101 protein-coding genes, 1 tRNA gene and 8 pseudogenes (1 of these 110 cut by a window edge) are annotated in these 114105 nt (G+C 71.0%); 42 read left to right on the plus strand and 68 right to left on the minus strand.

Annotation, left to right across the window (positions count from 1 at the left end; genetic code table 11):
* From ACIBTS_RS15915 to nth, 3 genes are all read right to left on the minus strand, one after another.
* Positions 1–124, minus strand: the start of a protein-coding gene (locus tag ACIBTS_RS15915) for a MarP family serine protease (protein WP_399319796.1). The gene continues 1076 nt to the left of window position 1, outside the view; the window shows 124 of its 1200 coding nt (coding positions 1–124); its start codon is at positions 122–124; its stop codon lies beyond the left edge, outside the window.
* Positions 125–244: 120 nt separating this feature from the next.
* Positions 245–940: an NUDIX hydrolase gene (locus tag ACIBTS_RS15920; protein WP_399319798.1), complete on the minus strand. Its 696-nt coding sequence runs from the start codon at positions 938–940 to the stop codon at positions 245–247.
* 121 nt (positions 941–1061) lie between these two features.
* Positions 1062–2015, minus strand: coding sequence for an endonuclease III (nth, locus tag ACIBTS_RS15925; RefSeq protein ID WP_399319800.1), 954 nt, complete (start codon positions 2013–2015; stop codon positions 1062–1064).
* Between the two features lie 329 nt (positions 2016–2344).
* Here nth and ACIBTS_RS15930 point away from each other — a divergent pair, with 329 nt between their 5' ends.
* Together ACIBTS_RS15930 and ACIBTS_RS15935 are read left to right on the plus strand one after the other, a co-directional pair.
* On the plus strand, positions 2345–3019 hold the full coding sequence (locus ACIBTS_RS15930) for a Crp/Fnr family transcriptional regulator (RefSeq protein WP_020129286.1): 675 nt from the start codon (positions 2345–2347) through the stop codon (positions 3017–3019).
* A gap of 185 nt (positions 3020–3204) precedes the next feature.
* Positions 3205–4023, plus strand: coding sequence for a nucleotidyltransferase domain-containing protein (locus tag ACIBTS_RS15935; protein WP_399319802.1), 819 nt, complete (start codon positions 3205–3207; stop codon positions 4021–4023).
* A gap of 74 nt (positions 4024–4097) precedes the next feature.
* On the opposite strand, the gene ACIBTS_RS15940 is transcribed toward ACIBTS_RS15935, so the two are convergent.
* The 4 genes from ACIBTS_RS15940 to ACIBTS_RS15955 form a co-directional block, all read right to left on the minus strand.
* Positions 4098–4928 carry an MBL fold metallo-hydrolase gene (locus ACIBTS_RS15940; protein ID WP_399319803.1) on the minus strand — a complete coding sequence of 277 codons (831 nt, stop codon included), beginning with the start codon at positions 4926–4928 and terminating at the stop codon, positions 4098–4100.
* A 67-nt stretch (positions 4929–4995) separates the two neighbouring features.
* Positions 4996–5877, minus strand: a complete 882-nt coding sequence (locus ACIBTS_RS15945) for an NUDIX hydrolase (RefSeq protein ID WP_399319804.1) — start codon at positions 5875–5877, stop codon at positions 4996–4998.
* A 93-nt stretch (positions 5878–5970) separates the two neighbouring features.
* Positions 5971–6435, minus strand: a complete 465-nt coding sequence (locus ACIBTS_RS15950) for a RidA family protein (RefSeq protein WP_079660795.1) — start codon at positions 6433–6435, stop codon at positions 5971–5973.
* Positions 6432–6590 carry a DUF4177 domain-containing protein gene (locus ACIBTS_RS15955; protein WP_020129281.1) on the minus strand — a complete coding sequence of 53 codons (159 nt, stop codon included), beginning with the start codon at positions 6588–6590 and terminating at the stop codon, positions 6432–6434. Before ACIBTS_RS15955 ends, ACIBTS_RS15950 begins: the two co-directional genes overlap by 4 nt.
* Positions 6591–6710: 120 nt before the next feature.
* Between ACIBTS_RS15955 and ACIBTS_RS15960 the strand changes: the two genes are divergently transcribed.
* Entirely contained in the window at positions 6711–7688 is a 978-nt protein-coding gene (locus ACIBTS_RS15960) for an ArsA-related P-loop ATPase (protein ID WP_399319806.1), read from the plus strand.
* Positions 7685–9064: an ArsA family ATPase gene (locus tag ACIBTS_RS15965; protein WP_399319807.1), complete on the plus strand. Its 1380-nt coding sequence runs from the start codon at positions 7685–7687 to the stop codon at positions 9062–9064. The genes ACIBTS_RS15960 and ACIBTS_RS15965 overlap by 4 nt, the downstream gene beginning before the upstream one ends.
* A 14-nt stretch (positions 9065–9078) precedes the next feature.
* On the opposite strand, the gene wblA is transcribed toward ACIBTS_RS15965, so the two are convergent.
* Positions 9079–9417 (minus strand): transcriptional regulator WblA, encoded by a 339-nt coding sequence (gene wblA, locus ACIBTS_RS15970; protein ID WP_173877846.1) that lies wholly within the window; start codon positions 9415–9417, stop codon positions 9079–9081.
* Positions 9418–9824: 407 nt separating this feature from the next.
* On the opposite strand from wblA, the gene ACIBTS_RS15975 reads away from it, so the two are divergent.
* A complete protein-coding gene (locus ACIBTS_RS15975; protein ID WP_399319809.1) occupies positions 9825–12098 on the plus strand; it encodes a transglycosylase domain-containing protein in 2274 nt (757 codons plus the stop codon).
* Positions 12099–12447: 349 nt separating this feature from the next.
* On the opposite strand, the gene ACIBTS_RS15980 is transcribed toward ACIBTS_RS15975, so the two are convergent.
* Positions 12448–12912 carry a GatB/YqeY domain-containing protein gene (locus ACIBTS_RS15980; protein ID WP_079660800.1) on the minus strand — a complete coding sequence of 155 codons (465 nt, stop codon included), beginning with the start codon at positions 12910–12912 and terminating at the stop codon, positions 12448–12450.
* A gap of 159 nt (positions 12913–13071) precedes the next feature.
* On the opposite strand from ACIBTS_RS15980, the gene ACIBTS_RS15985 reads away from it, so the two are divergent.
* The 3 genes from ACIBTS_RS15985 (at position 13072) to ACIBTS_RS15995 (ending at position 15027) form a co-directional block, all read left to right on the plus strand.
* A complete protein-coding gene (locus tag ACIBTS_RS15985; protein ID WP_319677859.1) occupies positions 13072–13998 on the plus strand; it encodes a metallophosphoesterase in 927 nt (308 codons plus the stop codon).
* Between the two features lie 127 nt (positions 13999–14125).
* Positions 14126–14911, plus strand: a complete 786-nt coding sequence (locus ACIBTS_RS15990) for a Pr6Pr family membrane protein (protein ID WP_399319811.1) — start codon at positions 14126–14128, stop codon at positions 14909–14911.
* Between the two features lie 42 nt (positions 14912–14953).
* Positions 14954–15027, plus strand: a tRNA-Pro gene (locus ACIBTS_RS15995).
* A 106-nt stretch (positions 15028–15133) separates the two neighbouring features.
* Here the strand turns inward: ACIBTS_RS15995 and ACIBTS_RS16000 are convergent.
* The 3 genes and pseudogenes from ACIBTS_RS16000 to ACIBTS_RS16010 form a co-directional block, all read right to left on the minus strand.
* A pseudogene (locus tag ACIBTS_RS16000) lies at positions 15134–15313 on the minus strand (site-specific integrase); the annotation flags it as partial.
* A 198-nt stretch (positions 15314–15511) separates the two neighbouring features.
* Positions 15512–15778: pseudogene (locus tag ACIBTS_RS16005) on the minus strand (transposase); the annotation flags it as partial.
* Positions 15779–16204, minus strand: coding sequence for a transposase (locus tag ACIBTS_RS16010; RefSeq protein ID WP_399319812.1), 426 nt, complete (start codon positions 16202–16204; stop codon positions 15779–15781).
* A 231-nt stretch (positions 16205–16435) separates the two neighbouring features.
* On the opposite strand from ACIBTS_RS16010, the gene ACIBTS_RS16015 reads away from it, so the two are divergent.
* Positions 16436–16744 carry a hypothetical protein gene (locus ACIBTS_RS16015; RefSeq protein WP_399319813.1) on the plus strand — a complete coding sequence of 103 codons (309 nt, stop codon included), beginning with the start codon at positions 16436–16438 and terminating at the stop codon, positions 16742–16744.
* A gap of 300 nt (positions 16745–17044) precedes the next feature.
* Here the strand turns inward: ACIBTS_RS16015 and ACIBTS_RS16020 are convergent, their stop codons facing one another.
* Genes ACIBTS_RS16020 through ACIBTS_RS16040 form a run of 5 tightly spaced genes read right to left on the minus strand, consistent with a single transcriptional unit; the run spans position 17045 to position 21201 of the window.
* Positions 17045–17620, minus strand: a complete 576-nt coding sequence (locus tag ACIBTS_RS16020; protein ID WP_399319815.1) for a hypothetical protein — start codon at positions 17618–17620, stop codon at positions 17045–17047.
* Positions 17617–18999, minus strand: a complete 1383-nt coding sequence (locus ACIBTS_RS16025; protein WP_399319816.1) for a hypothetical protein — start codon at positions 18997–18999, stop codon at positions 17617–17619. Before ACIBTS_RS16025 ends, ACIBTS_RS16020 begins: the two co-directional genes overlap by 4 nt.
* Positions 18996–19829 carry an ABC transporter ATP-binding protein gene (locus tag ACIBTS_RS16030; RefSeq protein ID WP_399319818.1) on the minus strand — a complete coding sequence of 278 codons (834 nt, stop codon included), beginning with the start codon at positions 19827–19829 and terminating at the stop codon, positions 18996–18998. Before ACIBTS_RS16030 ends, ACIBTS_RS16025 begins: the two co-directional genes overlap by 4 nt.
* Positions 19826–20644: a zf-HC2 domain-containing protein gene (locus tag ACIBTS_RS16035; protein WP_399319820.1), complete on the minus strand. Its 819-nt coding sequence runs from the start codon at positions 20642–20644 to the stop codon at positions 19826–19828. The genes ACIBTS_RS16030 and ACIBTS_RS16035 overlap by 4 nt, the downstream gene beginning before the upstream one ends.
* Positions 20641–21201: an RNA polymerase sigma factor gene (locus ACIBTS_RS16040; protein WP_399319822.1), complete on the minus strand. Its 561-nt coding sequence runs from the start codon at positions 21199–21201 to the stop codon at positions 20641–20643. Before ACIBTS_RS16040 ends, ACIBTS_RS16035 begins: the two co-directional genes overlap by 4 nt.
* A gap of 278 nt (positions 21202–21479) precedes the next feature.
* Between ACIBTS_RS16040 and ACIBTS_RS16045 the strand changes: the two are divergent.
* Positions 21480–21704: pseudogene (locus ACIBTS_RS16045) on the plus strand (helix-turn-helix domain-containing protein); the annotation flags it as partial.
* A 623-nt stretch (positions 21705–22327) separates the two neighbouring features.
* Here the strand turns inward: ACIBTS_RS16045 and ACIBTS_RS16050 are convergent.
* From ACIBTS_RS16050 to ACIBTS_RS16065, 4 genes and pseudogenes are all read right to left on the minus strand, one after another.
* On the minus strand, positions 22328–23386 hold the full coding sequence (locus ACIBTS_RS16050; RefSeq protein ID WP_399319823.1) for a CU044_5270 family protein: 1059 nt from the start codon (positions 23384–23386) through the stop codon (positions 22328–22330).
* Positions 23383–24003, minus strand: a complete 621-nt coding sequence (locus ACIBTS_RS16055; RefSeq protein WP_399320121.1) for an RNA polymerase sigma factor — start codon at positions 24001–24003, stop codon at positions 23383–23385. Before ACIBTS_RS16055 ends, ACIBTS_RS16050 begins: the two co-directional genes overlap by 4 nt.
* Positions 24004–24209: 206 nt before the next feature.
* On the minus strand, positions 24210–25655 hold the full coding sequence (locus tag ACIBTS_RS16060; protein ID WP_399319824.1) for a glycosyltransferase family 39 protein: 1446 nt from the start codon (positions 25653–25655) through the stop codon (positions 24210–24212).
* Between the two features lie 170 nt (positions 25656–25825).
* Positions 25826–26290 (minus strand): annotated as a pseudogene (locus ACIBTS_RS16065) (class I SAM-dependent methyltransferase); the annotation flags it as partial.
* Here ACIBTS_RS16065 and ACIBTS_RS16070 point away from each other — a divergent pair.
* The 3 genes and pseudogenes from ACIBTS_RS16070 (at position 26287) to ACIBTS_RS16080 (ending at position 29866) form a co-directional block, all read left to right on the plus strand.
* Positions 26287–27261, plus strand: a complete 975-nt coding sequence (locus tag ACIBTS_RS16070) for a transposase (RefSeq protein ID WP_399319826.1) — start codon at positions 26287–26289, stop codon at positions 27259–27261. The pseudogene ACIBTS_RS16065 and the gene ACIBTS_RS16070 overlap by 4 nt on opposite strands.
* A gap of 38 nt (positions 27262–27299) precedes the next feature.
* A pseudogene (locus ACIBTS_RS16075) lies at positions 27300–28010 on the plus strand (IS256 family transposase); the annotation flags it as partial.
* A 725-nt stretch (positions 28011–28735) separates the two neighbouring features.
* Complete coding sequence (locus tag ACIBTS_RS16080) at positions 28736–29866, plus strand: GDSL-type esterase/lipase family protein (protein ID WP_399319828.1); 1131 nt, start codon at positions 28736–28738, stop codon at positions 29864–29866.
* Positions 29867–30067: 201 nt separating this feature from the next.
* On the opposite strand, the gene ACIBTS_RS16085 is transcribed toward ACIBTS_RS16080, so the two are convergent.
* A complete protein-coding gene (locus ACIBTS_RS16085; RefSeq protein ID WP_399319829.1) occupies positions 30068–30304 on the minus strand; it encodes a hypothetical protein in 237 nt (78 codons plus the stop codon).
* Positions 30305–30360: 56 nt separating this feature from the next.
* Here ACIBTS_RS16085 and ACIBTS_RS16090 point away from each other — a divergent pair.
* Positions 30361–30531: pseudogene (locus ACIBTS_RS16090) on the plus strand (2-phosphosulfolactate phosphatase); the annotation flags it as partial.
* A 77-nt stretch (positions 30532–30608) separates the two neighbouring features.
* On the opposite strand, the gene ACIBTS_RS16095 reads toward ACIBTS_RS16090, so the two are convergent.
* The 5 genes from ACIBTS_RS16095 to ACIBTS_RS16115 form a co-directional block, all read right to left on the minus strand.
* A complete protein-coding gene (locus tag ACIBTS_RS16095; protein WP_399319831.1) occupies positions 30609–31775 on the minus strand; it encodes a hypothetical protein in 1167 nt (388 codons plus the stop codon).
* 67 nt (positions 31776–31842) lie between these two features.
* Complete coding sequence (locus ACIBTS_RS16100; protein WP_399319833.1) at positions 31843–33081, minus strand: TIGR02679 family protein; 1239 nt, start codon at positions 33079–33081, stop codon at positions 31843–31845.
* A complete protein-coding gene (locus ACIBTS_RS16105) occupies positions 33078–37265 on the minus strand; it encodes a TIGR02680 family protein (protein ID WP_399319834.1) in 4188 nt (1395 codons plus the stop codon). The genes ACIBTS_RS16100 and ACIBTS_RS16105 overlap by 4 nt, the downstream gene beginning before the upstream one ends.
* The gene (locus ACIBTS_RS16110) at positions 37262–38635 is read right to left on the minus strand and encodes a TIGR02678 family protein (protein WP_399319836.1); all 1374 of its coding nucleotides are present in this window, start codon (positions 38633–38635) and stop codon (positions 37262–37264) included. The genes ACIBTS_RS16105 and ACIBTS_RS16110 overlap by 4 nt, the downstream gene beginning before the upstream one ends.
* Entirely contained in the window at positions 38632–40410 is a 1779-nt protein-coding gene (locus tag ACIBTS_RS16115) for a TIGR02677 family protein (RefSeq protein WP_399320122.1), read from the minus strand. The genes ACIBTS_RS16110 and ACIBTS_RS16115 overlap by 4 nt, the downstream gene beginning before the upstream one ends.
* A gap of 499 nt (positions 40411–40909) precedes the next feature.
* Between ACIBTS_RS16115 and ACIBTS_RS16120 the strand changes: the two genes are divergently transcribed.
* The 3 genes and pseudogenes from ACIBTS_RS16120 to ACIBTS_RS16130 all read left to right on the plus strand — a co-directional run bounded on the left by ACIBTS_RS16120 (position 40910) and on the right by ACIBTS_RS16130 (position 46761).
* Positions 40910–45094 (plus strand): hypothetical protein, encoded by a 4185-nt coding sequence (locus ACIBTS_RS16120; protein ID WP_399319837.1) that lies wholly within the window; start codon positions 40910–40912, stop codon positions 45092–45094.
* Positions 45095–45385: 291 nt separating this feature from the next.
* Positions 45386–45964, plus strand: a pseudogene (locus tag ACIBTS_RS16125) (UTRA domain-containing protein); the annotation flags it as partial.
* 8 nt (positions 45965–45972) lie between these two features.
* Complete coding sequence (locus ACIBTS_RS16130; protein ID WP_399319838.1) at positions 45973–46761, plus strand: glycosyltransferase family 2 protein; 789 nt, start codon at positions 45973–45975, stop codon at positions 46759–46761.
* A 7-nt stretch (positions 46762–46768) separates the two neighbouring features.
* Here ACIBTS_RS16130 and ACIBTS_RS16135 read toward each other — a convergent pair whose 3' ends face one another.
* The 4 genes from ACIBTS_RS16135 to ACIBTS_RS16150 all read right to left on the minus strand — a co-directional run bounded on the left by ACIBTS_RS16135 (position 46769) and on the right by ACIBTS_RS16150 (position 50068).
* The gene (locus ACIBTS_RS16135) at positions 46769–47326 is read right to left on the minus strand and encodes a hypothetical protein (protein ID WP_399319840.1); all 558 of its coding nucleotides are present in this window, start codon (positions 47324–47326) and stop codon (positions 46769–46771) included.
* 148 nt (positions 47327–47474) lie between these two features.
* A complete protein-coding gene (locus tag ACIBTS_RS16140; protein ID WP_399319842.1) occupies positions 47475–47870 on the minus strand; it encodes a luciferase family protein in 396 nt (131 codons plus the stop codon).
* 384 nt (positions 47871–48254) lie between these two features.
* On the minus strand, positions 48255–49043 hold the full coding sequence (locus tag ACIBTS_RS16145) for a TIGR03943 family putative permease subunit (protein ID WP_399319843.1): 789 nt from the start codon (positions 49041–49043) through the stop codon (positions 48255–48257).
* Entirely contained in the window at positions 49040–50068 is a 1029-nt protein-coding gene (locus ACIBTS_RS16150; protein WP_399320124.1) for a permease, read from the minus strand. Before ACIBTS_RS16150 ends, ACIBTS_RS16145 begins: the two co-directional genes overlap by 4 nt.
* 210 nt (positions 50069–50278) lie before the next feature.
* Here ACIBTS_RS16150 and ACIBTS_RS16155 point away from each other — a divergent pair, with 210 nt between their 5' ends.
* Positions 50279–52177 carry an NAD-binding protein gene (locus ACIBTS_RS16155; protein WP_399320126.1) on the plus strand — a complete coding sequence of 633 codons (1899 nt, stop codon included), beginning with the start codon at positions 50279–50281 and terminating at the stop codon, positions 52175–52177.
* A 56-nt stretch (positions 52178–52233) separates the two neighbouring features.
* Here ACIBTS_RS16155 and ACIBTS_RS16160 read toward each other — a convergent pair whose 3' ends face one another.
* Complete coding sequence (locus tag ACIBTS_RS16160) at positions 52234–52791, minus strand: hypothetical protein (protein ID WP_399319844.1); 558 nt, start codon at positions 52789–52791, stop codon at positions 52234–52236.
* A gap of 256 nt (positions 52792–53047) precedes the next feature.
* Between ACIBTS_RS16160 and ACIBTS_RS16165 the strand changes: the two genes are divergently transcribed.
* Entirely contained in the window at positions 53048–53173 is a 126-nt protein-coding gene (locus ACIBTS_RS16165) for a hypothetical protein (protein ID WP_399319846.1), read from the plus strand.
* Between the two features lie 111 nt (positions 53174–53284).
* Here the strand turns inward: ACIBTS_RS16165 and ACIBTS_RS16170 are convergent, their stop codons facing one another.
* On the minus strand, positions 53285–55111 hold the full coding sequence (locus tag ACIBTS_RS16170) for a prolyl oligopeptidase family serine peptidase (RefSeq protein ID WP_399319847.1): 1827 nt from the start codon (positions 55109–55111) through the stop codon (positions 53285–53287).
* A gap of 162 nt (positions 55112–55273) precedes the next feature.
* On the opposite strand from ACIBTS_RS16170, the gene ACIBTS_RS16175 reads away from it, so the two are divergent.
* The gene (locus ACIBTS_RS16175) at positions 55274–56164 is read left to right on the plus strand and encodes an SURF1 family protein (protein ID WP_399319849.1); all 891 of its coding nucleotides are present in this window, start codon (positions 55274–55276) and stop codon (positions 56162–56164) included.
* Here the strand turns inward: ACIBTS_RS16175 and ACIBTS_RS16180 are convergent.
* From ACIBTS_RS16180 to ACIBTS_RS16195, 4 genes are all read right to left on the minus strand, one after another.
* A complete protein-coding gene (locus ACIBTS_RS16180) occupies positions 56134–57171 on the minus strand; it encodes a hypothetical protein (protein WP_399319851.1) in 1038 nt (345 codons plus the stop codon). The genes ACIBTS_RS16175 and ACIBTS_RS16180 overlap by 31 nt on opposite strands.
* A 197-nt stretch (positions 57172–57368) precedes the next feature.
* Complete coding sequence (locus ACIBTS_RS16185; protein WP_399320129.1) at positions 57369–57944, minus strand: SigE family RNA polymerase sigma factor; 576 nt, start codon at positions 57942–57944, stop codon at positions 57369–57371.
* A gap of 424 nt (positions 57945–58368) precedes the next feature.
* Positions 58369–59427 carry an aspartate-semialdehyde dehydrogenase gene (locus ACIBTS_RS16190; RefSeq protein ID WP_399320131.1) on the minus strand — a complete coding sequence of 353 codons (1059 nt, stop codon included), beginning with the start codon at positions 59425–59427 and terminating at the stop codon, positions 58369–58371.
* A gap of 17 nt (positions 59428–59444) precedes the next feature.
* On the minus strand, positions 59445–60722 hold the full coding sequence (locus tag ACIBTS_RS16195) for an aspartate kinase (RefSeq protein WP_079660855.1): 1278 nt from the start codon (positions 60720–60722) through the stop codon (positions 59445–59447).
* A 205-nt stretch (positions 60723–60927) separates the two neighbouring features.
* On the opposite strand from ACIBTS_RS16195, the gene ACIBTS_RS16200 reads away from it, so the two are divergent.
* The gene (locus tag ACIBTS_RS16200; RefSeq protein WP_399319853.1) at positions 60928–61635 is read left to right on the plus strand and encodes a response regulator transcription factor; all 708 of its coding nucleotides are present in this window, start codon (positions 60928–60930) and stop codon (positions 61633–61635) included.
* Entirely contained in the window at positions 61632–62984 is a 1353-nt protein-coding gene (locus ACIBTS_RS16205) for a sensor histidine kinase (RefSeq protein ID WP_399319855.1), read from the plus strand. Before ACIBTS_RS16200 ends, ACIBTS_RS16205 begins: the two co-directional genes overlap by 4 nt.
* An 11-nt stretch (positions 62985–62995) precedes the next feature.
* On the opposite strand, the gene ACIBTS_RS16210 is transcribed toward ACIBTS_RS16205, so the two are convergent.
* Positions 62996–63493 carry an SgcJ/EcaC family oxidoreductase gene (locus ACIBTS_RS16210; protein ID WP_399319857.1) on the minus strand — a complete coding sequence of 166 codons (498 nt, stop codon included), beginning with the start codon at positions 63491–63493 and terminating at the stop codon, positions 62996–62998.
* A 223-nt stretch (positions 63494–63716) separates the two neighbouring features.
* On the opposite strand from ACIBTS_RS16210, the gene ACIBTS_RS16215 reads away from it, so the two are divergent.
* Positions 63717–64472: a TSUP family transporter gene (locus ACIBTS_RS16215; protein WP_399319859.1), complete on the plus strand. Its 756-nt coding sequence runs from the start codon at positions 63717–63719 to the stop codon at positions 64470–64472.
* Positions 64473–64540: 68 nt separating this feature from the next.
* Here the strand turns inward: ACIBTS_RS16215 and ACIBTS_RS16220 are convergent, their stop codons facing one another.
* The 3 genes from ACIBTS_RS16220 to ACIBTS_RS16230 are packed head-to-tail and all read right to left on the minus strand — an operon-like array spanning position 64541 to position 66200.
* Positions 64541–65203, minus strand: a complete 663-nt coding sequence (locus ACIBTS_RS16220; protein ID WP_319675406.1) for a DUF5063 domain-containing protein — start codon at positions 65201–65203, stop codon at positions 64541–64543.
* The gene (gene recR / locus ACIBTS_RS16225; RefSeq protein WP_079660860.1) at positions 65196–65795 is read right to left on the minus strand and encodes a recombination mediator RecR; all 600 of its coding nucleotides are present in this window, start codon (positions 65793–65795) and stop codon (positions 65196–65198) included. The genes ACIBTS_RS16220 and recR overlap by 8 nt, the downstream gene beginning before the upstream one ends.
* Before the next feature lie 60 nt (positions 65796–65855).
* Complete coding sequence (locus ACIBTS_RS16230) at positions 65856–66200, minus strand: YbaB/EbfC family nucleoid-associated protein (RefSeq protein WP_319675405.1); 345 nt, start codon at positions 66198–66200, stop codon at positions 65856–65858.
* 236 nt (positions 66201–66436) lie between these two features.
* On the opposite strand from ACIBTS_RS16230, the gene ACIBTS_RS16235 reads away from it, so the two are divergent.
* On the plus strand, positions 66437–67186 hold the full coding sequence (locus tag ACIBTS_RS16235) for an SLATT domain-containing protein (protein ID WP_399319862.1): 750 nt from the start codon (positions 66437–66439) through the stop codon (positions 67184–67186).
* 66 nt (positions 67187–67252) lie between these two features.
* Here the strand turns inward: ACIBTS_RS16235 and ACIBTS_RS16240 are convergent, their stop codons facing one another.
* The 3 genes from ACIBTS_RS16240 to ACIBTS_RS16250 all read right to left on the minus strand — a co-directional run bounded on the left by ACIBTS_RS16240 (position 67253) and on the right by ACIBTS_RS16250 (position 69981).
* A complete protein-coding gene (locus tag ACIBTS_RS16240; protein WP_399320133.1) occupies positions 67253–67783 on the minus strand; it encodes a transposase in 531 nt (176 codons plus the stop codon).
* Between the two features lie 69 nt (positions 67784–67852).
* Entirely contained in the window at positions 67853–68437 is a 585-nt protein-coding gene (locus ACIBTS_RS16245) for a DinB family protein (RefSeq protein WP_399319864.1), read from the minus strand.
* 188 nt (positions 68438–68625) lie between these two features.
* Complete coding sequence (locus tag ACIBTS_RS16250) at positions 68626–69981, minus strand: tol-pal system YbgF family protein (protein ID WP_399319865.1); 1356 nt, start codon at positions 69979–69981, stop codon at positions 68626–68628.
* Positions 69982–70492: 511 nt separating this feature from the next.
* On the opposite strand from ACIBTS_RS16250, the gene ACIBTS_RS16255 reads away from it, so the two are divergent.
* Both ACIBTS_RS16255 and ACIBTS_RS16260 read left to right on the plus strand, forming a co-directional pair.
* On the plus strand, positions 70493–70693 hold the full coding sequence (locus tag ACIBTS_RS16255; protein WP_399319867.1) for a hypothetical protein: 201 nt from the start codon (positions 70493–70495) through the stop codon (positions 70691–70693).
* Positions 70694–71056: 363 nt separating this feature from the next.
* Positions 71057–71266, plus strand: coding sequence for a DUF397 domain-containing protein (locus ACIBTS_RS16260; protein ID WP_399319869.1), 210 nt, complete (start codon positions 71057–71059; stop codon positions 71264–71266).
* A gap of 364 nt (positions 71267–71630) precedes the next feature.
* Here ACIBTS_RS16260 and ACIBTS_RS16265 read toward each other — a convergent pair whose 3' ends face one another.
* Together ACIBTS_RS16265 and ACIBTS_RS16270 are read right to left on the minus strand one after the other, a co-directional pair.
* Positions 71631–73202, minus strand: coding sequence for a substrate-binding domain-containing protein (locus tag ACIBTS_RS16265; RefSeq protein ID WP_399319870.1), 1572 nt, complete (start codon positions 73200–73202; stop codon positions 71631–71633).
* 98 nt (positions 73203–73300) lie between these two features.
* Complete coding sequence (locus ACIBTS_RS16270) at positions 73301–75166, minus strand: protein kinase (protein WP_399319872.1); 1866 nt, start codon at positions 75164–75166, stop codon at positions 73301–73303.
* A gap of 171 nt (positions 75167–75337) precedes the next feature.
* Here ACIBTS_RS16270 and ACIBTS_RS16275 point away from each other — a divergent pair, with 171 nt between their 5' ends.
* The 5 genes from ACIBTS_RS16275 to ACIBTS_RS16295 all read left to right on the plus strand — a co-directional run bounded on the left by ACIBTS_RS16275 (position 75338) and on the right by ACIBTS_RS16295 (position 81319).
* Positions 75338–75802, plus strand: a complete 465-nt coding sequence (locus ACIBTS_RS16275) for a DUF2690 domain-containing protein (RefSeq protein WP_399319874.1) — start codon at positions 75338–75340, stop codon at positions 75800–75802.
* A gap of 140 nt (positions 75803–75942) precedes the next feature.
* Positions 75943–77298, plus strand: coding sequence for an aspartate aminotransferase family protein (locus ACIBTS_RS16280; protein WP_319675469.1), 1356 nt, complete (start codon positions 75943–75945; stop codon positions 77296–77298).
* Positions 77299–77432: 134 nt separating this feature from the next.
* Positions 77433–78125: a GntR family transcriptional regulator gene (locus tag ACIBTS_RS16285; protein ID WP_399319876.1), complete on the plus strand. Its 693-nt coding sequence runs from the start codon at positions 77433–77435 to the stop codon at positions 78123–78125.
* On the plus strand, positions 78122–80593 hold the full coding sequence (locus ACIBTS_RS16290; protein ID WP_399319878.1) for a glycosyltransferase: 2472 nt from the start codon (positions 78122–78124) through the stop codon (positions 80591–80593). The genes ACIBTS_RS16285 and ACIBTS_RS16290 overlap by 4 nt, the downstream gene beginning before the upstream one ends.
* A gap of 75 nt (positions 80594–80668) precedes the next feature.
* The gene (locus ACIBTS_RS16295) at positions 80669–81319 is read left to right on the plus strand and encodes a hypothetical protein (protein WP_399319879.1); all 651 of its coding nucleotides are present in this window, start codon (positions 80669–80671) and stop codon (positions 81317–81319) included.
* Between the two features lie 2 nt (positions 81320–81321).
* Here the strand turns inward: ACIBTS_RS16295 and ACIBTS_RS16300 are convergent, their stop codons facing one another.
* Together ACIBTS_RS16300 and ACIBTS_RS16305 are read right to left on the minus strand one after the other, a co-directional pair.
* Positions 81322–81615, minus strand: coding sequence for a DUF3303 family protein (locus ACIBTS_RS16300; protein ID WP_399319881.1), 294 nt, complete (start codon positions 81613–81615; stop codon positions 81322–81324).
* Positions 81616–81698: 83 nt separating this feature from the next.
* A complete protein-coding gene (locus ACIBTS_RS16305; protein WP_399319883.1) occupies positions 81699–82286 on the minus strand; it encodes a TetR/AcrR family transcriptional regulator in 588 nt (195 codons plus the stop codon).
* A 113-nt stretch (positions 82287–82399) separates the two neighbouring features.
* Between ACIBTS_RS16305 and ACIBTS_RS16310 the strand changes: the two genes are divergently transcribed.
* Positions 82400–83230, plus strand: a complete 831-nt coding sequence (locus tag ACIBTS_RS16310; protein WP_399319884.1) for an SDR family oxidoreductase — start codon at positions 82400–82402, stop codon at positions 83228–83230.
* Between the two features lie 7 nt (positions 83231–83237).
* Here the strand turns inward: ACIBTS_RS16310 and ACIBTS_RS16315 are convergent, their stop codons facing one another.
* The 3 genes from ACIBTS_RS16315 to ACIBTS_RS16325 all read right to left on the minus strand — a co-directional run bounded on the left by ACIBTS_RS16315 (position 83238) and on the right by ACIBTS_RS16325 (position 87281).
* Positions 83238–85043: a bifunctional metallophosphatase/5'-nucleotidase gene (locus ACIBTS_RS16315; protein WP_399319886.1), complete on the minus strand. Its 1806-nt coding sequence runs from the start codon at positions 85041–85043 to the stop codon at positions 83238–83240.
* Between the two features lie 198 nt (positions 85044–85241).
* On the minus strand, positions 85242–85739 hold the full coding sequence (locus tag ACIBTS_RS16320; protein WP_399319888.1) for a hypothetical protein: 498 nt from the start codon (positions 85737–85739) through the stop codon (positions 85242–85244).
* A 258-nt stretch (positions 85740–85997) separates the two neighbouring features.
* Complete coding sequence (locus ACIBTS_RS16325; protein ID WP_399319889.1) at positions 85998–87281, minus strand: adenylosuccinate synthase; 1284 nt, start codon at positions 87279–87281, stop codon at positions 85998–86000.
* Positions 87282–87478: 197 nt separating this feature from the next.
* Between ACIBTS_RS16325 and ACIBTS_RS16330 the strand changes: the two genes are divergently transcribed.
* The 3 genes from ACIBTS_RS16330 (at position 87479) to ACIBTS_RS16340 (ending at position 90935) form a co-directional block, all read left to right on the plus strand.
* Positions 87479–88498 carry a diacylglycerol kinase gene (locus tag ACIBTS_RS16330; RefSeq protein WP_399319891.1) on the plus strand — a complete coding sequence of 340 codons (1020 nt, stop codon included), beginning with the start codon at positions 87479–87481 and terminating at the stop codon, positions 88496–88498.
* Between the two features lie 333 nt (positions 88499–88831).
* Positions 88832–89248, plus strand: a complete 417-nt coding sequence (locus tag ACIBTS_RS16335) for a DUF6086 family protein (protein ID WP_399319893.1) — start codon at positions 88832–88834, stop codon at positions 89246–89248.
* Between the two features lie 178 nt (positions 89249–89426).
* Positions 89427–90935, plus strand: coding sequence for an APC family permease (locus ACIBTS_RS16340; protein ID WP_399319894.1), 1509 nt, complete (start codon positions 89427–89429; stop codon positions 90933–90935).
* A 21-nt stretch (positions 90936–90956) separates the two neighbouring features.
* Here the strand turns inward: ACIBTS_RS16340 and ACIBTS_RS16345 are convergent, their stop codons facing one another.
* Positions 90957–91451: a MarR family transcriptional regulator gene (locus tag ACIBTS_RS16345; protein WP_319675107.1), complete on the minus strand. Its 495-nt coding sequence runs from the start codon at positions 91449–91451 to the stop codon at positions 90957–90959.
* Positions 91452–91524: 73 nt separating this feature from the next.
* On the opposite strand from ACIBTS_RS16345, the gene ACIBTS_RS16350 reads away from it, so the two are divergent.
* The 3 genes from ACIBTS_RS16350 (at position 91525) to ACIBTS_RS16360 (ending at position 94313) form a co-directional block, all read left to right on the plus strand.
* Complete coding sequence (locus ACIBTS_RS16350; protein ID WP_399319897.1) at positions 91525–92424, plus strand: ATP-binding cassette domain-containing protein; 900 nt, start codon at positions 91525–91527, stop codon at positions 92422–92424.
* Complete coding sequence (locus ACIBTS_RS16355; RefSeq protein WP_399319898.1) at positions 92421–93998, plus strand: ABC transporter permease; 1578 nt, start codon at positions 92421–92423, stop codon at positions 93996–93998. The genes ACIBTS_RS16350 and ACIBTS_RS16355 overlap by 4 nt, the downstream gene beginning before the upstream one ends.
* A 66-nt stretch (positions 93999–94064) precedes the next feature.
* Positions 94065–94313 (plus strand): hypothetical protein, encoded by a 249-nt coding sequence (locus tag ACIBTS_RS16360; RefSeq protein ID WP_399319899.1) that lies wholly within the window; start codon positions 94065–94067, stop codon positions 94311–94313.
* Here ACIBTS_RS16360 and ACIBTS_RS16365 read toward each other — a convergent pair.
* Positions 94297–95514, minus strand: a complete 1218-nt coding sequence (locus ACIBTS_RS16365; protein ID WP_319675111.1) for a cytochrome P450 — start codon at positions 95512–95514, stop codon at positions 94297–94299. The genes ACIBTS_RS16360 and ACIBTS_RS16365 overlap by 17 nt on opposite strands.
* A 79-nt stretch (positions 95515–95593) precedes the next feature.
* On the minus strand, positions 95594–96037 hold the full coding sequence (locus ACIBTS_RS16370) for a hypothetical protein (RefSeq protein ID WP_399319901.1): 444 nt from the start codon (positions 96035–96037) through the stop codon (positions 95594–95596).
* A 300-nt stretch (positions 96038–96337) separates the two neighbouring features.
* Between ACIBTS_RS16370 and ACIBTS_RS16375 the strand changes: the two genes are divergently transcribed.
* Together ACIBTS_RS16375 and ACIBTS_RS16380 are read left to right on the plus strand one after the other, a co-directional pair.
* Entirely contained in the window at positions 96338–97189 is an 852-nt protein-coding gene (locus ACIBTS_RS16375) for a helix-turn-helix domain-containing protein (protein WP_399319903.1), read from the plus strand.
* 96 nt (positions 97190–97285) lie between these two features.
* Positions 97286–97378: pseudogene (locus ACIBTS_RS16380) on the plus strand (DUF397 domain-containing protein); the annotation flags it as partial.
* A gap of 6 nt (positions 97379–97384) precedes the next feature.
* On the opposite strand, the gene ACIBTS_RS16385 reads toward ACIBTS_RS16380, so the two are convergent.
* Complete coding sequence (locus ACIBTS_RS16385) at positions 97385–98758, minus strand: MFS transporter (protein ID WP_399319905.1); 1374 nt, start codon at positions 98756–98758, stop codon at positions 97385–97387.
* Between the two features lie 154 nt (positions 98759–98912).
* Between ACIBTS_RS16385 and ACIBTS_RS16390 the strand changes: the two genes are divergently transcribed.
* Both ACIBTS_RS16390 and ACIBTS_RS16395 read left to right on the plus strand, forming a co-directional pair.
* Positions 98913–99509, plus strand: coding sequence for a helix-turn-helix domain-containing protein (locus ACIBTS_RS16390; RefSeq protein WP_399320135.1), 597 nt, complete (start codon positions 98913–98915; stop codon positions 99507–99509).
* 496 nt (positions 99510–100005) lie between these two features.
* Positions 100006–100338: a MerR family transcriptional regulator gene (locus ACIBTS_RS16395; protein WP_319341624.1), complete on the plus strand. Its 333-nt coding sequence runs from the start codon at positions 100006–100008 to the stop codon at positions 100336–100338.
* Between the two features lie 106 nt (positions 100339–100444).
* Here the strand turns inward: ACIBTS_RS16395 and ACIBTS_RS16400 are convergent, their stop codons facing one another.
* From ACIBTS_RS16400 to ACIBTS_RS16460, 13 genes are all read right to left on the minus strand, one after another.
* Complete coding sequence (locus ACIBTS_RS16400; protein ID WP_319341625.1) at positions 100445–101110, minus strand: response regulator transcription factor; 666 nt, start codon at positions 101108–101110, stop codon at positions 100445–100447.
* Positions 101107–102501 carry a histidine kinase gene (locus tag ACIBTS_RS16405; protein ID WP_399319907.1) on the minus strand — a complete coding sequence of 465 codons (1395 nt, stop codon included), beginning with the start codon at positions 102499–102501 and terminating at the stop codon, positions 101107–101109. Before ACIBTS_RS16405 ends, ACIBTS_RS16400 begins: the two co-directional genes overlap by 4 nt.
* A gap of 102 nt (positions 102502–102603) precedes the next feature.
* Positions 102604–103488 (minus strand): alpha/beta hydrolase, encoded by an 885-nt coding sequence (locus ACIBTS_RS16410; protein WP_399319909.1) that lies wholly within the window; start codon positions 103486–103488, stop codon positions 102604–102606.
* A 313-nt stretch (positions 103489–103801) separates the two neighbouring features.
* Positions 103802–105076 (minus strand): kynureninase, encoded by a 1275-nt coding sequence (gene kynU / locus ACIBTS_RS16415; RefSeq protein WP_399319911.1) that lies wholly within the window; start codon positions 105074–105076, stop codon positions 103802–103804.
* Positions 105069–105932 (minus strand): tryptophan 2,3-dioxygenase family protein, encoded by an 864-nt coding sequence (locus tag ACIBTS_RS16420; RefSeq protein ID WP_399319913.1) that lies wholly within the window; start codon positions 105930–105932, stop codon positions 105069–105071. Before ACIBTS_RS16420 ends, kynU begins: the two co-directional genes overlap by 8 nt.
* Before the next feature lie 156 nt (positions 105933–106088).
* A complete protein-coding gene (locus ACIBTS_RS16425; protein WP_399319915.1) occupies positions 106089–106502 on the minus strand; it encodes a DUF3151 domain-containing protein in 414 nt (137 codons plus the stop codon).
* A gap of 66 nt (positions 106503–106568) precedes the next feature.
* Positions 106569–108068 carry an MFS transporter gene (locus ACIBTS_RS16430; RefSeq protein ID WP_399319916.1) on the minus strand — a complete coding sequence of 500 codons (1500 nt, stop codon included), beginning with the start codon at positions 108066–108068 and terminating at the stop codon, positions 106569–106571.
* Between the two features lie 64 nt (positions 108069–108132).
* On the minus strand, positions 108133–109164 hold the full coding sequence (gene fbaA / locus ACIBTS_RS16435) for a class II fructose-bisphosphate aldolase (protein WP_399319917.1): 1032 nt from the start codon (positions 109162–109164) through the stop codon (positions 108133–108135).
* Between the two features lie 117 nt (positions 109165–109281).
* Positions 109282–109836: an orotate phosphoribosyltransferase gene (gene pyrE, locus ACIBTS_RS16440; RefSeq protein WP_079660894.1), complete on the minus strand. Its 555-nt coding sequence runs from the start codon at positions 109834–109836 to the stop codon at positions 109282–109284.
* A 10-nt stretch (positions 109837–109846) separates the two neighbouring features.
* Complete coding sequence (locus ACIBTS_RS16445; protein ID WP_399319919.1) at positions 109847–110635, minus strand: aldose 1-epimerase; 789 nt, start codon at positions 110633–110635, stop codon at positions 109847–109849.
* 64 nt (positions 110636–110699) lie between these two features.
* Positions 110700–111521, minus strand: a complete 822-nt coding sequence (locus tag ACIBTS_RS16450) for an SRPBCC domain-containing protein (protein WP_399319921.1) — start codon at positions 111519–111521, stop codon at positions 110700–110702.
* Between the two features lie 114 nt (positions 111522–111635).
* Complete coding sequence (locus ACIBTS_RS16455) at positions 111636–113297, minus strand: polyamine aminopropyltransferase (protein WP_399319922.1); 1662 nt, start codon at positions 113295–113297, stop codon at positions 111636–111638.
* Positions 113298–113443: 146 nt separating this feature from the next.
* The gene (locus ACIBTS_RS16460) at positions 113444–114004 is read right to left on the minus strand and encodes a DUF2617 family protein (protein ID WP_399319924.1); all 561 of its coding nucleotides are present in this window, start codon (positions 114002–114004) and stop codon (positions 113444–113446) included.
* Positions 114005–114105: the final 101 nt, after the last annotated feature.

Genomic DNA, 114105 nt, shown 5'->3' on the forward strand with positions numbered 1-114105 from the left:
CGGCGACCAGGCCACCGCCCAGGAAGCCGATCACCGACAGGATCCCGACGACGAAGCCCTGGCGGTAGCCGACGACCGCAAACCATACGGCCGCGACCAGCAACAGGATGTCCAGCACGTTCACCGCTTCGCGCCTCGCCTCATCAATTCACGGTCACCACAGGTCGGCCGGGGGTCTGGCCCGCCGCGAAGCGGCAACGGGACACAGCATCCCCCAGGCAGACACAGCACGGTGGACACCCTGTCATGACCGCCAGTCGAGCGGGACCTGCTTCTCGCGGTCCCAGGGGTGCTCCCAGCCCGCGAAGTGCAGCAGACGATCGATGACGCCGGCCGTGAACCCCCATACAAGGGCGGATTCGACCAGGAATGCCGGGCCGCGGTGGCCGCTGGGATGCACGGTCGTGGCCCGGTTGTCCGGATTTGTGAGATTCGCCACGGGGACCGTGAAGACGCGGGCCGTCTCGCCGGGGTCGACGACGCCCACCGGGCTCGGCTCGCGCCACCAGCCCAGCACCGGGGTGACGACGAAGCCACTGACCGGGATGTACAGCTTGGGCAGCACACCGAAGAGCTGGACGCCGGACGGATCGAGGCCGGTCTCCTCCTCGGCCTCGCGCAGCGCGGCGCGCAGCGGCCCGTCACCGTGCGGGTCGCCGTCCTCCGGGTCGAGGGCGCCGCCCGGGAACGAGGGCTGGCCCGCGTGGGAGCGCAGGGAGCTCGCGCGCTCCATGAGCAGCAACTCGGGGCCGCGCTCGCCGTCGCCGAACAGGATGAGGACGGCCGACTGGCGCCCCGCGCCGTCCGCCGGGGGCAGGAAGCGGCTGAGCTGGAGCGGCTGGACCGTCTCCACCGCGTGCACCACCGGATCGAGCCAGCCCGGCAGGCCCTCCTTGCTGAGCGTCACCGGACCGCCCTGGGTATTGCTCGCACGCGTCATCACCACACCACCCCCCGTTCTGCCCAGTCCAACGCCCGAGCACCGACAGATCGTTCCAGGGACCGCCTCACGGTCGTTCGTGCACGGACGACGGGCTGCCCCGCCGCCGTCGGCCCTCCCGTCATCCGGCCCCCAGCGGCGGGGCCGGCCTGCCGCCCGCGTCCAGGTAGGACTGGGGCGGGTTCAGGCGTTGGCCGGGGAAGCCGCCCTTCTCGTACTTCAGGAGCTTCCGCGCCTTCTCCGGGTCCGTCTCGCCCTCGCCGTACGCCGGGCAGAGCGGGGCGATGGGGCAGGCTCCGCAGGCGGGCTTGCGGGCGTGACAGATGCGGCGGCCGTGGAAGATCACATGGTGCGAGAGCATCGTCCACTCGCTCTTGGGGAAAAGCGAGCCGACGGCGGCCTCGATCTTGTCGGGCTCGGTCTGCTCGGTCCACTGCCAGCGCCGTACGAGCCGCTGGAAGTGCGTGTCCACGGTGATGCCGGGGCGGCCGAAAGCGTTCCCCAGGACCACGAAGGCCGTCTTGCGGCCGACGCCGGGCAGCTTGACCAGGTCCTCCAGCCGGCCGGGGACCTCGCCGCCGAACTCCTCCACGAGAGCCTTGGAGAGACCTATCACCGACTTCGTCTTGGCCCGGAAGAATCCCGTGGGGCGGAGGATCTCCTCGACCTCCTCCGGGTTGGCGGAGGCCAGGTCCTCGGGGGTGGGGTACTTGGCGAAAAGGGCGGGAGTCGTCTGGTTCACCCGGAGGTCGGTGGTCTGGGCGGACAGGACGGTGGCGATCACCAGCTGGAACGGGTTCTCGAAGTCCAGCTCGGGGTGGGCGTACGGATAGACCTCGGCGAGCTCGCGGTTGATGCGGCGGGCACGGCGCACGAGGGCGGTACGGGACTCGGGCTTCCTGGCCGCCGTCCTCCTGACGACGGCGGCGGCCTCTTTCTCGCTGCCCGCCGCCTTCTCCGTGCCGACCGCCCTCTCGCTGCCCGCCGGCTTCTCCGTGCCGACCGCCCTCTCGCTGCCCGCCGGCTTCTCCGTTTCGGCCGTCTTCCCGGTGCCGGCCGCTTTTTTCGCAGGCATCTCTTTTGTCACCTTTGCCGTTTTGTCACCACCGCCGGAGTCCTGTTCGCCCACAGCGGAAACACGACGTACAACCACCCGTCCAGCCCCCTTGGCCTGTGCTCTCACCGGCGATTTGGACACCCGGCCAGCCTAAAGCCCGGCACCGACATCCGCCCCGGACCCCGAAGATCAGCCCCCAATTGGACCCCTGCCGCTTACCTCGGGACATGTGTGCGGCATCCTTGTGACAGATCACACTGTTTGGACCGTCCGGCAAAATGGGGAACACGGTCCCCTGGTAAGCGGGGGAGCAAGATCCCCTGAGCAGGTCGACAAGGAGAGAACTCGTGGACGACGTCCTGCGGCGCAACCCGCTCTTCGCGGCTCTCGACGACGAGCAGGCCGCAGAACTGCGCGCCTCCATGAGCGAGGTGACCCTGGCGCGTGGCGACTCCCTGTTCCACGAGGGCGACCCGGGCGACCGGCTCTACGTCGTCACCGAGGGCAAGGTCAAGCTCCACCGCACCTCCCCGGACGGCCGGGAGAACATGCTGGCCGTGGTGGGCCCCAGCGAGCTGATCGGCGAGCTGTCGCTGTTCGACCCGGGCCCGCGCACGGCGACGGCCACCGCCCTTACCGAGGTCAAGCTCCTCGGCCTCGGCCACGGCGACCTCCAGCCCTGGCTGAACGCCCGCCCCGAGGTGGCCACCGCGCTGCTGCGCGCCGTCGCCCGGCGCCTGCGCAAGACCAACGACGCCATGTCCGACCTGGTCTTCTCGGACGTCCCCGGCCGCGTGGCCCGCGCCCTGCTGGACCTCTCGCGCCGCTTCGGTGTGCAGTCCGAGGAGGGCATCCACGTCGTCCACGACCTGACGCAGGAGGAGCTGGCGCAGCTCGTCGGCGCCTCGCGCGAGACCGTGAACAAGGCGCTGGCGGACTTCGCCCAGCGCGGGTGGCTCCGCCTGGAGGCGCGCGCCGTCATCCTGCTGGACGTGGAGCGGCTCGCCAAGCGGTCCCGCTAGGCGCCGGCCGCTGGCTGAGCGGTGCGGGTAGGTCACAGTGTGACCGTCACTGGGGGCTGCCGCCCCCAGGCCCCCGCTTCGGCCCTTGACGGGCCTCGTCCTCAAGCGCCGGACGGGCTGATGTGCCGCGACCGGCGCTGAAAAAATGCGCTGCCCGCCGCTGCCCTGCCGTGCACAGTGGGCCCATGAGCGAAACGGTTCCCCTGCGGGGGCTCGACTCCCAGGGCTACATCGCCCGTGAAGGCTCCCTCGCGCGCGTGCCGCATGCGTTCGGGCCCGTCGTCGCGGCGGCTCGGGAGCGGATCCCGGACGTCTTCGGGGGCCGGCTGCACAGCGCGTACCTCTACGGGTCGATCCCTCGCGGCACCGCGCGCGTGGGCCGCAGCGACCTGGACCTCCTGGTCGTCCTGCGCGAGGAGCCCACCGACGCGGACCGGGCCGACGGCCGAGCGCTCGACGAGTCCCTCGACAAGGAGTTCCCGCAGATCGACGGCGGCGGGACGCTTCTCGTCGGCCACGCGTGCGTGCTGAGCGAGCTGGAACGGCACGACCTGGGGTGGTTCGTGGCCTGCCTGTGCACACCCCTGCTCGGCGAGGACCTCGCCGAGCACCTCCCCCGCTACCGTCCCGACTCGCTGCTCGCCCGCGAGACCAACGGCGACCTCGCGCTGGTCCTGGCTCGCTGGCGTGACCGCGTCTCCTCGGTGGACGACTCCGAGGAGGCCCGGCGGCCTCTCGTCCGGTTCATGTCCCGGCACCTCGTGCGCACCGCGTTCACCCTCGTCATGCCCCGCTGGAACGGCTGGACGAGCGACCTGCACGAAATGGCGGCGGCGTTCGGCGCGTACTACCCCGCGCGCGCGGAGCAGGTGCGGGCGGCGGCCGTCCGCGGCTACGACCCGACGGGGGACGGGGCCGTCCTTGAGTCGTACGTCGACGACCTCGGCCCCTGGCTCGTGCAGGAGTACGCGCGCGTGCACGGCGTCAAAGCCCCGCGCCCGTAGGGACGACCCAGGTGTGTCGACCACCTGTGGGAACTAGTGGGAGTTAGTGGGAACTAGTCGACCACCTGTGGAAACTAGATGAGGCCGTGCTCGGTCAGGTACTCCAGCTGGGCCCGTACCGACAGCTCCGCCGCCGGCCACAGGGAGCGGTCGACGTCGGCGTACACATGGGCGACGACCTCGGCGGGGGTGCGGAAGCCGTTCTCGACGGCCGTCTCGACCTGGGCGAGGCGGTGGGCACGGTGGGCGAGGTAGAACTCGACGGCGCCCTGGGCGTCCTCCAGGACGGGCCCGTGGCCCGGGAGGACCGTGTGGACGCCGTCGTCGACCGTGAGGGACCTCAGCCGTCGCAGGGAGTCCAGATAGTCGCCCAGACGGCCGTCGGGGTGCGCCACGACGGTCGTGCCGCGGCCCAGGATCGTGTCACCGGTCAGGACGGCCCGGTCGGCCGGGAGGTGGAAGCAGAGCGAGTCGGCGGTGTGGCCGGGCGTCGCGACTACCCGCAGCTCCAGGCCGCCGACGGTGACCACGACGCCGGCGCCCAGGCCCTCCTCGCCCAGCCGCAGCGCCGGGTCCAGAGCCCGTACCTTCGTGCCGGTCAGCGCGGCGAAGCGGACGGCGCCGTCGGCGTGGTCGGGGTGACCGTGGGTCAGCAGGGTCAGGGCGACGCGTTTGCCGGCCTGCTCGGCGGTGTGGACGACCGCGCGCAGGTGGCCGTCGTCCAGGGGGCCCGGGTCGATCACGACCGCCAGCTCGGAGTCGGGCTCGGAGACGATCCAGGTGTTCGTGCCGTCCAGGGTCATCGCGGAGGCGTTCGGCGCGAGAACGTTGACCGCGCGCGGGGTGGCGGGCCCCGAGAGGACCCCGCCTCGCGGCTGGCCGGGGAGGGCGGCTGCGTCGGTCATACGAGGGAGCCTTCCGTCGGGCGGGGCTGTCGGGGGCCCGTCACGTCTGTCACCTCTGTCACGTCTGTCACGCGGATCCGCCGCCGGTCGTGTCGACGGGGATGTGCCTGGTGAACTCGTCGTGCCCCGGCCAGGACAGCACGACCACGCCGTCCTCCAGGCGGGCCTGCGCCAGGACGGGGGTCAGGTCGAGGTCGGGGGCCGCGGCGAGCGCCTCGGCGGCCGTGGCGTAGGGGGCGAGCCGGCGCAGGGTCGCGATGGTGGGCGGCATCATCAGCAGCTCGCCCTTGTCGTACGAGGCGGCCGCGTCGGACGGGCGGATCCACACCGTGCGGTCGGCCTCCGTGGAGGCGTTGCGGGTGCGCTGGCCCGCGGGGAGCGCGGCCACGAAGAACCAGGTGTCGTAGCGGCGGGGCTCGAACTCCGGGGTGATCCAGCGCGTCCAGGCGCCGAGGAGGTCGGAGCGCAGGACCAGGCCGCGACGGTCGAGGAACTCGGCGAAGGACACGTCGCGGGCGGCCACCGCGGCCCGGTCGGCCTCCCAGTCGGCGCCCGTGGTGTCGCCGACGACGGAGTCGGGGGTCGGCCCGGCGAGCAGGACGCCGGCCTCCTCGTAGGTCTCGCGCACCGCCGCGCAGACGATCGCCTGGGCCGCGGTCTCGTCGACGCCGAGCCGCTCGGCCCACCACGCGCGCGTGGGGCCCGCCCAGCGGACGTGCAGGTCGTCGTCGCGTGGGTCGACGCCGCCGCCGGGATAGGCGTACGCGCCTCCGGCGAAGGCCATGGAGGCGCGTCTGCGCAGCATGTGGACGACGGGGCCACCGCTGTCGGTGTCCTTCAGGAGCATGACGGTGGCCGCGCGCTTCGGGACGACCGGAGTGAGGGCGCCGTCCGCGAGCGCACGGATGCGTTCCGGCCAGTCCTGGGGAAACCACTGCCCATTCGCCATGGGCGCGAGGCTATCCCGTGGTGAGCGAATGTTCGAGAGGTCCCCGAGGTCAGAGCATGCCTGAGGGACCCCGGCAGGGCGTGCGGCGCGCGGCTAGGGGACGAGCTCGACCTGGATCTCGACCTCCACCGGCGCGTCCAGCGGCAGCACCGCGACGCCCACCGCGCTGCGCGCGTGCACGCCCTTGTCGCCGAGGACCTCGCCCAGCAGCTCACTCGCCCCGTTGAGGACGGCGGGCTGGCCGGTGAAGTCGGTGGCCGACGCCACGAAGCCGACGACCTTCACCACGCGCGCGATGCGGTCCAGGTCGCCCGCGACCGACTTGACGGCGGCCAGGGCGTTCAGCGCGCAGGTGCGGGCCAGCTCCTTGGCCTCCTCGGGGGTGACCTCGGCGCCGACCTTGCCGGTGACCGGCAGCTTGCCCTCCACCATGGGCAGCTGGCCGGCCGTGTACACGTACGGACCGGACTGCACTGCGGGCTGGTAGGCCGCGAGGGGCGGCACGACCGCCGGCAGGGTCAGCCCCAGCTCGGCGAGCCTCGCCTCGACCGCGCTCACGCCTTCGCCCGCTTCAGGTAGGCGACGAGCTGCTCCGGGTTGTTCGGCCCGGGCACGACCTGGACGAGTTCCCAGCCGTCCTCGCCCCAGGTGTCCAGAATCTGCTTCGTGGCATGGACGAGCAGCGGCACAGTTGCATATTCCCACTTGGTCATGCGGCCGACTGTATCGGCTGTTGCCCGAGGGGCTGTTCCACAGGCCATGTGGCCGATTGCCGACTGCGTTGTCCACAGCCTCCCGGTTGCCTCGGGCGCCGACTGGTTACGCTCGAAGACGTGAGCAGGCTCCAGGTCGTCAGCGGCAAGGGCGGGACCGGTAAGACGACGGTCGCCGCGGCCCTTGCGCTGGCCCTCGCCACGGCAGGGAAGCGCACGCTTCTCGTCGAGGTGGAGGGCCGGCAGGGCATCGCGCAGCTCTTCGAGACGGAGGCGTTGCCCTATGAGGAACGCAAGATCGCCGTCGCCCCGGGGGGCGGTGAGGTGTACGCCCTCGCCATCGACCCCGAACTGGCCCTACTGGACTACCTCCAGATGTTCTACAAACTGGGGGGCGCCGGACGGGCCCTGAAGAAGCTCGGCGCCATCGACTTCGCCACCACCGTCGCACCCGGCCTGAGGGACGTGCTCCTCACCGGCAAGGCGTGCGAGGCGGTACGGCGCAAGGACAAGAACGGGCGGTTCGTGTACGACTACGTCGTCATGGACGCCCCGCCCACGGGCCGCGTCACGCGCTTCCTGAACGTCAACGACGAGGTCGCCGGGCTGGCCAGGATCGGCCCGATACACAATCAGGCGCAGGCCGTGATGCGGGTGCTGAAGTCGTCGGAGACGGCCGTGCACCTGGTGACGCTGCTCGAGGAGATGCCGGTCCAGGAGACCGCCGACGGCATCTCCGAACTGCGGGCGGCGAAGCTGCCGGTGGGGCGGGTCATCGTCAACATGGTGCGGCCCGAGGTGCTGGACGAGGACGGGCTGGAACTCGTCCGGACCGTGACGCGTTCTTCTGTTGCCCGCTCGTTGTCCGCCGCCGGGCTCGGCGGGGCGCGGCGCGGCGGGCACGCCGAGCGGCTGGTGGATCCGCTCCTGAAACAGGCCGGGGAGTACGCCGAGCGGTACGCGCTGGAGCACGAGCAGCGCACGGTCCTGGGCGAGCTGGACCTGCCGCTGCATGAACTGCCGTTGCTCGCCGAGGGCCTGGACCTCGCGGGCCTGTACCAGCTCGCCACGGAACTGCGGAAGCAGGGGATCGCATGAGTCCGGACCAGGCTCACGCCCAGGGCAGCAAGGCCCGAGACACGGCCGACGCCAAGACCCACGACACGGGAGGCACCCGGCGCCGCCTCTCCCCCGTGCCCCTGCTCGACCTCGATCCGCTGCTCGACGACCCGGCGACCCGCATCGTGGTCTGCTGCGGCTCGGGCGGCGTCGGCAAGACGACCACGGCGGCGGCGCTGGGGCTCAGGGCGGCCGAGCGCGGCCGCAAAGTGGTGGTCCTCACCATCGACCCGGCGCGCCGGCTCGCGCAGTCCATGGGCATCGACTCGCTCGACAACACCCCGCGCCGCGTCAAGGGCGTCGAGGGGGACGGCGAACTGCACGCGATGATGCTCGACATGAAGCGCACCTTCGACGAGATCGTCGAGGCGCACGCGGATCCGGAGTGGGCCGCCGCGATCCTGGGCAACCCGTTCTACCAGTCGCTGTCGGCGGGCTTCGCGGGCACGCAGGAGTACATGGCGATGGAGAAGCTGGGCCAGCTCCGCGCGCGGGACGAGTGGGACCTGATCGTCGTCGACACCCCGCCCTCGCGTTCGGCGCTGGACTTCCTGGACGCGCCGAAGCGGCTGGGGTCGTTCCTGGACGGCAAGCTGATCCGCGTCCTGTTGGCGCCCGCCAAGGTCGGCGGACGCGCGGGGATGAAGTTCCTGAACGTCGGGATGTCGATGATGACCGGCGCACTCGGCAAGCTGCTGGGCGGCCAACTGCTGAAGGACGTGCAGACGTTCGTGGCGGCGATGGACTCGATGTTCGGCGGCTTCCGCACGCGCGCGGACGCCACGTACAAGCTCCTCCAGGCGCCCGGTACGGCGTTCCTGGTGGTGGCGGCTCCCGAGCGGGACGCGCTGCGGGAGGCCGCGTACTTCGTGGAGCGACTGGCCGCCGAGGACATGCCGCTGGCCGGTCTGGTGCTCAACCGCGTCCACGGCAGCGGCGCCGCCCAGCTGTCCGCCGAGCGGGCCCTCGCCGCTGCGGAAAATCTTGAAGAGCCCGGCATTGTCGATCAGGACGGCGGGAAAGCTGGACTTCGTAACTCTCCCGACACGTACGGCAGTTCAGAATCTCCAGCACCCGAGTCTCCAGCACCCGATCCGGAGCGCGGCACCCCCACAGACGCGGACCGGACCGTGAACGATCTCACCGCGGGCCTGCTGAGGCTGCACGCGGAACGCATGCACCTGCTCTCCCGAGAGCAGCGCACGCGTGACCGCTTCACCGCGCTCCACCCCGAGGTGGCGGTAGCCGAAGTGGCCGCGCTGCCCGGCGACGTGCATGACCTCACGGGGCTACGGGACATCGGGAACCGGCTCGCGGCCAACCGGCCGGAGCTGCCCGAGGCTGCCGACGCCTGAGCCGAGGGTTCTCCTCAGCTCACCGCCGCGTAGTTCTCGTACATCTGGTCGTCGTCGAGCGGCAGGATGCCCACCCCACGCTCGTACTCCGAACGCGCCGTCTCCAGGAGCCGGCGCCAGGAGGTCACCGTCGGCCGCCTGCGCAGCAGTGCGCGGCGCTCGCGCTCCGTCATGCCTCCCCACACGCCGAACTCGACGCGGTTGTCGAGCGCGTCGGCCAGACATTCGGTGCGTACCGGGCATCCGGTGCACACCGCCTTGGCCCTGTTCTGCGCTGCTCCCTGAACGAACAGTTCATCCGGATCGGTAGTGCGGCAGGCAGCCTGCGCACTCCAGTCGGTTACCCAGCCCATACCGGCGCCGTCCTCTCCCGAATCGAGGCTCCCCCACGGCGGCAGCGGCATATTCACCGCCGCCAGTTGAGGACGTTACGGAAGGTGGGCACAGCGCAACACCCCCTTCGGGCCCAATCTTGAATGGCCCGAACGGACTATGGGTAAGCGGCAGATCACCCGGGGGAGTGAGCCTGCGACATACACCATTTTCCCGACAAGCGGGACAGTTCAGTTGGGTCACAACGGACGCCGGGTGACACTCAAGGCGGATTCGGACACGCCCCCAACAAAAAAGTTGAGGAACCTCCGGAACGATTCGGGGTCGCCGGACGTATTGATACGTAGCCCTGCTGCTGTGACAGTTGAGAGCAGCTTAGGCCAAGGCATTGACGTGTGTCCGGCGAATGAGAACGTAGGCTGCCCCCATGCCAAAAAAGCGCTCGGGCGGTGGTCTGTCGTCAACGCAGCAGGCCGCCAAGTTCCTCGGTGTCAGTGTGCTCGCGGGAGCGGTGCTGGCCGGTATCGCCCTGCCCGCGTTCGGCGCGCTGGGCCTGGCCGCCAAGGGGTCGGTGGAGTCGTTCGACGAACTCCCGGCCAACCTGAAGACGCCGCCGCTGAGCCAGCGCACCACGATCCTCGACGCCCAGGGCGGCCAGATCGCCACGGTCTACTCCCGTGACCGCACGGTCGTCGACCTGAAGAACATCTCGCCGTACATGCAGAAGGCGATCGTCGCGATCGAGGACTCGCGCTTCTACGAGCACGGCGCGATCGACCTGAAGGGCGTCCTGCGCGCGCTCAACAAGAACGTGCAGAACAGCGGGGTCTCCCAGGGCGCCTCGACGCTCACGCAGCAGCTCGTGAAGAACGTCGCCATCGAAGAGGCGGGCGACGACCCGACGAAGGTCGCACAGGCCACGCAGCAGACCATCGGCCGCAAGATCAAGGAACTGAAGTACGCGATCCAGCTCGAGGAAGAGCTCGGCAAGAAGAAGATCCTCGAGAACTACCTGAACATCACGTTCTTCGGCGAGCAGGCCTACGGCGTCGAAGCCGCCTCCCAGCGGTACTTCTCCACGCACGCCAAGGACCTCACCCTCCCCCAGGCGGCCATGCTGGCCGGCCTCGTCCAGCAGCCGACCGTCTACGACCCGGTCAAGGACGACGTCACGGCCGTCAACCGCCGCAACGTCGTGCTTAAGCGCATGGCCGACGTGGGTGACATCACCGAGGGCGAGGCCGCCAAGGCACAGCGGGCCCCGTTGGGTCTGAAGGTCAAGCAGCCGAAGAACGGCTGCATCACCGCCGTCCAGGGCGCCAGCTTCTTCTGCAAGTACGTGGAGCGCGTCTTCCTCAGCGACCCGGTCTTCGGCAAGACCAAGGAGGACCGGGCGAAGGTCTGGAACCAGGGCGGTCTGACGATCCGGACGACGCTCGAACCACAGTCCCAGCAGTCCGTCCAGGACTCGCTCAAGGACCACGTCTACCAGACGGACAAGGTCGCCGCGGCCGCCACTCTCGTCGAGCCCGGCACCGGCAAGATCCTCGCCATGGGCCAGTCGAAGCCGTACGGCTACGGCAAGAACGAGACGGAGTACAACTACTCCGTCAACTCCTCCATGGGCGGCTCGAACTACGGCTTCCCGACCGGTTCGACCTTCAAGCCGTTCCTCGCCGCAGCGGCGATCGAGGAGGGCCGTCCGCCGAACCAGTCGTACCCGGCGCCGTACCAGATGCCGTACCCGGCGACGGTCCAGACGTGCAGCAGCAGGCCGTGGACCAACGAGGGCAACGACACGGTGGAGAACGAGAGCCAGTCGGAGAAGGGGCCGTACCAGCTGAAGAAGGCCATGGAGCTGTCGGTCAACACCTACTTCGTGCAGATGCTCGCCGACATCGGCATGTGCCCCGTGGTGAAGATGACCGACAAGCTGGGCGTCGTCCAGGGCAACGGCGACAAGGTCCCCGAGGTCCCCTCGTCCATGACCCTCGGCTCGACCGGCCTCTCCCCCCTCACCATGGCGAGCGCGTACGCCGCCTTCGCCAGCCGGGGCATGTACTGCACCCCGATCGCCATAGAGTCGATCACCCAGACCGTGGGCGGCACGAAGAAGTCGCTGGAGGTGCCGAAGTCGACCTGCTCGCGCGCGATGGACGAGAAGACGGCGGACACCATCAACACGCTGCTGAGCGGTGTGACCGACTCCGGTACCGGCAAGCAGGCCGGCCTCTCCGGCCGCGCCAACGCCGGTAAGACGGGTACGACGGACTCCCGCAAGAACGCCTGGTTCGTCGGCTACACCCCGAACCTCGCGGGCGCGGTCTGGGTCGGCAGCGCCACCCAGAAGGTCGAGATGACCGACATCACCATCGGCGGTGTCTACCACGCACAGGTCTACGGCGGCGACACCCCCGGCCCGATCTGGCGGGACGCCATGACCGGCGCCCTCGAGGGCAAGGAAGCCCCGCCCTTCAACATCGTCAACATCCCGAACCCCCCGGACAAGAACAAGGGCGGCCAGAACAACAACGGCGGGGGCAACAACAACGGCGGCACCGGCGGCAACAACGACGGCTTCCTCGGCGGCCTGCTCACCAACGGCACCACCAACGCCGGCACGGCGAACGGCGGCACCGGCACCTTCTTCCAGGGCCAGACCAACGGCAACGCAAACGGCGGCGGCGGCAGGCGCAACTGAGCCCACCGCCACCGAAGGCCATCAGCGCCGAGTAGGCGCACAGCGAACGGCCCCCGTCTCTCGCAGGGAGAGACGGGGGCCGTTCGTCTTGCGGGGCGGCCTCCGATGCGGGGGCCTCCGATGCGAGGGCCTCCGGCGGGAGGCTTCCAGCGTTGGCGCGGCGGCCGGGTGGCCGGGTGGCCGGGTGGCCGGGTGGCGGAGAGCCGATCGGCGCGCCGCGACCGGCGCGCGCCGGGCCAGCAGCCTCGGGCGGAACCGTCCGTCGTGCGGGCCGGCTCCGGCGTGGAGGCCTCCGGCAGGGGTCCGGTGGGGAGGCCTCCGGCAGGGGTCCGGTGGGGGGTGGGGCGGGTCAGCCCGCGAGGAGCTTCTTGACGACGGCGGCTACGCGGCCGCCCTCGGCCAGGCCGGCCACCTTCGGGTTCACGATCTTCATGACGGCGCCCATGGCCCGCGGCCCCTCCGCGCCGGCCGCCTTCGCCTCCTCGACGGCCTGGGCGACGATGGCGTCCAACTCCTCGTCGCTGAGCTGCTTGGGCAGGTACGTGGCGAGAATCTCGCCCTCCGCCTTCTCCCGCTCGGCGCTCTCGGCCCGACCACCCTGCGCGAAGGCGTCGGCCGCCTCCCGGCGCTTCTTCGCCTCCTTGTTGATCACCTTGAGGACTTCGTCGTCGGAGAGCTCGCGCTTCTCCTTGCCCGCGACCTCCTCCTTGGTGATCGCGGCGAGCGTCAGCCGGAGCGTCGAGGAGCGGAGCTCGTCGCGCCCCTTGATCGCGGCGTTGAGGTCTTCCTGCAGCTTCGACTTGAGCGTGGTCATGGGTGTGATTGTCGCAGGTGTGGACAGCCAGGCGCCCGCTCATTTAGCGGGCGGTGCGGCACGGACGCCGGAACCACCGCGCCGGAAGGCACTTGCGGGCCAACGCGGTCAAGGGGGCGCTGCGGAAAGAGCGTCGGCGGCGTCTGACACGATGGACGTATGCGCGCGCGATACGGAGTACCTCTGTCCATTGCGGCGGCCGGCGCCGCCGGCCTGGTGTACGCGGCGGGTTTCGAAGCCCGCTCCTTCCGCCTCCGACGGGTCACGGTCCCCGTCCTGCCCGCCGGAATGCGTCCCCTGCGCGTGTTGCAGGTCTCCGACATCCACATGGTCGGCGGCCAGCGCAAGAAGCAGCGCTGGCTGCGCTCGCTGGCCGGCCTGCGCCCCGACTTCGTGATCAACACGGGCGACAACCTGTCCGACCCGGACAGCATCCCCGAGGTCCTGGACGCCCTCGGCCCCCTGATGGAGTTCCCGGGCGCGTACGTCTTCGGCTCGAACGACTACTACGGCCCGACACCGCGCAATCCCGCCCGCTATCTCCTCGAGAAGGTCCAGGGCCGCCACGGCCTGAACGGCAACGCGCCCGCCGTCGGCGTGATCCACAACCCGTGGGAGGACCTGCGCGACGGCTTCGACGCGGCGGGCTGGCTCAACCTGACGAACACCCGGGGCGTGCTGAAGGTCGAGGGCGCGTCGGTGGAGCTGACGGGCCTGGACGACCCACACATCAAGCGCGACCGCTACGCACAGGTGGCCGGCGGCCCGTCGGCGTCCTCCGACTTCTCGATGGGCGTGGTGCACGCGCCCTACCTGCGAGTCCTGGACTCCTACACGGCGGACGACTACCCCCTGATCCTGGCCGGCCACACCCACGGCGGCCAGCTCTGCATCCCCTTCTACGGCGCCCTGGTCACCAACTGCGACCTGGACACGGACCGCGTGAAGGGCCTCTCGACGCACACGGCGGAGGGCCGTACGTCCTACCTCCACGTCTCGGCAGGCTGCGGCACCAACCGCTACACCCCGGTGAGGTTCGCATGCCCGCCGGAGGTGACGTTGCTGACACTGGTCGAGAAGGAGTAGGGAAAGGGGGGCGGGGCCGGGAGCCGGGGCGGGGCCGGGAGCCGAGGGGCCGGGACCCTGAGGGCCTGGGTCCCCCGGACGGACCACCCGCATCGCCCCCTTTGTCCCCCTTGCCTAGCGTGAGGGCATGACCGCGCCGATACCCAGGGACCTCCCGGATCTGCCCGCGATTCCGCGGACCCACGCGCTCCTGCTCTCCTCCGTCCCCGCCGCGGCGGTGGTGCCCCCGGTACGCCGCCGACTGGCCGCCGTCCTCCGTCTGCTGCTGGCCGGCACGGCGGCAGCGGGCGTGACGCTCGCCCTCCTGCTCGGCAGCCCGCTGCGGGTCCTGAGTCACTTCGCGGTCCAGAGCAACATCCTGCTGACCCTGGTCATGCTGCTGTCCGCCCGTCGGGCGTGGACGGCCCGCCGCCCCCTCCCCTCCGCCGTGACCGGCGCCACGCTGCTCTACGTCGTGATCACCGGCCTGGTCTACCACCTGCTCCTGGCGGACGCCGCCGTCCCCTTCTCCCTGACCGGCACGACGACCACCCTCACCGGCTGGCACATGATCGTCGGGCACCTCCTCCAGACTGTGACACCACTGGCCGCCGTCCTGGACTGGCTACTGCTGACCGCCCCGGGCCGAATGCGTCTGCGCCGGGCCGCTACGTGGATGCTCTACCCCCTGGTCTACCTGGTGTTCTCCCTCGCCCGCGCCCAACTGATCCACACCGGCACACCGGGCCGCTACCTCTATCCCTTCCTCGACGTCGAGGCCCACGGCTACAGGCATGCCCTCGCCAACGCCCTCCTCCTCGGCCTCTCCTTCTACGCCCTCGCGGTCCTCCTCGTGGCCCTCGACCACGCCCGCCCCAACCCGATCGGCCACCGCGGCAAAACCGGATTTCGTCTCCAGCCACCAGTGGGCTAAAGTAAACGACGTCGCCGCGACAAGCAGGAAAAGCAGCGATATCGGGGTGTAGCGCAGCTTGGCAGCGCGCTTCGTTCGGGACGAAGAGGTCGTGGGTTCAAATCCCGCCACCCCGACAGAGAAACAGCAGGCGGGGCACCTAGTAAATTTACTGGGTGCCCCGTCTGTTTGGGCTGCGTGTCTAACTGCGTGACTATCGGTTCCTGAGTGATTCCCGCGTGACTACGGCCGCTGCTGGTCGGTGCCGAAGATGCCATCCATGACCACGGCACCAGTCTGGATCACGGGACGGATCTGCTTCCGGTAGCCCTCCTCTGTCACGGCCGTACCGGAGTGTCCGACAAGCCGGGAGATCTCTTCCAGCGGGACGCCCCGGTCGGAGAGCAGCGACACGAAGCTCTTCGCCGTCGCGATCCACCGCTGTCTCTTCTCGTCCCAGTGCAGGCCGCCGTCACCACGGCTACGACGCTTGGTCATCAGGCCGGGGTCTGTACGGTCTTCGGTGTAACTCCCGATCATGGAAGTAGCACCTGATGAGCGACGCGACTGTCTCTTGACGGTGCGGGCCACCACGATGTGGCTGCGGCCCGAGGCGCGGGTTACCGGTGCGGCACCGGCGTAGGCCTTGACGGCTTTGGCGTCGGTGAACCGGGTGGGGTCGTCTCCGATCTCGGCCAGGACTCGCGCGCCGGACATGACCGACAGGCCGGGCAGGCTGGTGATGATCTGCGCGTCCGGGTGGGACAGGAACGCTGTCTCGGTGGCTGCGGCCAGGTCGTCTCCGCTCGTGCATGCGGCGTCGAGCTGCCGCAGCAGGGCCGCGGTTTGCTGGCCCATGGCCTGTTCAACCAGTGGTAGTTGACGCATCTACTCCGAGCGGAAAAGTTCCCGCAGGCGCTCGACCAGCTCGTCGACGGAGCGGCGGAGTCGGCCCGCTCGGTTGAGCAGTGCCCGGAGCTGGGTGCGGGTCAGCCTGGCAGCTGCGGCCGGGGTTGGTGCGGCGGTGAGAACCGTGCGGGCGTGGGCGGAATCGAGGCCGAGTTTGCCGGTGCCGTGGAAGGCCAGCAGGGCGGTCGGGAAGTATTCGCGCAGGTGGGAGTGGAGTCGGTTGACGAGCTGGCCTTTGTCCCAGATCGCGTCCTGGTGGGCGCGGGCGAGCACGGCGACGGCCTGGCCGAGCTCGCTGTCGGCGGGGAGCGGGCGGTGGGCCTTGATGTCGGTCCGCAGGAAAGCGCGCGAGTTCTCACAATCCTGGACGCCCCTGGTGGGGAACCCGCGCGGGGATGGGTGCATTCTGCCGCGTCCCGCGGCGGGTTCGCGCGGTGACTTGCCCGGCGCCGCGGTGGTTCACGAGCTCACCTGGAATGCAGTTCCTCGATCGGGCCGGGCATCTACCCTGCTCTGACGCAGGGATGACCCACCGGCGGGGCCTGCACTCCCCCAGGCTCAATCCTTCGATCCAGATCGGCTGCTCGTCGGGCCGGTCACGACGAGTCCTGCTGAGCGGCTGGTGCAGGACGAGTTGTGGGAGACCTCGTCCTGGCCAGCCGGGGCCAGTCCAGGCAGGTCTCCTGGATACAGCCCACCACCCCCGGCACGATGTGCGCCGTCGCGGCCACCATCCTCGCGGCCGGCGGCTGCGCACTCCTGCGCCGCGCGCGCAGACCCGCCGGTCCGACTCCGGCCGCGGTGGGGAAACTGAGCCTGGCCGCTGTGGCCGTCCCGCTGTGCGCCGTCCCACAGGTGACGCTCCTCGCCGTCTCGCTCACCTGGCAGCCCCTCTACGTCGACCGCTACGTACCCGCCGGTCCTTGGGATGCCCGTAGCCGATGACCGGGTACTGCCCGTCCTGGTCCCCGTTCGAGAAGGCGCCGTGGACGGACATGCAGGGCATGCCGGTGGCGAAGATCGCCGAGGTGTCGTTCACCAGCGACGACCGGGTCCGGGTGGCCGGCCGAAGACCCTTTTCCGACGCGGCGAAGCTGTGGCCAACGAGGTCCCGCGGCCGGTTCGCCGTGAACAGCTGGGCGTGGTCCGCGGCAAGGAGAACGCTCACGAGCTCTCCGTCGCGGCTGACCGCCCGTGAGCGCTGCGGCGGGCGGCGCGGGCGCTCACGGGCGTGCCCCGGCCCGGCTACCGCCTGGGACCCGCGACGGCGTAGGTCGCGGTGCCGACGACCGCGAGGACCAGGGCCGTCCACGTGCCCGCCGCCGTGCCGGGCGGCAGCAGCATCCAGTTCGCCACCTGCATCGGCGCACTCGTCGGGGGCGGGGCGAAGAACGAGAACGCGAGCCAGGCAATCGGCAGCGTCCACGCGTACTGCGCCCCGCACACCGTCGCCCCGATGGCGGCGAGCCCCATCAGCCCCGCGCTGTTCCGGACGACGAACGCGGTGGTGGCCACGTCCTCGCCCATCGTCTGCACCGCCAGCAGCACCGCGCCGACGACCGCGCCGATGAGCAGCACATGCGCCGCCCTGCGGAGCACCCAGCGGATCGCGGCCGTCCGGTCTAGCGCGACGTCCTGCCCGCCGAGCCCGATCGAGGCCGCCATCACCCCCGCGACGATCATGATCGCGGGCATCCGCGGATCGCCGGGCCCCACGCTGCCGTCCCGGGCAAGTGCCCACACCGCCACCGCGCTGATCACCACCGCGGCGAGTGACGCGGGTACCTGACGCGAGCGCGCATACAGCATCAGCCATCTCACCGGGACGCACCGCCCGTCAGTGCGTCGTACGCGTCGCCCTTGCAGGAGAGCGCGGCGGCGCGCATCGCGTTGATGCGTGAGAGCTGCTCTGCTTCCGGCAGCGCCTTGAGTTCCTTCCACACCGGGCGGGCCTTGGCGTCGAGGCCCAAACTTGCTGACACTGTGCCGGGCAGCGGCTTGAGATCCCCGAGGACCCAGCCCACCGCGACGCTCTGCGCGACGGCGTCATTGACATTGATCGTGTGCAAGCCGACGGGGGAGCACCCTGGCACCATGCCTTCGGCGATCAGGGCCCAGGTCAGCTCCTCGCCCTGCGCGGCGACGATGAGGTCGTCGTCGAAGTCGAAGAGCACGGTCTTTCGGGACCACTGCGGCATGGCGCCGTCCGACAGTACGGCGGTGTTCTCCCGGACCGAGACCGGCGCCTGGTCGCCCAGGGCGCCGTGCAGCAGACGCAGCGCCTCCTTACCGGGACCCGCCAGGTCGGCGAGTCGCGCCTGCTGCGTCTTGGCCACGCACACCGGGCCGTCGCACACCAGTTCCGCGGCGGCCTCGTCGACGACATAGATCCGGCGCGGGTCGGAGGGGAGGACGAGCAGGGCTACCGCCGCGCCCGCCAGGACGGGCGTCAGGGCGATCAGCCGGGCGCGCGGAGTCGCGTCGACCAGCAGCGCGAAGCCGGTCGCGGCCAGGCCGAGCAGCCAGAGCGTCTGCCCGACGTGCACGGAGGCGGAGAGCGTGACGAGCGCGTCGCGCACTTCCCCCACCGCCGGTGACAGCAGCGAGACCCTGCTCGGCTCCGTGCTCAGCATTCCCGTCGCCGGGTCCGTCCGTTCCATCGACATGTGCATGAGCGCTGTGAACACGAAGGCGCCCATGGCCAGCGCGGGCGGGGTGAGCGCGGACGGCATGGCCCGCCCGGCCCCCATGCCCAGCACGGCCCCCGCGACGAGAGAGAGTGCTCCCACCAGCGAGATCGGCAGCCACCCGAGGTGCGTGTACTCGGTGTTGGCGAACACCTGGACCGCACCCCCGAGGACGAAGAGCGCAAAGGCCGAGACCAGCGTGATCGCCATCGTGCCCGCCAGCGTGGCCGCGCGGTGCCAAGCGGGCCGCGATGTGCTCGTCAGCAGTTCGGCCATCGTCGAGCGGTGGTCGCGCAGGCCCTGCAGCGCCCCGAGCCCCACGGCGAGCGGCCACAGGTAGACCAGCAGGCCGCGGGTCCCCAGGGCCAGCGCCGTCCACTGGGCCGTCCACGCCGTGGTGCCGCTCCCAACGCCCAGCAGGTACAGGAACGCCAGCGCGGACGCCAGGAGCACGGCCCCGGCCCACGGGGCGACGGAGCGCCTCAGCTCGATGCGCAGGACACGGACGTTCACCAGGAGCCCCTTCCCTGCTCGGGATTGAGCAGCAGCGCCGAGTAGCCGCGCTCCAGCGGGCTGTCGCCCACGTGCTCGGGGCCGCCCACCGAGGCCAGCTCGTCCGGAGAGCCCTGGAAGACCAGCCGGCCCTCGGCGAAGAGCACCACGTCGGTGCAGGCGGCGGCGACGTCCTCCACCAGATGGGTCGAGACGAGCACGCAGGTGTCCCTGCCCAGCTCCTGCAGCAGCTCGCGGAAGCGCAGCCGCTGCGCCGGGTCCAGGCCGACCGTCGGCTCGTCCAGGAGCAGGATCGACGGGTCGTTGACGATGGCCTGAGCGATACCGACCCTGCGCACCATGCCGCCCGACAGGGCCTTCATCTTCTCATCGGCACGGTCCGCCAGACCCACCCGTTCCACGGCGCGCTGCACCGCCGCGGGAATGTCCGCCTTGGGCACTTCCTTCAGCCACGCCATGTACTCGACGAACTCGCGCACCGTGAAGCGCTTGTAGTAGCCGAACTCCTGCGGCAGATAGCCGATCCGGCGGCGCAGCGCACGGTGCTCACCCATGCCGCCCGTGGACTCGCCGAGCAGCTCCAGGGTGCCCCCGGTGGGGCGCAGCACGGTGGCCAGCGCCCGGATGAGGGTGGTTTTGCCCGCCCCGTTGGGGCCGAGGAGGCCGTGTACGCCGATGCCGAGATTCAGGTCGAGCCCGTTGACCGCCATCCGGTTCCTGCCGACCTTGACCTTCAGCCCGGTGGCCTGGATCTCCCAGGCGTGGATAGTCGGTGCGATGTCAGCCGCGTTCGCCGCGGATGTCATGTGGTGTTCCTTTCCGATGGTCATCGATGGGCTCCCAGTACGGAGTACGCGCCCCTGCGGGCGATCACGACGCCGATGCTGAGCGCGAGGATCAGCCCCCATACGGGCAGACCATCCGTCTGCAGGGCGAAGGTCACACGGTGCGCGGCCAGGGTGGGCGCCACGACCACGGCGGCCCAGGCGCCCGCCAGCGCGACGGCGGCGCGGGTCACCCCGACGACACCGCCGAGCGCCAGGGTCGTGGAGGTGAAGGCCAGACAGGGCAGCAGCCACTGCGCGGCCGTCATCCCCGTCACCCAGCCGGCCACCAGCAGCGCGGGGACGACCACGGCGAGCACGGCTGCGGTGCGACGCAGCACCAGGTAGAGCCCGGCCCTGGGCGCCGAGGCCGTCAGCTCGTACGCCGGGTCCAGCCCCTGCGACCACGACGCCGCGACGCCGAGCACGGGCAGGACCGGAGAGAACAGCAGCACCAGCGACATGTCGCCGGAGCCGGTGCCGACCAGGTCGAACAGGAGCGCGAGCAGTGTCACGCTCACGACCATGGCCAGCCACGGCACCATCACCGGCGTCATCCACGCGGACAGCCGCGCCGACCAGCGCCTCCGGGGCGGCATCGTGACGGCCGTGGCCAGCTGGGGTTCCAGGCCGGACCACACGGTGTCGACCAGCGCCGCCACGGCGGGCGTCTGTGCCGTAACGGCGGCAGAAAGCCGGTCACGGCACAGCCGGCACGCCTCCAGGTGCGCCTCCAGGGCCCACAGCTCGTCGGCGGCGATGTCCGTGTCGCCGCGCGCGTAACCGTCGATGATCCGCATCGACGCGTGTTCCACGCTCATGCCAGCGCCTTTCGCATCGCGATCCGGGCCCGGCGGGCACGGGTCTTGACCGTGCCCTCGGGCAGCCCGAGCAGGACCGCGGTCTCCCGGACGGACAGCCCGTCGAGCACCATGGCCTGCAGTACCTGTCTGAGCTCCGGCGCGAGGCGCCGCAGCGCGTCCCCGACGTCACCGCCGACGGTCGCCGCGAGCGCCTCCTCCTCGGCGGCGGGCGTCGCGGGCTGCGTGGCGGCCGCGGGCGGCGGCTCCGCGTGGTGGGCCCTGCGCCGGAACGCGTCGACGAGGCGGCGCGCCGCGATCGTCCACAGCCAGCCGACGGCCGTTCCTCCGGCCGCGGCCCCGGCAAACGCACTCGCCGCGCGCCACACCGCCAGGTACGTCTCCTGCATGACCTCGGCGACGATCTGCTCGTCCGCGCAGCGGCGGCGCAGCCGCACCGCCATCCACGGCGACGTACGCCGGTACAACTCCTCGAACGCGGCACGGTCGCCCTTGGCCACCAGCCGGACGAGACGCTCCTCGTCCAGCTCGTGCAGCGCTGCTCTGACTGATCTCACGCCCACTAGACGCCCGGCCCGAGCGGCAGGTTCTCCCCCTGACGTGATCCCCGTCACACACCAATCCGTTGACTCCTCAGGATTCCCGAACGTCGTACAGCAGCCTCGGGTCCAGCGGCTTCGACGTTCTTCCACTGCTCCCCGTTGTGACGCGCTGTGCGAATGCTGGTCCGGACGACACGGTGTCGCCAGGCTGTCCAGATGGCAGAACGAGTACGCGTCCGCGAGATCGATGAGACGCGGGGCAGCGCCTGCTGCGGATCATCCGCAGGGGTACCGACCACCCGCACGCCGCGCTGTTCTCCTGGGTGATCGAACGCGTCGACCAACCGCTCACCGTGGAGAACCTGGCGCGCCAGGCGCGGATGAGCTCGCGCAATCTGGGCCGCCGCTTCAGGGCGGTGACCGGCACCACCCTGCTGCAATGGCTGCTGGCCCAACGGATCGGCCGAGCCCAGGAGTTGCCGGAGACCACCGACGACGTCGTCGACCCTTCGGCCGCACGTTCACTTTCACCGGTCCCGAGGGCTACGCCATCACGGCGCACGGAGGCTGACGGCCGTGACCGCCGTCGCGATCAGACGGCGCCGCAGGCAAGGTACGGGCGGAGCTCACCGTCCACCGCGGCGACGCGGTCCCGTCGCCGGCAGCCCCTGTGCCCGCCGGGGACGGGACCGACAACGCCGTCCGGGCCCAGCTCGCCCGCATCCTCTCGCTCGATATCGACGGCAGCAGCTTCCCCGCACTCGCCACCGTCGATCCCGTGGTGGCCGGGCTCATGGCGGACGGGATGTCGCACACAGCCGGTGCAGGTCGTGGGACCGGTGGACCCGTGGGTTCGCGCTGAAGGACCTTCGACCTGCTACGCACCCGCGCACCGCTTAGCTGACGTCACCGGAACCACCGAACCGCTCTGGCCAGCTGCTCGTCGGGCCGGTCACGACGAGTCCTGCTGAGCGGCTGGTGCAGGACGAGTTGTGGGAGTTGTCCCCAGCACAGCCCCCACCACTGCACAGGGGCCTGATCCGCTGAGCGGGTCAGGCCCCTGTGTCAGGCACTTCGAGGATCCCGCCGCCCTGACCAGGCTGCGGAACCGCTGCGCGCGACCCGTCTGCGCAGCCGGGGGTCAGCCGTCGGTCTTGGCGGGTTCCTCACCATGACGGTCGACGACCGCACGCTTTATGACGGCGTCGGTGCCGTACAGCGTGTCGGTCGTGATGCCCCTGGCCTTGTCCTTGGTCATGTACGACCGCGAGCCGAGGTAGGCGAGAGTGCCCTTGTCGAAGATCCACTCGTCCCGGGTCGCGGACCCGGCGTCCTCGCGGGTGATGCCGATGCCGTGCCGGCCGGCGGCGTCGACGGCGTCGGGGATCTCCTTCACGCCGGGGATCTTTGCGGCTGCCTTGTAGAACGCGGAGGCGTTCGCCGGCGGCATGATCGTTTCGCTCACCAGGTCGCCGATCTGGGAGAAGACGGCCTGCTCCTTCGACTCGCCTTCCTCGACCCTGGTCTGGGTGTAGAGCAGCTTGAGCAGTGCGTCGGGGTCGGTGGGCAGCGAGGCCAGCCACTTGTACGTGGGGTGCTGGATGCCCGCCGGGACGGCCTCGCCCTCGATGGGGGTCACCTGACCGGGCATCACGGCATCCTTTCCGGATTCGCGGATCCAGCCGGTCTTGGTGATCGGACCGGGCTCCTGCGACCTCCAGAGCTCACGCTCGTGCACGGGACCGAGCCGTACGGGACCGTCGAAGGCGCCTTCGTTACTGCGGACCAGACTCCTGACGTACACGAACTGCCCGTCCTTCACCGGCGTCGCGTCGGTTTCCATGGCCGCGAGGGCGATCCGGTTGAGCGTGACGGAGGCGCTGTTGGCCCTGGCGGCCTCGGTTGCGGCTCCGGTCGTCGGGGCGGAGATGCGGTCGCCGGCGGAGAACGTGACGACCAGTGCCCCGGCCAGTGCCATCGTCGCGAGGGGCACGAGCACCGCCCGACGCGGCAGCCGACGGCGGGGTGCCGGGGATACCTGCGTGGCGGGGGTGGTGCCGTCGCGGTCGATCTGCTGCATCAGAACATCCTTGTAGTGGAGGTGTCTGCTCGGCGGGAGGTCCCATTCGGCCGGAGCCGACAGCAACTCCTCGGCCTCACTCCGGGCGGAACCGGCGCTCGGCGGGTTGTTGGTGTTCATCCGGTTTCCTCCTGCAGAAACATGGCCGCGAACGCGGCCTCACTCTCCTTCTCTCCGCGACGGCCCCGCGGTTCCGGCTTCACGCCGTCGAGTTGACCGGAGCTGAGCCGGGCCAGCCTCGCCCGTGCGCGCGACAGCCGCGAGCGCACGGTGCCCACCGGGATGCCGAGCGCCTCGGCGGCCTGCTGGTAGTCCAGCCCGGCCGACACGCACAGGGCGAACACCTCCCGGTCCTGGCGGCGCAACTGGCCCAGCGCCTCGTGGACCACCGCGAGACGGCGGGCGTCGTCGATCCGGCCGGCCGTCTCGTCCGCGAAGTCCTCGACAGGACGTGGTTGCGGGCTGCGCGCCAGGAACGCGAGCCGTCGGCGCAGACCACGCTTGGCGTTGTACGCCTTGTGCGTGGCGATGCCGAGCAACCACGGTTTGAGTGAGCCGCCCTCCAGTTCCACCGACTCCCGGGTGCGCCAGGCGGCGAGGAAGGTCTCGGACATGACCTCCTCGGCCTCCGACCAGTTGCCGGTCAGCCGCAGGGCATGGTTGTAGACCGCCCGCGCGTACTGGTCGTACAAGTCGGAGAACGCCGCGCGGTCCCCTGCCCGCATACGTGCCCGCACCGGCTCTGCTGGTTCTGTTTGCTTCACACTCGTTACTCTCCGCGGATCTGGCGGGGTTCCTGTGGCCTCCGCCACACACCTGCACACGGGTCCGGAGGGCTCCTGGACGGTGGGCGGCAAGGCAATCGTCGGCGCGTGGATGGCTTCACGAGGTCCCCCGTTCTCTCGTAGCCGTCTTCATTTTTTCTTCGCGGCCCCGTGCTGGTTTACGAACCGTGGGAGGCACAACGGCCGTGATGAGAGCGGTCGACGCGCTCGTAGACGGTGATGCTGCGGCCGCGTCGGATCGTGGTGGAGCGTTTGGTGAAGTGTTCGCGCAGGACACGTTGTTTGGCGCGGTCGCGGGCGTTGTGGGCGGGGCGGGTCTCCACGTCGCCGATGAGGATGATGTGCCGTTCGCGCAGCATGGCGCGGGCGGTGGTGTCCGGGGCCGTCTCGATGCCGTGCAGGGTGCCGGATTCGACGGGGCTCCGGGCGAGGGCGATGTCGCGCAATCCGTCGAACGCGCCCGGGGTGACCAGGGCGGTGTCGCGTCGGGCTGAGGGAATGAAGACGACCGCGCCGCCCTGTCCACGCGTCGCCTCCACCACGGTGGCCGCGGCCAGTACGTCGTCGACACGGCTGGGTGCGCTGCGTACGTGCAGTTCGACGGGGAGCAGGGCGAGGAACGCGAGTGCGGTGACGGCGGCGAGCGGGATCGTGGGACGGCGGACAGACGGGCTCGTGCCGAGTGCGGCCAGTGGTGCCCCGAGGAGGAGGGCGAGGCCGATGTGGGCGAACAGTACGTAGCGGTCGACGTAGAGGGGCTGCCAGGTGAGCGAGACGGCGAGGAGCGTCACCTGTGGGACGGCGCACAGCGGGACGGCCACAGCGGCCAGGCTCAGTTTCCCCACCGCGGCCGGAGTCGGACCGGCGGGTCTGCGCGCGCGGCGCAGGAGTGCGCAGCCGCCGGCCGCGAGGATGGTGGCCGCGACGGCGCACATCGTGCCGGGGGTGGTGGGCTGTATCCAGGAGACCTGCCTGGACTGGCCCCGGCTGGCCAGGACGAGGGGCAGGGCGCCGAGTACGGCGGCACTCACGGCGAGGAGCCAGCGCACCCGGATGGTGCGGTGGGGCCGGGCGACGGCGAGCGTGACGGCGTGGGCGGGCAGCACGAGCAGGGAGAACCAGTTGAGCAGCGCACCGAGCAGGACGACGAGTGTGTACGCGCTCCAGGTCCGGGCGCGCGGCCGGTGCATGGCGGCCACCAGCAGCCAGGAGAAGAGCGCGACGGCGGCGGTCACCATCGCGTACGGGCGGCCTTCCTGCGCGTACGCCTGGAGAGCGGGCAGCAATGCGAAGGCGAGCCCCGCGCCGAGCCCGCTCCATCGGCCCGCGAGGCGGGCGCCGAGGTCGGCGGTGAGGGCGGCCGCGACGGCCATGGCGAGGACGGAGGGCATCCGCAGCGTCAGCAGGCTGTCGCCGAACACCTCGAACAGCACCTGCATGAGGACGTAGTACAGGCCATGGACGACGTCCACGTGCCCGAGCAGGTGCCAGATCTCGGGCAGGCTGCGGTGGGTGACCTGCCGGGTGGCGGCCTCGTCGCGCCACATGCTGTCCTGGCGGGCGATCCCCCACAGGCCCAGGGCGAGCACGAGCCCCGCGGGCACGGCTGCCGTGAGCGCCCGGCCCGGGCCGGGCCCTGTGATGCGCGGCGCACGGGCGGCCGCAGGACAACGACGGGTGGCCGGGGCGGGGCGACGGTGAGTGAGTCCGGCGGCGGGTCGAGCAGGGTGCCTGGGGACGCTATGGGGGACGGCATGTCGGATCCCGGACCGGCTCAGGTGGTGGGAATGGGCGAGCGGCTGACGCGTATCTTCGACTGGCCGTGCGGGCGCTTCTCCCAGTCCTCCATGAAACGCGCGTGCAGGCCGTGCTTGCGCGCCAGGGCCAGGAGGGTCTCGGTGCGGTAGTAGAAGTCCTCGCGCAGCACCTGGTGTTCGGTGCCCTCGGTGCGGTCGAAGGTGAAGTCGAAGAACCTGGTGTCGGTCAGCACCCGGCCGACGTGCGCGAGGCACTCGTCGATGACCTCCAGCGGCGAGTGGGAAAAGACGCTGTGTGCGTGGATGACGTCGAAGTGGTTGTCGGGCAGGAAGTCCAGGGTGAGGTCGCCGGTGATGGTCAAGTGCGGCAGCTTGTCCTGGAGGCGGCGCTCGGTGAGGGTCTGCTTGGCGGCCACCAGGATGTCGGGCGAGATGTCGATGCCGTAGTAGATACCGGCGTCGAGGTGGCTGATGAAAGGTGATCTGCCGGGACCGCTCCAGCGGTTACGGAGAGGGTGCGCGGGTCGGAGCACCGCAGGCCCAGCAGGTCGCCGACCGGTATCACTTGTGGGCCAACCTCGGCCAGGCAGTCGAGAAGACGGTCAACGCCCACCGCTCCCACCTGGCCGAACCGCTTGCCGCAGCGGAAGACGGCGCCGGCCACCTGGAAGCGGAGCCCGAGGTGGTGCGGCCGTCGAAGGAGCTGAAGATCGTGACCCGGCTGCGGGAGCAGCATGCCGCCGCCCACGAGCTGTGGGCGCAGGGGATGTCGAAGGCGGCGATCGGGCGGAAGCTCGGGCTGCACCAGGCCACCGTCCGCAAGCTGGTCAACGCCCGCTCCGCCGATGATGTCGTCGCCAAGAGCCTGCAGCGGGCGCACATCGTCGACCCGTACGTCGGCTACCTGCACCAACGTTGGAACGAAGGCATAAGAAATGCCGCACAGCTCCATCGGGAGATCCAGCAACTCGGGTATCCAGGACGCGAGTTGGCTGTCCAGCGTCACCTGCGGCGCTACCGCACCGGGCGCGGACACGCACCCGCCGTCGGCCCCAAGCCTCCCTCGGTCCGTGAGGTCACCTCATGGATCATGACCCATCCCGAACACCTCCGCGACGGCGATGCCGACAAGCTGCACCGCCTGCGTGAGCGCGACCCCGACCTGGACCGGCTCACCGGCCACGTCAGGAAGTTCGCCGTCATGATGACCGCACGCCACGGCAACCGGCTCGAGGAGTGGATCGCCAGCGTCGAGCACGACACCCTGGCTCCACTTGCGGGCTTCGCCCGCAACCTCCGCCGCGACTTCGACGCCGTCCACAACGGTCTGTCCCTGCCACATAGTTCAGGCGCCGTCGAAGGCAACATCAACCGGCTGAAGATGCTCAAACGCCAGATGTTCGGCCGGGCCAGCCTCGATCTCCTACGCAAACGCGTCCTGCTCGCACGGTGAGTCTGAACTGTCCGGATCACAAGATCGTCGACAGAACCAAGGTGCGCGACGGGCAGGTGGCGAACCGGCCCGTCTACGTCGCCCTGGCGGTCACCGTGGACGGCACGCGCGACATCCTCGGCCTGTGGGCCGGCGACGGCGGCGAGGGTGCCAAGTACTGGCTCCAGGTCCTGACCGAGATCAAGAACCGGGGCGTCGAGGACGTGTGCATGGTCGTCTGTGACGGGCTCAAGGGCCTGCCCGACTCCATCTCGGCGGTCTGGCCCCAGGCGGTCACCCAGACCTGTGTCGTCCACCTGATACGTGCGTCCTTCCGCTACGCGGGCCGCCAGGACTGGGACAAAATCTCCCGCGCGCTCAAACCTGTCCACACGGCTCCGACCGCAAGTGCGGCGGAGGACCGGTTCCTGGAGTTCCAGGAGGAGTGGGGTGCCAAGTATCCGGCGATCGTGCGGCTTTGGGAGAACGCCTGGGCCGAGTTCGTACCGTTCCTTCAGTTCGACGCCGAGATCCGCCGCGTCGTCTGCACCACCAACGCCATCGAGTCGGTCAACGCTCGCATACGGAAAGCAGTCCGGGCCCGCGGGCACTTCCCGAACGAGGCCGCAGCCCTCAAATGCGTCTACATGGCCGTCATGAGCCTCGACCCCACCGGTCAGGGACGCAAACGCTGGACCCTGCGTTGGAAGCCCGCCCTGCAGGCTTTCGACATCGCGTTCGACGGCCGACTCTCCGTCGGCCGCCGCTAACTCACATCACCCGAGTTACACCGTTGGCTGGACAGACCCGCTTTCTTCGCCGAGTTCGACCGGCCGTCAACAAGTTCATAGCGTTCATCGGCGAGTTCAAGAAGGTGTTCGGCGTCGAGCCGATCTGCGGTGTGCCCTCCAGCTCTGCGGAATGGGTAGATCGGCTTAACCTCCAGAATCTGTATTCCGCCGACCGGTGCCGCTCGGTCCGCCGAACGCGCGGTCGACTACTACGCTCAATGTCAGCCCCAACCGGTAGCCTGACCCAACCCCTGAGCCTCTACTCAGTCCCGGAGCGGTTCAGTTCGTGCAGGTGGACGGACCACCCGCGAGGAGATTCGCCGCCTAGTTGATCACTCATTGAGTGGTTACCGGTGAGTCTGGTGACCAATTCCCGACCGCTCGAGCCTTTCTGATGGTTACACGCGTCATAGAGATCGTCATGTTGTGGGCTTCCTATGTCCAAGTCGGTGTCACTCTTGCTAGATTGACGCCTGCATCTCCGAGACGAAGTCGGGCAGATCCCGCAGCTCACGGAGGTGGATTCCCCGATGCCTTCATCAAGGCCTTCTTTGGGTGCCGGAAAACCGTTGCGGCTGAGTTTCGCTGCTTCCAGCCACGCTTCACGCCAATGCCTTTCGGTATCCACCCCCCAACACACTGGAAAGCGCACGCAAGTGATGAGATCCCTTCAGCGTTTCGGCCCTCCACTGGCCATCTCCGCCATGACGGTCGTGCTGAGTACGCCCGCACTGGCCACCGCCGACGAGGCGACCGGCGGCAAGGACACCACGTACTACATCTCGCTCGGTGACTCCCTGGCCACCGGCTACCAGCCGGACGTCAACAAGGACACCGACGTCGCCTACACCGACCAGCTCTACGCGCAGCTCAAGCAGCGCACCCCCGGACTGAAGCACATACGCCTCGGCTGCACCGCTGAGACCACCGAGTCTCTGATCAACGGCGGAAAGTGCGACTACCCGAACGCCAAGTCCCAACTGGACGCCGCCCTTCAGGCCATGGCCCAGCACCAGGGCAAGGTCACCTACGTGACCCTCAGCGTGGGCGCGAACGACATCCTCCTCAACTGCGTCAGCCCGGTAGGCACCCTCGACGGGGCGTGCCTGAACAGCGCGAGCCAGACCATGGCGAAGAACCTCGCCCAGATCGCGGGTGCGCTCCGCAAGGCGGGCGCGAACAACACCCAGTTCGTGGGCTCGACGTACCACAACCCGTTCCTGGGGGCCTGGCTGCAGGGCGCCGCGGGGCAGCAGGCCGCCAAGGAGTCGGCACCTCTGGTCAAGGCCGCCAACACGGGGATCACCCAGGTGTACAAGTCCACCGGCTTCAAGGTGGCGGACGTGGCCGGGGCGTTCTCCTCGGACGACTTCACCACCCAGGTGAACGTGCCCGGTGCGGGCGAGGTGCCCGCGAACGTGGCCAAGATCTGCCAGCTGACCTGGGCGTGCACGAAGAAGGATCCGCACCCCAACGCCGACGGCCACAAGGTGATCGCAGGCGTCTTCGCGGCGGAGCTCGCCGGCAACGATGCGCCCGGTACGGGGGAGTCCCCGTCCCCCAGTGAGTCGGCCACGCCCGGTGCGGGTGCATCCCCGAGCCCCAGTGAGTCGGCCACGCCCGGTGCGGGTGCATCCCCGAGCCCCAGCGAGTCGGCCACGCCCGCGGCCGGCACGGACACGGGGGCGAACGACCCGACCACGAACGGAGATCTCGCCGAGACCGGCTCGTCTAGCAGCACTCCCGTCCTCGCGGGTGCCGGTCTCGCGGTCGTGGCGGTCGGCACCGCCGCGATCTACTTCGCGCGCAGGCGCCGTACGGGCGAGGAAAGCTGACGGACAGTCAGTAGATAGAACCTGAGCAGCAGGCCGCTCGCGGTGTCGCGGGCGGCCTGTTCGGCTCGGCTACGGACCGCTCGGATGCGGACCCCTGCCACCCAGGGGGACCGTCCCCCCGCCAGCTCACCCACATAGAGCGTCAGCTGCCGACGGAAGCGGTCCGAACCGGGCCGGCCGCCCTGAACAGGTGCGCGGTTATCAGGTGGGGCCCGCTGCCGTCCGGGTCGCAGAGCCGGAGCGGGCGAACGGCAAGCGGCCCTCGGCGAGACGTCCGACGCGGGTGTCCGGACTGTCCTCCGCCCGGCTTTCCTGCGAGTCCTCCTGAGCGAACAGGAGATACGACACGAGGACGGCGGGCACGCCGAGCACCAGACCGGTGGCGGTCCAGCGACGGCGGTGACGCCCCTGGCGCCCGCCGTTCGTGGGATTGTTCATAGAGGACTGTTCTTCTTGCGAGCCGTTCATCAGAGGAATGCCGGATCCCGGCCACTGCCGCCGCGGAGCCGGCGCAGGGTGTGCGGCAGGGAGTCCATCCTGATGACGTCGCCCTCTGTCTCGAGCTCGACCGGTTTCCCTTTGCCATGGTGGCGGCCTTGGAAGACGCGCTCATGGTCGTGCGTCCGTGCGCCGTGCCTTCGCCGGGCGAGGGCGCGCCGAGCTGACCGTTGGAGAGGTCCGCCTCCCGGCGACGGTGGTTCGGGGCGGCGGCACGCACGCGGCTGACTTGGTCGGGTCGCCCTTACTGGGCCGCTCCTTCGGGTTCGTCCGCTGCCGATGGGTGAATGTGTCTGCCCTCGTTGAACGGGGTGAACCACGATCTGAACGACTTGGGCGAGGTTCCCGGAGCCGCGCCTGCCGGGGCTTCGTCGAACGCGTCCGGCGAGTCGTCGTAGAGCCACTCGTGGTCCTTGTCCTCCTCGTAGACGTTGGCGGCGAACGCGTCCAGAGCGGCCGAGACGTCGTCGTCCAGGAGTCCGTGCAGTTCCAGGATCGTGGTCGTCTCGCTCAGCAGGAAACGCAGGGCGAGTTCCTCGGCCACGCAGCTGAGCCGTTGGAAGCTGCCGTCGGTGAAACGGGTGGTCATGGCGATCGTGGTGACGAGGAAGCGGCGGGCGAAGCGGGCGTCGTACTGGAGGGCGTAGCGGTCGGGAAGGCGCTCCAGGTGCCAGAGGGGGCCTTCGCATTCCGCGACGGTGGCGTCCTCCTGCGTCAGGACCTGCACGTCTTCGAACAGCTCGTCCACCAGGATGTCGGTCGCGTAGACCAGGGCGCCGGCGGCGAGTCTCGCGCTCTCCGTGGGGATCACGATCTCCCCTTTCCCCTCTTTCCCCTCTTTTCTCTCTTTCCGTTCACCGTCCGCGTCGCTGTCGGGTGCGCCGAACGTCGACAGCGGGAACGCGCGTAGTTCGTCGGCCGACTTCAGCATTCGGGTTCGTACGGCTGTGGCTTTCGCCTCGCCGGCGTGGGTCTCGTCGGTGCCTTCCGGTGCCGGGGTCTCGGTGTGGCGGGCCTTGCGGGCGGCGGGGTCGTCGGGCGGGGCGTCGGGGCCGTCGGCGGCGTCGAGGCTCTGCTTGGCCAGGTCCTGGTGCAGCTCGACCTCGCACCGCTCGATCGTCCAGTCGGCCAGCAGTTCCGTGCGCTCCAGCAGTTCGTCCACCAGGGCCTGTACGGAGTCCTCGGCGAACTCCAGCGCCGGAGCGTCGACGATGACCTTGAGGAAGGCGCCTCCGGGATGGACGGCCACGATGGTGTCGACGAGGTCGACCTCCACGCCGTCGGGGCCTTCGACGGACCTGACCGAGTTGAAGGCGTCCTCGATGAGCGCCACCGCGCCGGCGCGCTGCAGCGGGTCCATCTCCGGAGTGCCCTGCGGGATGCAGGTGTCCACGCTCACTACGTACGTCACGCCCCCGAGCCTGTCAGGAAGGAACCGTCTCGCGCGAGGGGTGCTGTCTTAACAAATCCGCAGGTGCTTAAGGGTGGGTGGGTTCTCGGGAGAGGTCGTCGAGGAGGGGGGCGGCCACCGTTTCCTCCATCAGGGCCGTTCCCCGTCGCGCCATGGCCGGGGTGAGGGACAGGTCCCAGGGGGCCTCGGTGAGGCGGCCCGGGGCGGGGCCGTGCGGGGTGTGGGTGAGGCCGGTGAGGTAGTCGTGGGTGGACATGCGCCAGGGGACGGCCGAGGTCTTGTGCATGACGTGGGCCGCGATGCGGACGCCCTCGCCGTCGAAGTCTCCGTGGTAGCGCAGTGGCGCGCCCTCCGCGGCGAGGAGGTGCAGGAGGCGGATGACGGCGCTGTTGGGCCAGCCCGAGGTGCAGACCAGCGGCGGGCAGTGCGCGCCGAAGCGGCGCAGTGCCAGGGCGAGGACGCTCGGGTTCTCCGTGATGTGGACGGGTCGGGCGGGGAAGCGGACGTCACCCGGTGACCTCAGCTGGGCCAGGGTGAGCGAGACGGCGTGGCCGGACTCGGAGCAGATGCGGCTCAGTCGGCTCAGCGTGCCCTCGCCGGACGGGCGGAGTCCGGCGGCGAGGACCGTCGTGGACAGCTCGTCGTCGGCGACGCCGGCCCGGGACCAGAGTGCGCGCCGCGCCTGGGAGCCGTCGGGCACGGGGGTGCCGTAGAGCGTGGACAGGGCCCGCAGCACGAGGGTGGCGAGGCGGGTGCCGTCGTCCAGGGCGTGCGGGTCGCCGTGCCGTGTGCGGGCCGCGAACACCGGCAGGGGTTCGCCCTCGGCGGGCAGCGCGGCGAGCACGGTGAGGGCGGCGGTCAGCAGGTCGCGGGTGCGGGCGACCGAGCCGTCCACCAGCCCCTGGGCGCGGCAGTACGCGGTCCACTCGGTCAGCGCGGGCTGGGCCCGGACGGTGTCGTGGTCCGCCAGCCAGGCCCACAGTGCGCTCCGTTCGTCCTCGTGGCGCCGGCGTTCGGCCTCCCGGTCGCCGAGCGGGCCGATGACCTGCGCGACCAGGTCCCGTACGGTGCCGGCGCCGGCCTCGGCCACGGCGTCCTCCAGCCGGGCGAGACGCACGGTCGGGCGCTGGTCGGGCAGCCGGTCCATGCCCAGGAGGTCGGCCAGGGCCTCCCGTTCGTCGTCGTCGAGCGGGCCCACGCGCACCCCGCTGACGGGGCGGCCGGAGGACAGACGGTCGTGCACCGCCTGCCAGAGAGGGCGCAGGCGGGGCTCGGCGAGGTGAGGGGGGATGGGGGGCGTGCTCATCTCCCGGGGTCCCCTGTACCTCTGCCTCCGCTGCCTCCGCTCCCTCCGCTCCCGCCGCTCCCGCCGCTTCCTGTGCCTTCGTCGGCTCCGCTTTCTTCGTCCGGCTGCATGCCTGTCCCCGTCCACACGAAGCGGGCGCTGGTCACCGCGTCGTCGCCGTCCGTTCCCGTGATCAGTTGGTGGACGGCGATGCCGGAGAGTTCGCGGTAGTGGCACCACTCGTGGTCCGAGGTGAGCATCAGGTCGAGGTCGAGTGCGGCGAGCAGGGCGAAGATCTGGCCGCGGTTGGTGGCGTCGACGCCGACGAAGACCTCGTCGAGGAGGATCAGCCGAGGCGCTTCGGGTACGGCCTCGTAGTGCGCGGCGACGGCTGCGAAGAGCGGCAGGTGCAGGGCGATGGCCTTCTCGCCGCCGGACAGGGCGCCGTGGAGTTTCTTCGTGAGCACCTGCCATCCGGCGCCGTTCGCGCGGTCGAGCCGGACCACGAACTGGTGCCAGGCGGTGTAGTCGAGGACCTCGGCGAGCTGTTCCTCCCAGGTGGCCGCCGTGTTCCTGGCCTTCGCCTCTTCGATGCGGGCCCGGAAGAAGGCGTGCAGGGCCTCGCGGTCGGCGTCGGTGACGTTCTTGGGCTCCTTGAGCAGGAGCGTGCGGGCGGTCTGGGTGCCGGCCGGGAGGTCGGGGTGGATGCGCCACACCAGTTGGACGGAGACGTTCGACGCCGTGCGGACCCGCTGCAGGTGGCCGTTCATGCGGTCGACGAGTTCGCCCGCCTGACGGATCCGGGCAGCCAGATGGCGCCGGGTGTCCCCGGTGAGGGTCTGGTCGAAGAGGCGACGCTCGGCGCCGGTGATGTCGTCCCGGCTGCCGTCCCGTTCGGCGGTGAGGGTGTGGAGCAGTCCCGTCGCGCCGGTCCGCGCGCCGTCCATGGTGGCGGTGAAGATCTGGACGTCCTCGTCGGCTTCCAGGTCGAGGTCGGCGCGGCGGCCGAGGACCTGACGGGCCTGGTGGACCGCCTCCGACAGGCGCTGGACGGCGTCCCCCAGGTTGCGCGGTTCGTGGGGGAGGTTCGGCCAGTCGGCGGCGATCTCGCGGGCCGCGTACAGCGTGGCGCGGGCGCCGTCCTGTGCGGTCAGGTGCAGAGCGGCCCGTTCCGGTGGGGCGCCGGAGTCCTGGGGCAGGCCGAGCAGGCACAGGTGGCGGAAGCGGAGCGCCGAGGCGTCTCTCGTGGCGGTGGCGTCGTCGCGTCGCCGGACGTCCTCGGCCATGGTCGCCTCCAGCGCGCCGATACGGTGCTGGAGGCGGCTCAGTTCGCCGTCGCTCGCGGTGATCTCCTCGCGGCTGCGGCGGGCGTCCTGCCTCAACTCGCCGATGCGGGCCGCTATCTGGCGGAAGTCCTCGCCGACCGAGCTGTCGACGGCCTGGAGGGTGGCGGCGAGCGCCCGTGCCTCGGTCTCGGCCCGGTCGGCCTCCGCCTGGCTCTCCTGGGCGGCCTCCAGGGAGCGTTCGGCCTGGCTGCGCGCCGCGGTGGCGCGGCCGAGGGCGGTGGCCCAGTGCAGGTGTGCGTCGGCCCATGCGTCGGCCGTGTCGGCGAACGTATCGACGGCGGCGGACAGTTCGTTCAGGCGGCCCCGCTCGGTGGGCAGGGCGTGTTCCGAGGAGAGCCTGCCCAGGGTACGCAGGCAACGGCTCACGTCGGCTTCCCGCCCGTCGAGCACCTTGACCGCGACGCGGACGGCGTCGTCACGCACTCCGACCGCCTCCTCCGCGCGGTCCCAGCGGCGCCGTTTCTCGTCGAGCTCGCGGTGCCGGGGGCGGGCCGCGAGGTCGGCGTCGAGCCGGGAGCGGCTCTCGCGCAGCGCGCGCAGCCGCGCGTCGAGCGAGGCGAGGTGCGTGTTCAGCTCGGTGAGGCGGGCGGTGAGTTCGGCGATGCGCCGCGCTCTGGCCTGTTCCCGGGCGAGGGAGCCGATGTGGGCGGGGGCCTCCTTGCTCCAGGTGCCGATGGCCGCGACCAGCCGCCAGCTGCCGTCCGCGGCGACGGCGGCGGTGTGCCAGTGCGGGAGCTGGTCCCCGTAGGCGATGCCCGCGAGGAGCCGGGCCACCCGGTCGCCGGACACCGGGCTGTCCTCTTCGGGTCGCAGGACCTCGAGCAGGGACGGGCCCGGCGCGGGTGTCGCCCAGGCGGGCGCCGCGAAGGTGTCGTGGCCGGACAGCTCGATCGTGTCCTCGGGGCTCACCCACGCGTCGAGCAGTCCCGATGCCTCCAGTGCCGCCTCGACTCCGGCCTGGACGTCCTCGGGGACGCCGTCGCGGAAGGCCACCAGCCGCCACAGGGGCGCGCCCTCCATCGTGGCACGGTCCGTGGTGCGGAACGGCGGGGCGGGCGGCGGGAGGTCGGTCTGTGCCGTGAGCGCCTCGACGGCCCGGACGGTCCGCTCGCGGTGCTCCAGCGCGGTCTCCCGCGCCGTCCGGAACCGGGTCTCGGACTGGGTGATCGCCTGGTCCTGGGCGCGTACGGCACGCTCCACGACGGCCAGCACATCCGCTTCGACGGCGGCTCGCGCGGCCAGTTCCTCGACGTCGTCGATCCGCAGTTCCACACATCCGGCGGCCCACTCCCGCAGCAGCTCCGCCTGTGCCTGCAAGGCCTGCGCGCACTCCCGGGCCGCTTCGTCGCGACGGGTCATGGCCTCGGCCAGGCCGTCCCGGGCGCCGTCCAGGGCGGTTTCGGCGGCGGTGCGGTCGCCCACGGCCCGCTCATGGCGGTCGACGGCCTCGCGGACCGCCGCCATCTGGTCGCGCCGGCCCTTGACGGCGCCGCGCAGCAGATGGCGGACCTGACGGACCCGGTTGGCCTCCCGCGCGGGATCGTCGGTGGCGGGAGCGTCGGCGAGGGCGGCGCGCAGCTCCGCGTACACCGACTCCATGCCCACGGTGCGGGCCGTGCGCTCGACGTCCTCGGCGGTGTCCCGGGCGTGGTGAGCGTATTCCTCGGCCTGTCGGACGGCGGCGCCCGCCTGCTCGTCGTCCGCGTGGAAGCGGCGCTGCCGGTCGTCGGCGGTGGCGCGCAGCCGGTGGGCGGTCTGCGCGGTGTCCTGGGCGCGGCGGCGGAGTTGGTCCAGCTCCTTGCCCTGCTGGTAGAGGTCGCTGTCGACCAGGCCCTGGACGGCCGCTTCGAGTTCCTCGACCCGCTCGCCGAGCTCCGCCCTGCGCCGCCCGGTGACCTCCTGGTCGTGCAGGGCCTGCCGGTGCTGTTCCGCGCTCTCCCGGGCGATCCGGGTGCGGTTGTCCAGGTCCGTCGTCGCGGAGATCAGCTGTGCGGCGGCGGCGCGCAGCACCCGCTGGGCGTAGCCGCGTTGCCGGCCGGCGATGGCGGCCGCGGCGCTGACCTCCTCGTCGAGCCGCTTCAGGTCCTCGCGCTGCCGGTCGAGCCGCTCGAACCCCTCGGCGAGCTCCCCGATCTCCGTCTCGCCGAGCGGAGGCAGGGCCTTGGACAGCAGGGTGGACAACAGGGACGGGTCGAGCCGCTCGGAGAGTTTCGGCTGCCGGAGCTGGAGCAGGGCGGTGATCAGTGCCTCGTAGCGCTGCTCGCCGAGGCCGGCGAACAGGGTGCGGCGGATCGTGGACCGGTAGTCGGCGGCCGTGGCGTGGATCTCGCCGTGGCCCTCCAGGGCGTCCGCGAGCGCGGCCCGGGTGAGGGGCTGGCCCGCCTCGTTGAGGAGGGAGATGCCGTCGGGGCGGTCGCCGAGGCGCCGGACGGTGGTGAAGTAGTCGGTCTGGACGCCGCTCGTGTGGACGCTGGCCTGCAGCCGGGCTCCGCAGGAGAACCAGGCGCCGTCGGCCCGGCCGAACTCCATCCACACGTATCCCACGCGGGTCTTGCCGGTGGCGCCTTCCCCCATGAGGTTCCAGTGCATGGTGCGCTCGGAGCCGCCGAAGGTGGACAGCCGGTGGGGCCGCAGGTTCGCGTCGAAGAGGAACGGCAGCAGCAGCTCCAGCGCCTTCGACTTGCCCGTGCCGTTCGGCCCGCGCAGCAGCAGGCGCCCCTCGTGGAACGTGAACGTCTCGTCGTAGTACCGCCAGACGTTGAGGATGCCGGCGCGGACGGGCTGCCAGCGGGCCCGGGTGGGAGCGATGCCGTCCGTCGGCCGGTCCGTGCCGCGTACCGGCAGTTCGGTCACGCTCACCACGAGCCTCCTTCCCCGTCCGTGGTGGCGACCGTCGCGGTGGTGGTCGCGGCGGCGGTCGTGGTGGCCGTCGTGGTGGCCGTCGTGGTGGCCGTCGTGGTGGTGGTGTCGGCGACGCGGTAGCGGTGGGCGGCCGGGCGGGCCACGACCCGGTCGCCGGTGCCGCGGACCAGGCCGAAGTCGCGCAGCACCGCCACGGCGTCGTCGGCCAGCCGGCGGGCACCTTCGGCGGCCTGGTAGGCCTTCGCCCAGCGGGGGAAGCGGTGCAGCAGCTCGGACGCTGATGCCGCGAGCTGTTCGGGGGTCGCGCCCTCGGGCGTGTCGGCGATGCGTTCGAGGAGGAGCAGCGCCGCGACCCGGGCGGTCGAGGAGTCGTCCGGGAACCTGGAGTCGGTGGCGACGGCGTCGGGGTCGACGAGGAGGTAGCCCTCCGCGCGTTCCTCCAGGACGAGTCCGGCCTGCTCCGCCGCGCGCCGCAGGATCTGACGCCCCGTGGGGGAGGCGAGGTAGGCGAGCTCGTCGTCGGTCAGGTCCTCCCGGTAGAGGACCGGGTCGTCGAAGAGGCGGCGCAGTACGGAGTGCCGTAGCCACAGGTTTCGCCGGGTCCCGGAGACCACGAACGCCTCGTCGCCCGTGCCCGTGCCCATACCCGTACTGGTGCCGGTGGCCATGGGCTGCGTCGCGGGCGGGGGGCCGTAGCGTCGCTCCCGCATCAGTTCGGCGAGCAGTTCCTCGAAGCGGCCCGGCACCTCCTGCGCGGGCAGCGCCAGCCGGGACGGCCCCACGGGCGCGGCGGGCAGCCTCATCAGCAGCGTGACGTCCACCCGGTAGAGGACCTTCGCCTCCGCCGTGTCCACGAAGGCCTCCGTCAGCCCGTCGACGACCGCCAGGACGCCGTAGGACTCCAGCAGCTTCAGGACGTCCACGAAGGCCGTCCGCTCCCGGCGGCTGGTGGTGTCGAACGACTCCAGCGCCGGGTCGGCGGCCATGGCCTGTACGACACGGTCGGCGAGCAGCCCGATGGTCGTCATCGGAACGGACGTCAGCTCCGCCGCGGTGACGCAGAACAGCACATACCTGCGGCGGTCGAAGGGCGCCCGGCCCGCTCGGGGACGCAGGGCGGGCCGGGAGGCGTCGGCGTCCGGGCGGACCTTGACCAGCCGGGCGTAGCCGCGCCGCGGCTCCACCACCAGACTCCAGCCGCAGGTGTAGTCGAACCACTTGGCCAGCGGCTCCTTGCGGCGCCGGACCACCTCGAAGGCCGCGGGGTCACCGCGCTCGGTGATCAACGGCTGGGCGAGCAGCAGACGGATTCCCCGCGCCACCTCTTCCCGTTCGACCACCACCAGTTGGTTGGCGAGCGTGCTCATCCCACGGCCTCCTCGCGCCCGGCCGACGGGCCTTGGTCGTGCCCGGCCGACGAAGCCCTCTCGCGCCCCGCCGACGAGGCCTTCTCATACCCGGCGGCCGCCTGCCTCGCGGCCCCCGACCCTACGGCCCCCGACCCTACGGTCCCCGGCCCTACAGCCGCCTGCCCTGCCTCCGCCCGTCCCGCCGCCTGCCCTGCCTCCGCCCGTCCCGCCGCCTGCCCTGCCTCCGCCCGTCCCGCCGCCTGACCTGTCTCCGCCCGTCCCGCCGGCGTCCGACCGGCGGCCGTGTCCACGCCGCCGATCCGAACGACGTAATCCGGTCCGCTCATCACGCCGTTCGCGGTGTGCAGCCGAGCGGTCCTGTCATCGGCCGCGGCCCCGCCCTCCAGGAGGATCTCGACTCCGCCGTCCGCGCTGACGGCTCGGCGCACCCCTGTGCTGTCAGGGCGGGACGACAGTGCTCTGCCGAGCAGGTCGAGCAGCCGCTCGAACGCCGCCGGGTCGAGTTCACCGAAGGCGGAGAGCCGTACCGGCCGCCCGTCGGTGGTCAGCACCTGCCAGGCCGCCTGCAGTTCGGCGCGTTCCCGACGCGCGCGCTCGGCTCGCGCGGCTCTCGTCGCGGAGATGTCGCGCACCCTGCCGGTGCGGGTGAAGCGCTCCGTGCGGCCGCTGGTGCGCAGCAGCGCGGACACCTCCACCGGCGGTGCGGCGGCCCAGGTCCGGGACGCCGGGACCAGTTCGGGGTCGGGGTGCGCGAGGTGGGCGTGGCGCGCGGACCCCAGTCCGAAGGCCAGCGACCACAGCCGGTGCAGGTCCTCCTCCCCCGGCGCGGCGGCGAACCAGCGGGCCAGCTCCCGGAAGTCCTGGACGGCGCTGGACGAGCGCCGCCGTGACTCCGTGATCCGGTCGAGCACCTGCAGCAGCGAGACGATCGCCCGCCGGGCCACGTCGTGCAACTGCTCGACCCGGGGCGGCGACCCGTCGGCCGGCAGGAACCACGCGCGCAGCCCCGCCCAGCGTGCCCTGCGCCGCTCCAGCCACACGGCCGCAGGGTCCGATCCGGCCGCCGGCGGCAGTTCCGCGCCCCGTAGCGCGCGCTCGTGCAGCAGCCCGACCCCGCGCTCCTCCACGCGGGCCACCGCCACGGCGACCCCGGCACCCCGCCGGTCCAGGTTGACGAGGAACTCCCGCAGATACGCCACCGTCGCCGCCTTCACCTCCCGGAAGACCCCGGGATCGGCTCCTTCGGCGCGCAGCAGCCGCTGCAGTTCCCCGTTGAACGTCTTGGTGTTGTCCAGCAGCGCTTCGAGGTGCCCCTCCAGTTCCTGGAGGGTGCTGAAGATCCGGCGGTCCGCCGAGGAAGGCTGCTCCAGCAGGACGTACAGCTCGTCGAGCCGGTCGGTTATCGCCTCCAGTACGGCGGTCTGGAGCGCCCCCGTCGACGCGAGCACGGCCAGCGCGTGTTCCACTCCCGCGATGGCGGCCTCGCCCTGGCGGGTCAGGGAGTACTGGAGGTTGCGGCGCTCGTACTCCTCCGCGGTGCGGTAGTTCTCGGTGTGGTTCTGGACGACGTCCAGCAGGTTCCACTCCCTGAGTTTGCCGAGTGCGTCGTGCAGTCCCTCGTCCGTGATGGCGTCCAGCCAGCCGACGGTCCGCAGGCGCGCCCGGACCTCGTCGAGCCCGAGGGCCGTCTCCAGCCGCTCGTTGGCCGCGCCGAACGCCCGCAGCACCGCCCCGTAGAGATCGGCACGATCCCCCATGGTGAACCGGAACATCTCCGGCGGAACCCTGCGCACGTGCCTCCCCCTCCCCGACAGCGAGCCATCACCAGCTCACACAACGGTAAGGGCCGCCACTGACAACCAGGGCAGAAAGGTGGGGAGAACCACCGCCGTCACGTCCGGGCGGGACGTTCGTCATGTCCGGGCGGGAGGTTCGTCATGTCCGGGCGGGAGGTTCGTCATGTCCGGGCGGGAGGTTCGTCGCGTCCCCGCGGGACTGCTGATCGACGGAATCCGAGGCGGTGCACACGCCGCACCGTTCGGCACCGGTCCCTCCCCTCGTGCGGACCGCTGCCGAACGGTGCGGACGGCGTCGACCGCGCCCCGTCGAGGGGCTGTCGACCGCGCCCGGTAGATGCGCTTCTTCCTCGGGATCGTGCCAGCTGAGGCCCGATCCGAGGAGGATCCGGTGTCCGGTCAACCCCTTCTTCGCAGGTCAGCCATATAAACTGGGTTTTCCGGTCCGGATTTCCAGGTGCGGGGGAAGTAAGGGGTGGAGGCCTTGAGTCCCGACTCGGGGGCGCGTACAGCCTTCGCGGAACGACTCGCGCTGCTGTACAAGGAGGCCGGCAACCCTCCCCTCAAGCGCGTGTCCGAGGCGGTCGTCCGGCTGCGGCGGGTCGATGAACGGGGGCGGCCCGTACGGGTGTCCGCCCAGCGGATCAGCGACTGGCGACGGGCCAGAAACGTTCCCGCGCAGTTCGCCGCCCTCGCCGCGGTGCTGCACGTCCTGATACCCGAGGCGCGCCGCTCGCGGCCCACGCCGGTGTCCCCCGGTCTGTACGACCTCGCCCAGTGGCAGCGGCTGTGGGAGCGGGCGGTGGCCGATCCGGTCGTCGGCGAGGTCCCCGTCGCCTCCGTGCTGAAGGAGGAGGAGCGGCCTCCGTCCGAAGGGCCCGGCGTCCCCGGCGGCGTCTGCCCGTACCGGGGGCTCGCTTCGTACCGTGAGGAGGACGCCCGCTGGTTCTTCGGCCGGGAGCGGAGCACGGACGCGCTCGTCGCCCAGCTTCGCGCGGTGGAGCGGACGGGTGGCCTGGTCATGCTGGTCGGCGCCTCCGGGGCGGGAAAGTCCTCGCTGCTCAGCGCCGGCCTGGTGCCCGCGCTGCAGAACGGCGCGATGGGCGACGCGCCGGGCGAGCAGAGCGGCGGGGCGAAGGTCCTGCAGCTCGTGCCCGGCGCGGACCCCCTCGCCGAGCTGACCCGCCACATCCCCGAACTCGCCCCCGTCGTCGCCGGGGAGCCCGCCCCCGACGGCCCGCGTTTCGCCCACGCAGTACGGAAGGCCGTCACCGCGTGGGCCACCCACGACACCCCGTCGCCCGCGACCCTGCCCCCGGCCTCTCCCGCGACCTCGCCCTCGACCCCGCCCCCGGCCTCTCCCTCGACCCCGCCGCCACCCTCGCCCTCATCCCCCTCCCCCGCCCGCCCCGTCATCATCGTCGACCAGTTCGAGGAGGCCTTCACCCTCTGTTCCGACGACGCTGTCCGCCGTCTCTTCATCCAGCTCCTGCACGCGGCCTGCACCCCCGCCGGCAGCGACAGCGACAGCGACAGCAGCAGCGGCAGCAGCAGCAGCAGCAGCAGCAGCGGCAAGGCGGAGGAAGCCGCCGACCTGCCCCCCGTCCTCGTCGTCCTCGGGATCCGCGCCGACTTCTACGAGCAGTGCCTCAGTCACCCCGAGCTCTCCGACGCGTTGCAGCACCGGCACATGGTGCTCGGTCCGCTGAGCACTCCGGAGTTGCGGGAGGCGGTGGTCGGGCCGGCCAGGGCGGTGGGGCTGGAACTCGAACCGGGGCTGGCGGAGCTGATCATCCGTGAGGTGACCGTCGACGGGCCGCGCGGAGCGCACGCCGGCGTGCTCCCCCTTCTCTCGCACGCCCTGCTCGCCACCTGGCAGCGCCGCAAGGCGGGTCGGCTGACGCTGGCCGGCTATCGCGCGGCGGGCGGGATCCAGGGCGCCGTGGCGGCGACCGCCGAACGCGCCTGGTCCGGGCTCGACCCCGCCGCGCGGGCCGCGGCGCGGCTGCTCCTGCTGCGGCTGGTGCGGCTCGGGGAGGACACCCAGGCCACCCGGCGGCGGGGCACGCGCCGCCAGTTGGCGGCGGAGTCGACCGATCCCGGCAAGACGGAGGAGTCGCTCGAAGCTCTGGTGCGGGCCCGTCTGGTGACGCTGGACGCGGAGACCGTCGAGATCACCCACGAGGCGCTGCTGCACGCCTGGCCCCGGCTGCGGGACTGGATCGACGAGGACCGCAGCGACCATCTGCTGCGGCAGCGGCTGGAGGAGGACGGCCGGGCCTGGGAGGGCTCGCACCGTGACTCGGCGCTGCTCTACCGGGGTTCCCGGCTGGAGCAGGCCCGCAGTTGGGCGAAGTCGGCCGGCAACACGTTCCTGACCCGCAGCGCGGTGGAGTTCCTGGCGGCGTCGGTCCGGCTGCGCCGGCGCACGGTGTGGATCCTCCGGAGTGCGGTGTCGGCGCTGGTGGTGCTGGCGATCCTCGCCGTCGGCGCAGCCTTCGTCGCGTGGCAGCAGCGCAACGACGCCGTGTTCGAGCAGGTGGTCGCGGAGGCCGACCGGGTCCAGTACACGGATCCGTCGCTGTCCGCCCAGCTCGACCTGGTGGCGCACGATCTGCGGCCGGACGACGAGGGCACGAGAAACCGCCTGATCTCGATCGTGAACGCGCCGCTGGCCACGCCGCTCCTCGGCCACACCGGCGCCGTCTATCTCACCTCGTTCAGCCCGGACGGCAAGGTCCTGGCCACCGCCGGCTACGACCGGACGGTCCGGCTGTGGGACGTGAGCGACCGCTCGCACCCGAGGCCGCTGGGCAAGCCGCTCACCGGGCACACGAGTTGGGTGAGCAGCGCGGTCTTCAGCCCCGACGGCCGCACCCTCGCCAGCGCCGGGGACGACGGCACCGTCCGCCTGTGGGACGTCCGTGACCCCGCGCGCCCGCGCGCGCTCGGGGCGCCCCTGACCGGCCGCACCGGCACGATCTATCTGCTCGCGTTCAGCCCGGACGGGCGGACGCTGGCCTCGGCCGACGAGGATCACACCGTACGGCTGTGGGACGTGACCGACCGGGACCGGGTCCGGCTGCTCGGCGCTCCGCTGACCGGGCACACGGCGGCCGTGCGTTCCGTGGCGTTCAGCCCCGACGGCCGGCTCCTCGCGGCGGGCGGCGACGACAACACGATCCGGCTGTGGGACACGGCCGATCCGCGTCGGCCCGAGCCCCTCCGCGAGGTCCTCACCGGGCACACCGACACCGTCCACTCGCTCGCCTTCAGCCCTGACGGCGACACCCTCGCCAGTGGCAGCGCGGACGACACGATCAGGCTGTGGAACGTCGCCGACCCGCGTCGTACGACCCAGCTCGGTTCACCGCTCACCGGCCACACCGGTCCCGTCTGGTCGGTGGCCTTCAGCCCCGACGGCAGGACCCTCGCCGCCGGCAGCGCGGACAGCACGGCCAGCCTGTGGAACGTCAGCGACCCCGCCTACCCGTCGCAGGTCGGCGAGCCGCTCGCGGGAGGCAGCGGCGAGATGTACGCCGTGGGTTTCAGCCCCGACGGCAGGACCCTTGCCACGGGCAGCGGCGACAGCAAGGTGCGGCTGTGGTCGGTGCCGACGTCGGACATGGTCGGCCGCAGCGGCGCGTTCCGCCCGGACGGGCAGGTGCTGGCCACCGCCGCGCGCGACGGGCGGATCCGGCTGTGGAACGTGCGGGTTCCCGGCCGGCCCGTGGCGATGGGAGAACCGTTCATGCCGGGGGACGGCGACCAGCGCATGCTGACGTTCTCGCCCGACGGCCGCACGCTCGCCGTGCTGAACGGAAACCGGCTGCTGTATCTGTGGAACGTCACCGACCCGACCCGGCCCGTCCCCTACGGCAAGCCCCTCACCCTGCGGACCCGCTTCACGGGCTCCGACACGCTGACGTACAGCCCGGACGGGCGCACGCTGGCGACGCCGTACGACGACCGCACCATCCAGCTGTGGGACGTCGCCGACCCGTCCCGTGCCGTCAAGCTCGGCGCACCGCTCACCGGCCACAAGGGCTACATCAACAGCCTGGTCTTCAGCCCGGACAGCCGCACCCTCGCCAGCGGCAGCGCGGACGCCGCCATCCGGCTCTGGAACGTCACCGACCCCCGCCATGTCACCCCCCTCGGCGCACCGCTCACCGGGCACGGCGGACCCGTCAACGTCCTCGCCTACAGCCCGGACGGCCATACGCTGGCCAGCGGCGGCGACGACGACATGGTCCGGCTGTGGGACGTCTCCGACCCGCTCGACGCGAGCGAGTCGAGCAGGCCCCTGACCGGTCACACCGAGGCGGTCGTGTCGCTCACGTTCAGCCAGGACGGCCACACCCTGGCGAGCGGCGGCAACGACAACACGGTCCGGCTGTGGAACGTGTCCGACCCGGACGGGGCCTCCCCCATCGGGCAGTCCATGAGCCCCAACGCCAAGACCGGCAACTTCCTGTCGTTCAGCCCGGGCAGCCACCTGCTCGGCGTCTCCAGCGGCGCCGACACCGTACGGCTGTGGAACCTGGACGTCGACGCGGCGATCAGCCGTATCTGCGCGACCACGCGGGGCGTGCTGACGGCCGACACGTGGCACGAGTACCTGCCCAGGCTGTCGTACGACCCTCCGTGCGAGTCCTGATCGGGATGGTCGGGTCGTGATCGGGGGATGCGCGGAGTCGCGATTGGGGGGATGAGTGAGGGATAAGCAACGGTTAAGTAAGGACGGCGATGTGACAGTGATCCCGATCACAACGGCAAGGCAGCTGAGAAGTCGGCTCCCGTCCGACCGGCTGCCTTGTTAGCCTTGGCCATAGCCCGGTCGCTGGTGCATCCCCCGTCGCCAGCGACCGGGCCTTTTCGCGCCCCGTGACCTGGGATCACGGGCCGAACGGTCCAGGACCCTTACTGTGGTGCCGTGCCCAAGGCCTACCGAGTGATCGCCGTCCGTGACAACGGCAGGCACCAGTGGGAGAAGGACCGGGCCCGCTGCCCGGAGAGCACCCGCGCCGAGACCGGAGCGACGGAACGCGACACCGGCCTCCCCTCCGGGGAACTGGTCTTCCACGCCACGTACCGGCGGATCGAGGCGCCCGAACCACTCGCGGACGCGTTCGGCGTCCCGCCGGGCACCCCGCTCCTGGAGCGCTCCTACCGCACGCGCTGCGCCACCGAACACGCCCCGCTCAGCCTCGTCACCTCCTACCTCGTGCACGCCATGGTCGCCGTCAACCCCGACCTGCTGGACGAGACCAGGGAGCCGTGGCCCGGCGGCACCCAGAGCCAACTGCACACCGTCGGCATCGAGGTGGACCGCGTCGAGGAGCGCCTCACCGCCCGCCCGCCGACGCCGCAGGAGGCCCGGGACCTGGACCTGCCGGCGGGGGCGCCGGTGATCCTGCTCCGCAAGACGTCGTACGCCGTGGACGGCCGCGTGGTGAACGTCTCCGACGTCACACTGCCCGGCGACCGCATCGAACTGCTGTTCACCACCCGTCTGGAAAGGTGGTGAGTGCCGCCGTGAGCCGGCGCATCGTCATCGTCACCGCTGTCCACGCCCCGTCGGCCCGCTATCTGCCCGAGGCCTACGAGTCGCTGCGCGCACAGGAGCTGCCCACGGGGTGGACATGGCAGTGGGTGATCCGCGAGGACGGCGCGACGAACGAGGTCGCGCGCCATGTGCCCGTCGCCGACGCGCGCGTGACCTTCCGTCAGGGACGCGCCGGCGGCCCCGGAGTCGCCCGCACGCTCGCGCTCGCGCACGCCGAGGGCGAGTACGTGAAGGTCCTCGACGCCGACGACCGGCTGGCGCCCGGCGCCCTCGCCCGCGACCTGGCCGCGCTGGAGGGCGACCCGGGCCTCGGCTGGGCGACCTCGCGCGTCCTCGACCTGTTCCCTGACGGCTCCACGGCCGGCTTCCCCGGGGACCCGGCCGAGGGGCCGATCGAGCGGGGGGCCGTCGTCGACCACTGGAAGGCCCACGACTTCCGCGCACAGGTGCACCCCGCCAGCCTCTTCGCCCGCCGGGACCTGCTGACCGCCCTCGGCGGCTGGATGGCCCTGCCCGCTTCCGAGGACACCGGGCTGCTGCTGGCGCTCAACTCGGTGAGCCGCGGCTGGTTCACGGCGGAGGTCGGCCTGTACTACCGGAAGTGGGACGGCCAGGCCACGGGCCAGCCCTCGCACGTCGACCCCGTCGAACGGGCGGCGCGCATGGCGGTCGTGGAGGCGAGGGCCCGGGCGCTGGGGTCGTTGCGGTGGAGCTATCCGACAGCGACGGCGACGGCCTCGCCCGCCGCCGACGGCTGATGGCCGCTCAGTCGCCCGGCGCGCCGGCCACCGCCATCCAGTGGGCGACCCGCCGCAGTGTGCCCTCGTCGACCCGGTCGACCAGGGTCCGGACGGCTGTCACGTCGTCCGGGGTGAGGTCGTAGAGGCCCGCCTTGCTCAGGCCCGCCATGAGGACCTGATGCCGCCGGTCCTCCATGCGTTCCGCGAGCTTGGCATGACCGGGACGGGCAGCACCGTCGGCCGGTGCCGGGGAGGAAGCATCCACCGAGGAGACCGCTTCCGCCGAGGGGACCGCTTCCGCCGGGGAGACCGCTTCCGCCGGGGCAGCCGCCGCAGACGGGTCGAAACGCTGCCACTCACCGTCCTTCGGGCCCCACAGGGCGACGGTCGCCTCGTCGCCCCGGGCCCGTTTGACCTGGGTCATCTCGCCGATCGCGTACAGCACGGGCGTGCGGTCGGGGGACTCGGCGGCCTGCCGCCAGGACGCCGAGGACGGGTCGTAGAACATCGCCACCCAGCGGGGATCCCCCGGCGGCCGCGGGCTGCGGGAGGGACGGGTCGAACGGTCCGGGTCGGTCTCCATGGCGCTCACCCCTTCTGCGTCGGCACGTGCGACGGCACAGCAGACGGTATCTGACGGATCGTCAGCTCACCAGATCCGGAGACGCCGAGGTCCGGCCGGTGGCTTCGGGGGCAGGGAGTCCGGCAGGCTTCGGCCGGCTTCGGAAGGTTCAGATGCCGTCGGCGCCGTCGCGGGTGAGCGCCGGTTCCCGGTGGTCGTTGCAGCGCGGGAGGGCGGCGCCGTCGGCCGCCGGGTACCGCTGATGGGCCTGGAGCGCGGCGCTGACCAGCGTCATGAGCAGGTCGATGTCCGTCTCGCACTCCAGGTGGACGGTCACCCAGGGCGAGCCCGGCAGCAGCCGGATGGCCGTGGAATGTCTCAGGTCCCTCTCGAACCGCCGGATCGCCTTGGCGGTGAGGTGCAGGTCGACGCTCATGTCGGAATGGAAGTGCGCGATCTCAACACCGCCCGAGCGCAACGCCCGACCGGTGCCGCAGCTGGGCCGGCCCTCTGTGAGGTCCGGCCAGGTCGCCAGTCGTGTCAGGGCACGCGAGGCCGCCGTCATGCCCCCATCATGAGGCGATCACCGCCCGGCCACCAGGGGTTGAGGCAGGCGTAACCGCGCCGTAGCGCGGGGTGGTTGCCGGGATCGGGGTGCTCTCGGGGTACCTGGGGACCCCTGGCCCGAGCCGGCGGAGACGCCGCGCAGCAGCGTGCCGAGCAGTTCTGGCGGGATGCGGTTCTCGTCGAGCGCGTTCCGTGCCCGGGCGTGCAGTGGTTCCGCGACCCGTGATCTCACGGGCGCCCCGAACGGGCGCGGCGGCCCACCGCGCGCCGATCGCGCGGACGGCGGCAGATCCGGCATCCTCCGCAACGCTTCCGCGTCAACCGGGTGCCGGTGACGGTCGGGCTTCGCCGCCCGGGACCTCTTCGGACCGGCCGAGAGCCGTCAGTTGTTCCATGACTCGTCGTACGGGTCCCGTGGGGTCGCGGTCGGTTTGGCGGCGGTCACCTCGATGAAGGGGATCGGGCCGTTGTTGACCGGGTCGTGGGTGATGCGGGGGGTGTAGGCGCCGGTGACGGTCAGCCAGGTGTCCGGCTGGAGCACCGGGGGAATGTCGCCGGTCAGGCCGACCTTGACCGGCTGGGCGTCGGCGGCACAGCAGTTGAGGGCCATGCGGACCAGGTAGGGGGTGCCGTCGTGGTCCAGGGCGACGAAGCCGGTGAGCTGGACCTCGCGTCCGGTGAGGGTGCGGCCGTGGTCGTAGACGGCTCGGCCCGCGTAGTCGACGACGCTGAGCGGGAGCGGGTTCGTCGCGGCGAGGGCCGGATAGGCCAGGGGCTCCTGCAGGGCCGTGCCGGTGCGGGTCGCACTGTATGAGCCCAGGGCCGGCGGGGCGACGAGGATCAGCGCCAGGAGGGGGAGGATCAGCAGCCAGGAGACGCGGGGTTCGGGGTGGGTGTGGGTCTCCGCGTCCTCCACGTCCTCCACGCCCTCGACATCCCCGGCCCCCTTCTGCCGTTGCGTCGCTTGCCGTTGCGTCGCTTGCTGGTGCTTCGTCCGGCGACGCTCGTACCAGGCCGTCGCCAGTGCCGTCACGATCAGGACCACGCCGGACGCCAGCAGGAGCGGTTGCAGGCCCGCCTTGACGTAGCGGAGGTAGAGGTCGGTGGTGCCGGCGTGGAGGAGGGCCGCGCCGAGGAGGAAGAGGACGGCCGCCTGGGACTGTCGGTTCACAGCAGGATCCATCCCGTCAGGACCGCCGAGGCGATGGCCAGCACGAACGTCGCCGGGGCGAAGCGCAGGGCGAAGCCCCGGCCGAACGTGCCCGCCTGCATGGCGAACAGCTTGAGGTCGATCATCGGGCCGACCACCAGGAAGGCCAGTTTGGCCGTGAGGGAGAACTGCGTCAGGGACGCGGCGACGAACGCGTCCGCCTCCGAGCAGATCGAGAGGACCACCGCGAGAACGGCGAGCGTCAGGACCGCCAGCAGCGGGTTGTCCGCCGCCGTACGCAGCCATTCCTGCGGGGCGACGGCCTTCAGGGTCGCCGCCGCCGTCGCGCCCACGACCAGGAAGCCGCCCGCGTGCATCACGTCGTGCCGGACCGAGTCCCAGAACGCCGCGCCCTTCGTCTCCCCCTCGTGCGGCGCGTGGGTCGGCAGACGCAGCCAGTCCGTGCGGCCCAGCCGCTGCCACAGCCAGCCCATCACGCACGCCACGAGCAGGCTGCCCACGAAACGGGCCAGCACCATCTCGGGGTTGCGGGGGAACGCCACGGCCGTCGCCGTCAGCACGATCGGGTTGATCGCCGGAGCGGAGAGGAGGAAGGCGAGGGCCGCGGCCGGGGTCACCCCCCGGCGGACCAGCGCGCCGGCCACCGGCACCGACGCGCACTCGCAGCCGGGCAGCACCGCGCCCGCGATCCCGGCGACCGGTACGGCGAGCGCGGGACGGGAGGGGAGGGCGCGGGCGAAGAAGGAGGGGGGCACGTAGACGGCGATCGCCGCCGACAGCAGCACCCCCAGCACCAGGAACGGCAGCGCCTGGACCACGACGGCCACGAACACGGTCGTCCAGCTCTGCATCACCGGGGCGGACAGCGCGCGGCGGATGGGGCTCTGCAGCAGCACCATCAGGAGCAGCAGCATGGTCAGGACGAGGGGGGAGGTCAGCCGCTTGGGCTCGTCCGGCGCGGGAGGCGTCTCCCCTCGGTCGTGGCGCGTGCCCTCCTCACGCGGAGCCGCCTTGGTGATGGCCACGGGTCGCGCACCTCCGGCTTCCGTGTTCGCCCTGCTGTCGTCGCTGTCGGTTTCCTGCATTCCCTCCCCTTTCATACGGGGGTTCCGCGCCGGTTGTTCATATGTGTTCACGTCCGCCGTGGAACCTCCCGTCCCGGTGAGGCAGTCTTCTCCCTCGTGGGGAGCGTTCCGAATCAGGGTCAGCCGTCGCCGGGCTCCGCCGGCGCGCACATGGTGGTGTGCGGCGACGACGGTCTCGCGCACCGGCTCGCCGCCGAACTGCGGGGCGTGTACGAGGAACAGGTCACCCTCGTCGTGCCGCCCGCCGAGCGAACCGTACGGCCGCCGGTCGTCGGGCGGGCCCGCGCGGTGTCGGCGGCGCTGCTCGACCGTGTGGTGAGCGCGGCCGTCAACCGGGCCGCGGGCAACGGCACGCCGACCGTCGTCCCGGGTGAACCCGCCAACGGCCAGCGGACGTTGGAGGCCGGCGAGGCGACCGAGGCGGTGCTCGCCGAGGCGGGCGTGGAGCGGGCCGCCGCGCTGGCGCTCGTGTACGACGACGACGAGACCAACATCCGCGCCGCCCTCACCGCCCGCCGGCTCAACCCCAGGCTGCGGCTCGTCCTGCGGCTGTACAACCGGCGGTTGGGCCAGCACATCGAGGAACTCCTTGACCAGGCAGCCGCGTTGGCGGCCGAGGGCGTACCGGGGGACGGCTCGGCGAGCGACGCCTCGACGACCGTCCTGTCCGACGCCGACACCGCGGCGCCCGCGCTCGCCGCTACCGCCGTCGCCGGCACCACCAAGGTCGTCCAGACGGACGGGCTGCTGCTGCGGGCCGTGGAGCGGCTGCCGACCGGCCCCGGTGAGGCCGACCCGCCGGGCCTGCCCACGCTCGCGCTGCTCTCCGCGAACAGCAACGACCCGGCCTTCGCGGACGGTTCCGAGACCAGCGGCGAGCAGGGGCCGCTGCTGCTGCCCGACGCGGCGACCGTGCGGGAGGCGGCCGCGTCCGGCAGACGCGGGTCGGTCGTCCTGGAGCAGGTCGCGTACTCCGCCGGACCCGCCGTGCAGTCCGGGCGGGGGGTCGGGGTGGTGGCGCCGTTCGCCTCGCTGTTCTCACGGCGGCTCAGATGGTCGCTGGCGGGCCTGGTGGGGTGTGTGTTCGCGCTGGCGGTGGCACTGTGGCTGGCGACCGGGATCCATCCGCTGGGGGCGTTGTACCTGACGCTGCTGGACCTCTTCTCCATCAACGACCCGGCGATCGGCTCGACCACCGAACGGCAGATCCTCCAACTCCTTTCCGGGCTGGTCGGGTTGCTGCTGCTGCCGGTGCTGCTGGCGGCGGTGCTGGAGGCGCTCGGCACGTTCCGCGGTGCGGGTGCGCTGCGCCGGCCGCCCCGGGGTCTGGGCGGCCACGTCGTCCTCCTCGGACTCGGCAAGATCGGCACCCGCGTTCTGATCCGGCTGCGCGAGCTGAACATCCCCGTGGTGTGCGTCGAGGCGGGACCCGAGGCTCGCGGGCTCGCGGTGGCCCGCCGCCTACGGGTGCCGGTCGTCCTCGGCGACGTCACCCAGGAGGGCGTCCTGGAGGCGGCGAAGATCCACCGCGCCCACGCTCTGCTCGCGGTCACCAGCTCCGACACCACGAACCTCGAGGCGGCCCTGTACGCCCGCTCGCTGCGCCCCGACCTGCGGGTCGTACTCCGCCTCTACGACGACGACTTCGCGACCGCCGTCTACCGCACCCTGCGCGCCGCGCACCCCCAGGCCCTGACCCGCAGCCGCAGCGTCTCCCACCTGTCGGCGCCGTCGTTCGCCGGGGCGATGATGGGCCGCCAGATCCTGGGCGCGATCCCGGTCGAACGCCGGGTACTGCTCTTCGCCGCCCTGGAGGTCGGCGGCCATGCCCAGCTGGAGGGCAAGACGGTCGGCCAGGCGTTCCGGCCGGGCTACTGGCGCGTCCTGGCCCTGGACACCGGCCGGGAGAGCCGGGGCGGCTCCGGCCTCCTCTGGGACCTCCCGGACACCCGTGTACTGCGCGGCGAGGACCGAGTGATCCTCGCCGCCACCCGCCGAGGCCTGGCAGAACTGCTAAGGCGACGGGGACGGAGGGTGGCGGGGGCGTAGGGGTGGCTGGGGGCGTAGGACTGGGGCGCGGCGCTTCATGCCCATCGCCCCGCCGCCTACGCTCCCCCTGCGAACGGATTGCCGTGTCCGGGAAGCTGCCCGCCGGGCGCCAGATACCGCACCCGCCCGTTTGCGTCGGTCACCGGCGTGAACCCGGCGGCCTGCAGCTGGGCGGCGTACCTGGCTCTGTACCGTCGGCTGTAGCCGAGCGCGACGGGCAGCAGGGCCATCAGCGCGGCCCAGACGATGCCGACGATGACGACGGCCCCGGTGTCCGCACGGAGCCTGAAGCCGATGGCCGCGCCGAACGCGGTGAAGACGAAGACCGCGAGCACGATCCGCGCCTTGTCGCTGAACTGGCTGCCGAGGTCGACCATCATGCGGGCCTTGAGAAGCTCGATCTCCTCGGGCACGACGGGCGGCAGCGACACCCCGTCGCCCGCGTCCGGGTACCGCTCCCGATTCCGAGCGGCACGCTCCCGCGCCTGCGGGCCGGGGTCGGGCACGATGAACAGCGCGAACTTGTTGTCGCGGGTCTGCAGCAGATCCGCGTACGCGTACCCGAACTGCTCGGCGACGAAGGCGAGTCGGGCGAGTCCCTTCATCGTCGTCATGGAGACGACGATCTGAACAGGCTCCCCGCTCGCCATCCTCCCCAGCATCTTCCGCACATGCTTCTTACTCACTGGTGCCCCCCGTCATTCACAGTCCGGGCAGTCTGCCCTTGACGAGAAGCGCCTGTCATCAGAGTTCCGTCGGCCCCGGCTCCGGCCCTGGTTCCGGTCAGACGTACTGCTCGACCCATGCCTGGCCATCGACCGCTGCGTTGGCGAGACGCATGGCACCTCGGGCGACGACCAGTTCCTTGGCGTGGAGGCGGCCTACCGGTGGTGGGTCGACCGTGCCAGGCCTGAGCACACTCGCTTCGGCCTGACCGTCACCGCCGAGGAGCAACGGGCCTGGCTGGACGAGCCGGCGCACTCCTGGGCCGTCTGAGGCGGTGCGTCGACGGCCGCCGCCCCGACGGGCCCTGGGATGGTCGATCGCCGAGAGCGGCCCCCGCCCATCCGCCCCGCCCATCCGCCCAGTCCGCTCTAAGCAACCCGCCTACCCCAAGTGCCTCTCCGCGAACTCCAGTTCCAGCCTTACCTGCTTGATGCGTTCGTCGACCACCAGGGAGCCGTGGCCCGCGTCGTAGCGGTAGACCTCGTGGGTTGCTCCTCTGGCCTCCAGGCGCTTGACGTAGTTGTCGATCTGGCGGATGGGGCAGCGGGGGTCGTTCACGCCGGCCGAGATGTAGACGGGGGCGCGGACCTTGTCGACGTAGGTCAGCGGGGAGGAGGTCTCGAAGCGGTCGGGGACCTCTTCCGGGGTGCCGCCCAGCAGGGTGCGGTCCATCGCCTTCAGGGCCTCCATCTCGTCGTGGTAGGCCGTGACGTAGTCGGCGACGGGGACGGCGGCGATGCCCAGGGTCCAGGCGTCGGGCTGGACGCCGAGGCCGAGGAGGGTGAGGTAGCCGCCCCAGGAGCCGCCGGTGAGGATCAGACGGGCCGGGTCGGACAGGCCGGACGAGACGGCCCATTCGCGGACGGCCTCGATGTCCTCCAGTTCGATGAGGCCGACCCGGTGCTTCAGGGCGTCCGTCCAGGCGCGGCCGTAGCCCGTGGAGCCGCGGTAGTTGACGCGGACGACCGCGTAGCCGTGGTCCACCCAGGCCGCCGGGCCCGCCGCGAAGGAGTCGCTGTCGTGCCAGGTCGGCCCGCCGTGGATGTCGAAGACGGTGGGGAGGGGACCCGTGCCCGCCCCTCGCGGTCGCTGCACCAGGGCGTGGATGCGGCCTCCCGGGCCCTCCACCCACACGTCCTCCACCGGGACCGAGCCGGGGGACTTCATGCCGGGCGGGTCCAGGACGACCCCGCCGGTCGTCGAGCGGACCGCCGGCGGCTGGGCCGCGGACGACCACAGGTACTCGACGCTGCCGTCGGGGCGGGCCGTCGCCCCGGACACCGTGCCCGCGGGGGTCGCCACCTTCACGAGCTCGCCGTCGGCGAAGTCGTAGCGGAACAGTTCGCTGCGGGCCTCGAAGCTGTGCTCGATGAGCAGGCCCGAGCCGTCCGGGTACCACTCGGCGCTGACGTCGCCCGGCAGGTCCAGGGCCAGGTCCGTCTCCGAGCCCGTCGTCACGTCCCAGACCAGCGGTTCCCAGCGGCCCCGCCGCTGGTGCCCGATCAACAGCCGGGTGTCGCCGTCGACCGGGGCGAAGCCCAGCACCTCCAGGCCCAGCTCCTCGGTGCCGCCCCGGGTGTCGTCCAGCTCGGCGACCGTCGAGCCGTCCGGGCGCAGGACCCGCAGCGCGGAGTGCATCGCGTCGCCGTGCTCGGTGTGCTCGATCGCGATCAGGGTGCCGTCGTGGGACAGGTCGCCCACGCCCGCCGACTCCCGGTGGCGGTACAGCTCGAAGGGGGGCTCGCCGGCCCGCGCCACATGGATCGTGGTGCCCTCCTCGTCCGTCGAGCGGCCGACGACCGCCGTACGGCCGTCCCGGCCCAGCGCCAGGCCCGCCGGGTAGGAGGGGTCCAGGCCCGGCGTCGCCAGTTCGTCCTCGCCGCCCGCGAACGGCTGGCGGCGCCAGACGCCGAACTCGTCACCGTCCTTGTCGTCGAACCACCAGATCCACGCGCCGTCCGGGGAGAGCACGCCGTCCGTCGTGCCGTTGGGCCGGTTCGTCACCTGGCGCTGCTCGCCCGTGGAACGGTCCCAGGCGTACAACTCGTACGTCCCCGTCGCGTTCGACACGAACAGGGAGTGATGCGGCGCGTCCTCCGCCCAGTCGGGCAGCGACACCCGGGGCGCCCGGAAGCGCTTCTCCCAGTCCGGCGTCTGCGGCGTCTTCTCGTCCCGCTCCGGTGCGGCGGACCCGTTGCTCTCAGTCATGGCCCCATACTGCCCGTCCGCGCCGACAATCGGCCTCCCCGGCCCCCAGCCTGTGGATAACTTCGAACCAACCTCTCACACTTCCTGGCAACTGCCGACGGCAGTCCGCAGTCCGCAACCCCGCCAGCAGGTCTTGGACACGTGGCCCGTACCGTGGAGGGCGTGTACCGGTTTCTGGTGACTCCCCGATGGTGGGGGATCAACGTCTTCGTGCTGCTGGCCATCCCCTTCTGTGTGTTCATGGGGTCCTGGCAGCTGAGCCGGTTCGAGGCACGGGTGGACGATCACCGTGACGCGAAGGCGCAGGCCCGCTCCGCCGAGACCGGCGCCGCGCGGCCCCTCGCCGAGCTGCTGCCCGTGGACAAGGCGACGTCGGGCAAGCAGGCCACCGCCAGCGGGCGCTACAGCACGCAGTTGCTGGTGCCCGACCGGGAGCTGGACGGGAAGAACGGCTACTACGTGCTGACCCTGCTGCGGACCGACGGCGGCAAGGCGCTGCCCGTCGTGCGCGGCTGGCTGCCCGGCGCCGCCGACTCCGCGAAGGCCCCGGCGCCGCCGGCCGGTGAGGTCACCGTCACCGGCGCGCTGCAGGCGTCCGAGCAGCCCGGCGACAACGGAGTGAGCGCCCGGGGCGGGCTGCCGGCCGGGCAGACCGCGGCGATCAGTGCGGCTTCGCTGGTCAACCTGGTGCCGTACGACCTCTACGACGCCTGGATCACCCTCGCCACCGCCGACCCGGGGATGACGGCGGTGCCCGCGAAGGCGGCCGCCGACACGGGGCTCGACCTGAAGGCGTTCCAGAACCTGGGCTACACCGGCGAGTGGTTCGTCTTCGCGGGGTTCGTGGTGTTCATGTGGTTCCGGCTGCTGCGCCGCGAGGTGGAGTTCGCCCGGGACGCGGAGCTCGGGATCGTGCCCGAGGTGCCCGCAGAGGCCGAGGAACCCGCAGAGGCCGAGGAACCCGCAGAGGCCGAGGAACCCGCGGAGGCCGGGGTGCCCGAGAAGCCCGCCGGGTCAGCGGTTCACGAGGACACCAGCACGCCCGTGCGGTAGATCGTCCCCGTGCACGCGTTCGTCACCGTCGCCTTGGCGGTGGGCGAGCCGCCCTCCGCCGTGTACTGCACGATGACGCCGCCGTCGGCCGTGGTGCCGTCCTCGGGAAGCAGCTGGGCCGAGGTGCCGGACGTGGTGTCGCCGGTCGTGCCGGCCGACTCGCTCGGGGTCGGCGACGGGGACGCCGTACCGCCGCCGCTGTCGCCGCCGCCGTTGCCGCCCGTGGTCGGGCAGGTCGCGGCGGGCACCCAGGCGAACTTCACCTCGTAGGCGGAGCCGGGCGCGAGGACGTGCTCGGTGACGTAGAGGGAGGGGTCGGGAAGGCCGGCCGCCGCGTCCCCGGAGGTGTGCTCGACCACGGTGATCTTCGTGGCGTCGGCGGCGCCCTGCGCGGCGAACGTCATGGAGACCTTGCCGCCGACGGTGCAGGCGGCGGCTGAGGAGTTCGTGACGCGGAAGGCGCCGTAGACGATGCTGCCCGAGTCGGGGACGTTGACGACGGGGGCGCCGGCGGCGAGCTGGGACGGTTCGCAGACGGCCACGCTCGGCTGCGCCCCGGCGGTCGGGCCGGTGCCGCTGGAGGCGGTGCCGCCCGCGGACTCCTTGCCCTGGCCGGGGTCGGTGGCGCCGCCCTTGTCCTGCTCACCGATCGCGCCGGAGAAGTCGCCGACCTTGCCCGAGGAGCCGCCGTCGGGGTTCTTGCCCTGATCCACGCCTCCCTGCGCCTGTGAGGCCTGGCCGGCGATGGAAGGGTTGGCGTCGGAGCTGCCCGCGTTCGAGACGTGCAGCACGGCCGGTACGGCGGTGCCGAGGAAGAGCGCCGCGGCCGCCATGCCGACGGCAGCCTGCCGCTTGCGGGCCCGGCGGACGGGGACGGCCCGCCGCAGGTGGTCCAGGGTGCCGTCGCGCGGCTCCATCTCCTGGACGGCGTCGTGCAGCATCCGGCGCAGTGCCAGCTCGTCCGAGTCGAGCCCTTCGGGGCCCTGGTCGTCGAGGTGGTGGTTCACGGTTGAGTTCCCAGCGTGCGATTGCTTCGGCTCTTGCTTGCCCGACGAGCCTGTCGAACGCGGCGAGTTCGACGAGGCCGTCGGTTCGTGCCACGCGAACGGCTCGTGGCGCTCATGACTGTCGTGGCGCCCATGACTGTCATGACGCTCATGACTGTCGTGGCTCTCGTGGGGGTCCCGCCCTTCGGCTTCTCCGCTCACGCCGGAGCCTCCATGGCTATCCGCAGGGCGGCGATGCCGCGTGAGCCGTAGGCCTTGACCGAGCCGAGGGAGACGCCGAGGGTCTCGGCGACCTGTGCCTCGGTCATGTCCGCGAAGTAGCGCAGCACCAGGACCTCGCGCTGGCGGCGCTGGAGGCCCTTCATCGCCTTGATGAGCGAGTCGCGCTCCAGCTGGTCGTAGGCGCCCTCCTCCGCGCTGGCCATGTCCGGCATCGGCTTGGAGAGCAGCTTCAGGCCGAGGATGCGGCGGCGCAGGGCGGAGCGGGACAGGTTGACGACGGTCTGGCGGAGGTAGGCGAGGGTCTTCTCCGGGTCGCGGACGCGTTTGCGCGCGGAGTGGACGCGGATGAAGGCCTCCTGGACGACGTCCTCGCAGGAGGCGGTGTCGTCGAGGAGGAGGGCGGCGAGACCGAGCAGCGAGCGGTAGTGCGCCCGGTAGGTCTCGGTGAGGTGATCGACGGTGGTTCCGGCCGCCACGGCCTCTTCGACGCCGTCACGCTGACTGGGTATGCGGGCGGGCCGCGCTGCTGGCATGGGCGCGATCACCGGCATGCCGCCGGGCGCGCCGGGCATGCGGGGTCGCAGGACGGCGCGAGCCATCGGGAGTTCGAGTACCTCAGCCACGCCAGTTGGACACACGTCCCCCCGCGGAGGTTGTACGTGCCGGGCGTCACTTTTCCGTCGGACGAGGCCACGCCTACCCGTCTCATGTGTCCCGCTCTTCCCTTGTATCCCATTTGAACGGGCGTCCCCACGCCCGGATCACGGCGTCCCCACGCCGGGACCGCAAAGACGCTCCCCGCCCTGCGCGCGGTTGCACAGAACGGGGAGGAAGTCTTGGAACAATCTTCAAACGACAACGCTGTCAGATACAAGGGTTGCGAACCATCGACCGGCTCACACTTTCGCAAGGCTCTGGCCAGGGCTTTTGTCGACAGATCCGCAACAGACTCCGGAACAGATCCTGACTCGCGAGTCAGCCCAGCTCCGCCGCCACCAGTTCCGCGATCTGGGCGGTGTTCAGGGCGGCCCCCTTGCGCAGGTTGTCCCCGCACACGAACAGTTCGAGCGCCGTCGGGTCGTCGAGGGCCCGCCGCACCCGGCCCACCCAGGTCGGGTCGGTGCCGACGACGTCGGCGGGTGTGGGGAACTCGCCCGCGGCCGGATTGTCGAAGAGGACGACGCCGGGGGCCGTCGCGATGATCTCGCGGGCGCCGTCGACGGTGACCTCGTCCTGGAAGCGGGCGTGGACGGTGAGGGAGTGCGTGGTGACGACGGGGACGCGCACGCAGGTCACGGCCACCGGCAGCTTCGGCAGTCCGAGGATCTTGCGGGACTCGTCCCGCACCTTCATCTCCTCCGACGACCAGCCGTCCTCGCGCAGCGAGCCCGCCCACGGGACGACGTTCAGCGCGACCGGCTCCGGGAACGGCCCGGTGTTGTCGCCGACGGCCCGCCGCACGTCCCCGGGGCTGGTCCCCAGCTCGGTGCCGGCGACCAGCGTCATCTGCTGCCGCAGCGTCTCCACCCCGGCCCGCCCGGCCCCGCTCACCGCCTGGTACGAGGAGACCACCAGCTCGCGCAGCCCGTACTCGGCGTGCAGCGCGCCCAGGGCGACGATCATCGACAGGGTCGTGCAGTTGGGGTTGGCGACGATGCCGCGCGGCCGGTTGCGCACCATGTGCCCGTTGACCTCGGGGACGACCAGCGGCACGTCCGGGTCCATCCGGAAGGCGCCGGAGTTGTCCACCACGACCACGCCCTTGGCGGCGGCGATCGGCGCCCAGTGCGCGGCTACCTCGTCGGGGACGTCGAACATGGCGACGTCGACTCCGTCGAAGACCTCCTCCGACAGGGCCAGCACCTCGACCTCGGCGCCGCGCACGGCCAGCTTGCGGCCGGCCGAGCGCGGCGAGGCGACGAGTCTGATCTCGCCCCAGACGTCCGCCCGCTGGGACAGGATCTGGCGCATGACGGCACCGACGACTCCGGTCGCCCCGACGAGCGCGAGCGTCGGCCGCCTGCGGGCGGACATCCCAGGCTGTACGGCCATCAGCGGCCGGTGCCTCCGTAGACGACGGCTTCGTCGCTGTCGGAGTCGAGGCCGAAGGCGCTGTGCACGGCGCGCACGGCCTCGTTGACGTCGTCGGCACGCGTCACGACCGAGATGCGGATCTCGGAGGTCGAGATGAGCTCGATGTTGACGCCCGCGTCGGCCAGGGCCTTGAAGAAGTCGGCCGTGACGCCGGGGTTCGTCTTCATGCCCGCGCCGACCAGCGAGATCTTGCCGATCTGGTCGTCGTAGCGCAGCGAGTCGAAGCCGATGCCGGAGCGGTTCTTCTCCAGGGCGTCGATGGCCTTGCGGCCCTCGGCCTTGGGGAGCGTGAAGGAGATGTCCGTCAGGCCGGTGGAGGCCGCGGACACGTTCTGCACGATCATGTCGATGTTGATCTCGGCGTCGGAGATCGTGCGGAAGATCGCGGCGGCCTCGCCCGGCTTGTCCGGCACGCCGACGACCGTGACCTTGGCCTCGGAGGTGTCGTGCGCGACACCGGAGATGATGGCCTGCTCCACCGGCTTGTCCCCTTGCTCGATCGGTGCACTGCTGACCCACGTGCCCTGCAGTCCGCTGAAGGACGAGCGGACGTGGATCGGGATGTTGTAGCGGCGGGCGTACTCCACACAGCGGTGGAGCAGCACCTTGGAGCCGGAGGCCGCGAGCTCCAGCATGTCCTCGAAGGCGATCCAGTCGATCTTCCGCGCCTTCTTCACCACGCGCGGGTCGGCGGTGAAGACGCCGTCCACGTCGGTGTAGATCTCGCAGACCTCGGCGTCCAGCGCGGCGGCGAGGGCGACGGCCGTGGTGTCGGACCCGCCGCGCCCCAGCGTGGTGATGTCCTTCTTGTCCTGGCTGACACCCTGGAACCCGGCGACGATGGCGATGTTGCCCTCGTCCAGCGCGGTCCGGATGCGGCCCGGCGTGACGTCGATGATCCGGGCTTTGTTGTGGACCGAGTCGGTGATGACGCCTGCCTGGCTGCCGGTGAAGCTCTGGGCGCTGTGGCCCAGGTTTTTGATCGCCATCGCCAGCAGGGCCATGGAGATCCGCTCTCCGGCGGTCAGCAGCATGTCGAACTCTCGTCCGCTGGGCATCGGTGACACCTGCTCGGCGAGATCGATCAGCTCGTCCGTCGTGTCGCCCATCGCGGAAACGACGACGACCACCTGGTGGCCGTTCTTCTTCGCTTCCACAATCCGCTTGGCGACGCGCTTGATGCCCTCGGCATCGGCTACGGAGGAGCCTCCGTACTTCTGCACGACAAGGCCCACGTGCGCTCCTCGCTCAGTTCGTTCGTTTCCGCACATACGCCCTTGTACTGCGGTCGGCTCAGTCTAACGAGCGCCCGAAATTCACCTCCCGAGTACCGCATCGTGAGATGTCCGGACGCCCGCTTCGGGGAGTCCCTTCCCACTGAGGCCGAAGTGATAGCTGTGAATTAAGTTTCAAGCACTTCGTACGCACTATCGTGCGGCTGTGCACGTACTCCTGGTGGAAGACGACGAGCCGGTCGCCGAGTCGCTGCGGCGCGGACTGAAGCGCTACGGCTTCGAGGTCGACTGGGTCGCGACGGGCGCCGCCGCCCTCGCCCACTCCGGCCCCTACGACGTCGTGCTGCTGGACCTCGGGCTGCCCGACACCGACGGCCTCGACGTCTGCAAGGCGCTGCGCGAGCGCGGCAACGTGCCGATCATCGTGATCAGCGCCCGCAGCGACGAGACGGACCGCGTGGTCGGCCTGGAGCTGGGCGCCGACGACTACGTGTCCAAGCCGTTCGGGGTGCGGGAGGTCATCGCGCGGATACGGGCGGTGATGCGGCGCGTCCAGCCGCGTACGGCCGCCGCCCCCGAGAGCGGCGCCGACCGGTACGGCGCCCGCCTGGCCATCGACCGCAAGGCGGCCCGCGTCCATGTGGACGGCGAGGAGGTCTCCCTCGCGCCCAAGGAGTACGACCTGCTCTCCTTCCTCACCGAGGAGCCGGGCGCGCTGATGTCGCGCGAGCAGATCATGGAAGCCGTCTGGGACGCGAACTGGTTCGGGCCGACGAAGACGCTGGACGTGCACGTGGCGGCCCTGCGGCGGAAGTTCACCGGGGTCATCGCCATCGAGGCGGTGCGGGGCGTCGGCTTCCGCCTGGAGATCGTCAGGGAGCCGGAGACCGTGAAGGGTCCCGAGTCCTCATGAACCGCCAGCTCATCCGCAGCTACATCCTGCTCGTCGCGGTCGCGATCCTGCTGTTCACGGTGCCGGTGGCCTTCACCCTCACCAAGCAGCTGCGGGACGACACCGAGCTGTCCGTCATGCGCGAGGCCAACACGATGGCGCTGCTGCTTGGCAACGGCGACCGCATCTCGTGCGAGGCGCTGACCGAGGTGGCGAACGCGTACGGCCGCAAGACCCCCGGCGACGTCCTGGTGACCCCCACCGGCAGCTGCGCCCCGGACCTGCCGAGGCCCACCGCGGACGCGGCGCTGACCCGGGCCGTGCAGAAGAACGATCCGACGACCGACTGGGGCTCGGACTTCATCTGGGGCAAGCAGCTGACGGTCACCGTGCCCGCCCAGGGCGACGCGGCCGTACGGATCGTCTACTCGACCTCGGACATGACCCGGCGCCTGTGGTCGATCTGGGGCTTCCGGGCCGGGCTCGCCGTGCTCGTCCTGGCGGCGGCCGCCGCGATCGGCGCGTTCGCCGCCCGCCGGATCACCGCCCCGCTGCGCGCGCTCAACTCCATGGCGAGCAGGTTCAGCGACGGCGATCTGACGGCCCGCTCCCCCGTGGCGGGCCCGCCGGAGACGCAGACCCTGGCGATCACCCTCAACCAGGCGGGCGAACGCCTCGACACGCTGATCGCCTCGCAGCGGATCTTCGTCGCGGACGCCTCGCACCAGCTGCGGACGCCGCTGACGGCGCTCCGTCTCTCCCTGGACAACATCGCCGACGGCGTCGACGACGAGTTCGTACGGGAGGACGTGGAGCAGGCGACCGCCGAGGTGGTGCGGATGAGCCGCCTGGTCAACGGGCTGCTGGTGCTGGCGCGGGCCGAGGCCAAGGTGACGGCCGCCGAACCGCTGTCGCTGACGGACATCGTGGGCGAACGGCTGTCGGTGTGGAGGCCGGCCGCCGACGAGCGCGGAGTCACCATCGCGCTCAGGGGGAGTGGTGTCGACGACCGGCCGTCTGTGTTGGCCAGCCCCGGTCATCTGGACCAGGTGCTGGACAACGTGCTCTCGAACGCCCTGGAGGTGTCACCGGACGGCGGGACGATCACCGTCCGGACGGAGTCGAAGGGCGACAAGGTGGTGCTGTCGGTCCTCGACGAGGGTCCGGGCATGTCGGACGCGGAGAAGTCCCGCGCCTTCGACCGCTTCTGGCGCGGTCAGGGCCTCACCGGGCGCTCCGGCTCCGGTCTCGGCCTCGCCGTAGTCAAACAACTGGTGACCGACGACGGCGGGACGGTGACGCTGGCGGACGCTCCCGGCGGCGGGCTGTGTGTGCGGATCACGTTGCGGGCCGCGCAGCGCGCCGGGTGAGCGTGGGCTGATCAGCCCTCGGGCATGGCGGACGAGTGGTGGTTGACGATCTTCCACTGGCCGCCGCGCTTCTCGTACTCGTAGGTGTAGCGGGCCTCGACGACGCTTTTCTTGCCGGTGGCCTTGTCGGTGAGCGTGAACTGGTACACGCCGGAGTCGAGGGCGGAGTTGCTGTCGAGGACGTTGATGTGCGTCTCGATCTTCTTGCCGACCGGCTTCTTCTGGAGGAAGTGCTCCATGTAGTCGACGATGCCGGCGTGGTCCGCGCGGACCTTGTTGGACAGGGTGGGCAGCAGGACCGCGTCCTTGGCGTAGCGGTCGGCCACGATCTCGGGGTCGCCGGTCTGCAGCGCGGCGTTCCAGCCGTCGAAGAGGGCGGCGATCTGCTTCTTGGTGGGCTTGGCGGGCTTGTCGGCGCCGGCCGCACTGACCCCGGCCGTCACCGTGGCGGCGGTGGCGAGGGCGGTGGCGGTGACGAGGGCGGCGCGTATGCGGGTCTTGCGGGTCATCGCAACTCCTGTGCGGCTGGCGCTTGTTGGGATGACTCAAGATTCGCGTGCGGCCGGTTAGCGTCCGTGCAGCCGTCGTACAGGGGACGTCCAAGACCTCTCCAACGTTCGCCGGCCGTCAGGAGCGGGCGGGCTTGCCACGGTCGCGAGATCAAGGATCTCGTCCCCGACCTGCTGAAACGAGGGAGCGCACTCCCGAACCGATGGTGTAGGCAGGTACACCATGACGAACGGGACGTGGGGGACGGGCGAGGCGCTGCTCGCCGGGATCGTGCTGCTGGGGTCGGGCGTGCAGTGGCTGACCGGGATGGGCTTCGCGCTGGTGGCCGTCCCCGCTCTGGTGCTGCTGCTGGGCCCGGCCCAGGGGGTGGTCCTGGCGAACTGCGCGGCCGGCGTGATCAGCGTGGTGGGTCTGGCGGGCGGCTGGCGCCGGGTGCGTCCGGCGGCGATGGTCCCGCTGTGCGTGGCCGCCGCGTGCACGGTCCCGGCGGGCTCCTGGCTGACCCGCCGGCTCCCGGAGCCCGTCCTGCTGCTGGTGATGGGCGCGCTGGTGACGGTGGCCGTCGTGCTCGTCATGCGGGGCGCGCGGATACCCGCCCTGCGCGGCGCCCGGGGCGCGGTCGTGGCCGGCGCGGCGGGCGGCTTCATGAACTCGGCGGCGGGCGTCGGCGGCCCCCCGATCTCCCTGTACGCCGTCAACGCGGGCTGGACGGTACGGGAGTTCGTGCCGAACGCGCAGTTCTACGGCGTCGTCGTGAACGCCTTCTCGGTGGCGGCGAACGGGGTGCCGAAGCTGGCCGCTCCCCAATGGGCCGCGGTCGCCGTCGCGATGACGGTGGGCGCGTCGATCGGCAGGGCGCTCGCGGGGCGGCTGCCGGAGCGGCAGGCCCGACTCCTGGTGCTGGGGCTGGCGTTGGCGGGTGGAGTGACGGCCGTGGGGAAAGGACTCTTCGGCATCTTCGTCCCCTTCCACCTCTGACACCACACGCGCCGGCGCGAGGCGTCAGCGCGGCAGTCCGGGGTCGCTCCCCCGCTCCGTTCGCGCGGTCACTTCGCCGGACGGGCGCCCAGGTGGTCGCCGATCTCCTCCACCATCACGCGGCCCGCCTCGAACTCCAGCGTCTCGTCGCCCAGCGGGGTCTGGTCGGTGTCGAGGCCGTCCAGTTCCTCCAGGGGCTGGTCCAGCCGGACGTGCGCGAGCACCGAGTGCAGGGCGCGCAGGGACGCCGAGGCCGTGGAGCCCCAGTTGGAGAAGTAGGAGAACTGCCACCACCACAGGGCCTCGGTGGTGCGGCCCGCGCGGTAGTGGGCCATGCCGTGGCGCAGGTCGGCGATGACGTCGGCGAGGTCGTCGGAGATCCGGGCCGGGACGGGCGCCTTGCGGGGCTCGTAGGGGTCGAAGACCTCCGAGTAGACGTCCACCGGGTCCAGCAGTCTGGCCAGGTTCTCGCGGAGTTCGTCCGCGTCCGGCTCGAAGCCCGGGTCGGGCTCGTAGCGCTCGTCGGGGACGATGTCCTCGTGCGCGCCGAGCCGGCCGCCGGCCAGGAGCAGCTGGGACACCTCCAGGAGCAGGAAGGGGACCGCCGAGCCCGGCTCGTCGCCCTTCGCCACCTCCGTGACGGCTACCAGGAAGCTCTCGACCTGATCCGCGATCTGGACCGCGAAGTCGTCCGGATTCCGGTCGGTCGCGTGCAGCGTGACGTCAGACATCTAGGAGTCGTCTCCCCTCGAAGGCGCGGCCGAGTGTGACCTCGTCCGCGTATTCCAGGTCGCCGCCCACCGGGAGGCCGCTGGCCAGGCGGGTGACCTTCAGGCCCATGGGCTTGATCATGCGGGCGAGGTACGTGGCCGTGGCCTCGCCTTCCAGGTTCGGATCCGTGGCCAGGATCAGTTCCGTGACCGTCCCGTCGGCCAACCGCGCGAGAAGTTCTCGTATACGCAGGTCGTCGGGACCGACGCCCTCGATGGGGCTGATCGCTCCGCCGAGGACGTGGTACTTGCCGCGGAACTCGCGGGTGCGCTCGATCGCCACGACGTCCTTCGGCTCCTCGACGACGCAGATGACCGTCGGGTCGCGGCGGGCGTCACGGCAGATGCCGCACAGCTCCTCCTGCGCCACGTTGCCGCAGGTCGCGCAGAAGCGGACCTTCGCCTTGACCTCCATGAGGCACTGCGCGAGCCGCCGTACGTCCGTCGGTTCCGCCTGGAGGATGTGGAAGGCGATCCGCTGCGCGCTCTTGGGACCGACGCCGGGCAGCCGCCCCAGCTCGTCGATGAGGTCCTGGACCACGCCTTCGTACAACGGACTGCCGTCCTTCCTGGGTTTCCTTGCAGTACGTACGGTAGTTGGCCGGGGCCGGTCTTAGAAAGGCAGGCCCGGGATACCGCTGCCGCCGCCCAGGCCCTGCGCCAGCGGGCCGAGCTTCTGCTGCTGGAGCGTCTGCGCGTTCTCGTTGGCCGCGTGGACGGCCGCGAGGATGAGGTCGGCGAGGGTCTCGGTGTCCTCCGGGTCCACCGCCTTCGGGTCGATCTGCAGGGCCCGCAGCTCGCCGGAGCCGGTCACGGTGGCCTTCACCAGGCCGCCGCCCGCCTGCCCGTCGACCTCCGTGTTCGCCAGCTCCTCCTGGGCACGGGCCAGGTCCTGCTGCATCTTCTGGGCCTGCTGGAGCAGCTGCTGCATGTTGGGCTGGCCACCACCGGGAATCACGATCGGCTCCTGTCTGCCTTGTTCCTGTCTGCCACTGAGCCTACGTGCTCCATGAGTGCGTCGCCCCGCCACTCTTTCGAGTGAGATACCTCGGTGGCCTATACCTGATCAAGACCTCCTTCCGGGCGGAAAAACGACCAAAGCGTGCCCTTCGCCACCCATTGGGAGGTAGGAAGGGTCGGCACATTCAGCATCAGGCGTTACGCGGAGTCACCGAGTCATAAAGGGAGTGCCGGGTGGGTCAGCCGGAGATGCAGCCCGAGGGTCCGCCTCAGGACGAGCGGGGTGGGGGCGCGGCCGGGCTGCGGCCGGGCGACCTGACCGGGCGGGCGCTCCCGCTCGGCGACTGGGGCGAGCCCGCCGATCGGCTGGAGGAGCTGTACCGGTGGGTGGAGCGCGGGGCGCTGGAGACCGCCGCCTGGTACCTCGCCGACCGGGTGTGGAAGCGGCGGGGCGCACGGGCGCTGCGGGTCGGGGCGGCGGCGGGGGCGGTGTGCGGGGCCGCGCTGCCGTTGCTGGATCTGACCCGGGTGATGGGCGGGGTCGCCCCCTGGGGGTATCTGGCGCTGCTGCTGGCGGTGGCGTGCGTCGCGGTGGACCGGTTCTTCGGGGTGACGTCCGGCTGGATAAGGGACGTGGCGACCGCGCAGGCCGTGCAGCGGCGGTTGCAGGTGTTGCAGTTCGACTGGGCCTCGGAGAGTGTGCGGGAGGTGCTGGGGCCTGCGGAGGGGACGGCGAGTGAGGCCGCGGAGCGGTGCCTCGGGGTCTTGCGGCGGTTCTCGGAGGACGTGACGGATCTGGTGCGTACGGAGACGGCGGACTGGATGGTGGAGTTTCGCAGCGGGCCCGCTCCGCTGGGGATCCAGTCGGCGGTCGCCTCCGGCGGGCGGGTGGACGTCGGGGGCGGGTCTGGACGGTTTTCTTCGCCGCCCGGGGTGAACGCTCGGCCGAACATGCCTCGGCAGCGGCCGCCCGAGCCGCGGTGAGGGCGGTTCTTCGCCCCCGCCGCCCCTACCCGTCCCATCCCTGGGGGCTGCGCCCGGTGCAACTTCTTACCGGTGCACCTTCTTAGGTGCGGGTGCTCGTGCATGCTGCCGGCATGCCTTTCTTCGGAGCGGGTGGGTTGGTCGATGTACGCCAAGCTGGACGCACGCGACCCGCAGGCGGTCGACGCGTGGCGCGACCTGGGCATCGGACAGCACGTGCAGCTTGCTGCCCTTCTTGCCGCGATCGACCGGGTTCGGCCCCGTCAGAGATCCCCCGTTTTGGCGAACGGAGGCCGCGTCGACGATCGCCGAGGTCCAGTCCACCTCGCCCCGGGCTCCGAGTTCGTCCAGCACCGCCCGATGCAGCCGACGCCACAGGCCGACCCCGGTCCATACCGAGAAGCGGCGATGCGCGGTGGCGGAGGACGTGCCGAACGTCGGCGGCAGATGACGCCAGGCACAGCCGCTGGTCAGCACGTACACCACTGCGGTGAACACGGCCCGCTCGTCACTCGGAGCGGTCCCGCCACCTTGCGGTCGAGCCACGAACGTCGGCAGTAACGGGGCGACCAGCTCCCCGAGCCCATCAGGAACCAGACGCTCGACAGATCAGCACTCACGGTCGGCATCATGCCGCTCGAACATCAAGTCACGTGGCACAGCCTTCTATGCCTTGACCGATGCGGCCGATCTGGCGGCCTGCTCGATCTTCGCGCAGTAGGCGTCGCGGGCTTCCTCCTCGATCTGCATCTCGTGTTCGGGCCGCATCCCGGTTCGGCCATCGACGTCTTCGCGCAGGATGTCGGCGTGCCCGGCATGCCGGTTGGTCTCGCCGAGGACGTGGACCAGGATGGCGAACAGGTTCGTGTTGGCATAAGGCTCCGGCCACCACGGCACGAGGCCGGGGGCGTCGAGGGGAAGCTCGTTGATCGTCGCGTCTGAGTGTTCCCACGTGCGCCGGTAGGACTCGATAATCTGATCGCGGGTCTCGTCCGCAGTCGCCCACAGATCGCTACCGTCATGGTCCTGCCACCGAGGCAGCGGTTCCGGGGAAGGACGGTCGAAGACCTCGCCGAAGTACCTGGCCTCGACGCTGGCCACGTGTTTGACCAAGCCGAGGAGGTTGGTCCCGGTCGCTGTCAATGGTCGGCGGGCGTCGTATTCGGACAAGCCGTCGAGCTTCCAGAGCAGCGCCTTGCGGTCCCGCCGCAGTCTCCCGTGCAGGGTGTCCTTGGCGAATTCATCGATCATGCGGCATGAGCCTGCCATGGACTACTCGCGGCCTCAAGATCCCGTACGTGGACGCAACGACCGGAAGAGCCGGAGCCTGGCCATGGCCACTGTCCTGAGCTGCCGCAAGAAGCTCGCGAAACTTGCCACATGAGACAACCTCTTATTGCATACACACCGTGACGCGACGGCAGGTGCACCAGACCCGTTTACTGGGCGGGCAAGAGCGACGCAGGAGTGACTAGCCGGGCGCGCTCGTAAAGGTCCGCAGCAATCCGATTATTCAGGTAGGGACGGATACGGGCATGCATGCTGGAGATTTTGGCGTCACACTGTCCCGACTGAACTTGCGGGTAAATGTCCACGACTTGGCCCCATGTCTCGCACGCTGCTTCAAGGTGGCCGATCTCTAGCTGACGTTCGGCAAGCATTGAAAGATAGCGGACGCGGGTCCGGCGAAATGATTGGGGACGTAGATTGTCGGAGTCTTGCAGCGCGGTGATGGAACCTCGAACGTCGCCCAGCTCGTAACGGACTTGGCCGACATGGTACGTCAGTGACGACGGATTATATGAGCCGAATGTTTTGGATCGGGATTCGGCTTTTTCCATGGCAACCTCGGCTTCCCGAAGGTATGCGAGAGCCTTACTACGTTCGCCGGTCTGGGCGGCAGCATGCGCCTGTTGACCTGCAAGAAAAGCCCTCATCCGAGGACCCGCATTCGGTGATGCGGCGGCGGCAGCATCGGCTAGGCGCATCGCTTCTTGTCCGTGCCCCAGGTCTACGGCTTGAACGCTCATACCTCGCAGCGTTGTGCAGTACGTCAGATGATCCTCTGATGCCCCGGCAAACTCCAACGCCTTGAGGTAGTACTGCTGGGCCAGTCCGTGTACTCCCTCGTCAACGGCCATATAGCCAGTGAGATAGCAGAGATCAGAAGCAGCGGCCATCATCGCTTTGCGCACGTGGTCAGGAGCGTCTGCCCGCAGATAGGGAGCCACCGTATTTACAAGGAATGCGGCAGCCATGGGGCGCGCATGGCGTCCGCCGAATAGGTCATCAAGGTCAGAAACGCGTTCGGTCATAGCAATGACCATGTCCACCTCGGCCGTTCCTACGCGCTGTATCCGGCCTTTCTGGATGGCTTCCATTCGACCAATGACGTCCGGCCAGTTGGGCACGGTAAGAGCAACCGAGAAAAGACCAGCACCTATCACACTTCGACGGGACGGGTCCATGTCATTTCTCCCCAGATCCATGAGCCCTTCCACCGTACCCGGATGGGCGTTCGACTGAACTGGGGGTGTAGGGAATCCGGCCTGAGCGTGTGTGACAGGGCGGCGCAGTCGACGGGACAGAGCCTCCAGAATCAGCGGCCGCACAATCTCTTTCGGCATGTGCCCCTTGAGCCATTGATGAACAGACGGCTCGCGATAGTTGAGGGGCGTTCCACGTTCAGTGCCCACGCGGTTCACGTCCTGGGCGAACTGGCGCAGCGTCCAGCCGCTCTCGCGGTACAGCCGCTCAAGATCGAGTTCGGTTCCCGCGTGCTCACTGACCTTCAACTCCTCGTGCCGACCCTGCACTTAAAGCTTTTAAGTCCTGCTGCTTCTACAACGGTACCGCTGTGCGTAGCAGTGGAGTTGCCTAGAGCGAGGAAGACCCCCGCGACCGTGCGACCGGTCCGGGGGCATGGCCAACGCTTCAGAGGAGCGCCGACATGACAGACCTTATCCGTACGGCACTCGAACGGCTCAGAGCCGTATTCGGCCGCCGCACCCCCGGCAGGCACAGCCGACCCGCGACACCCCCCGTAGTGCCCTCCGCGCCCGCTCCGTGGCTCTCCCCGGACATCTGTGGGGCGAGGCTCGCGACGGCCCGCGGGGTGCGCCAAGAGCGGCAGACCCCGCCCGTACCGTCTCCGCAGCCGCAGCCGCAGCTGCGTACGGAGTGGTATCCGCCTGCCGCCTGGGAACACACGGGCGCTCTCATCCGGCCGTATGTGGCATGCCTCGAAGAGACGCCAAGAAACCCCCGTCCGGTCACCCCGGCAGACCCCTGGAGGGATGCCCCGTGATGACCATTTCGGTGTACCGAATCAATCCGGAAACCGGCGTCCGCACCCCCGTACGCGCAAAGCACACGGTGAAGCCGGTACAGATGGCGGAAGTCGGCCAGAAGTATCCGCCCTGCACCTGTAGGCGCTGCGAGGGCCGTCCGGAAATACTGCGCGCGAGACTGGCCGAAGTGAACCGCCGCAGCCGGGGCGAACTGTGACCCGCTCGCCCCTCACGTCTGGCGCTGACATGGCGACCATGTCCGCGGAATGCGCGGTCGCGCAGCGTCCGGAATACCAGAGCCTTCACAGTGACTGCCGCCGGACCGAGGACATTCCGCTTCCGGGCGGAACAGGCATCGTCCTGGTCCCACGCTGCACCTGCCCCTGCCACCCGTAGGGAAAGACGGCGAAAGCCTGAACTGAGCACCACACCCGATGGCTGCCGTTCCGGGGCATCGCGGGATGCGAGGGCAGCGCCGAAGCCCCCGTCCGGCAGATGGGTTATCGCGTCTGCCGGAACGGGTTGCAACACGGTGCGGGGACCGATTCCCCGCTGGCAGCACGACGAAGGGATAAGCACCATGAGTACGATCCCGGAATTCGATTTCGTCAGCGCGGCAGCCTGCCGTGACAAGAAGGTCGGCAACTGCCCCCAGGTGGCGGTGAACGTGCCCGGCACGGTGGCGTTGCGGGACAGCGAGCGTCCCGACACCATCGTCACCATGACGGCTGAGCAGTGGGTGACGCTCACGGCAGCTGTCAAGGCCGGAGAGTTCGACCTGAGCGCCTGAGAGTAGGTCTCGTGAACAAGTGCCCCCGCTGTTCCGATGAGTGCCCCACGGACCCCGAGAACGGGCTTCCGTGGTGTCCACGGTGCGGGGTGCACTTCAGGCTCTCGCAGCCGTCGTGCCGGGGCCTGTGGTGGTGGCGCAACGCCGCCACTCGCGCCCCGGCGCGACCCCGGGAGCACTGAGGCAGACCCCCGCCCCGGCCCCGTCCGAGACGGGCCTGCGCCCCCACCTCAGCTGTCCGGCCAGCGCAGTTGGGGGCACCCTGCTGTGCGGCCACAGAGTGCCTCAGTCCGAGGGCCACCCCACCCTTAAGAAGGCGCACTGCCCCCAGACCCCCGCTTCGGCTCTCGAAAGGGCCGCGTCCTCAAGCTCCCCCAGAGGGGGGACTCCCAGACGGGCTGGGTGTGCTGGAGCTGCACAGGCGCAGGCCCTCCGGGGTCCAGCACGGTAGGTGGCCGTGGGTGCGGATGACGTCCTGGCCGTTGCCTCGGGTGAGGTAGGTGAGGAAGCTCGAGGCCAGGGAGTCGGCTGGGGGGCGGCCGTAGGTGTACGCGTACTCGATCTCCCGGTAGGGGTAGTCGCTCGTGCCGTGTTCGATGGCGTCGACGGAGGGCGGGGCGCCGTCCAGGTCGAGCGGGTGTAGGCCCTGCACGCGGTCGGCCAGGTTGAGCTCGCTGTAGCCGATCGCGCCCGGGGTGGCCGCGACCGTCGCCAGCACCTGGTCGGTGGAGTCGAGTTCACAGCGGATGACGGGGGCCGTCGGGTCGTCCTTGTGGACGCAGTCGACGGAGGAGTTCGCGATCTCGCCACGGCCCAGCACGCGCCGCTGGAACACCTGCCGGGTACCGGAGTTGGCGTCCCGGCTGACCAGGACCACCGGCAGGTTCGGGCCGCCGACCTCGTCCCAGTTGGCGATCTCCCCGCGGTACAGCCGCCGTACGTCCGCCGCGGCGAGGTTCTTCAGGCGTACGTCGTCGTGGACGACCAGCGCGAACACCGACACGGCGACGCGGTTCTCGCGCAGTTCGTCGAGCCCGGCCGGTTTGGGGCCGTCGGAGAGGGCGACGAGGGGCGGGGAGCCCTTCTTGCCGGCGGCACCCGCGGCGGCCAGTTCGCGGATCCCGGCCGTCGAGCCGTGCGGGTCCACGGTGAGGTGCGCGCCCTCGCAGTCGCGTTCGTACTTGGCCGCCACCTCCCGGATCACCGGGGCGAACGCCGTCGAGCCGGTGACGGTGAGCGTGCCGCGCTCGCAGCCGATCGGGGGCCGCGAGTCGTCCCGTACGACGACGATCGTCGCGAGGGTGACCACGCAGACGGTGAGGAGGATGGAGATCAGCCGGGAGGCGCGGCTGAACAGGGGCGGGGTGTCGTCCGGGGTGGCGCTGCGGTTGGGGTGCACCTCGCCGTCGCGCAGCCCGCCGTACAACCGGATGCCGCGGCCGACGTCGCCGCCGGACAGCAGCACCAGCAGCTTGAAGTGCTCGCGGGGATTGAGCGGGACGCGCGGGATGCGCAGGGTGTTGCCGTCGTAGCCGAAGCCGCGGTCCGCGGTGAAGTGGTCCATGAGGTGGTCGGTGTCGGTCGGCTGGGTGACCGACACCCCGCGGATGGTGCGGTCGGTGAAGACGGCGGTCAGCCCGTGGCGTTCGGGACCGGTGTAGTCGTCCCGGGCGATGCCCTGCGAGCCGTCGTTCTCGATGCGCAGGAGGACGAGCGTGGCGTCCACCATGCCCGGGGCCTCGTCGAAGAGGCCGAGCCGGCGGTTGGCGCGGCCGGATCTGACGTCGTCGCCGATCGGGTTGTCCATCTGGACGCGATACCCGACGCGCTTACGGCGCGGCGTCCGGCGCTCGTACCAGACCATGATCCCGGAGGCGACGATGCCGACGGCGGCCGTCCCGATGGCCACGACGTTCTCCGCGTTCAGCCACTGCACTGTGGGTGCCCCCGCAACTCCCGGCAGTCGTTCGTGAGTTCACCGTACGGCCGTCCCAAGGCGTCGGCGGGGCCCGTCGGCCGACGTTCGCCCGACGTTCACCCCTTGGTGTAGGTGAGCTTCTCCCCGGTGCCGGTGTTGACGCGTTGCAGCTTGCCGTCGGCGAGCAGGGTGACCTCGGAGGCGGCGCCGGGGCTGCACGAGGTGAGAGGTTCGCCGGCGGTGACCTTGGAGGGGCCGATCGCCAACGGGCCGTCGCCGCCGGGGCGTTGGGTGAGGTCGGCGCTGAACTCGCAGTGGTAGGCGTCGCCGTCGGCGACGAGGGCGAGCACCGGGTCGCCCACCGTGCCCTGGCGGATGGTGAGCCGGCGCTTGTTCGTGCCGCTCGCGTTCTCGATCGTGGTGGTCCAGGTGCCGAGGTAGCCGGCGGGGACCACACCATCCGACGACGACGGGGAGGGAGACGGGGACGCGGACTGTGCGGAGGTCGGCGGTGTCGAGGGCTTCGGGGGCGGGGAGTTCGAGGCTCCCGTGGCCGGGCCGGGCGTCGGCTGCGCGGTGGCGTCGCCGTCGCCGTTCAGGAACGCGTACACCGAGCCGCCGGCGGCGATCGCGACCACCAGGGCGACCAGGACCAGCAGCGCGGTCGTACGGCGGTTGCGGCGCGGGGGTTCCTGCGGGTCGGCGCCGGTCTGCCCGTAGGGGGCGCCGCCGCCGTCCGCGTACGGGTTGTACGGGATGGGGGCGCCCGGCGCCGGGGACCAGGCGCCCGACGGCTGGGGCGGGTAGCCGTAGGCGGGGGCGGCGGCCGGGTGTTGCCGGGGGTGGCCGTACGCCGGGTGGGCCGGGGCGGTGTCCGCGCCGGGCGGGGGCGACTGCGGCGGGATGCCGTCGGGGCCCGCGAGCAGGGTGGGGCGGTGGCCCGGGGAGAACGCGTCGCCGCGCGGGCCGGAGTGTTCCGGGGTGGCTTCGCGGGCGGTCGCCGGGTGCTCGGGGAAGGCCGGGGCGGCGGGGTGGGAGAGGCCGGCGTCGTCCGTGCCCTCGGGGTCCTCCACCTCCAGCAACCGCACGGCGTGACGGCCGAGCTGGGCGACGAGGGCGCCGGGCAGCCAGGGGTCGCGGGAACGGCCGTCGGAGACGGTGTCGTCGGCGCCCGTGAGCTCCAGGACGCGGTCCGGGGTGGGCCGGGCGGCCGGGTCCTTGCGCAGACAGGCGCGGACCAGGTCGGCGATGCCCTCGGGGACGCCCGTCAGGTCGGGTTCGTCCTCGGCGATGCGGAACATCAGGGCGTGCGCCCCGCTGTCGGCGGAGCCGAAGGGAAGGGCGCCGGTGGCGGCGTAGGCGAGGACGGAGCCGAGGCAGAAGACGTCGCTGGCCGGGGTGACGGCGTCGCCGCGCACCTGCTCGGGGGCCAGGAAGCCCGGCGAGCCGACCACCGCGCCGGTCTGGGTGAGCCGGCTCTCGCCGGTGACGCTCTCCAGCGCCCGTGCGACACCGAAGTCGATGACGCGGGGGCCTTCGATGGTGACCATCACGTTGGACGGCTTGAGGTCGCGGTGGACGATGCCGGCCGCGTGGATGTTGGTGAGCGCGTGCGCGAGCCCGGCGGCGAGGATGCGCACCGACCGCTCGGGCAGCGGCCCGTGGTCGTGGCTGACGACCTGCTGGAGGCTCGGGCCCGCGACATAGCCGGTGGCGACCCAGGGCACGTCGGCCTCGGTGTCGGCGTCCAGGACGGGCGCCGTCCAGAACCCGCCGACCCGCTGGGCGTTGCGCACCTCCTGCCGGAAGCGCGCCCGGAACTCCTCGCGCGCCGCCAGCTCCCGCCGCACCAGCTTCACGGCGACCGTCCGCCCACGGTCCGAGCGGGCGAGGTAGACCTGCCCCATCCCGCCCGCTCCCAGCCGCGCGAGCAGCCGGTAGCCGCCGATGCGCTGCGGGTCCCCGGGCCCCAGTTTCTCCATGGCAGCGCCGCCTTTCCCCCACATGTGTGATCGAGACATGTGTGTGCCGAGAATAAACCGGCCGTTCAAGCAGTCGCGTGGCGCGATGTCTACGGTTCCGTAACAGCAGGCGGAGGCGGCGGAGAGGGAGCCGGTCTTCGAGGCCGGTCCTTCCCTGCAAAACCGATACGGGTGACCATCGTCATCAGAATTCCCTCCGTCGCAGCCAAGGCCCTCTCCGTGGGCGCCGCCGCCGCGGCCCTGGTCGTCGGCCTCACCGGCAGCGCGAGCGCCGCCGCCTACGACTACGAGGACCCGATCTCCTCCGGCTGTGCGAACACCGCCATCACCGCCCAGTCGACCGGGATCTACGTGGGCAGCACGCGCGTCGGCACCATCGAGTTGCGCTACAGCACCGGCTGCCGGACGGTCTGGGCCCGGGTGAAGTCCACGGGGCCGTACGGCGGCGCGACGGTGACGCGCACGTCGGACTACGACTGGGACCGCTGCGGCTCCCTCTCGTACAACTCCTCCATGGGCCAGTACACCTGCTACACGCGCATGCTGAACGACGCGGGCGTCGAGTCGTACGCGCACGGATCGGCTTCGGCGTCCAACGGCTACAACTCGGACGAGTACCAGACCGCCAGTTACTGATCCGCCGGCACCCGACCGGTCCGGTCCGCGCCGAGGCAGCTCCGCGGCGCGGACCGGTGACACTGTGTCGAGCCCGGCCCCCCGCCTGCGTGCACGATGCCGATACCCCTTCCGCATCGCGGACATTTACGCTCACTGGCATGACCCCTCAGACCGACCCCCAGGCCGGCGCGGCCGTGAAGGCCGCGGACCGCGCGCATGTCTTCCACTCCTGGTCCGCCCAGGAGCTCATCGACCCGCTCGCCGTGGCCGGCGCGGAGGGCTCGTACTTCTGGGACTACGACGGCAAGCGGTACCTCGACCTCACCAGCGGCCTCGTCTTCACCAACATCGGCTACCAGCATCCGAAGGTCGTCGCCGCGATCCAGGAGCAGGCCGCCCGTCTGACCACGTTCGCGCCCGCCTTCGCCGTCGAGGCCCGCTCGGAGGCGGCCCGGCTGATCGCCGAGCGCACCCCCGGCGACCTGGACAAGATCTTCTTCACCAACGGCGGCGCGGACGCCGTCGAGCACGCCGTGCGCATGGCCCGGCTGCACACCGGCCGGGCCAAGGTGCTCTCCGCCTACCGCTCGTACCACGGCGGTACGCAGCAGGCCGTGAACATCACCGGCGACCCCCGGCGCTGGGCCTCCGACAGCGCCTCCGCCGGGGTCGTGCACTTCTGGGCGCCGTTCCTGTACCGCTCCCGCTTCTACGCCGAGACGCAGGAGCAGGAGTGCGCGCGGGCGCTGGAGCACCTGGAGACGACGATCGCCTTCGAGGGGCCGGGGACGGTCGCCGCGATCATCCTGGAGACGATTCCGGGCACCGCCGGGATCATGCTCCCGCCGCCCGGCTACCTCGCGGGGGTGCGGGAGATCTGCGACAAGTACGGGATCGTCTTCATCCTGGACGAGGTCATGGCCGGATTCGGCCGCACCGGCGAGTGGTTCGCCGCCGACCTCTACGACGTCACCCCCGACCTGATGACCTTCGCCAAGGGCGTGAACAGCGGATATGTGCCGCTCGGCGGTGTCGCCGTCTCGGGCGCGATCGCGGACACCTTCGGGAAGCGGCCGTACCCCGGCGGGCTGACGTACTCCGGGCACCCGCTGGCCTGCGCCGCCGCCGTCGCGACGATCAACGTCATGGCGGAGGAGGGCATCGTCGACAACGCGAAGAACCTGGGCGCGTCGCTCGTCGGGCCGGGGCTGAAGGAGCTGGCCGAGCGGCACCCGAGCGTCGGCGAGGTGCGCGGTGCCGGCATGTTCTGGGCGGTCGAGCTGGTGAAGAACCGGGAGACCCGCGAGCCGCTGGTGCCGTACAACGCCGCCGGTGAGGCGAACGCGGCCATGGTCGCCTTCGGCGCCGCCGCGAAGAAGGCCGGGGTGTGGCCGTTCGTGAACATGAACCGGACACACTTCGTGCCGCCGCTCAACGTCTCCGAGTCGGAAGTGAAGGAAGGACTCGCGGCCCTGGACACGGCCCTCTCCGTGGCCGACGAGTACACGCAGTAGGAGCAGAACGTCCCCACGCGCGTAAGGGCTTGAAATCTTCGAACGCGTAAGGTGGCGTGCTCGTACATACCGACGAGCACGCCACCTTTTCCGTGTCCGAGCATTTCGCACCCGACGATGGAGACGCCCTGACCATGTCCGGCAGCAGCGCCGTGACGCGCAGCACCCTGCGACAGCAGATCGCCGACGCGCTTCGCGACGAGGTGCTTGGCGGACGACTGCAGCCGGGGCAGGAGTTCACGGTGAAGGAGATCGCCGAGCAGTACGGCGTCTCCGCGACCCCCGTCCGCGAGGCTCTCGTCGATCTCTCCGCCCAGGGCCTGCTGGAGGCCGACCAGCATCGGGGCTTCCGGGTCCACGAGTACTCCGTCGAGGACTTCCGGGGCATGATCGAGGCGCGCAGCCTGATCATCGAGGGGATGTTCCTCGCCATGGACGAGGGACGCCAGCCCCAACAGAACCTGGAGGAACCGCGGATCGCCGCCGCCATCGCGGGGGTGCGCCGGCGCGGCGAGGAGGCGCAGCGGGCCGCGGCCGCCGGTGACCTCACCGTCCTCATCGGCTACGACCTGCGTTTCTGGCGCGAGCTGAGCTCCCTGTTCGGCAATCCCTACCTCGCCGACTTCCTGCACCGGCTGCGCGTGCAGTCCTGGGTGTGCACGGTGCAGCACCTGCGGCGGCTGACCGATCTGCGCGGCCACCTGTGGTCCGGCCACACCGAACTCGTCGACGCCCTGTACCGCCGCGACACCGCCGCCGCCCGCGTGATCCTCGCCGCGTACAACGCCGACTCCATCGGCCTGATCGAACGACTGGCGGCCGGATGAGCCGGGCGGACGCCACCGCGCCCCGCACCACGGCCGTCGAACTCTCCGTCGTCATCCCCGCCTACAACGAGGAGCGGCGGCTCGGCGCCACCCTGGACGCGGTGACCCGCCATCTCGACGCGACGGGGAGCCACTGGGGCAGCTGGGAGATCCTGGTCGCCGACGACGGGTCCACCGACGCCACCCGCGAGCTCGTCACCGTGCGCCGCGACCCCCGCGTGCGGCTCGTCCTCGGCTCCGGCTCCGGCAACCGGGGCAAGGGGCACGCGCTGCGGCTCGGGGTGGCCGCCAGCCGGGGCCGGCACATCCTGGTCACGGACGCCGATCTCGCCACTCCCATCGAGGAGTTGGGCCGGCTGGAGAAGGCCCTCGCCGACGGTCACACGGCGGCGATCGGCTCCCGGGCGGTCCCCGGCGCGACCCTGGGCGACCGGCAGCACCGGATCCGCGAACTCCTCGGCACGGCGGGCAACCTGCTCATCCGCCGGACGACCCTGCGCGGGATACGCGACACCCAGTGCGGGTTCAAGCTGTTCGACGGCGACAAGGCGCGGGCCGCCTTCGCCGCCTCGCGTCTCAACGGCTGGGCCATCGACGTGGAGGTGCTGCGGTACTTCCAGCGCGCCGGCTGGCCGGTCGCCGAGACGCCGGTGCACTGGTCGCACCAGCCCGGCTCGAAGGTCCGCCCCGTGGACTACCTCCGGTTCCCGCGCGACCTGGTCCGGCTGCGGATCCCCGTCCTGAGACCCGTGGACGTCCTGGCCGTCGTCCTGTTCCTCGCGATGGCCGTGGCCCTCTACTCGGGCCGCGTCCTCGACCCCGCCCACCGCTACCTCACCGACTCCCTCCAGGACCAGAACCAGTGGGAGTGGTTCTTCGCGGTGACCGCCGACAACGTGGCCCACCTGCGCAACCCCCTCTTCACCGACCTCCAGGGCTTCCCCGACGGCGTCAACCTGATGGCCAACACGGCGATGCTGGGCCTGTCCGTCCCGCTCACGCCCGTGACCCTGCTGCTCGGCCCGGCCGTCACCCTCAGCCTGGTGATGACGCTGGGCCTGGCCGCCACCGCCGCCGCCTGGTACCGGCTGATCGTGCGACGGCTCGTCCGGCAGCGGGCGGCCGCCTTCGCCGGGGCGGCGCTGGCCGCGTTCGCACCGCCGATGATCAGCCACGCCAACGCCCACCCGAACTTCGTCGTCCTGTTCATGATCCCGCCGATCATCGAGCGCGCCCTGCGGCTGACGACCGGTGCACGCGTCACCCGGGACGCGGTCGTCCTCGGTCTGATGGCGGGCTACCAGTTCTTCCTCGGCGAGGAGCCCCTGCTGCTCGCCGCGCTGGGCATGCTCCTGTTCGCGCTCGCCTACGCGGCCGTACGCCCCGGCGTGGCGCGGGGGGCGGCCCGCCCGCTGCTGAACGGTCTGGCGATCGCCTCCGCCGTCTGTCTGCCGCTCGTCCTCTACCCGCTGGCCTGGCAGTTCTCCGGACCGCAGAGCTACTTGGGCATCGACCATGGCAGCGCGCCCGGCGTCGCCAACTCCGCCCGCGCGCTGCTGTCGTTCGCCGAGCGCTCGCTGATCGCGGGCGACGCCGACCGCGCGGACGCCCTCTCCCTCAACCCGACCGAACAGAACGCCTTCTACGGCTGGCCGCTGGCCCTGCTGGCGTTCGCGATCACGGTGCGGCTGTGGCGGCGGCCCGCGGTCAAGGCGCTGGCCTGCACGGCGGCCGGTGCGGCGGTGCTGTCCCTCGGCCCGCGCATCCCGCTCCCCCTCACCGACACCACCGTCCCCGGCCCCTGGAGCCTGCTCGCCGGTCTCCCCCTCTTCGAGTCGGTCATCGAGAGCCGGGTCGCGCTGGTCTGCGCCCCCGCGCTGGGCATGCTGCTCGCCCTGGCGATCGACCGGCTGGCGCAGGCCCGCCGCCTGGGCACCCAGTACGCCGGACTGCTCGCCGTCTGCCTCGCCCTGCTCCCCCTCGTTCCGGCCCCGCTGAAGTCCGAGCCGCGCGCCGAGACGCCCGCCTTCTTCACCGACGGCTCCTGGCGGACGTACGTCCGCTCCGGCGAGACCCTCGTCCCGGTGCCGCTCGCCGAACCCGAGGACGCCGAGGCGCTGCACTGGCAGACGGCGTCCGGTCTCGGCTTCCGGATGCCCGGCGGCTACTTCAACGGCCCCTACGGCGACGGCGACCGCACCGGCGTCTACGGCGTCCCGCTGCGTTTCACGCCGAGCCTGCTGCGGGACGTGCGCCACACGGGCGTGGTCCCGGTGATCGACGCCCGCGCCCGGACCGAGGCCCGCGAGGACTTCGCGTACTGGCGGGCGGGGGCTCTGGTGCTCGCCCCGCAGCCACGCGCCGACCGGCTGCGTGAGACGGTGGAGAAGCTGGTGGGCCGACCGGGTAGGTGGGTGGCCGGAGTATGGGTATGGGACCTGCACCAGGGGACGCAGGACGGGAGCTGACGTGCGCGGCAGCGACTACCCTGCCCTGACCGGCAACCGCATCGACCGTGCAACGCGCGAAGTGAGGAGCTCTCTTTGGCCTGTGACCTGTGGCTGGTGCCGCTCGTCGACGTGTTGTGTCACACCCCCGACAACCCCTTCGCCGACGAACTCGCCCAGTACAACAAGGTGCTGGCCGAGGCGGGCCTCCCGCCGGTGCCGGTGTACCAGTACATGCCCGGTGTGTTCGGCGAGGTCGCCCCGGTGGCCGGCTTCGACTACGACGCCCTGCACTTCCTGCGCCGCGCCTACCTGCTCCAGGTGTGCGGGCTGCCGGTGACGCCGGTGGACGAGCTGGGCGGCGACTACGAGCAGCTCCTGGAGATGTTCGAGACGACGGCCCAGCAGTCACACCTGGTCTGGCACTACGACCACGCGGGCGCGTACGTCCCCGTCGACTTCCCGCACCCCCTGTCCAGCGACGAACTCCTCGCCGGCGGCGGCCCGCTCGGCTCCTCCCAGTCCCTGCTGCGCGAGCTGGAGTTCGTGGCGCCGTCGATCGGCATCGATCCGGCCAATCCTCCGGCGGCTCCTCAACCGCCCGCCGGTCCCACGGAGTTGGAGGAACCCGCTGTTCCGGCGCCGTACGATCCCAGCCCCTTCGCGCGTGAACGGCATGTCTGGCTGGGGCTGCACGCGGCGGCGACGCGGAGTCTGGCGCAGGGGTCGATGATCGTGTTCAGCTGAGGTCAGCGGCCGATCTGGGAGAGACCCTTCTGCACGTCCTCCATGTTCATCACGGGGGTGTAGGAGATCTCGGCGTCGAGGTTGAGGAAGAACGGCTCGCTGAGCACGGGCATCTGCGAGCTGTCCTGCATGTCGAAGACCACGTACGCGGTGCGCTTGCCGTGGTCGGCGGTGAAGTAGGCCGCCTCGGGCTTGATCTGTTCCATCGACTCCTGGATCAGCTTCGTCAGGGTGCCGTTGCGGATGGCTTCGTTCGCCTTCTCCGTGTCGAAGGACGCCTTGAGCAGCATGCGCATCGCACTCACCTTCTCCGGTCGACACACGCGGCCATACGGGTTCAGAATATGCCCTTTTGCCGGACACCTCCCCCGGAGCGGGGTCACGCCAGCGCGTCGATCTCCCGGACGAGCCGGGCCCCTTCGCGGGTCATGACCTCCGGGTCGCGCAGAGCGCTGGAGAGCAGCGACATGCCCTGGTAGGCGCCGACGAGCGCGAGCGCGTGACCGTCGGGCTCGTCGACCCCGATCTCGCGGTACTGCCGCTCCACCCAGTCCAGCAGCCGGCGGACGACGAGCCCGGCGGCGAGGTCGAGACCGCCCTCGTCGCGCTTGTCGAGCTCGACGGCGAGGGTGCCCGTGGGGCAGCCGTACCGGGCCGCGACGTCCCGCGCCTCGACCCAGCCGGCGACCAGGCTCTTCAGGCGTTCGCGCGGGTCGGCGAGCTCGTCGAGCCGGGCGGTGAGGTCGTCGAGGTACTCGGCGTGCCGGTCCAGGGCGGCCTCGACCAGCTCGTCCTTGGTCTTGAAGTAGTAGTACACGTTGCCGACCGGGACGTCGGCGGCGCGGGCGATGTCGGCGATGGTCGTCCGCTCCACGCCCCGCTCGTGCAGGACCGTGGCGGCGGCCGCCATGAGCCGCTGCCGCTTGCCGACGCTCTTCGCGGCACGCTTCTCCACTGAGTCAGTCACCCGACTAACTATAGACAACGGGCGGTGGGGGTGTGCTAGCGTCACGCTCATCGAGTTAGTCAGTCAACTAACTCATTCCGAGTGAACGGGGTAGACGGGTCATGGGGAACGACATGAACGAGACGATCGTGGTGACCGGTGCGACCGGGAACGTCGGACGCGCACTGGTGCGGATGCTGTCCGAGGCCCGGGTGCCCGTGACGGCCGTCGCCCGCGCCGTCACCGACGCCGACGTGCCGGCCGGGGTGCGGGCGGTGCCCGCCGATCTGGCCGAACCGGCCGGGCTGCGCGCCGCGTTCGAGGGGGCGCGGGCGTTGTTCCTGCTGGTGGCGGGCGAGGATCCGCACGGCGTCCTGGCCGAGGCGAAGTCCGCCGGGATCCGCCGGGTCGTGCTGCTGTCCTCGCAGGGCGCGCAGACCCGCCCGCAGGCGTACGGGCACCCGCGCCGCTTCGAGGACGCCGTACGGGAGTCGGGGCTCGACTGGACGGTCCTGCGGTCGGGCGGGATGGCGACCAACGCGTTCGCCTGGGCCGAGTCGATCCGCGCCCGACGGGAGGCGGCGGCGCCGTTCGGTGACGTCGGCCTGCCCTTCGTCGACCCCGACGACGTGGCCGCCGTCGCCGTCGCGGCCCTGCTCGGCGACGACCACCTGGGCGCCACCTACACCCTGACCGGCCCCGCGCCGACCACCCCGCGCGAGCGGGCCGCGGCCATCGCCGCCGCACTGGGCGAACCGGTGCGCTTCACCGAGCAGACCCGGGAGGAGGCCCACGCGCTCATGGCGCGGTTCATGCCGCTGCCCGTGGTCGAGGGCACCCTCGCGATCCTGGGCGAGCCCACCGAGGACGAGCGGCGCCCGAGCCCGGACGTCGAACGCGTCCTGGCCCGGACCCCGGGCACCTTCGCCGCGTGGGCGGCGCGCAACGCACCCGCCTTCCGCTGAGGCGCCGTCAGAAGACCGGCGAACCCGCCTGGGTCAGCTTCCAGTTGGCGGCGGCGAAGTCCGCCGGGTCGAGCGTCTTCTTCGCCGTCACATAGTCGATCATCAGTTGACGGATCTCGTTGGTGGAGCTGTAGGCGATGCCGGCGGTGGCGATGTGCGGGTAGCCGCTGCCGCCGTTGGCCCGGTAGTTGTTGACGGCGACGACGAAGACCTGGTCGTCGGCGACGGCGGCGCCGTTGTAGGTGAGGTTCTTGATCCTCGACCCCTCCGCCTGCGCGATGTCGATGTCGTACGAGACGCCCGCGGCGGTGTCGTACATGTAGTCCCAGAAGTGGTTGGCGTTGGTGAGGGTCGCGGTGTCGACCGCCGTGCCCGCCGGGACCTGGTGGTAGTACTTCGCCGCGTACTCCAGGTAGTCCTTGAGCTGCGCGCCGGTGAGCTTCTTGCCGTACAGGGTGTTGTCGTAGATGTAGAGCCCGGCGATGTCCTTGATGGTCACGCTGCCCGCGGGGATGTCCGCCGTACGGGAGAAGGGCGCGGCGACCGAGATCAGCGGCAGGGCGGCGTCAGCGGTCGACAGGCCGGCCTTGACCGTGTCCATCTGCACCTGGTGGATGAAGTCCATGATGGGCACGTCCTTCCAGCAGGACTCCGCCGCCGAGAGGTCGGCCGTGCAGGTGCCGACGGCCGTGTTGACGTACTTCACGACGAGTTCGTGGTCGGCCTCCAGGAGCTTCTTGATCTCCGGGTCCTCGTCCACGGTGTTGGGGTTGAGGGTCTGCGCGGACTTGCCGACGACCTTCCAGCGGCCGTGCTCCAGCTCGACCTCGAAGTCGAAGACGCTGAGGCGGTATCCCCAGCAGTACGGCTCCGAGAGGAGCACGTCCTCTCCCGTCTCGGCGTTCTTGACGGTGTACGACGGCACTTCCACATGCGTGTGGCCGACGAGGATCGCGTCGATGCCGGGGACCTGCTCGGCGACGAGGTTCGACGCGTTCTCGACGTACGGGAGGGCGTCGCCGTAGGAGGAGGAGCCGTCGAGGCCGGAGTGGTCGGTGAGGAAGACGACGTCACAGCCGAGGGCGCGGAGCCGCGGGACGTACTTCTTCGCCTGCTCGACCAGGCCCGGGAAGACCATCTTCCCGCTGACGTTGTCCTTGTCCCAGATCGCGATGCCGGGGTTGGTCAGACCCAGGATGCCGACCTTGATGTCGGGGGCGCCCGGGACACAGATCCGCTTCACGGTGTACGGCGGGAACGCGGGGCGCAGCGTCTTCGCGTCGAGGGCATTCGCGCCGAGCAGCGGGAAGTGACACTGCTGCTCGAACTTCCGCAGCACCTCGATGCCGTAGTTGAACTCGTGGTTGCCGAGGGCGGCGGCGTCGTAGCGCATGTGGTTCATGGCGACGGCCATCGGGTGCTTGACGCCCTTGCCGGTGATGGGCTCGACGCGCGCGAAGTAGTAGGCGAGGGAGGTGCCCTGGATGATGTCGCCGGCGTCGACGAGCAGGACGTGCTCCTCGCCCTTCGCCGCGCGCTGCTGCTTGACGAGCGTCGCGACCCGGGCGACGCCGACGGAGTTGCCCTTGGCGTCGGAGTAGGCGGCGTCCTTGTAGTAGTCCCAGTCGAGGACATGACTGTGCAGGTCGGTGGTGCCGAGGATGGAGAACGTCCAGGTACGGGGCGTCTTGGCAGGCTTGCGGTCGGCCGCCTGGGCGGTGCCCGCCCCCACGGTCCCCGCGACGGCGACGGCCGCCCCGGTCACAGCCGACTTCTGCACGAACTCACGGCGGTTCAGGGGATTGACGGGCATTCGGGCTCCTGGGACACGTGCGAGGGGCGGGCGGGCGGACGAGCCGAGCGGGACTACACGCGTAGATCGTGGCGGGAGTCCGGTCCGCCGGAAACCAGAAACAGGCCATGTCCGGGTCAAGGATGGGTCAGCGGCGCCCTACGGGAAACGCCCGGCCGGAGGATCCGGCCGGGCGTTCACTTTCGGGCAACTCGTGGGTCACGAGGGGTCGATGTCCCCGAAATCCCAGGTGAGGACGTCCGTACCGGCCGGCTGCTGAACGTGCAGCACGACATTGACGAACGTCGCCGAGACGAGGACCACACGCCAGTTGCCGTTGGGGCACACCTGGCTCGCCGGCGGGTTCGGGGGCGACTGCAGCGTCGCGCGGAACGTGATCTGCCCCGCCCGGGGGGTGATGGTCTGGGCCGTGCCCTCCTGGGGCCCGAAGAAGGCCGGGTGGCCGGGGGCGGTGTTACCGCCCGGGTTGACGCACACGTACCGGGTCCGCACCGCGTCCGCCGACAGGAACACGCTGGCAGGCCCCCTGCCCAGCCCGGCGACCTTGCCGGTACAGGTGATGGTCGCCCGGTTGCCCGAGAGGCTCTTGGTGCAGGTGGGCTCCCCGACGAAGTGCTCGTTCTGGGCCAGGGCCGGTGTGACACCGATACCGAGAGCCAGCAACGTCATCATCAGAACCTTGATGACACGACGCATGCGGTTTTCCTCTTTCCTTGCAGTGATCGCATGGGGTCGCGCGATCCGCCCTCCGAGAGACAGACAGATTTGAGCGCGAGGGGAGTCATACCGTGCACGACGCAGAAAACAACCAGAAATACGCCGAATGCCGGAAATGCGTGACCCCCGCCGGAACAGATCCGACGGGGGCCACGCACTCCTGGACGAGCTCCTGACGCTCCCCTACATCCGCTGCATCCGCTGCATCCCCTGCATCCCCTGCATCCCCTGCATCCGCTACAGGAACGAGTTGATCTCGATCGTCTCGTCGCGGCCCGGGCCCACGCCGATCGCGGAGATCGGGGCGCCGGACATCTCCTCCAGCGCCTTCACATACGCCTGGGCGTTCTTCGGGAGGTCGGAGAACGACTTCGCCTTGGTGATGTCCTCGGACCAGCCGGGCAGGGTCTCGTAGACCGGCTTCGCGTGGTGGAAGTCGCTCTGCGAGTACGGGAGTTCCTCGACCCGCTTGCCGTCGATCTCGTACGCCACGCAGACCGGGATCTGCTCCCAGCCGGTGAGGACGTCGAGCTTCGTCAGGAAGAAGTCCGTCAGGCCGTTGACGCGGGTCGCGTACCGCGCGATGACCGCGTCGAACCAGCCACAGCGCCGGTCACGGCCGGTCGTCACGCCCCGCTCGCCGCCGATGCGGCGCAGCGCGTCGCCGTCATCGTCGAACAGTTCCGTCGGGAACGGGCCCGAGCCGACGCGGGTCGTGTACGCCTTGAGGATGCCGATGACCCGGCTGATCTTCGTCGGACCCACGCCCGCGCCCGTGCAGGCGCCGCCCGCGGTCGGGTTCGACGAGGTGACGAAGGGGTACGTGCCGTGGTCGATGTCGAGGAGCGTGCCCTGACCGCCCTCGAAGAGGACGACCTTGTTCTCCTCCAGCGCCTGGTTCAGGACCAGCACCGTGTCCGTGACGTAGGGGGCCAGCTTTCCGGCGTAGTCGAGCAGCTCCTCCACCACCTGGTCGACGGCGATCGCGCGCCGGTTGTACAGCTTGGTGAGCAGCTGGTTCTTGGCGTCGAGCGCTGCCTCCACCTTCTGGGTGAGGATCGACTCGTCGTAGAGGTCCTGGACGCGGATGCCGACCCGGTTGATCTTGTCGGCATAAGTCGGACCGATCCCGCGCCCGGTGGTGCCGATCTTGCGCTTTCCGAGGAAGCGTTCCGTCACCTTGTCGACAGTCACGTTGTAGGGCGTGATGATGTGCGCGTTGCCGCTGATCAGCAGCTTCGACGTGTCGACGCCGCGCTCGTTCAGACCGCTCAGCTCGGAGAGCAGTACCGAGGGGTCGACGACGACACCGTTACCGATGACCGGCGTACAGCCGGGGGACAGGATTCCGGAAGGGAGCAGGTGGAGTGCGTACTTCTGATCGCCCACGACGACCGTGTGGCCGGCGTTGTTGCCACCCTGATAGCGCACTACATAGTCCACCGAACCACCGAGCAGGTCGGTGGCCTTTCCCTTGCCTTCGTCACCCCACTGAGCACCGAGCAGCACAAGTGCGGGCACGCGCGTACACCCCTTCCGGGTGGGGCATGTCCAAGGTCAGGGGCGCACGCGGCAGTTCGTACCACCGCGTGCACCGCGACCGTCTTCGGTCGCCAGTTGTCGGACCCGGATGCCCCGGAATAGACGAAGCCCCTGGCGCAATAGCGCAAGGGGCTCTTGCACAAAGATGCTACCCGAGGAAGCGAGGCAGGACCGAGGTGGCGACTTCTCCGACGTCCGATCAGCTGCTGGTGATCATCGATCCGGTCGCCCGAAGCATGGACGGGGAGTCCGTCCGAATCGCGAAAGACGTGCTCAGCGCGGGTGCGGCGAGTACGAAGGTGTGCCTGCCCGAGGATCCGGAGGAATTCGCCCGGGTGCTGTCCCGGCGGGGCTCGCGACGACCGGTGGTCGTCGGCGACGACCGTGCGCTGAACCGCGCGGTGGCCCTGCTGCACCGGCAGCGGGCGCTGGCCGAATGTGTGCTGTCGGTGGTGCCGGTGGGCGACTCGCTGAGCGTCGCGCACGCGCTGGGGGTGCCCACGGGGGCCGTGGCGGCGGCCCGGGCCGCCCTGGACGGCGCCGAACGGCGGCTGGACGTGCTCGTGGACGACAGCGACGGGGTGGTGCTGGGCGCGCTCAGGATCCCACCGATACCACTCGCCCCACGTGACTCGCGGGGTTCACGGGAGTGGCGGGACGCCGGGGACACCCGGGACGAGCTGGAGGCGTCCGACGGGACTGACCAGAGCGACCGGACCGACCGGACCGACTGGACCGACCGGACTCACGGGACCGACGGGGCGGCCCGGGCCGGCCGGGCGGAGGGCGCGGAAGGGGCGGAGGGGCTCGTGCACGGCGGGCGGCACTGGCTGCGCACGTACCAGTCGCTCGTCCGCACCCTGGTGCCGTCGCGGCCCTCCCGCCTCTCCCCCGCCCCCGCCCCGCCCGGACCGGCCCGGCTGCGCATCGAGGTCGACGGCGTGACGCTGGTCGACCTCGACCAGCCGGTGGCGGCGGTCTCGGTGACCCCGGGTCCCGCGGGCACGGCCGTCGTGACGGTACGGCCCCTGTCCCTGGGCGCGGAGGCGGCCCCCCTGGAGGCCAGGGGCCGCACGGTGACCGTCTCGGGCGCGGACTTCCGCTACCGGGCGGACACGGCCGTCGCGGGGCCGGTACGGCGGCGGACGTGGACCGTGCGGGAGGGCGCGCTGGGGCTGATGCTGCCGGGCCGGTGACCGGGCAGAGCCTGTGTCATATCCCCGGCCGGATCAGCGTGCGGCGTCATGGGGGTCCCCCCGCTCGAGCGAAGCCGAGAGTGGGGGAGCGTGCGATCGCAAGGCGCCGGAGCGCCCTCGTGGCGGAGTCACGTGGGCGTTTCGGCAACGCGGCTGGGGGTCCCCCCTCTGGGGGAGTGCGTGCCAGGCGTCGCACGCCCGGCCGGGGATATGACACACGCTCTAAATCCGGAGCGTCCGGCCGACGGCCCTGGTTACGCTGCGCATCCGTTGACATGAACGCGCACGCGCTGCGAAGGCCATGGACGCGCGCGCAGGCGAATGGGGGCCGCGATGAGCCAGTACTACGAGGTGGACGGCGAGTCGGTGTGGAACCCGGCGACGAAGGCCTCCGAACTGTTCCTGGCGCATGCGCGCGTCTACGAGGAGTGGCTCGGCGTGCCGTCGGGGTTCGGGCCGATGGAGAACGACGAGTGTCAGATCGACGTGCCGGTCTTCGAGGCGTACGTGAACGCCCTGCTCGACCGGCACAACCGGACCAGCCACGCGATCATCAACGCCCTGTCCGACGGGTTCCTCGCCACCGTGCTGGCGCTCGCCGCGCGGATCGGCCTGGACCTCCGTCTGCCGGAGCCGCCCGCCACGCTCGACGGGTTCATGGCCGTGCAGGTGCCGCTCTCCACGGACCCCGACCGCCCGGCCCGACTGCGCGCCCAGGTCTTGGAACTCCAGCGGGCCATGCCCCGCTGAGCCCACCCGCTGAGCCCACCCGCCGACGTACTGCCACCGACCACAATCGACCGATCTAAAGGTCTGGTGACAAATATTTAACCGGTCCTGCCCCTTGAACGACTCATTGGGACTGCACCATCCTGCTCCATCAGGGCGTCGATCCGGCGCACCGGCCGGCAACGGAAGGGGCCACCCGATGGCAGTGCAGGAGGGCGTCGCCCCCGAGGAGACGACAGACGGCGGCGAGACCGTCCACCGGCTCAAACCCAACGCCATCGGCCTGCTCGGCGTGGTCTTCATGGCCGTCGCGACGGCGGCGCCGATCACCGCGATGACCGGCAATGTGCCCTTCATGGTGTCGTCGGGCAACGGCGTCGGGGCGCCGGCGAGCTACCTCGTCGCAATGGTCGTCCTGGCAATCTTTTCCGTCGGCTTCACCTCGATGGCGAAGCACATCACCTCGACGGGCGCCTTCTACGGCTTCATCTCCTACGGCCTCGGCCGCTCGGTCGGCCTCGCCTCGGGGCTGCTCGCGACCTTCGCGTACGTCGTGTTCGAACCGGCGCTGATCGGCATCTTCTCGTCCTTCGCCACGACGACCCTGAAGGACCAGACGGGGTTGCACATCCCGTGGTGGGCGTTCGCGCTGCTGATGCTCGCGATCAACGCGATGGGCACCTGGTTCGGCGTGTCCGTCGCCGAGAAACTGCTCGTCGTCCTGCTCGGGACCGAGGTGACGATCCTCGCGGCGATGGCGGTGTCGGTCGCCTTCCACGGCGGCGGCCCGGACGGCTTCAGCCTCGACCCCGTGAACCCGGTCAACGCCTTCAAGGGGACCAGCGCCGGGCTCGGCCTGTTCTTCGCCTTCTGGTCGTGGGTCGGCTTCGAGTCGACGGCGATGTACGGCGAGGAGTCCCGCAACCCGAAGAAGATCATCCCCAAGGCCACGATGATCTCGGTGCTGGGCGTCGGCGTCTTCTACGTGTTCGTGTCCTGGATGGCCATCACGGGCACCGGCCAGGCGGACGCCGTGAAGGTCGCCACCGCCGACCCGCTCGCCCTCTTCTTCAACCCCACCGAGCGCTACGTCGGCCACTGGGCGGTCGACGTCATGCAGTGGCTGATGATCACCGGCTCGCTGGCCTGCGGCATGGCCTTCCACAACTGCGCCGCCCGCTACATGTACGCGCTCGGCCGCGAGGGCGCCTCGCCGTCCCTGAAGAACACCATCGGCCGCACCCATGCCCGGCACGGCTCCCCGCACATCGCGGGCCTGGTCCAGACGGCCGTCTCGGCCGTCCTGATCGGCGCGTTCTGGGCGGCCGGCAAGGACCCGTACACCGGGACGTACGTCCTGCTCGCCATCCTCGGCACCATGGCGATCCTCGTCGTGCAGGCGGTGTGCTCGTTCGCCGTGCTGGTCTACTTCCGCTCGCACCACCCCGAGAGCCGACACTGGTTCCGCACCTTCACCGCCCCGCTCCTCGGCGGCGTCGCGATGCTCGCCGTGGTCGTACTGCTGGTGTCCAACATGGGCGTGGCGGCCGGCCCGGAGTCGGGCTCGCTGGTGCTGAAGGCGACGCCGTGGCTCGTCGCGCTGATCGCGGTGGCGGGCGTGGGCTGCGCCCAGTACCTCAAGAGGCGCTCCCCCGAGAAGTACCTGCTGCTGGGCCGGACGGTGCTGGAGGAGACGAAGGAACGCTGACCCGGCCGCCGGGTGCCCGGCTCACCGACCGAAGGTCTGGTCGCGGTGCACCCGCCACCGTTCCATCAGCGCGGTGAGCTCGCCCTCCAGGTAATCGAAGAAGGCGAGCGTCTCGGCGATCCGCCGGCCGCCTGCAGTCGCGGCGCCGAGGCTGTCGACACCCTCGCGCAGGGTCTGCCCCCACCGCTTGAGGATGGCATCCCGACTGGTCAGCGCCTCGTACCACTGATCGCTGTGCACCCGGTAGCGCTCACGCCGCGAGCCGGGTTCACGCTCCCGCGAGACCATGTGCACCTGCGCGAGATAGCGCACCGCCCCGGAGACGGCGGCAGGGCTGACCTGGAGCTGTTCGCCGAGTTCGGCGGAGGTCAGGCTGCCGGAGTCGGACGCGAGCAGCGCGGCGAACACCCGGGCGGCCATCCGCTGCATCCCGGCCTCGACGAGCTGCGCCGCGAAGGACTCGACGAACCTCGACACGGCCTCGGCGTCCCGTCCGGCCTCGGGTGATTCGGTCATGGCCTCATCCTATCCGGGCTTCATGTACTTCCTTAACTTCACAATTTCCTGAACGAAGCGTACGTTCTGAAGCATGACGAAGGCCATCACCGTGTCCGGACTGCACAAGTCCTTCGGCCGCACACACGCCCTCGACGGCCTCGACCTGGAGGTCGAGACGGGCGAGGTGCACGGCTTCCTCGGCCCCAACGGCGCCGGCAAGTCCACGGCCATCCGCGTCCTGCTCGGCCTGCTGCGCGCCGACTCGGGCGCCGCCCAGGTCCTCGGCCGCGACCCGTGGACCGACGCGGTCGAGGCCCACCGCCGCATCGCCTACGTGCCGGGCGATGTGACGCTGTGGAGGAATCTGTCGGGCGGCGAGGTCATCGACCTGTACGGCCGCCTGCGCGGCGGCCTGGACGCCAACCGCCGGGCCGCCCTGATCGACCGCTTCGAACTCGACCCCACCAAGAAGGGCCGCACCTACTCGAAGGGCAACCGGCAGAAGGTCGCCCTGGTGGCCGCGTTCGCCTCGGACGTCGACCTGCTCATCCTGGACGAGCCCACCTCCGGACTGGACCCCCTGATGGAGGAGGTCTTCCGACGCTGCGTGGCGGAGGAACGGGACAGAGGCAGGACCGTACTGCTGTCGTCGCACATCCTCAGCGAGGTCGAGGAACTCTGCGACCGCGTCAGCATCATCCGCAAGGGCCGCACCGTCGAGACGGGCTCCCTGGCCGACCTGCGCCATCTGACGCGGACGAGCGTGACGGCCGAACTGGCCGGCACCCCGAACGGGCTGACCCACCTCCCCGGCGTCCACGACCTCGACGTACAGGGAAAACGGGTGAAGTTGCAGGTCGACACCGCCCAACTCGACGCCGTCCTGAGGTCGTTGACAGACACGGGCGTCCGCTCGCTGACCTCGACGCCACCGACGCTGGAGGAACTGTTCCTGCGCCACTACCAGGACCACCAGGGGACGGGTGCATGACCACGCTCGCGGGCACCCGCCCGCTCCTGCGCTTCGCGCTGCGCCGCGACCGGGTGCTGATCCCCGTCTGGGTGGCCGTGAACACCCTGATGGTCCTCTCCATGCCGAACACCCTGAAAGGCCTGTACGGCACCCCCGCCGACCGGGCCGACCTCCTGCGCCAACTGGAGACCAACTCCTCCCTGCGCGCCCTGATCGGCCCCGTCTTCGACGACTCCCTCGGCGGGCTCACCGCCTGGCGGGTGGGCGTGTACGCCGGTGCGCTCGCCGCCGTGACGAGCCTGCTGATCGTCGTACGGCACACCCGTGACGAGGAGGAGAGCGGACGTCAGGAGCTGATCGCGTCCGGCATGGTCGGCCGGCGCGCGTCGCTGACGGCGGCGCTGCTCGCGGCCGGGGTCGCCAACGCCGTACTGGCCCTGCTGGTCGCGGCGGGACTGGCGGGCCCGGCGGGTCTGGGAACGGCGGGCGCTCTCGCGTTCGGCCTCGGTCTGGCCGGGGTGGGCATGCTGTTCGCCACGACGGCGGCGATCGTCGCGCAGCTCACGGAGAGCGCGCGACTGGCGCGGGGTCTCACGGCGGCGGTGCTGGGCGCGGCGTTCGTCCTACGGGCGGCGGGCGACGCGTCGACGACCGACGGCTCCTCGCCCCTGACCTGGCTGTCCCCGCTCGGCTGGCTGGAGAACCTGCGGGCGTTCGCGGACGAACGGTGGTGGGTGCTGCCGCTCTTCGCGGCGGCGATCGCGGCACAGGCCGCGCTGGCGTACGGACTGGCCGGCCGACGCGACCTGGGCATGAGCTTCCTGCCGACCCGCCCGGGTCCGCCGACCGGACGTCTGGGCACGGCCGCCGCGCTGGCCTGGCGACTGCAACGGGGCGGTGTGCTGGGCTGGAGCGTCGGCTTCTTCCTCACGGGGGTGGTGTACGGCGGCCTGACGGAGGGCGCGGCCGACCTGGTCGCCGACAACGACAAGGCCCGCGAGATCTTCGAGCGGATGGGCGGGCAGACGGGGCTGACGGACGCGTTCCTCGCCTCGATGATCGGCATGCTCGGCCTGATCGCGGCGCTGTACATCGTCGCGTCCGTCCTCCGGCTGCACGGCGAGGAGACCTCGGGCCGCGCGGAGCCGGTCCTGGCCAACGCGGTGGGCCGGCTGCGCTGGGCGGCCGGTCACCTGCTGGTCGCCTTCGGCGGCGCGGCCCTGATCATGCTCCTGGCGGGTCTGGGCTTCGCGGCGGGCTACGGCAAGGAGGCCCTCCCGATCCTGGCCGCCTGCCTGATCCAACTCCCGGCGATCTGGCTGGTGGGAGGCCTGACGGTCCTGCTGTACGGCACGGCCCCGCGGCTGGCCCCGGCGGCGTGGGCCGTGGCGGGCGCGATCCTTCTCATCGGCTGGATCGGCCCGGCGCTCGATGCTCCACAGGCGGTACTGGACGCCTCCCCCTTCGGCCACCTGCCGAAGCTGCCGGGCGGAGCGATGGAGTGGACGCCGGTGGTGGTGCTGGCGGTCGGGGCGGCGGTACTGGTGGCCGCGGGCCTGGCGGGACTGCGCCGCCGGGACATGACCACGTGACGACTTGACGGGCGTGAGGGTGGTTGGGGGGAACCCTGTGGCAGCCTGCGCGCGTCCATGCGAGGCATGGGACAACGTACGCAGTCGGCCGTCGGTTGCCTCGCCATGGCGCTCGGGTGGGGCGCGGGGCTCGCCGTGTGGGCCGTGGACGTCCGCGCCCGCTTCTGGCGGTTCGAGCAGGCCCCCGACTGGAAGGTCCTCTACGCCGAACTGCCGCTGGCGCTGCTGGGCGGGACGGCCGCCGGCCTGGCTCTGTGGGCCGTGACCAGCCGCCTGCTCCCCCGTCTCCTAGCCCGCGTCAGAGGGTCACGCTGAGCCCCTCCAGCCCGCGGATCACGAAGTTCGGCTTGCGCCGCGGCTCGGCGGCGAGGGACAGGGTCGGGGCGCGTTCCAGCAGTGCCGTCATCGACGCGGCCAGCTCGATGCGGGCCAGCGGTGCGCCGATGCAGTAGTGGATGCCCGCGCTGAAGGAGATGTGCGGGTTGTCCGCGCGGGTCAGATCGAGCCGCTCCGGGTCGGCGAACACGGCCGGGTCGTGGTTGGCGGACCCGAACAGCATGGCGATCTCGGCCCCCCGGGGCACGACGGTCCCGTCGATCTCGATGTCGTCCAGCACCCACCGCTCGAAGAGCTGCAGCGGGGTGTCGTACCGCATCAACTCCTCGACGGCGGACGGCACGAGCGAGTGATCGGCACGCAGCGCGGCCAACTGCTCCGGGTTCCGGAACAGCGCCCACCACCCGTTGACGGTGGCATTGACGGTCGCCTCGTGCCCGGCGTTCAGCAGCAGCACGGCGGTCGAGATCATCTCCTGCTCGGTGAGCCGGTCGCCCTCGTCGTGGGCGGCGATGAGCCCGGAGATCAGATCGTCGCCGGGCTCCTTGCGCCGGGCGGCGATCAGCTCCCGCAGATACTCGGAGAACTCGACGGAGGCGCGCACAGCCCGCGCCGCGGTCTCCTGCGACGGGTGAAGCTCGTACATCCCGCAGATGTCGGCCGACCAGGGCCGCAGCGGCCCCCGGTCCGACTCCGGAATCCCCAGCATCTCCGCGATCACGGCGACGGGCAGCGGCTCGGCGACCTCGCTCAGCAGATCGCCCCCGCCCGCCTCCACCAGCCGGTCCACCAGCTCCCCGGCCAGCCGCCGCACATACGGCTTCAACTGCTCCACGGTGCGCGGCGTGAACGCCTTCGACACCAGCCGCCGGATCCGCGTGTGGTCCGGCGGCTCCAGGTCGAGCATCCCGTGGTCGTTGAGCGTGTGGAACGGCTCCTGCTCGGGGGGCGGCGCGGTCCGCCCGAAGTCCTCGTGCGTGAACCGGTGCTGATACGTCCGCCCCAGCCGCCGCTCCCGCAACAACGCCGACACATCCGCATGCCGCGACACCAGCCACTGGTCGGTCGGCTCGTAGTAGATCACCCGCCCCCGTCCCCGGAGCTCGGCATACGCCGGATACGGATCCGCCACGAACGCCGGATCCCACGGATCGAAGGAAAGGTCATCGACTACAGCCATGACCGGACGCTAGCCCGTGCCCGGGGGTGCTGACCAGGGGGGACTCGGGAAACGGCAATCAGACCGGCCGGGGTGGGGGTCAGGACTTGGTGGTAGTCCAGGCGCTGCAGGAGCTGTCGATGACGTGCTTGTTGTGCCACTCGCCGGCGCAGACCCGGATCTCGAGGATGTATCCCTCGTGGAGGTCCTTGTTCTGGTAACGATACGTCTGGAAGCCGGCGGTGTTCCAGATGGTTCCCTGCCGAATGGTCGCCTGGGTCTCGGGGTAGACGCTGCGCCAGGCGACGAGGGTCGCGTGCCCGTCCTGCTTCTCGTCGACGACCTCGAACCAGTCCCCGACCTCGCGGAAGCAGCCCTTGCCCACGGAGTTGTGGGCGCACGCGCCGGCGGACGGAACACTCCCGTCATACGGCGTGGGGTCGGCCTCGTCGATCTCGAAGTTGACGGCCGAGGCGTTGCCGATCGTGAGCAGGGTCGCGGCGGCGATGCCACCAAGGACAGTGGCTATTCGTGCTGTGCGCAAGGCAGTTGCTCCAGGAGAGTTGTTCGTGTTGAGACCCGGTGAGTCTAGAGCGCACGGCCCTGACAGGGGTTGTGAACTGCTGGCGATTGAGTGTGCACGGGTGTGTTCTGGCGCGCATGGGTGAGTCTCGCTGCCGCAGCAGGTCCGGCGGCTCTGGAGGGGAACAGGAGTTTCTTGGTCGAATGGGTGACCTTTGCCGGTGGTGGTCGTTGGATGCGGTGAGGGATTCCTCGGGCTGACGCGGGGAGGGGCGGAAGGGATGGGCGGGTTGCGGGAGATGGCTGCGTCGTTCGTCGCCCCATGCCCGCAGGTGGACGGCCGACGGTGCGCAGCAGGCGTCTCGGCAGGGCACTCAGGCAGTACCGGCTGGACGCCAAGTTCGACCAGCCACAGGCTGCGACGGTCATCGCGTCAAGTCAGGCCAGGATCAGCCGCCTTGAGAGTGGGCACGTCACCGCGCGCGTCATCGAAGTGCGGCTACTGCTGGATGCGTACGGCGTAAGGGACCCGGACGTCTGCGCCAAGCTGGAAGAGTTGGCCAAGCACTCGAAGAACAGGGGCTGGTGGCTCGAACATGCCGAGCACCTACGGCCCGACTACGTCGATCACATCGCGTTGGAGGACGACGCGACCTACATCCGCGAGTGGCAGCCGGTGATGATGCCGGGACTCCTGCAGACACCGGCCTATGCGGAAGCGGTTATCGCCGCCAGTCCCCACTACATCGAGCCGGAACGGGCCGCCCAGTTGGTGAAGGTCCGCATGGGAAGGCAGGCGAAGATCGAGGAGGGTGGAGCCTCGTACACGGCCATCCTCTGGGAAGCGGTCCTCGCGCAACCGCTGGTGAGTATCGAGATCCACCGGGAGCAGCTGTCCGCGATCCTTGAAGTCGGAAAGCGGAAGAACGTCACCGTACAGGTGCTGCCGATCAGCGCGGGCGTACTGGCGGGCTACTCCTGCGCCTTCTACTCCTTCAGCTTCGATGAGGAGCCGACGGTCGAAGCGGTCGCCATGGACAATCTGCGGGGCACGTCCGTCCTGGAAGGGGCCGAGGACCTTGCCGCTTACGCCAGTGCGTTCGACCTACTACGATCGTCAGCGTTGACACCGGACGCGAGCGCGAAGCTCATCCGGGGCATACTGCGGAGCTAGAAGGAAGACACATCGACCGAGGTCGTTAGCCCCTTCTGGAAGTCCTCGCACTCGGGCGCGGAGAACGCCTGCGTCGAGGTCGCCGACACCGCCACCGGCGGCCGCGCCGTCCGCGACAGCAAGCAGCACGACGGCCCCCTCCTCGCCGTCTCCCGTGAGGGCTGGCGCGCTTTCGTCCAACAGTTCTGAACAGCGTCACGCGGGGGCCGTGACGGCCTTCGCCGGTCGTGACACGTGGGCGACGACGAAGAGCAGTGCGCCGCAGGCAGCGACCAGGATCCAGCCCGGGCGGGACGCGTGTGCGAGTTCCGTCGGGCTGGCGGCCGTGACCAGGCCTCCGGCGAGAGCGATGCCGAGGGCGGAGCCGAGTTGCCGTGCGGTGGAGGTGATCGCACCGGCCACGCCGGCCCGGGCGAGCGGCAGTCCGTTGACCGCCGTGTTGGTGATCGGGGCGTTGGCGAAGCCGAACCCGATGCCGATGAGCGCGTACGCGGCCAGAAGCAGGAGCACGCTCGTGTGCGGGGTGAGCCGGACCATGCAGAGCCCGCCGGCCGTGATGAACCCGCCGGCGAGGAGCAGCGGCAGCCGTGGTCCCGTGCGGCCGACCATGCGGCCCGACCAGGGCGCGCAGAGGCTCGCTCCGACGGCCAGGGGCAGGGTCGCCACGCCGGCGGCCAGCGGCGTCCATTCCCGGGTGTGCTGCAGGTAGAGGGTGTTCAGCAGCAGTGTCACGTTCAGGGCGACGAAGACCGCGACCGCGCCCACGACGGCGCCTGTGAAGACCGGTCGCCCGAAGAGCCGTGGATCCATCAGCGGCTCACGTCGGCGGGACTCGGCCCACACGAACCCGGCAGTCGCCATGGCGGCCCCCGCGTATCCCGCCAGCGCCGCGGGCGACGTCCAGCCGATGCGCGGTCCTTCGATCAGGACGCCGACCACGACGGCGAGGACGATGGTCAGCAGGACCTGGCCGGGCAGGTCGAGCGGCCGGGCCCGCGGTGCCCGGGACTCCGGCACGAACACCGCACTGAGCAGCAGAGCGGCCGCGACGACGGGTGCGTTGATCCAGAACAGCGCCCGCCAGTCGAGCCCTGCGAGCAGTGCGCCGCCCGTGACAGGTCCGGCGGCCATGCTCAGTCCGAACACCGACGCCCAGACGCCGATCGCCTGCGCCCGTTCCTTCGGGTCCGGCATCGCGTTCACCACGATCGCGAGCGCCACGGGGCTGAGCATCGAGGCGCCGACGCCCTGCACGGCGCGGGCCGCGATGAGCACGCCCGCCGACGGGGCGAGCGCGCAGAGCAGTGAGGCCGCGCCGAACACGGCCAGCCCGCACTGGAACACCCGGCGGCGTCCGAAGCGATCCGCCAGTGCGCCGGAGGAGATCAGGCAACTGGCCAGGACGAGGGTGTAGGCGTCCACGATCCATTCGAGGCCGCGCGTGTCGACGTCCAGGCCGCGCCCGATGGCCGGCAGGCCCACATTGACGACTGTGGTGTCCAGGCCCACCAGGAACATGCTCAGGCAGCAGACGGCCAGCACCGTCCAGCGTCTGCGCGCACTCAGCACGGGTTGAACGGGCTGAACGGGTTGAACAGGGTGTGTCGTCTCGGTCTCGGTCTCGGTCACGGTCTACCTCTGACGTCCGGGAAACAATGGCCCGGCAAGACTCGGCTCGCACGACGGCCGCGGCCCATCAATTTTGCGAACACTGCAAAACTGGATCCATGAACACAGGATCCGGGGACGCGAGCTTGAGCAGATCCTCGACGGCATCGGACCCCGGTTGCGCAGGCTGCGCCGGGAACGAGGACTCACGCTCGAGGCGCTCGCGGCCACGACCGGGATCTCGGTCAGCACACTGTCCCGGGTGGAATCGGGCCGTCGACGCCCGACTCTGGACCTGCTCATCCCGCTGGCCCGGGCGCACCGCGTCGCACTCGACCAGCTGGTGGCGGCGCCGGCCAGCGGTGACCCCCGGGTACACCTGCGGCCCCTGCACAAGGAGCGCGGGAGCGTGCTCGTTCCCCTGACGCAGTACCCGGGCCGCGTGCAGGTCTTCAAGCAGGTATTGGCGCCCCGCCGGCCGGAACTGGTCACCCACGAGGGCTACGAATGGCTCTACGTCCTCGCCGGCCGGCTACGCCTCATCCTCGGGGCGCGGGACTTCACGCTGCGGCCCGGCGAAGTGGCCGAGTTCGACACCGCCGAGCCTCACTGGTTCGGCCCGGCGGACACGAACGCCGTGGAGATCCTGCACCTGTTCGGCCCACGGGGAGACCAGGCCATCGTCCGCACCGGCCCGTCCACAACACCCTGACCCGTGGCGTGGCGACTTCACCTTCACCCTCAAGCGCTGGATGCGACAGAATTGCATGCATCGGACATGAAGAAAATCTGTCATGGCGGCAGTAGACATCGGCATGCCGCGGGGTTACTGTTTCTTCGTACCCAGGAAGTCGAAGTGGGCACGGCAGACATGAACTGCCGTGCAAGCAGGTCAAGCAGGACGCGGCCTCTGAGGGCCGTGAGCAGTACCCGCGGTATCCAGCAGTACAAGCGAAGTCACCGAAGAAAAGGAGCAGACGCCATCAGGATCGCCCGGGCGAGGGAGTAGCCGCCCGGGTACCGCAGGCCCCGGATTGGAAGGTGGTCCCCGGTCACGCATCAGCGATCCCCGCAGCCCCGCCCACCCGGGCGGAACCTGCGGACACAGAAGGCCGGCGCAGTTGGCCGGTAGATGGTGTTGAAAGCTCGGGGCCCGGGTGCCAGTACGGCACCCGGGCCCCCCGACGCGTCCCTGAAAGAAGAGGTCTATGCCCGCTGCCAGTACCCGTCCCGCCGACAATCTCGACGACGACGACTACCCCGCCTACACCATGGGCCGGGCCGCCGCGATGCTCGGCACCACCCCCGCCTTCCTCCGCACCCTCGGCGAACACCGCCTGATCACCCCGCTGCGCTCCGAAGGCGGCCACCGCCGCTACTCCCGTTACCAGCTGCGCATCGCCGCCCGTGTCCGCGAACTCGTCGACCAGGGCACCCCCATCGAGGCCGCCTGCCGCATCATCATCCTCGAAGACCAGCTCGAAGAAGCCCAGCGCATCAACGAGCAACTGCGCAACCGAGGCCCCGAAGCCTCAGCCTGATCAGGACACCGGAAGCGCCGCGTCCCCGACCGCACAGGGCAATACATCTAGGGCCTGCCCGGCGGAACATGCCGCAGACGCGGGGACTTGATCCGCCGGACAGGCCCTAACCCGGCGTCACCAACCTCGCCTCGTACGCGAACACCGCCGCCTGGGTGCGGTCCCGCAGGCCCAGTTTCACCAGGATTCTGCTCACGTGGGTCTTGATGGTCGACTCCGCCACCACCAGCCGGCCGGCTATCTCCAGGTTCGACAGACCCTGGGCGATCAGGACCAGCACCTCCGTCTCCCGCTCGGTCAGATCGCCGTACGCCGCCTGGGCGGTCGGGGACAGCCGTGGGGAGTCGGAGAGCTTCGAGAACTCCGTGATCAACCGCCTGGTGACGGAGGGCGCCAGGAGGGCTTCGCCCGCCGCCACCACCCGTACCCCGTCCGCCAGTTGACGGGCCGAGGCGTCCTTCAGGAGGAAGCCCGACGCCCCCGCGCGGAGCGCCTGGTAGACGTACTCGTCCAGGTCGAAGGTGGTCAGGACCAGAACCTTCGCCGATCCGTCCGCCGCCACGATCTCGCGCGTCGCCTCGATGCCGTTCAGCTCGGGCATACGGATGTCCATCAGGACCACGTCGGGAGTCAGTTCGCGGACCCGCTCCACCGCCTCCCGGCCGTTGACCGCCTCGCCGACCACCTCGATGTCCGGCATCGCGTTCAGCAGGACCGAGAAGCCCTCGCGCACCATCATCTGGTCGTCCGCTATCAGTACGCGGATCGTCATGCTCCACCCTCGTCAGGAGAAGAATCGGAAGAAGCGGAAGAAGCGGAAGCCATCGGGACCGGCAGGAACACCGTCACCTCGTAGCCCCCCTCCGGTGTCGGTTCCGCCGTCATCTCACCGTTCAGCATCGTGACCCGCTCGCGCATGCCCGTGATGCCGTGACCTGCTCCGGGAGAGGGCTTGATCAGGGACGGGTTGGGCGGACGGCTGTTCACCACGCGCAGACCCAGGCCGCCCAGGACGTACCCCACCTCCACTCGGGCGCTCGCCCCGGGCGCGTGGCGCAACGTGTTGCTCAGCGCCTCCTGCACGATCCGGTACGCCGACAGCTCCACACCCTGCGGCAGTTCGCGCACCGCGCCCGTGATCCCCTTCTCCACGTCCAGACCGGCCTCCCGCACGTTGGCGAGCAGCGCGTCCAGCTCGGCGAGGGTGGGCTGCGGGGCGTCGGGGACCTCGTAGTCCTCGGCGCGGACCACGCCCAGCACCCGGCGCAGCTCCGTGAGCGCCGCCACCGCGTTCTCCCGGATGGTGGAGAAGGCCTTCTCCAGCTCCGGTGGCGGATTCTCCACCCGGTAGGGCGCGGCCTCCGCCTGGATCGCGACCACCGACATGTGGTGCGCGACCACGTCATGCAGCTCACGGGCGATCGTGGTGCGCTCCTCCAGCAGGGTGCGCCGGGAACGCTCGTGCGCGGTCACCGTCTGCTGGGCCGTCACCTCCTGCTCGGCCTGCCGGCGGATGTGCCAGACGGTGACGGCGAGCAGGATGATCGCGGAGAACACCAGCATCGGCGCGATGTTCGTCTCGTAGTGGCCCGAGCTGAAGGCGGTCTCGGCGACGAGGCCGTACAGCCCCGTCAGCAGCCACATCCACGCCGTTGTGCGCGGCCGGGTGCGTATCGCCACGACCGTCAGGACCAGCAGGTGGGAGAGGAAACTGCCGGGCAGCCACGGCCAGTTGCCGTAGGTCGTGCCGACCAGGGCCACCACCGTCGTCGACGCGAGGGACAGCCAGAACGCGCCGACCGGCCGAACCAGCGTCATCAGCACCGGCGCCAGGACGAGCAGGCCGATCACGGTGCCGAACAGGCCCCCGCCGTCGTCCGTGTAGCCGATCAGCATCGCCAGCACGCCACCCGCGCCGACGATCCCGTGCCGGGACCAGGCCGCGTACTCCCGCCTGCGGCCCTTCGCGATGCGTGCGAGGACGCCGGTGGGCTCGCGGCGGGGCAGCGGGCGGTAGGCGAAGGCGTCGTGGAACAGGTCCTGGCGCATGCCGCGCAGGGCGTCCACGGCCGCCCGGAACTCCGGGCTGCGCGGCCGGTAGGCCTCGAACGGGTCCGCCGGGTCGTCCGGGTGCGTGGTGTGCATCTGCGTCGTGTCGGTCACATGCAAAACGGTAGGCGCAGCCCGGGTCCACGTCGTCACCAGTGAGAGGGGTTCCAGCGGCTCCGTCTCAAGTACTACGGGTACTCCCTCCCCTTCCCGACCTCACCACGCCAGTTGCGCGATCTCCTCCGCCACCACCGCGCACGCGTCCGCCGCCGGGTCGATGAGCGGGAAGTGGCCGACGTCCTCCAGGAGGGTCAGGCCCACCACCTCGCCCGCCTTCGCCGCCGCGTCCGCGTACGCCTCGGCGACCGCCTGCGGCACGACCAGGTCGGTGCGGCCCTGGACCAGCGTCGTCGCGATGCCCGTCGGCAGCAGGAGGGCGGGGTCGGCGTACGGTCGGCGCTCGTCGAACTGCTCCTCACCGCCGAGGAGTTGACGGGCGGCACCGCCGCAGACGTCCAGTTTCTCGGCGACCGTGAAGTCGGCGATCGGTGCGAGCGCGACGACGCCCCGCAGCGGAGCGGGGCCGCCGGTGCGCCAGGGGGCGTCGGCGGGCAGCACATGCCGGGCCGCCGCCCACAGGGCGAGGTGGCCGCCCGCCGAGTGGCCGGTGAGCACGGTGCGGCGGGCGTCGGCCTGCGGCAGGGCCTCCCCGACGAGGGCGGGGAGCGCGTCGAGGGCGGCGGCGATGTCGTCGAGGGTGTCGGGCCAGCGCCCCGCGATCGGGGATGTCCCCTGCGGGGCCGGGCTCTCGGCGCCGCGCCGGTACTCCACGTTGGCCACGGCGAACCCGCGTCGGGCCAGGAAGTCCGCGAACGGAGTGACGTGCCGCCGGTCGTACGGTGCGCGCCAGGCCCCGCCGTGCAGTACGACGACGAGCGGGACGGAACCGCCCGGACCGCTCTCCACGCGCGGGGCGTAGAAGTCGATCACCTGGTCGGGGTGGTCGCCGTACGACCTGGTGACGTCGGGGTCGACGGGCGGATGCGAGAAGGCCGACTCCTCCTCAGCGGCGGCCCGGGCTGCGACAACGTCGTCCGGCATGCTCCAACCTCTCAGCGACGAAACGGATTTGGACGGCACGGATAGTGGACCAGGGGAGAATTCGGCCGCTGGCCGGGACGGTATCAGGCCCGTGACGTGCGCGGACACACGGATGTCACGCTGGGTGAGAGGTAAACGGTTCTGCTGGTGTCACCCCTGTGGGCTGCCCGCCAGGGATGCCGATCTCCTGGGCGTACCCCCAAGTACGCCCAGGAGAGCCGGTCGGCTCAATCAGCCGCATCGGTGATCGGTCGGATCCACGATCAACGGGATCCACGACCAGCCGGATCCGGCCGACCAGCCAGCTCTTTCGTCAGCCGGACCGGCGCAGTTCCTCGCCCAGGATCCGCGCCGCCCGTTCCACGTCCGCGAAGCCGACGTACAGCGGGGTGAAGCCGAAGCGGAGGACGTCCGGGCGGCGGAAGTCGCCGACGACCCCGCGCACCACGAGCCGCCGCATGACGTCGCCGGCGTTCTCGCAGCGCAGCGCCACCTGGCTGCCCCGCTCCTCGTGACGCACCGGAGTCAGCGACTCGACCTGCCCCTCGGGGACGTACGCGGCGACGCACTCCAGGAAGAAGTCCGTAAGGGCCAACGACTTCGCCCGCACCGTCTCGATCGACACGCCCTCCCAGACGTCGAGGGCCGCCTCCAGGGCGAGCATCGACAGGATGTCCGGGGTGCCGACGCGCCCGCGCAGCGCGCCCCGGGCCGGCTCGTACGTCTCCCGCATGCCGAAGGGCTCCGCGTGCGAGTTCCAGCCGGGCAGCGGCGAGTCGAAGCGGTCCTGGAGTTCGCGTCGGACGTACAGGTACGCCGGCGAACCCGGGCCGCCGTTCAGGTACTTGTAGGTACAGCCCACCGCGAGGTCCACGCCGTGCTCGTCGAGGCCCACCGGCAGGGCGCCCGCGCTGTGGCAGAGGTCCCAGACGGCGATCGCGCCCGCCGCGTGCACGGCGGCGGTGAGCGACGGCAGATCGTGCAGGCGTCCGGTGCGGTAGTCGACGTGGTTGAGCAGGACGGCGGCCGTGCGCTCCGACAGCGCGGCCGGCACCTCGCCCGGCGTCACCGGGATCAGTGTGCGGCCGGTCAGGCGGGCCGCGGACTCGGCTATGTAGCCGTCGGTGGGGAAGGTCGTCGCGTCGACGAGGATCTCGTCCCGGACACCCCGGTCGCCACCCCGGCCTCCCCGGTCGCCGTCCCGGGCATCCCCGGCGTCGTCCGCGAGGCGTACCGCGCCCACAAGTGCCTTGAAGACGTTGACACTTGTCGAGTCGCCGACCACGATCTGCCCGGCCGCCGCGCCCACCAGCGGGGCGATCCGGTCGCCGATCCGCTCGGGCGCCGTCCACCAGCCGCTCTCGTCCCAGGAGCGGATGCGCAACTCGCCCCACTGGCGGCGGACGACGTCCTCGACGCGGCCGGGGACGGCGGCGGGCAGCGCGCCCAGCGAGTTGCCGTCCAGATAGACGCCCGCGGCCCCGTCGGCGTGATCGGACCCGGTGTCGAGGACGAACCGTGCGCGCAGGTCCGCGAGTTCGTCACCCGCGTCCAACTCCTTCGCCTCGAAGGCGAGTCGGTCAGACATGGGACCTCGCCGTCCACAGCTCGGGGAACACGTTCTTCTGGGTGCGCTTCTCCAGCCAGGCCACGCCGGCCGAGCCGCCGGTGCCCGCCTTCGCTCCCATCGCGCGGCGGGTGGCGACGAGGTGGTCGTTGCGCCAGCGCCACACCAGCTCGGCGACGTCCGTCAACGCCTCGCCGAGGCGGGCGACCTCGTCGCTCTCGTCGCCCGAGTAGACGGTCGTCCACACCGCTTCGACGTCCGGGGAGGGCTCGTAGCGCCGCGAGACGTCCCGCTCCAGGACGGAGGAGGGGATCGGGTGGCCGCGGCGGGCCAGCAGCCGCAGCACCTCGTCGTACAGGCCCGGCTCGTGCAGCGCCTTCTCCAGCTCCGCGTGCACGCGGGGTGCGCCGCGGTGCGGGACCAGCATGGACGCGGACTTCTCGCCGAGCAGGAACTCCATGCGGCGGTACATCGCCGACTGGAAGCCGGAGCCCTCGCCGAGCGCGGAGCGGTAGGCGTTGAACTGGGCCGGGGTCAGCTGGGCGAGCGGCTTCCAGGAGGCGTTCAGCGCCTCCAGCTCGCGGACGGAACGCTTCAGCGCGGCGATCGCCGTCGGCACGTCGTCCGAGCGCAGGGCGTCGGCCGCCGTCTCCCACTCATGGACGATGACGGTGAACCACAGCTCCATCACCTGGGTCGTGACCAGGAAGACCATCTCTCCGGGATCGTCGGAGAGGGTGTGCTGGAGGTGGGTGAGCACGTCCGCCTTGACGTAGTCCTCGTACGGCGTCGTACCCGCGCTGTGCCAGTCCATTTTCGGGGCGAGATGCGGGGTCTCGGGCTCCGAAGCCTCGTGGGGCTGAGCCTGGAGGGACATCGCTGTCTCCTGTTGTGTACTCCGGGTAGCGGTCCGCCCCTGCCGTCATCGACAGGGCGCCCCGGTCCCCACCTGCATCCTGCGCAATACCGACCCGAAAACGCAAGGCCCGTCCGGTCACACCAGCACCGGACGGGCCACCCGCACCCCTACGGGCTAGCCCAGCGTCTGGGCCGCCGTCTGCGAGGAGTCCTTCAGGAACTGCGTGCAGCGCTCGTACTCCTCCTGCTCGCCGATCGCCTGCGCGGCGCGGGCGAGGGCGTGCAGGGCACGCAGGAAGCCACGATTCGGCTCGTGCTCCCAAGGCACCGGTCCGTGGCCCTTCCAGCCGCTCCGCCGCAGGCTGTCCAAGCCGCGGTGGTAGCCCGTACGGGCGTACGCGTACGACTCCACCACGCTGCCCCGCTCGAACGCGTCGTCGGCGAGCTGGGCCCAGGCCAGCGAGGACGTCGGGTACTTCGCGGCGACGTCGGCGGGCGCCGTGCCGTTCGCGAGGAGCTCGCGCGGCTCCGGGTCGTCGGGGAGGTGGGTCGGGGGCGGGCCCCCGAGGAGGTTCTCGTGAATGGACATGCGTCCAGTGTGCCCCGAGCCGGGAGGTCACCGAGGGCCACCGCCCCCAGACCCCAACTTCGGCCCTTAGGGGGCCTCGTCCTCCATCGCCGGACGGCCTGAAAGCCGCGGTTTCGCCCGCTCCCCCTCCAGCGGCGGGGCCAGCACGCTGCCGTGCGTCCTGCACTCGGGCCTGCGGCAGTCCGGCGGCGGCCGTCGTACGGTCGCGAAGGCCACCGCCGCGCCCAGCGCCAGCACGCCCGCGCACAGCATCATCGCCCGGCGGAACGCGTCGTCGAAGGCGTCCGCCGAGCGGTACGCCTCCTGTCCCATCCCGGTGAGCAGCGGCAGCGCCGCCACCGCGATCAGGCCCGCCGCCCGCGCCGCCGCGTTGTTGATGCCGCTGGCCAGGCCAGCCCGGGCGACGTCCACGGAGGCCAGGACGGTCGCCGTCAGCGGCGCCACCAGGGACACCATGCCGAGGCCGAGGACCAGGACGGCCGGCAGGACGTCGGGGACATAGGAGGCGTCCGGCCCCACCCGCAGCATCAGCAGCATCCCCGCCGCGCACAGCAGCGGGCCGACGGTGAGCGGGATGCGCGGTCCGATGCGGTCGGCCAGTTCGCCGGAGCGGGCGGACAGCAGCAGCATCAGCACCGTCGTAGGCAGCAGTGCCGTGCCCGCGCCGAGGGCCGACCAGCCGGCCACCACCTGCAACTGGACCGCGGAGAGGAAGAAGAACCCGCCGAACGCCGCGTACACGCACAGGGTGACCAGGTTGACGGCCGTGAACTGGCGGGACGCGAAGATGTCGGGCGGAAGCATCGGGTCCGGGCGGCGCCGCTCCACCGCCACGAAGGCGGCCCCGGTCGCCACGCCCGCGACCGCCGCCGCCACGACCACCCCCAGAGGTCCGCTCCCGGCCTCGATCAGGGCGTACGTGACGAGGGCCAGCGCCAGCGCGCCCAGGACGGCGCCCAGGACGTCGAAGCGGCCGTGTTCACGTCCGTCCCCGGACTCGGGCACGTGCCGCAGCGCCACCGGCACGCACACCAGCGCCAGCGGCACGTTCAGCAGGAACACCCACCGCCAGCCCGGCCCGTCCACCAGCCAGCCGCCCAGGAACGGCCCGACGGCCGCCCCGATGCCCCCGAACCCCGACCACAGGCCGACCGCCCGCCCCCGGTCGTCGCGGCGGAAGGAGGCCTGGATGAGCGCGAGGGAGCCCGGCGTGAGGAGCGCGCCGCCGACGCCCTGCAGGGCACGGGCGGCGACCAGCACCCCGGCGTTCGGGGCGAGCCCGCACAGCAGCGAGGCGGCGGCGAACCACACCACCCCGACCAGGAAGACCCTCCGCCGCCCGTACCGGTCCCCCAGGGAACCGCCGAGCAGGATCAGCCCGGCCAGCGTGAGCAGATAGGCGTTGACCGTCCACTGCAGGGCGGCGAGGTCGGCGTCCAGGTCGCGGCCGATGCGCGGCAGGGCGACGTTGACGACGGTCGAGTCCAGCAGGGCCATGCTGGAGCCGAGCACGGTGGTGAACAGGATCCACTTGCCCTGGGAGGAGGCCAGCCGGACGTCGGGCATGTCCTCAGGTATACAGCGAGCCCGGCGTCGTGGGCAGACGCCGGGCTCGGTGCACCGTACAGGCTTACTTGATCTTCTGGCCCGCCGAGCGCAGGTTCTGCGTGGCCTCGAGGACGCGCGCGGCCATGCCCGCCTCGGCCAGCTTGCCCCAGGTCCGCGGGTCGTAGGTCTTCTTGGAGCCGACCTCGCCGTCGACCTTCAGGACGCCGTCGTAGTTGCGGAACATGTGGTCGACGACGGGACGCGTGAAGGCGTACTGCGTGTCCGTGTCGATGTTCATCTTGACGACGCCGTTCTCCAGCGCGGTCGCGATCTCCTCCGGGGTGGAGCCGGAACCGCCGTGGAAGACGAAGTCGAACGGCTGGGAGCCGGCCGGCTTGCCGTACTTCGCGGCGATGCCCTCGTTCAGCTCCTTGAGCAGGTCGGGGCGGAGCACGACGTTGCCCGGCTTGTACACGCCGTGCACGTTGCCGAAGGACGCGGCGAGCAGGTAGCGGCCCTTGTCGCCCAGGCCGAGCGCCTCCACGGTGCGCACGGCGTCGTCGACCGTCGTGTACAGGGAGTCGTTGATCTCGTGCGAGACGCCGTCCTCCTCGCCGCCGGTCGGGGTGATCTCCACCTCGAGGATGATCTTCGCGGCGGCGGTGCGGGCCAGCAGTTCCTGCGCGACGGAGAGGTTGTCGGCGAGGGTCTCCGCCGAGCCGTCCCACATGTGCGACTGGAACAGCGGGTTGCGGCCGGCCTTGACGCGCTCCTCGGAGATCGCGAGCAGCGGCCGCACGAACCCGTCGAGCTTGTCCTTCGGGCAGTGGTCCGTGTGCAGTGCGACGGTGACCGGGTACTTCTCGGCGACGATGTGCGCGAACTCGGCGAGGGCCAGGGCGCCCGTCACCATGTCCTTGCTGTACTGGCCGCCCGCGAACTCGGCGCCACCCGTCGTGATCTGGATGATGCCGTCGCTCTCCGCCTCGGCGAAGCCGCGCAGCGCCGCGTGCAGGGTCTGGGACGAGGTCACGTTGATGGCCGGGTAGGCGAACTTGCCTGCCTTCGCCCGGTCGAGCATCTCGTTGTAGACCTCGGGGGTTGCGATGGGCATTCGTCCGCTCCTTGGGTGTGCGGGTTGCGTGCTGTGAACTGGGTGCTTACGGCCCTGACCTAGACCTGGGATGTGACGTCATCGTCGTCCCCATCTTTCCAGACATGCCGGGGCAGGTCAGTCGAGGCCCAGGTCGTCCTTGGAGAACGCGAACAGGTAGGGCACCCCCGCGCCCTCGCGGATCTTCTCGTCGGCGCCGGTCGCCCGGTCCACGATGGTCGCGACGGCCACCACCTCGGCGCCCGCCTCGCGCACGGCCTCCACGGCGGCGAGCGGCGAACCGCCGGTGGTGGAGGTGTCCTCCACCACGAGCACGCGCCGGCCCGCGATGTCCGGGCCCTCGACGCGCCGCTGCAGCCCGTGCGCCTTCGCCGCCTTGCGCACGACGAAGGCGTCCAGCCTGCGACCCCGCGCGGCGGCCGCGTGCAGCATGGCGCCGGCCACCGGGTCGGCGCCCATCGTCAGACCGCCCACCGCGTCGAAGTCGAGTTCGGCGGTCAGGTCGAGCAGCACCTGCCCGACCAGCGGCGCGGCCTCCCCGTCGAGGGTGACGCGTCGCAGGTCGACGTAGTAGTCGGCCTCCAGACCCGACGACAGGGTCACTTTGCCGTGCACCACGGCCTTGTCCTTGATCTGCTGCAGCAGCGCGCCGCGTACATCCACGTCCGTCATGCCCCTCAGCTTAGAGGCGGCTCCAGCGCCAGGTGGTGTGGGCCTCCAGCGGCTCCAGGGGCGTGACCAGGCGCGGGAGGGTGTTCAGGCCGTCGGGCGGGCCGGTCTGCGGCTCCACGCACACGGCCGCCTCCTGCTCGTCGTAGACGACGACCCATTCCTCGGCGCTGGTCACCCGCACCGCGAGCTGTCCGGGCCAGGTGAGGGTGACGTCGACGCCGCCGGGCATGCCGAAGCAGTCGTCCCAGGGGCCGGGCTTCGGCTCGATGCGGTTGCCGGTGGGCAGATGGTCGTCGCCGCGTTCCTCCTGCCAGGCGGGCTCGAAGGCGACCTGCACGTCCTCGCCCCCGAGGTTCCGGTTGAACCACGGGTGCCAGCCGATCTGCGCCGGGAACGACGAGTCGTACGTCTCCACGGCCATCCCGAGCGTCAGGGCGTCCTCGGCGAGCGTGACCACCTGGGTGACGCGGCCCGCGTACGGCCAGGGCTCCACCAGGTCATACGTCAGCACGACCTCGTCCGCCGTCCGCCGCGCGACCTTCCAGACGCCGTCGCGGACGGTGCCGTGGATGGCGTTCGGCGCGGCGTTCAACGGCATCTGGTGGACGGTGCCGCCGTCCCGGAACCGGCCCTCCCGGATCCGGCCGCACCAGGGAACCATCGGGAAGCACCCGAACCTCTCCCCCTGGCGCAGCAGTTCGAGGCCGCCGACGCGCAGCCCACCGACCCGGCCGCCGTTGCCCGGCTGCACGGTCACCTCCGCGTCGCCCGCGGTCAGCGTGATGTCTTCGTTACTCACGGGATGAGCCTAGTGGGGCGATCAAGGGGGTCTCGGCCGGAGGGGGCTCGGCCGGAGAGCGGTGTCAACCGCGGCGGCGCAGTGCCCTGCCGACCACGATCGCCGACGCCACCACGAGTGCGGCCGCGGGCGCGGCCCAGCGCAGGGTGCTGGTGGGTACGACGGTCTGCGGGGCCGGGACGGGGGCGTAGCGTCCGCGCGGCGGGGCGTGGTCGACCTCCTCGGCGCTGCGCCCGATCATCGTCCGACGGGCGTGCGCCGCCTCGGCGGGCGGCTCCCCGGGGGCGGTGAGGTCCTCGAAGACGGGGGTGGGGGGCAGGGGCACTTCCACGTCGTCCTCACCGTCCTCGCCGTCCTCGCCGTCCTCGCCGTCCTCGTCGTCGAGGTCGTGGACGTCGACGACGTCGATGACCTCGACGTTGTCGCCGCCGTCATCCCCCTCTTCGGCTTCGGCCGTCTCCTCGGCCGCGCCCGCTCCCAGGTTTGCCGCGAAGCGGTTCAGCAGGCGGGAGATCGCGGAGTCCACGGTCTCCGGCGGCAGTTCGGTGACCCGGCCGTCGGCCGACGCCGTCCCCTCGAAGCGGAGCGTCGTGCCGGCGTCGGTCTCCCGTAGCCGCAGGGTGAGGGCGAGTTTCACCGTGCCGCTGCCGCGGGCCTCGGTCGCGTCGCCCTCCACGGCGTACGTACCGTCCTCGCGTGGCGTGACGCGGACGGCGCCCCGGTAGGTGATGGTGTGGCCGCCGATGCGCATCTTCAGCCGCCCGGCGACGGGCTCGGTGCCGGCGTCCTGCTGGAGGCCGGGGATCGCCCGGGCCACCTGCGCGGGATCGGCGAGGGCCGCCCGCAGCCGCTCGGCCGGAACCGGAACCAACACCTCTTGCTCCATGAGTGGGGAGCCTACCCAGCGGTCACCGTAAAGCACCCGGCGAAACCGGGATTCGGCCCCGCCGAGCTCCGACCGGTGGTACGCGACCACACCCGGAGCACGCTCACCACGGCGTCAGTACCGTGGATGGATCAACGTGGACGCCCGTACGCCCGGCACGCGGGTGTCCTGTACGGCCCGGGCGTCCGCGGTCAGGTCCGCCTGGGTCAGGGTGTGCAGGGGGAACTCGGCGTGGTCGAGGCGCAGGGGTGGGCCGGGGGCCGGGCTGGAGGCCGGGCCGGGGGCGGCGGTGGCCAGGACGAAGCCCCAGTCGCGGGGGGCGTGGGAGGTGTCGGCGGTGCGGTCGGGGCCGGCGGTGAAGCCGCTGTCGCGGCCGTCGACGCGGTAGGGGGCGGTGTGCAGGCCCGCCGCGCGCATCGTCGCCTCGACCGTCCAGAACACGCGGCGCCGGGTCACGACCGGGCCGGCGTGTACGGCGAGGCGGCCGCCGGGGGCGAGCGCGCGGCGGGCGAGGCCGTAGAACTCCTGGGAGTAGAGCTTCGTGCTGGCCGTGATCCCGGGGTCGGGCAGATCGGTGACGATCACGTCGTACGTAGCCGGGGGCGCTCCGCGCAGCCACTGGAAGGCGTCGGCGGTGGCGACGTGGACGCGGCTGTCGCGGTAGGCGTGATCGTTGAGGCGGGACAGGGCGGGGTCGGTGCGGGCGAGCCGGACCAGGGCGGGGTCGAGGTCGACGACGTCGACGCGGCGCACGCCGGGGTGGGTGAGGGCCTCGCGGGCGGCCAGGCCGTCGCCGCCGCCGAGGATCAGCACGCGCGCGTGCGGGCCGTTCATCGCGGGGTGGACCAGGGCCTCGTGGTAGCGGCGCTCGTCGCGGCCGCCGACGCGGAGCCGGCCGTCGAGGTAGAGGTCGAGGGGCCGGCCCTCGACGCCGCCGGTGAGGACGATCTCCTGGACGCCGGTGCGCACCGCCACCCGCACGTCGTCGCCGTACACGGCCTGCCGTGCGGCCTGTTCGAAGTCGTCGACGAGGACGGCGGCGGAGGCGAGGACGCCCAGGACGGTGATGTTGGCGACGATCAGTAAGCAGCGGGCGCGGCAGGTGAGGTCGCGCCGGAACAGGCCCAGGACCAGGGCGGCGCCGGCGATCACGTTGACGCCGCCGGTCAGCAGCGAGCTCGTCAGCTGGCCCAGGAAGGGCAGCAGCAGGAAGGGAAAGGCGAGGCCGCCGACGAGCGCGCCCACGTAGTCGGCGGCGAAGAGGTCGGCGACGGCGCCGCCCGCGTCCTGGCGGCGGATGCGCTGGATGAGCTCCATGAGGAGGGGGACCTCGGCGCCGATGAGCAGACCGATGGCGAGGGAGAACGCGACTAGGAGGATGCGGGGACCGTCGGCCCACAGGCCGCCCCAGTCGCCCGTCCAGGCGAACACCGCGTACAGCGCCATGGCGCTGCAGCCGCCGACCAGGGCGAGGCCGGCCTCCAGGGCGCCGAAGCCGGCCGCGGCGAAGCGGCGCAGCCGTTTGGCCGCGAGGGAGCCGATGCCCATCGCGAAGACCATGACGGACAGCACGACGGAGGCCTGGGTGACGGAGTCGCCCATCAAGTAGGAGGCGAGGGCGACGAGTTCGAGTTCGTAGACGAGTCCGCAGGCCGCGCAGACGAAGACGCACGCGAGGACCAGCAGCCGCCCGGTGTCCGGCCGGACGGGGATCCTCGCGGGTCCGCGCCAGGGCGGCGGGGCACCGGGTGGGGCCGGCGCGTGCGGTTCGATCACGACTGCGACGTTACGTCACGGCGTGGGTGCCCTTCGTCACCCACACGTGTGGAACTCGGGACTGTGGAGGCGCTGGGCGTTTAGGGCCTTTCGTTTGGATCAGGCCGGATCACCCCGCGAGCCCGGCGTGATCCAAACGAGAGGCCCTAAGTCGCCGTCCGCTGGGGGGTGCCCGTCGGGGACGGGTCGTCGAGGCTCGCCGGTACGCGGATCCCGACTCTCGTCCGGGTCGCCACCAACTGCCCGTCCTGCGGGTAGGCGTGCCAGGTGCGCCAGTGGACCTGGCCCTCGTGGCGGTGGGCGAGCAGGGCGGTGAAGGCGTGCGGGCTGCCGGGGAAGACTCCGGCGAGGCCGTGCGGATGCTCGGAGACGAGGGCCAGGAGTTCCTGGGCGCGGCCCGCGAACTGGCCGGGCGAGAGCACCTCGACGCGTGCCGCGAACTCGTACTCCCAGTCGCCCAGCCGCTTGGCGACGCCCAGCGGGAGGGGGGTGCTGCTGCCGGGGATGCAGGCCACTGTCTCCGAACAGGAGCCCTGGTCCTCGTCCAGCAGCACCTGGTGCGAGGCGCCGAGCAGTCTCAACTGGAGTTTCGCCCCGTCCAGTTCGAGGTCGAGGGTGGCGAGGGCGGGCAGCGGCTCGCGCCCCAGGGCCCAGGCGAGATCGGCCGCGCGCGTGTCGGTGTAGGAGGTGTTCAGGGTCGTGAGCATGGGTCGACTCCGCGGAGACGCAAAGAAGAGAGGTCGGGTCCGGCGCACCCCGGTCGACACCGGGAGAACGGCCCCGGTCAGCCCGGTCTGGAAAGGTCGTC

Source organism: Streptomyces sp. NPDC050121 (genome assembly GCF_044460385.1).
Taxonomy (GTDB): domain Bacteria; phylum Actinomycetota; class Actinomycetes; order Streptomycetales; family Streptomycetaceae; genus Streptomyces; species Streptomyces soliscabiei.

Bases quoted from the DNA above. Each gene is read 5' to 3' on its own strand.
- ACIBTS_RS16205 (WP_399319855.1), top strand. From the start codon at position 61,632: ATGAACCGCCAGCTCATCCGCAGCTACATCCTGCTCGTCGCGGTCGCG.
- ACIBTS_RS16340 (WP_399319894.1), top strand. From the start codon at position 89,427: ATGGCAGTGCAGGAGGGCGTCGCCCCCGAGGAGACGACAGACGGCGGC.
- ACIBTS_RS16185 (WP_399320129.1), bottom strand. From the start codon at position 57,944: ATGCCGGTGATCGCGCCCATGCCAGCAGCGCGGCCCGCCCGCATACCC.
- ACIBTS_RS16160 (WP_399319844.1), bottom strand. From the start codon at position 52,791: ATGACGACGATGAAGGGACTCGCCCGACTCGCCTTCGTCGCCGAGCAG.
- ACIBTS_RS16450 (WP_399319921.1), bottom strand. From the start codon at position 111,521: ATGGAGCAAGAGGTGTTGGTTCCGGTTCCGGCCGAGCGGCTGCGGGCG.
- ACIBTS_RS15980 (WP_079660800.1), bottom strand. From the start codon at position 12,912: ATGACCACGCTCAAGTCGAAGCTGCAGGAAGACCTCAACGCCGCGATC.
- ACIBTS_RS15920 (WP_399319798.1), bottom strand. From the start codon at position 940: ATGACGCGTGCGAGCAATACCCAGGGCGGTCCGGTGACGCTCAGCAAG.
- ACIBTS_RS16315 (WP_399319886.1), bottom strand. From the start codon at position 85,043: ATGCCCGTCAATCCCCTGAACCGCCGTGAGTTCGTGCAGAAGTCGGCT.
- ACIBTS_RS15975 (WP_399319809.1), top strand. From the start codon at position 9,825: ATGCCAAAAAAGCGCTCGGGCGGTGGTCTGTCGTCAACGCAGCAGGCC.
- ACIBTS_RS16140 (WP_399319842.1), bottom strand. From the start codon at position 47,870: ATGACGGCGGCCTCGCGTGCCCTGACACGACTGGCGACCTGGCCGGAC.
- ACIBTS_RS16085 (WP_399319829.1), bottom strand. From the start codon at position 30,304: ATGAACAATCCCACGAACGGCGGGCGCCAGGGGCGTCACCGCCGTCGC.
- ACIBTS_RS16420 (WP_399319913.1), bottom strand. From the start codon at position 105,932: ATGTCCCTCCAGGCTCAGCCCCACGAGGCTTCGGAGCCCGAGACCCCG.
- ACIBTS_RS16115 (WP_399320122.1), bottom strand. From the start codon at position 40,410: ATGTTCCGGTTCACCATGGGGGATCGTGCCGATCTCTACGGGGCGGTG.
- ACIBTS_RS15935 (WP_399319802.1), top strand. From the start codon at position 3,205: ATGAGCGAAACGGTTCCCCTGCGGGGGCTCGACTCCCAGGGCTACATC.
- ACIBTS_RS16460 (WP_399319924.1), bottom strand. From the start codon at position 114,004: ATGCTCACGACCCTGAACACCTCCTACACCGACACGCGCGCGGCCGAT.
- ACIBTS_RS16050 (WP_399319823.1), bottom strand. From the start codon at position 23,386: ATGAACACCAACAACCCGCCGAGCGCCGGTTCCGCCCGGAGTGAGGCC.
- ACIBTS_RS16290 (WP_399319878.1), top strand. From the start codon at position 78,122: ATGAGCCGGGCGGACGCCACCGCGCCCCGCACCACGGCCGTCGAACTC.
- ACIBTS_RS16365 (WP_319675111.1), bottom strand. From the start codon at position 95,514: ATGGCTGTAGTCGATGACCTTTCCTTCGATCCGTGGGATCCGGCGTTC.
- ACIBTS_RS16320 (WP_399319888.1), bottom strand. From the start codon at position 85,739: ATGCGTCGTGTCATCAAGGTTCTGATGATGACGTTGCTGGCTCTCGGT.
- ACIBTS_RS16400 (WP_319341625.1), bottom strand. From the start codon at position 101,110: ATGACGATCCGCGTACTGATAGCGGACGACCAGATGATGGTGCGCGAG.
- ACIBTS_RS15945 (WP_399319804.1), bottom strand. From the start codon at position 5,877: ATGGCGAATGGGCAGTGGTTTCCCCAGGACTGGCCGGAACGCATCCGT.
- ACIBTS_RS16210 (WP_399319857.1), bottom strand. From the start codon at position 63,493: ATGACCCGCAAGACCCGCATACGCGCCGCCCTCGTCACCGCCACCGCC.
- ACIBTS_RS16300 (WP_399319881.1), bottom strand. From the start codon at position 81,615: ATGCGCATGCTGCTCAAGGCGTCCTTCGACACGGAGAAGGCGAACGAA.
- ACIBTS_RS16270 (WP_399319872.1), bottom strand. From the start codon at position 75,166: ATGGAGAAACTGGGGCCCGGGGACCCGCAGCGCATCGGCGGCTACCGG.
- ACIBTS_RS15965 (WP_399319807.1), top strand. From the start codon at position 7,685: ATGAGTCCGGACCAGGCTCACGCCCAGGGCAGCAAGGCCCGAGACACG.
- ACIBTS_RS16100 (WP_399319833.1), bottom strand. From the start codon at position 33,081: ATGAGCACGCCCCCCATCCCCCCTCACCTCGCCGAGCCCCGCCTGCGC.
- ACIBTS_RS16220 (WP_319675406.1), bottom strand. From the start codon at position 65,203: ATGTCTGACGTCACGCTGCACGCGACCGACCGGAATCCGGACGACTTC.
- ACIBTS_RS16285 (WP_399319876.1), top strand. From the start codon at position 77,433: ATGTCCGGCAGCAGCGCCGTGACGCGCAGCACCCTGCGACAGCAGATC.
- ACIBTS_RS15955 (WP_020129281.1), bottom strand. From the start codon at position 6,590: ATGACCAAGTGGGAATATGCAACTGTGCCGCTGCTCGTCCATGCCACG.
- ACIBTS_RS16425 (WP_399319915.1), bottom strand. From the start codon at position 106,502: ATGTCCATTCACGAGAACCTCCTCGGGGGCCCGCCCCCGACCCACCTC.
- ACIBTS_RS16080 (WP_399319828.1), top strand. From the start codon at position 28,736: ATGACGGTCGTGCTGAGTACGCCCGCACTGGCCACCGCCGACGAGGCG.
- ACIBTS_RS16030 (WP_399319818.1), bottom strand. From the start codon at position 19,829: ATGACCATCGGAAAGGAACACCACATGACATCCGCGGCGAACGCGGCT.
- ACIBTS_RS16215 (WP_399319859.1), top strand. From the start codon at position 63,717: ATGACGAACGGGACGTGGGGGACGGGCGAGGCGCTGCTCGCCGGGATC.
- ACIBTS_RS16345 (WP_319675107.1), bottom strand. From the start codon at position 91,451: ATGACCGAATCACCCGAGGCCGGACGGGACGCCGAGGCCGTGTCGAGG.
- ACIBTS_RS16410 (WP_399319909.1), bottom strand. From the start codon at position 103,488: ATGCCGGACGACGTTGTCGCAGCCCGGGCCGCCGCTGAGGAGGAGTCG.
- ACIBTS_RS16430 (WP_399319916.1), bottom strand. From the start codon at position 108,068: ATGCCCGACGTCCGGCTGGCCTCCTCCCAGGGCAAGTGGATCCTGTTC.
- ACIBTS_RS16280 (WP_319675469.1), top strand. From the start codon at position 75,943: ATGACCCCTCAGACCGACCCCCAGGCCGGCGCGGCCGTGAAGGCCGCG.
- ACIBTS_RS16245 (WP_399319864.1), bottom strand. From the start codon at position 68,437: ATGATCGATGAATTCGCCAAGGACACCCTGCACGGGAGACTGCGGCGG.
- ACIBTS_RS15990 (WP_399319811.1), top strand. From the start codon at position 14,126: ATGACCGCGCCGATACCCAGGGACCTCCCGGATCTGCCCGCGATTCCG.
- ACIBTS_RS16335 (WP_399319893.1), top strand. From the start codon at position 88,832: ATGAGCCAGTACTACGAGGTGGACGGCGAGTCGGTGTGGAACCCGGCG.
- pyrE (WP_079660894.1), bottom strand. From the start codon at position 109,836: ATGACGGACGTGGATGTACGCGGCGCGCTGCTGCAGCAGATCAAGGAC.
- ACIBTS_RS16260 (WP_399319869.1), top strand. From the start codon at position 71,057: ATGAGTACGATCCCGGAATTCGATTTCGTCAGCGCGGCAGCCTGCCGT.
- ACIBTS_RS16035 (WP_399319820.1), bottom strand. From the start codon at position 20,644: ATGAGCGTGGAACACGCGTCGATGCGGATCATCGACGGTTACGCGCGC.
- kynU (WP_399319911.1), bottom strand. From the start codon at position 105,076: ATGTCTGACCGACTCGCCTTCGAGGCGAAGGAGTTGGACGCGGGTGAC.
- ACIBTS_RS15940 (WP_399319803.1), bottom strand. From the start codon at position 4,928: ATGACCGACGCAGCCGCCCTCCCCGGCCAGCCGCGAGGCGGGGTCCTC.
- ACIBTS_RS16190 (WP_399320131.1), bottom strand. From the start codon at position 59,427: ATGTCCGCCCGCAGGCGGCCGACGCTCGCGCTCGTCGGGGCGACCGGA.
- ACIBTS_RS16375 (WP_399319903.1), top strand. From the start codon at position 96,338: ATGCCCGCAGGTGGACGGCCGACGGTGCGCAGCAGGCGTCTCGGCAGG.
- wblA (WP_173877846.1), bottom strand. From the start codon at position 9,417: ATGGGCTGGGTAACCGACTGGAGTGCGCAGGCTGCCTGCCGCACTACC.
- ACIBTS_RS16360 (WP_399319899.1), top strand. From the start codon at position 94,065: ATGGGACAACGTACGCAGTCGGCCGTCGGTTGCCTCGCCATGGCGCTC.
- ACIBTS_RS16155 (WP_399320126.1), top strand. From the start codon at position 50,279: ATGGTGGTGTGCGGCGACGACGGTCTCGCGCACCGGCTCGCCGCCGAA.
- ACIBTS_RS16255 (WP_399319867.1), top strand. From the start codon at position 70,493: ATGACCATTTCGGTGTACCGAATCAATCCGGAAACCGGCGTCCGCACC.
- fbaA (WP_399319917.1), bottom strand. From the start codon at position 109,164: ATGCCCATCGCAACCCCCGAGGTCTACAACGAGATGCTCGACCGGGCG.
- nth (WP_399319800.1), bottom strand. From the start codon at position 2,015: ATGCCTGCGAAAAAAGCGGCCGGCACCGGGAAGACGGCCGAAACGGAG.
- ACIBTS_RS16310 (WP_399319884.1), top strand. From the start codon at position 82,400: ATGAACGAGACGATCGTGGTGACCGGTGCGACCGGGAACGTCGGACGC.
- ACIBTS_RS16010 (WP_399319812.1), bottom strand. From the start codon at position 16,204: ATGCACCCATCCCCGCGCGGGTTCCCCACCAGGGGCGTCCAGGATTGT.
- ACIBTS_RS15985 (WP_319677859.1), top strand. From the start codon at position 13,072: ATGCGCGCGCGATACGGAGTACCTCTGTCCATTGCGGCGGCCGGCGCC.
- ACIBTS_RS16110 (WP_399319836.1), bottom strand. From the start codon at position 38,635: ATGAGCACGCTCGCCAACCAACTGGTGGTGGTCGAACGGGAAGAGGTG.
- ACIBTS_RS16355 (WP_399319898.1), top strand. From the start codon at position 92,421: ATGACCACGCTCGCGGGCACCCGCCCGCTCCTGCGCTTCGCGCTGCGC.
- ACIBTS_RS16170 (WP_399319847.1), bottom strand. From the start codon at position 55,111: ATGACTGAGAGCAACGGGTCCGCCGCACCGGAGCGGGACGAGAAGACG.
- ACIBTS_RS16350 (WP_399319897.1), top strand. From the start codon at position 91,525: ATGACGAAGGCCATCACCGTGTCCGGACTGCACAAGTCCTTCGGCCGC.
- ACIBTS_RS16135 (WP_399319840.1), bottom strand. From the start codon at position 47,326: ATGGAGACCGACCCGGACCGTTCGACCCGTCCCTCCCGCAGCCCGCGG.
- ACIBTS_RS16395 (WP_319341624.1), top strand. From the start codon at position 100,006: ATGCCCGCTGCCAGTACCCGTCCCGCCGACAATCTCGACGACGACGAC.